Origin of the sequence: Luteolibacter ambystomatis (assembly GCF_018137965.1) — a bacterium.
Lineage (GTDB): Bacteria > Verrucomicrobiota > Verrucomicrobiia > Verrucomicrobiales > Akkermansiaceae > Luteolibacter > Luteolibacter ambystomatis.
Genome location: NZ_CP073100.1, coordinates 2,304,241 through 2,419,583 on the forward strand (window position 1 = coordinate 2,304,241; position 115,343 = coordinate 2,419,583).

Here is a 115,343-nt window from a genome sequence, read left to right on the forward strand (position 1 = left end):
CCTGATAGCAGGATGGGAGCGCCGCCGATGCCGCTGTCATTGAAGAAGACCCGGTCCAAGTTGTAGAAACCATCGGCCGCTCCATCGTTGCTGAAGTTCGCGGTGTTGTGGAGGTCCCACGCATTGCCCGCCAATCCTCCGCTCCACACGAGATTCGCACCATTGCCGGTCACATCCAGCGTGACGGCGTTTGCAATGGTGGCAGTGCTGAGCGCGAAGCTCTGGCGGGTGTCGGCAGGCAGCCCGGAGAGCGAGAGGTTCGCCTCGGACCCCGTGAGAGCGCCTGCATAGGACGCGAGGATGTAACTGCCAGCCGCCAGTTCACCATCGACAACGGAGACATGGACATCGGTGACACCATTCAACACCAGATTCTCGCCGATGTTGATCTTGTCCGAGAGATCCGCACCGGAGCTGCCGAGGTCGAAGTAGGTCTTCCCGCCTCCATTGAGCTGGAGGCTCTTTCCAATACCCACGGTACACTCGACCGCACCACCGGCATTCCGCGCCGATGGTCCGATCTCAAGGTTGGCACCGGAGGCAAGAGTCACCGAGCCGGTGATGTCCGTGGCCGCGGTTCCCGTGCGGCCCGCCGTCAGAGTACCACTGATTCCCTGCGGAACACCGGTCGCCAGATTGTCGAACAGCGTGCCGCCCGTGATCGTGAGATCCGCTGAGGCCAGCGGGGAGGTCCCGAGTTGCAAGGTGCCCGCGGAGAGAATGGTGGCCCCGGTGAAGGTATTCGCACCATTGAGATGGAGCGTGCCCGGGCCGGCTTTGGTGAGAGATCCCGTACCATCGATCGTGCCGGTGAGGGTCAGGCTGCCGGTGGCTCCGGATTGGCTGATCGTGGTGGCGGCGGCGAGCGTGATGTTTCCACCATAGGTCGCATTCGCGGCGGTGCTGGTGTGGTTCATCGTCCCACCGTTCATGAGCACGGCCCGGGTCGTGACGCCGGTGTTTTCATAGAGATTGAAACTCCCACCGCTGTTCACGGTCACCGTTCCCGCGCCATCGAAGACGGTACCCGCCTCCACCCCGAAGATCCCCTGGTTGACGATCACATTGCCTCCGCCGATCACCTGGACATTCACCAGGCTGATCTGGTTGGCACCCGTCTTGGTGATGGTGAATCCATTTTGGAACAATCGTCCCGAGGCCGCGGTGGCGTGGCGGATGTCCCAGCGGCTGCTGCCGCCCAAGGTGGTGTCACCGGTCAGCTCCATCTGCTGGAGCGAGCTGGTCTGCGTGGCATTGAGGTTCACGACCGCGCCATTGCCATCCCATCCCGTCCCCGCCGCCTTGATGTACTCCGTGCCGTGGTTCTGGTTGCTGATACTGAGCGTGCCGCCTGCAAGCACCTCCGTGTAGTTCGCCACCGTCGGATCTCCGGTGCCGCTTGTCACCGTGGTCAGCGCGTCCTTCGCTCCCAGCGAGGAACCATTGTCGGTGCGCAGGGAGACACCGGCACCGATGGTCAGCACCCCGGAGAAGGTGTTGGCCACACCGCCCAACCCCATCGATGCCGCACCTCCCGGAGCCAGGACCTGGAATCCATTGGTGCCTGCGATGGGACGATCGATGCGCGCGACGATGGCTCCCGTGCGCGGGTAGATGCTGATCGTCGGCTTGTTCGCCCCATTGTCCAGGGTGAGCGTATTGGTGCCGCCGATAATATAGCAGTTCGATCCCACCGTGGTGTCGCGGAAGAACAGGTTGCCAATCGTGCGCGCGGTATCGAGCGAGATGGTGCGATCCGCGGAGATGTCGATGTTGAACGTGGCTGTGGAGCCCGCGCCATCGGCCACCGTGCTGCCGAGCCAGTTGCCAACCGTGCTCCAGTTGCCGTTGTTGTTGAGGATCCACGCGCTGTCCGCCCCCTGTGCCGCTCCCGCAAGTGCGGACGCGACAACAATCAGGCAGGGAAGGACGTGACGGTGCGGAAGTGCAATACGAGCAAGGATCAATCGGGGTTTCATCAGGTCTTGGGTTGGAATCAGGCCATGAATTCCAAGGGGGGAAATCCATGGAGCCTGCCATCCACCGTGTGCCTGTTTCCACACCACCCGCAATACACACAAACTGGCGTATCCCCCGCCGACCTCCTGCTACTTGAGATACTTCGCCACCGCCTCGCCGCGCGAATGCACATGCAGCTTCCGGTAGATGCCCTTGATGTGCATGCGCACCGTATCGAAGGCCAGCCCCAGGGCATCCGCGATCTCCTTGTATGCCGCTCCGTCCGCCAGGTGATCCAGGATCTCCCGTTCCCGCGGTGTCAGCCGTGAGATCTCGGATTGCACCACACCCCTGCGGTTGAAGAATTCGATCACCTTCCGCGCGATCGATCCGCTCATCGGCCCGCCGCCGCGGAGCACCTCGGAGATCGAGCGCAGCAACACCGGAGTCGCGGTCCGTTTCAACAGGTAGCCGCTGGCTCCTGCCTTGAGCGACTCGAAGACGTTTTCATTGTCATCGGAAACCGTGAGCATCAGCACATCCACTCCCGCGAGCAACATCTTGAGCTGCTTCACGCACTCGATGCCGCTCATGCCGGGGAGATTGATGTCCATGAGCACCACATCCGGTGCATCGCGGGGCATCTCCCGCAGGGCATCCTCCGCGGACCGGAAGACACCGGTGCAGGTGAACCCCGGAGCCGCATCGATCTGCGCGGCGAGATTGTCACGGATCCAATCGTCATCCTCCACGATCGCCACCCGGACCACGGCTGCTGCATCTGAAGATGACGGGAAATCCTGGGACATTCCGCTAGGGTATCACAGCGGCCTTCGCGCCACCAATACACATCTATGGGTGGGGGCGCGGCTTTGTCAGGATGAAAGCGGAGCCAATCGTGAAAGCGCCAGGCCGAAGGTCACGGTGGTTCCCTGGCCGGGTCCGGTTTCCCATCCGCAGGAGCCTCCCAGTTGCTCCATGCGGTGCTTCATGTTGGCCAGACCATTGCGACCGCTCTCCGCGATGCCCGCATCGATCCCACGGCCATTGTCCCCGATCGTGACACGCAGCACGCCATCCTCGATCCCGACCTCCATCCGGCACTCCGATGCGGCGGAGTGTTTCATCACATTCCGCAGCGCCTCCTTCACCGCCAGCAGCAGGTGGTGGCGCACCCCCGCATGGACCGGCATCTCCGGCAGCTCGCCGGGGCCTTTCAGGCGGAGGCGCATGCCGCTGCCGTGGAAATAGTTCTCCGCGTAGTGCAGCAGGTAGTGCGCGAGCCTCGGCAGGGTGTCATTGCGGGGATTCACCGTCCAGACCACCTCGTCCATCGCGCGGGTCAATTCATGGGAGGTATCGGAAATCATTTGTACGCCAGGCGTAGTACCGTCCGGCCCGCCGGCCGCCTGCTCGGCGAGCATCGTGATCTTCGTCACCTTCGCGCCGAGATCGTCGTGAAGATCTCGCGCGATGCGGGACCGCTCTTCCTCGATCGCCCGGCGTTGCTCCGCCACCTCGCGCTGGTGGATCTCCACCGCCAGTTGAGCGGTGCGCTCCTCCACCCGGCGGCGCAGTTGGACGATCCAGACCAGCGCCAGCGAGAGCACCAGCGAGAGCACGCCGGCCAGTCCCAGGATGCGCCGCGTGGTCCACCACGGCGGCTGCGACAGGATGCGGATGTCCGCCGGTGAATTCAGCAGCAGCTCGAAGGACTCCATCCGCGGCGCGCCGAAGCCTCCGTCACGGGCCACGCATACGCCGGTCAATTCAAGCTCGCTGCCGGGCGCGGCCGGCCTCTTCCACAACCTGTCCGCGGGCAGGCGCGCGACGAATTTCCAATGGTCCCGCTGGAGCTCCAGCAACTGGTCGCCCTGGCTGTTGGTCACATCCACCAGGGTGGCGGCAAGGCGGACCAAGGTCGCATCATGGCTGCCATCGAACAATCCGCCGTTCTCCACGGACACCGGCATTGGCAAGGCCGCGCTGCCGGTGGACCGCACCACCGCATCCTCCAGCACCGGAGAAAAGCCGCCCAACTGCGGCAGCCCGGAAACCTCCACGTGCATCCCGGCCACGATCCCCACCGGCCCGCGCGGTACGAACCGCGCGCCATGACCGCCATCCGAGAGGTAGTATCCCGCCGTGGATGCATGGATGACCTGGCCCGCGATTCTAACCCGGTTGAACAACGATGCCCCCGCCGGATCAAACTCGCGGAGTTCCGGCACGCGCTTCACTGGCACGGCGAACGGATCGGCCCCTGCCGGAGTCACGACCGTGATGTACAAGGGCGAGCTCACCCGCACATACGTCTCGAGGATCTGGTGCTCGTCATTGAACACCGGCGCCACGATCCCACGGACACGCACCACCGCTCCCCGGATGGCTGTGAGCGAGGAAAGATCGCCATGCAGCACCCGTGCATGGATCGGACCACCCGCCATCGACACCGTCACCAGCCCGTCCCTCACCTGGCTCACCACTCCCTCCACCTCCACCCACCGGGCATTCAGGCTGCCATTGAGAAAGAGATCGCGGGCCGGCCTCGCGGGCTCCGGCATCATCCCCTTCCCCAGCCACGTGACCGATGCCTCCATCACGTTCGGCGCGAATGCTCCGCGGATCATTCGGCCGGTGAGTTCGATCTGGTCCCCCATTTGCAATGGTGGCGATTGATCGGAAGACAGCCAGCAGGTGATGCCCGCTCCCGATTCCTGGATGGTGACGGAATGCGCATCCTGATCACAGGTCACGACCCCGCGGATTCGCACCCGGTTCGGCAGCTTGTCCGGCTCCAGCGCCCGGATCTGCGGAATCGCGGAAAGCGGAGGCCGCCTTTGTCCCGCCGTTGCCCCGCCATCCATCGACCGGAACACCGCCACGGACAATCCCGGCGAGCCATCCGCCCAATCCAACGAACCCAGCAATTCAACCATTCCCTCCTTGTCCGATGGCGGCGAAGGCAACGGAGCAAATCGAATGGTTCCGCTGCCATCGTCCAAGCGGAACCCCTTCCTCCCCACCTCGCACCACCTTCCCCCGGAGACGGATCAACGTCCCTGCGGGATGCCCTTCCCGGCTGAGTCCGGAGATCCGCGACAAGGGAGTCTCCGCCCACAACCCCACCCTCACCGACTGCACCCGGACATGCTCCATTCCGGACACCAACAACCCGGCCGCCATGGCATGCCCATCCTCGCCCGGCGTGCCGTAACACGCGCCGCTCACCTTCACGCGGCTGCCGAGCAGAGGCAATCGTGGCGCTTGTCCATCCCCGTTGTCCACGACCTCCACCGCAAGCGCGCTGCCATCCGCCACCAAATCGAAATACCAGCGTCCATCCCCGTGGCCCAGAGTCGCGACCGTTCCCTCCATCTCCACACGCCGGTAGTCGTCCGCAGCGTCCCACTTCTGCCCCACGACGATGGTACGGGCCCCCGGCAGATCCACAGCCCCCATGACGGACACCTTCACCGGTTGCTCATCGAGATGGAACCGGCATCCGTCATCCGCGGTGAGGTGGAACGAATAGTCACCGTCCACCGGCACTTCGAGAGCGCCGGAGAACACCAGTCCGTAATCACCATCGCGCCCGCCCGTCGCGGGATCGAACTGATGGGCGACACCGAACGACACCGGACTCTCGCGACCGAATACCGGCATCTTCTCCCAGCGTCCCCCATAGACCGCATAGGCAAGCCCGGGCTCCCGAGTGCCATCCGCCAGCGGATGAGACAGCATGGCGGGCGGAACCGGCTGCCGGGGAATGCCCGGCCCCTCATACAACAGTTGCAAGGTCTTCCTCCCGCCACGCTGGTAATATTCCAGCCGCAGCGGATGACGTCCCGCCGTCAGATGCACCCTGGCCGACTTCTCCCGGAAATCCGGCTTTCCCTCATCCCCGAGCAGGGGCTTGGAACGGCAGAACAACACGCCCTTCTCCGCCTTCGCCATACCTTCAATCATGACCTTCCGACCCACCTCCACATCGCGCATCGGTCGATCCAGTTCCAAACGCACCGCCCCGGAATCATCCTGCACCACCAGTGAGTCCCGGCCCGCATCCACCCACGTGATCGTGCCCTCCAGCTTCAGCTCCCTCAGCGCCTCCTTTCCCGAACCCGCGAATTCACGCGCCGCGGACGCCCGATCCACAGGCTCTTCCCCACCCGCGATTCCCCCCAGCCCGGCCGCCACGACCAAGCCAATCCTCCACCACAAGAATGTGCATGAGTTCCACATCTACACCACTCCCTATTCCCTGTACCTCAATCGTATCAATCTCTCATCCGACCACCCCGAGGGTCAAGATGGGAGCACGGGAAACCGGCATGCTCCGGGCACATGCGCCTTCCCAACAAAGCCGGGAAATGCAGCCTCATCACTCACACGGGCCACTGCAATACACCCAAAGATGTGTGGGACCATCCTGCCGATATCCGCGCGCAGGCGACGGTCCCGGAATCCGCCGGTCCGCGGTTTCTATCGGACCGTGAGGCCGGGAAGCCGGGCCAATGGCAGCCACTGGTTCGATGCGGCATCCAGGTACTGGTCGTCCGCGGCAAGAAGCGCCTTTTGAAGCATGAACTGGATTTCACTCCGAGGTCCTTGCCACGGCGGGCGACGCGGAAACGCGGAACCTCGACCGGCAATCCCGGTGTGGAAAAGCGCGCGAAGTCCGTCGGCAGCGGAGCTTCGGATGGACCGATCGGGAGACTGAGCGCCGCCATCAACTCCGCGTGGCGCTGATCCTCGAGCCTGCGTCTCTTTTCATTATCCAGACAAACCAAGATGAGAACCCCGAGCCAGCTGGCACACAGGGACAGGATGATCCCGGCCAACAGCCTGCCCTTGGAGTTCCCAATCTCAGCCCCGAAATACACCGATACCCCCCAGGAAAGGAGGATGAAACCAATCACCAGATCCGGGATCAAGGACGGGGCGGCGGTCACATAAACGGCAACTGGCATGGCCATATCGTAAGCGTAGTCCGAGCCGCCATGCCGTTGCGGTTGCAACGGAGGTTTCGTTGTCGTCATAGGCATAGTGGATATGACGACAACGAACGAAGGATTGGTGAAACAGGACTGTATCGGCAGGATCCGCTTTTCGCGGGAGCAGCGTGACGCGTTGCTTGATGCTTACCAATCCAGTGGATCGAGCGGCCCGCAGTTTTGCGCCTTGCACGGAGTGAAGTATCAGACTTTCGCCACGTGGCTTCAGAAGCGCAAACGCGACGACGGCCGCTATCCGGTCTCCGGCCCCGCTCCTGCCGCGCCGCTGTTCCTCCCGGCTGTGGTGGAGAAGTTCCCGACAGGCATCCCGCCGGTTGGCTCCGTGGGGCTGGAGGTGAGGCTTCCGGGAGGAGCGACGCTTCTCATCCGCGATGAAACGGACGTGTCGTTGGCCGCGCGGGTGATCCAGCGCCTGTCCGGAGGTGCTGCATGTTGAGTTTTTCGGGAAGCCTCAAGGTCTTCGTGGCAGTGGAGCCTTGCGACATGCGCCGCAGCTTCAACGGCCTGCACGATGCTGTGACCACCAAACTTCAGGAAGATCCGAAGAGCGGCGCGATCTTCGCCTTCACCAACAAGCGGCGCTCGCTGCTCAAAATCCTCTACTGGGACGGAAGCGGGCTTTGGATTTTGGCAAAACGGCTTGAACGCGGGACCTTTTCCTGGCCCAAGGGCACGGAGGTCCGCGATGGCAAGCTGCGCCTGAGTTCCACCGCACTGGCCTTCCTGCTTGATGGCATCGACATGCGCGACGGCTGCAAGCGGCCGTGGTATGAGTCCACTTGACGGAAATGTCGCACGGCGGCCCCTTGATCATTTACGGCTCACCTCGTAGTAAATCGCACGACGATGACCCGCGAGCGCGAACAGTTCCTGTTGGACGAGCTCGCCCGCAAGGACCAGCGCATCGCCCTATTGGAGCAGAAGCTTGATGCGCTCGTGCGCCGCGTCTTCGGATCGACCAGCGAATCGCTCGATCCCGCCCAGCTCGAACTCTTGTTGGATCCCGATGCGGCAAAAGCGCCCGCCGCCGATGGAACCGAAGGCGTCCCGGCGGCTGAAACACCCGATCACAAGCCGAAAACCACGAAGGCATCCCGCCAACCGCGCATCCCCGAGCACCTTCCCGTCGAGGTGGAAGTTCTCGACCCGCCCGAGGTTACGGCCGATCCCACCGCCTGGCGGCGTATCGGTGAGGAAGTCCGCGAGCAACTCGACTACCGACCCGGTCGCTTCCTGCGCCGCCGCCTCGTCCGGCCCAAGTATGTGCGCGCCGGCGATCCCCTCGCCAAACCCGTCATCGCTCCGCTGCCGCCGTCGTTGCAGGATCGCTGCACTGCCACTCCCGCGCTGATCGCGGAGGTCGTCACCGCCCGCTACGCCCACCATCTGCCCTATTACCGGCAGAGCGAGATCTTCTCCCGTCAGGGCGTGAACCTCCACCGCAAGACCCTCTGCGACTGGTCGCTGCTCGCCTCGGACTGGCTCGCCGCCATCCACCGCGAGATCCGGAGCGAGCACCACGCCAGCCACTACCTCCAGCTCGACGAAACGCCCATCGACTATCTGGAACCCGGCCACGGCAAGACCCGCACCGGCTACCTCTGGACCAGCAACATCCCCGGCGGCAGTGTTCTCTACCACTGGCAGCCGGGTCGCGACCAGAGCGGCATCACCGGCCTGCTCGGCGCGGATACTCCGTTCCCGCGGATCATCCAATGTGACGGCTTTAGCGCCTATCCCTCTTGGGCACGCGGCAAGGAGCACATCACCCTCATGGGGTGCCACGCCCATGACGTCGCAAGTTTTACGAAGCGAAGGATCAATCGCCCAAGCTCGTCGGATGGATCCTGCGCCAGCTCGGCCACCTCTACCGCATCGAGAAGCACCTGCGGCAGGGCCGCGCCGGTCCGGCTCTGCGCGATGCCATCCGCGCCTCGGAAAGCCGCCCCATCCACCAACAGCTCAAACGGCTCTTCGATCTGCTGGCCAGGCGTCGCTCCATCCTGCCTCAATCCAACCTGGGAAGGCCATCCGTTACGCCCTCAACCAGTGGGACCACCTTGTCACGTACCTGCGGGACGGGCGCATTGAGATCGACAACAACCTCGTCGAGAATGCCATCCGCCCGACCAAATTGGGCGCGAAGAACTGGCTGTTCATCGGCCGCGAAGCCGCCGGGGACAAGGCGGCCATCCTCTATACTGTCGTGGAGAACTGCCGCCGCCTCGGAATCGATCCAAAGGACTATCTCACCGACGTGCTCACCCGGCTACCCGGGATGCAAAACCACGAGGTTGCGGCCCTGACCCCGTCCAACTGGCTGAAAACCCAACGGACTGTAGCGACCCGTCGCGCCGCGTAAAATTCGTTGTCGTCATAAACCTCTCACTATGACGACAACGAAATCGCCGCTGCAACGCCTACCGGATGGCGCTTGGGACCACGCTTACGCCATATCCTTCCATCATTCTCCCCTTTTGGATCAATGGAAATCCAAGGCATGATCATGTGCCGCCCCTTGCAAAACCCAAACCCCGGGAATCTGGACCCTTGGTGGAAATCGACCGGTACGACATGGGCCTCCATCATATCCGTTCCACCCCTCCACTCGATCCGGTCCATCAATCAATTCATTCCCGACCTCCCTGCCGTAATCTCTCGCAGGCCGCAGCGATGGCGGCGGAAAGCCGGCTCGCCGGGATTGTCCGCGTGACCAGTTTCTCATCGAGGTCCGCGCCGGGCGATTCAAAATCAAACCGTCCTTCCACCTCCTGCGACACCAGTCCGGCGAACAATCCGTGGAAGTGGATCTCCGCCACCAACTTGTCATGGTCAGGCAGGCTCGCCAGCACGATCTCCATTCCCTCCATGTCGCCCATCCGCTCCCGGCATCGCTCCAGAGCCTTATCGGCCGCCAGCTCTGCCCTCGAATTGGAATTCCTCGTTTCGCGATGCCATTCCTCCAATGCCTCCAGATGGCACGGCCGCGTCAACACTTCCCACGCCTCCATCACAGCCGGGACCTGCGACTCCCATGGCTCCACTTCGAAATCAAGTGACTCCGCTTTCACCCGGGACAATTCGACCCACAAATTCCATATGGAGGATGACATGGATGATTTGATCCGCGTGTCGCCGATCGATGCCGAGGATACGAAAGCCTCCGAATTGTTCAAGCCGCTTCAAATATCCCCCGCCCTCACGAATCCTTCAGACCACTCCACACGATCCAGCACCACCTTGGAGATGCAAAACCCTTCGGGATGATCCGAAAATCCCGGCTGTTTCAAAAGAGAGTCACGTGCAGCCACGGCGAGCTCTTCACTCGAATAGATTCCGAGGAACTTCACATGCTCAAAGCCCTCCAGATCCTCATATTCGTGATCCAGTTGGTAAAATTCGGTTTGGACACTCCCGCCATCTGATCGCCGCCCATCCGTCCGAGCCTCTCTTTCATAGACGGACACATCCAACTCGAGGCCCATCGCACCCATCGTGCGGAGCAGGTCGTTGGAAAGCTTCATCGGGAAAATCCCCTCGCTGTCAAAGACACCCACGAACACATCCGCCCGGATTCCATCCTCCACAGCCTGCTTCAGGAAATTTTTCCGCGCTTCGAAAATCCGGACAAATTCCAGCAAGCGTTCACCGATGATCCTCTCATCGATCCTTTCCTCCACATCATGGATCCACATCCCCTGCTTGTAGATGCTCCTGAGCCTGCCATCCGGGCCGTGATAACCGTCACCCTTCCGATAGGTCAAAGTTGGCGCCACTCCCAATCCCGAGGTCACCCATTCCGGATCGAGATCTTCCGAAAAGACCCGCAGCGACATGGATAGCCTCACCGCCTCCGCGTCGCCTGTGCTGTCTGCAGGATCGTGCATGAATGAATGACAAGGCATCTGCCAGCCGACCGTCTCTACAAAAAGTAAAATTCGAAATCATCGCCATACCCGGCCAGGGACGAAAGCGCCTTGGAGGTCACGAAATAGTCTCCGAAGCCGCCCTTCGCCTCCCACCAGACGGCGATGGAAACCACCACCCCGTCCATCTGCCTGATCTTTTCCCACCGCGACACCCCTCCCAACCGCTTCCGGAGCTCAAGAAAATGGCACTCCATGGACCGGGAATCGAGATCCTTGGTGGAAACCGACCAATGCGAATTGGGCCTCCTGAGCGTGCGGCCATCCTTGGTCACATACTCGTCCCCCTTCCGATAAGACAGTTCGGGATCGACTGCCACCACACGCGAAACCTCCGCAGGGTCATAGTCACCGCTGACACGGATCATGACGTGGCACGCCTTGCACGTCGATTCATCGTCCAGATAATTTCTGATATCATCCATCAACCTCAATCGTCAAAAAGGCTTCCATACCTGCCAGTGGGATGCGGTGGCTTTTCATTCCCCCTTCAGGCGGCTTCACTTTTCCCCTCTCAATCGGCCCTTCGCTCCAACCGTCCAAACCCCCTGCGGGAAAAACAGCGAATAGTCATCCTCCTCGTCATCCACGGCATTGACGAAAACCCGCAGAACCAGCCCGCTGGAAAACGCCAGCAGAAGGTCACGGGAGGCACCTGTCATCGATGCTTCCACGATTTTCTCACCCTCAAGCCTCTTCAGCCCCGTGACCATCTCTCCGTCCTTCTCATTGGAGCTCCGCGACGTGCAGATGACTCCCTCCGGACCTTCCACCCTCCAATCCCCAAAGGTCACGTAGAGGGAATATTCGCCTTCAAAATTCCGGATCGTCTCATCCAGATGCTTCGATGGGAGCGGTCTGAGCCGCTGGATCTTCTCTCCCAGATCAAGCGTGAACATGCTGCCAGTGCCCTTACCCGCAAGCGTGCGCCAGCATTCCTTTCCAACGAAATCCGAAAGCGGAATGTCCTGAACTGTCATGAGGTGGCCCAATCCACTACATTCCCCACCCTGCCACAACCTCCCCATTTTCAAATTTAGGCACATCCCCCCGTTCCTCAATGACTAGATAATCCAATTCGAACTCCTCTATCGCATCAATCGGTTCCGGATCGCCATCAAAAACCCAGGATTGCGCATGTTCAGTGAAAAAGTTTCCAAACTTTCTCCCTGCCTCTTCCGCATTTTCAGCCAAGACGTATGCACACCCCACCCAATCCAAATTGTCAACACTGGGCTCCGGGCCGAGACCCAAAATCAGCTTGCCTGAAGATATTCTACGCGTCGCCTCCACCAGAACTCGATATTTCATAAAAATAATAAACTTTAAAAATCATTTATCGTCACCACCATCAACTTCAGTTAAGCTAATAGTTAGCTGAACCTTGTATGAATCCATCATGGGTGAATTTTCTATCATATCTCTTCGTGCAGCAGTAATCAAAGACGGATTGCCTCCCTCGACAGCAACTCGATACTTCTCCACATCACCAGCAGCACTATTACCCCACATAACAATACCAAGCAACATCAGCGGCCCCGCACTATTCTTCATCACCACACCTGCTGTTTTTAATCTTGCGATAGCTTTATTCAAGCCTCTTTGAACTTGTGAATTCTTAAGAACTGCCTTCCGAATTTTCATCGGCAATCTCTGACCGTCCTTATTAAAGAATTCGTTCTTTTCTGGATTGTAAACAAATTCTTCATGCTGCCTACCGATGTGAATTTGAATTTTCCCGCTACGCACCCCTTCTTTTTCATTCCCATAAACATTCGAATCTATCCGGAAAGAACGATCGTCCGCTTCATAATGCGTTTCGCTCCATTTGTCGAATTCCGCGTTATAGTGATGCTGGAAAGCCGCCATGAAGGCACCATTGGCAAATTTACCACCACCCAGCTCGGCCGCTGTGCCGCCAATCACCGCGGCCACCATGTCACGGGCAAAAACGTTGCTGGAGTCACCGGGCTTGCCTAGGCCCAAGTGCTGCGCAATGCCCATATCCGTTCCAAGAGCCCCCGCAGCAGCGGAAAGAAATCCATCCATGAATTTTCCACCCATGGCCTCATTGGCCGCGCCACCCACCAGACCATGGCCGACAACATGGGCGGCCACCTGGGTAGGCATGGGGAGGGATTTCAGCCAACCTCCCGGTTCCAAGTTATGCAGGACCCCGGCAGTGATGGCGGCTTGAACAGCTGAGGTTCCGGCTGCCCTTAGAACATCATGCGCGTTTCCTCCGGACAAGAAAGCATCGGTCGCCCCACCAGCAGCTCCTCCGGCCACCGCATTCCCGCCCGTGGCGACTGTCACGGCCACCGTGACGGCAAAGGCATACACCTTGGGCAACATCTGCCCCACAAACGTATTCGGATGCTGTTTGCAGTAGTTCCGGACAACCAGGAATTCCGCTGCCCAGATGATGAGTGTCGGCAACCCGAAAATGATGTGCCCGGTCGGATCGGTGTAGCTCAGCGGGTTGTTGAGAACGTAGCTGTAGCGATTGAAGTTCTGGCTCAACTCCGGGGCCTGGACGTACGGGTCCGCGGACAGGAAACGGCCGAGTTCCGCGTCGTAGATGCGGCCGTTCATGTGGACGAGGCCGAAGTCATCCAGCATCTCGTGGCCGGTGTAGCCGTGGTGGAAATTCGCGGCGCTGGTCCGCTGGCCGTCTGCATAGTTGCCTCGCCACTTCACCCAGGTATCCGGATTGCGGCGCTCCCCCCAGGCATCGAAGCTCTGGCGCTCGGCCTTGAAGTTGCCGAAGGCCGATCCACCCCAGGTGCCCACCAGCAGCACGTCCGTGGAGCCGAGATGATCGGTCAGCAGCGTCGAGAGCTTGGTGGAGGAGCCACCCGTGCCGGATTCCACCGTGTAGATCGCCGCTCCCAGATGGTGGCGGTGGATGGTCTTCACCACCGTCTGGGTGCTGGTTCCCGCCGCGATGGTGCTGTGGACCTCGCGCTCGTAGCTGCCGAGGTAGGTGGTATCCACCCGCGCCACCGAAGTATCCACGTAAGTGCGCAGCAACGTCTGAGCGCTGCGATCTCCCGCTGAATCGAACTCGAAGCTGGCAACTCCCGCCGACTCCAGGAACTGGGTCGAAAGCGGAATGCCATAGACCGAGCCGCCCTGGTCATACTTCGTGGAGGGATCGAAGGTCTTCAGCAGCGGGCAGCTCGACTGGCTGACGGATTCCAACTGCCCGAACGAGGTCCACGTGTAGGCGCGGATCGTGTTGTTCGAACTGTCTTTCTCGGAAGTGACGTGCCCGCCGGCATCATAGGCGTAGTTCTTGAGCTGGCTCTTGATGGTCGCCTGGGCCACGGCATGGACCCGCGGAGTGCCATAAGTGCGGGTTTCTCCGTCCTTCGAGGTCAGGTTCCCGTTCGCGTCGTAGTAGTAGGAACCACCGATGGAGGAGGACACCAGACGGTTCGAGGTATCATACGTGAATGTCTCGGTCTGCCCGGCGATCGTATCCTGGCGTTTCTTCAGGTTGGTCTTGCTGTCCCACTCGAAGGTGAGGTTCTGGAGCGTGCCGATCGGTCCCGTCGAGGAGATCGAGAGGGTCTTCCCGGTCGCCGCCTCATAGGTCGTGTCCGTGGTCACACCCTGCGCCAGATACTGCTGGGTGGGCCGTCCCGCGGAATCGAACGCGCGCGCTTCCCAAAGGGTGATCTTGTCGGTGGTGCTGCCCGGCTTGAAGATCGAGGAGCGGATCTTGGCGGAGTAAACCTTGTCGTATTCGTGGACGACCATCAGACCGCCCGCATCGATGGTGTAATCCACCCGCCCCAGCGCATCGTAGTGCGTTTCCGTGGTGAAGCTCTCGGTATTCCGGTTCCGCGTGGCCACATCCGGACGCGCGAACCGGTCGTAGTGGAGCGTCTCACTCCAACCGGACACGCCTGCCTTCTGGATCGACTCAAGCAGTCCCTTGCCGGGGGAACCGGGCTTGTAGGCGTAGTCGAACGTGCCTTCACCGGAAGGACGGATGACCTTGGTGACACGGCCCATCGCATCGTATTCGGTGAGGGTCTGCTCGCCGCTGGCATTCTCCAGAAAGACCGTTTCCCCGAATCCGCTGTAGCCGATCTTGCTGGTGCCCGCATCCTTGTCCACGCCCTGGGTCTTGCGGCCGAGGGTGTCGTAGGTGTTGGTCATCATCACGATGCTCCCCACCGTGGCGGTGAGCAGCTTGCCCTCCGCGTCATAGTCGAAATCGGAAGTCAGTCCGGAGTCATCCAGGCTCTTCAAGAGCGTGCCCTTGGCGTTGTTCCAGCGCTGGGCATACTGGGTGCCCCAGGTGTCCTCACCGGAGGTCTTCATGCGGCCCTTCGCCTTGATGTAGCTGAACGGTTCGCCGCTCGCGGAAAGGCCGGCCTCGATCTTGACGACCTCCTCGACCGTGCCATCCGGGTGGGTGGTCTTCAGCACGCGGCCGACATCATCGAATACATAGCTGGTCCAGCGGATGGTCTCGCCGATGAAGAAGGGCTGCGCTTCATCCGTCTTCCGCCCCTGGCTGTCGTATTTGATGACGGAGTAAACCGGCTTCCACTGGGAGCCACCCGATCCGTAGGCGGAGAGGGTCATGGTTTCCGACGCGACCTGGCGACCCAACGCATCATAGTAGGCCACGGCCCATGGCGAACCTGAGGCCTGTTTGCCCTTCATCCAGCGGATGGACGAGCCGCCCATGGCGGTCACCACGGCGGACGGCAGATCGGCATTGCCCGCCTTGCGGGTGATCTCCGCAGCCTGGGTGCCGTCCGGAGCAAGGGTGGTCACGTGCGTGCCGAAGATATCGTAGCTGAACGTCGTGAACAGGGTGTCGATGTTCTTGGTCTTCATCAGCAGCGCGCGCTCCTGATCGTATGAGTGATACACCGTGCCGATGGCATTCGTCTCCGAGCACGGGAAGCGGCCGTTGAAGCTGCTGTCGTCCGGATCGTTGAAGCTGGTGGACTTGCTCCGGGTCTGGGCCGCGTAGGTATCATGCTTCGAGGAAGCCTCCACGGAGGTGCTGGTGATATTGCCGTAGCCATCCCGCCCATAGGTGGTGATGGATTTGAGCAGCGAATCATTCGGCTCGACCCTTTCCTCCTCCAGCAGGCCGGTGGTGCTGTGATAGCTGTAGCTGGTCTGCTTGGTGAGCGGGGAATGATCCTTCTTCCTCGCCACGCTGGTGGCGGTGCGCAGGCGCCCCAGGTGCCACTTGTCGCCCGATACATTGTGATCGTAGGTGTTGGTGGTCTCCAGGCTGGAGAAGTCCGTGTGTCCCTCGGCCGTGGCGATGGCCGCAGCCACATCCGTGATCTCCGCCAGCACGCTGCCGGAAGGAATCTTCGAGCCGACCTTGGCGAACGTGAGGAAGCCGTAGGCGTCGAAATTCGTAGTCGGATTGCTGGCCACCGTCTCCGTCATCACCGTGCCATTGATGTCGAGGGTCGTATTGACCGACTTGATCTGCACCGGCCGCAGGATGGTGCCCCCGGCAACACCGGTGGTGGAAGCCAGCGTCCCGTAGGCGGAGAGATCCCGCTTCACCAACTTGAAGCCGGTGCTCACGCCCGTTTCGATTCCCGACGGGCTGGCGGAAGTCACATTGATGTAGGACTCCTGGGTCACCGGACTGCCCGCGTGCGGGAAGGTCCGGGACATCGTGGTCTTCGAGCATCCGCGGATGAAATAGTTGCCACCCGTGGGCGCGGTCGTGGCCACGGACAGCGGCGGCACGCCCGTCCACAGTTCGTCGTAAACCTCGGCCTTGCCGAATCCGAGCGAGACATCGTTGATGCGGTCGAAGCGCAGGTCGCCGAAATGGTGGCGGGTGGCGCGGGAACCGCCCCGGCCGTCCGACTCGATCAGACGGCTGACCACCAGCCGGTTGTCACGCACCATGATCTGGCCTTCAGGCAGGAGGTCGGTGTCGCTGGTTCCCACCCACGGCAGATACACCGGACGTCCTCCCGCATCACCGCTGACGGCTGCGGGATCGTTGAGACGCTGGTAGGTCGCCGCGAGAGTGGCCCCGTAGCCGTCCGTCACGGAGGTCATTACCTCCGGGCGGCACTGGTTGATGAGCACGGACGGAGCCTGGTCCACCAGACCCGCGATGAGATCCGGAAAACCGTCGCCATTGAGGTCCTGGAGTCTCGCACGGCGCTTGCCGTTCTGCGCATCCGCCTGGCTCAGGCTGAAGCGGACGCCGTTCGGCATGCCCCACTTCTGGCTGTCGTTCCGGGAAAGCCAGCCGGACCCCGTGTTCATCATCACGGCGTTGTTGTTGATCGTGGCATCGTCCGGCACGTCGTTCTGGCCGAAGATGATGTCCGTGAGGCCGTCACCGTTGATGTCGGCGAATTCATAGCCCACCGGGTAATACACATTGCTGACCACGAAGTTAAGCGGACGCGGCAGATCGTAGGTGTAACGCTGGTCGACGCTGCCTCCCGCCGCAGGTTCGGCCGCCCACCGGCTGGTGGTGGAGCCGGTGTTCATGTAGATGCAGCGCAGGTTCGAGCCGGAGCGCGCGGAGCGGATCACGTCCGCAAGCCCGTCATTGTTGAAGTCCGTCATCTGCGTGCCGAGCGAGTCGGCATTCACATTGACGAACGCGGCGTTCGCCATGCCGCTGCCGGTGGGAAGATCCAGGTTGCCGGTGGACGTCGGCGGGTTTTCCGCACCCGGCGTTTCGTTCCAACCGGTGGGCTGGCCGTTGGCGGCGAAGGTCATCGCGTAGCTCTTGCGCAGCTCGCCCGTGCCCGCGGAAATGGCCTCGAGCACTTCCGGGTGTCCGTCCGCATCGAGGTCCGCGAGGCGGCGGCCCTTTTCCTCCTCCGCCGGATAGGTGCGCTTGAGCATTTCCGGGAATGCCAGGGCATCCGCCTGCACCCAGCCTTCGTTTTTGTGGACACGGTTCAGCCACGCTGTGGGTTTGTCCCCGGCGACGATGACCGTGGTGTCGTTGGTCGCATTGACCAGCTTGCCCTGCGAGGTGGTGAAGCAGACGAAATCGAGATAGCCGTCCGAATCGATATCGACCCACTCCGCATGCTGGTCGCGCGGCGTACCGCCGTAGGGCGCGGAAGAACCGATGTTCTTCATGCGGAAGGGCATCTTGTAGGCGGTCAGTTCCCGCCAGTCCTTGGCTCCGCCACCGATGTCCACCTGCGTCCAGAAGGTCAGGTCGTTGGACAGCGCGCCTCCCGAATACTTGATCGCGGTCGAGCACATCAGGTCCATCTTGCCATCGCCGTTGATGTCCATCGGCTGGGCGAAGAGATGGTGCTTGCGGTCGTAATGGTAGGCCTCCAGGTCGTCCTTGCGGGAGGACAGCGGCATCCAGGCCTCCGGCAGCAGCGATGGAGCGACGGTGAAGCCATTGCCGGTGTTCCGGAACACCTGGCCGATGCTGTCGGGCGCCAAGGTTCCCGAAGTGTTCGTGTAGCCGTAGGCGCGCCAGTCGCACATGTCCTGCAGGCCGTCGCCATCCAGGTCGATGAAGCGGATGCCGAGATCCTTGCCGAGCGAATCGAGGAAATGCGGCATCTCCCACTGCGCGGAGAAGCTCATGGCCGAGACATCCGCCGGCACCTGGGTGTCGCCGCGATACAGCCGCAGATCGCGGAACTCCGCGCTCGAAACCCCGTCATTGGGATTATCGTCCACGTTCATCAGGACGAAGTAACCGTGCGAGCCGGTGGCAATGCCCCCCACATTGATGGTCATCGTCTGCCAACCATCCGGCGTGGAGGCCGGGTTGTAGGTGATGGTGCTGTCCTTCGCGATCGCCGGCGCGGTGCCGCTGCCCTTGATGAGCGTCAGGCGGGCCGGATTGGCCGTGTAGGTGCTGTCCGTATCAAAGCCGATGTAAGCTCCCGAAACGAACGAACCTCCCGTGGCCGAGCCACCCCGGAACTGGAACGTCAGCTTCGAGTCCGAGTAGAGTGTCACGGCCGGAGTCAGCGGATGCACGCGGGACACGTCCCCATCCAGGCGTACCAGGGTGCCACCCTCGGAGGTGGTGACCATCGAGTTCACATTGCCCGTGGTGTCCCAGGTCGCGTTGTACACCGGCCACTCCGAATTGCTCGGAGCACTCCAGAGCTGCTCGGTGGAGGTGAGGCCGCCGTAGGTGAAGGTGGTGGCCGGCACGCCCTGCGTGGGCTGGTCCATGCCGAGCTTCTGCACGGACTTCAGGAAGGAGCGCTTGCTCTGGTAGGAATAGTCGTAGGCCAGGACGTAGCTGTGGTTGCAGAAGCCCTTGGTGGTCACCCGCACCTTCGCCAGCCGCTTCGCCATCAGATAGCTGGTGTTCGGGCTGTAGGTCCGCGTCTGGTCCTCGCGAGTTTCGTAGTCGAAATAGACGGTGCAGTACGGAGCCTGCGTAAAGGAACCCTCGTGGCCGGTGTAGGAGATCGAGGCCACGCGCTGGCTGGCCAGACCGATGCCCGAAACGGTGTCCCGGGTGTAGTCCACCTTGTAGTAGTTGCCTACGGTATCGGACACCTTGCTGACGCCCCAGGCCAGCGTGCCCGCGGTGCAGTCCTCACGGGAATCCGCGGTCTCGCCGAGCGTGACGGTCAGGCCGGATTTCGTCTGGACCGTCCAATAGGGCTTCGCCGGGGACGTGGCGGTGTTGAATTTGATCTTCGCGTAGGAATCGATCTCCGTCCGGTACTCCGATCCCGGAGTGCCGTAGGTGCCGGATACGCAGACGAGACGCTCGCCGTTGAAAAGGAAGCGGTCGTACTGGTCGAAGTCCACCGGATCGAACGAGCCGTCCTTCACCGCGCTCGATTGGACGCGCACGATCTTCTCAAGCCCGCCGAGGCTCCATCCCACGCCGAGCGGGCCATTGCCACCGCCGCTGGAATAGTTGAACGAAAGCTTCGGCTCCATGCCGCCCGTTCCCTTCGGCAGATCGAGCGGGATCGAGTAGTTCGACGATCCATCACCGCCCACGGTCATCGCGCCCTTGAGCGAACCGACCATTTCATGGCTGCCGATGATTGTCAGCGGCGGGATGTTCACGCTCGAAACCGCGCCACCCACGGCGTGGGCGTTCGGCACCGTCGTCGTGGACCACAGCGAAGCGATGTAGTTTTCCAGAAACGACTTGCCATTCGGAGCGAGGTTGTCCCGGTCGTAAACATTGGGATTGGAACCATTGGCCGTTTCCCACGCGTCCGGCAGACCGTCCTTGTCCGCATCCGGGAAGAGCATGTTGTCCGGGTCCGCCTGGAGTTGGTCGATGTCCTGATCCGCCACCGTGCCGCCGTAGAACTCGATCGCGTCCAGTTTGTCCCCGCGTCCGGAGAAGCCCAGATTGGCCGCGGAGATCTTGCCATCCACGAAGAGGTCCCACACCTGGCGGCCGTAGTCATGGCGCAGCGTGATGCGGTTGAACGCATTCGCTTTCAGCGTGGTGGAGGAAAATGCATACGTCGAGGGAGTCTCCACCCAGTAGGAGGACGGCTGGTTCTCATCATCGTCATTGCCGTGATAAGCCCAGATGGTGCCATCGGCATCACCCTCCGTCACCTGGAAGGCGATCTGGGTACCGTTCACATAGATCGCGGCGAGACTGCCCTCCGGATTCGCGGCCGGTTTGACCATGAAGTCGATGAACGCGATGGTCTTGGTTTCATCCCAGGTGATGGGACGCACCACCTTCGTCTCATTGCCTTCGTTGAGGGCCGGAGACAGGCGCAGCACCTTGTTGGTGGGGCCATCCGCCACCAGCGAGGACTCGCCGGTTTCCGTCCACCACGCTGGATTCGTGCCTGGCGCGGGGCTTTCGAAAGGCTCCACAAAGGCCATGGCGAACAAGTTGACACTGAATGCCAACTGAAGGACGAAGACGGTGAGCCACTTGCTCGCGTAATTGAATCTCATGGAAGGGAAGGAAGGAAAGTCGGACAGGCAGATGAGCCGCGGGCGCAGAGGGAGACAGAACCCGGAGTATCTGACAATTCCTGTTAGATGACAGGATCGAACTTCACGGAAGATTCATCCGGTCTTCATGAAACGTGGCCCTGTGTTGGCTTGTCCGGCTTCCACCGGGAGGAGAAACGGCCCCACGCGGAGCCGGTATTGGTGACCATCCGGCCACTTGGGCGAGTGCCGGAAACCCGGAAACTGAAACCTCGACCGGCATGCCGGTTGTCTTCCCATCATTCCCCCATCCTGGATCCATGGAGATCCAGGCCACGATCATGTGCAAACCCTGCGGAACCCAAGCCCCGGGGAACATCGATCCAACCTAACAGCCTACCGGCAGGCGGAGGACATCACCTCCCCGCCAGCATTCCGTCCACGGACAGGTCCGGCTCGGGCTTGACGAGGATGCAGGAGGACATCGCATGGGCGGCCAGCACGAGGGCCGCGATGCGCAGGAGGGTGGACAAGGGCTTTTTCATGGGACGGGACGGGGACTACCCGGAGTCCAACAGATTCGCCCCGGTCCGCTGGAAATCAACCGGTTTCGCGCCATCCCGACGTCACGCATCCAGCTCGCGGATGCGCGCGACATGGCGACCGCCTTCGAAGGCGGTGCTGAGAAACACGTCTACGATCGCCAGCGCGGTTTCCAGATCCATCATCCGCTCGCCCAGCGAGAGCACGTTCGCGTCATTGTGGAGGCGGGTCAGCCGTGCGGATTCCACGTTCCAGCACAGCCCGCAGCGCACGCCGCGCACGCGGTTCGCGGCCATCGCCTCGCCATTCCCGGAACCGCCGAGGACGATGCCGCGTTCGAATTTCCCCGCCGCCACGGCCTCCGCCACCGGACGGATGAAGAGCGGATAATCCACGGACACTTCCGAGTGCGTGCCGAAGTCCGCCACCTCGTGCCCGGCGGCGCGGAGGTGGTCGATGATGGCCTGCTTGTAGTGAAAGCCGGCGTGATCGGAGCCGATCGCGATGTTCATGCGGTCGTATCCCTAGCAAGCGGAAGATAGATCGTAAAGAGCGAGCCTTCGCCGGGTTTGCTTTCCACGGACAGCGTGCCCTTGTGAGCAGCCACGATGCCGCGGGTGATTTCCAGCCCCAGTCCGCGGCTGCCCGCGTACTCGCCTGTGGTCCAGTATGGATCAAAGATGCGGCCCAGGTGATCCGGCGCGATGCCGCAGCCGGTGTCACGCACGTAAAACTCCACCGCATTCACATGCAGCTCCACGGCGAGCAAGATGCGGCCGCCGCGCGAGGTGTATTTCAGCGCGTTGCCCACCAGATTGCCGATCGCCTGGGACAGCCTCTGTGGATCGGCCTTCAAGCCGTTCGCCCCCGCCGTGTGGTCCATCAGTTCCAGCGTGATGCCGGCATCCTCGGACGCCAGCTTGTAGCGGCGATGGACACCCTCCACCACCTCGCCCGGGCGGCAGTTGCAGAAGCTCATCGACAGGCGGCCCTGCTCGCCCATCGAGTAATCGGAAAGGTCGCTGATCAGCCGGTTCATGTCGCCCACGGTGGCTTTCAGCACCTCGGACAGATCCGCCAGCATCTCCTTCGGTGGCGTGATGCCTTTCTCCACCTCGCGGTTGGCCACGTTGTTGACCAGTTGGATCGCAGCCAGCGGCGCGCGCAGATCGTGGGACACCATGCCGAGGATTTCCTTGCGCAGCTCCAGCTCCGCATTGAGCTGGCGGCCGAGCATGCGGAAACGCTCCGCCTGGCGGCGGATCTCCAGCATCTGCACGATGTTCTTCGCCATCAGCCGCAGCGCCTGAAGCTGGAACTCCGCCATCATCCGCGGCTGGATGTCCGCCACGCACAGCGTTCCCAGCGCAAAGCCCTCCGGATCGCGCAGAATCGCCCCGGCATAGAACCGCAGGCCTCCCTCACAGGTCACCAGCGGATTGTCCTGAAAGCGCGGGTCCTTCCGCGCATCCGGCACCAGGCAAAAATCGTCCTCCAGGATCGCATGCGCGCAGAACGAGGTTTCCAGCGGTGTCTCGCCCTCCTTCTGGCCCACCTCGGACTTGAACCACTGCCGTTCGCGGTCGATGAAGGTGATGATGGAAATCGGCGTGCTGCAGATGCGTGCGGCCAGCGCGGTGAATTCGTCAAAGTCCGCCTCCACCGGAGTATCCAGGATGCCATAGCTGGCGAGAGCCTCCAGGCGGGCCTCGTTGTTGGCGGGGATCGGCGGTCTCATGGCGGCGTGTGGCGGCGTCCACCACCCTGTCTGGCATTATTGTTTGTCATCCGCGGATTTCAACTCCGCTTTATCTTACCGCACGCGGCAGGCGGCGCGGATCTTTCAGGATGGAGAATTTTTCACCCAACTGCTGGCCAGAGTCCCCTGAAGTGTTAGCATTCTTGTCATGCGTACCCTCGCTGCCGTCATGATTGCCGTCTCCCTGCCCGCGCTGGCCGCGGAACCCTTTTCCCCCGTGGTGCATCCGGACCGTTCCGTCACCTTCCGCATCCGGGATGCGGAGGCGAAGAGCGCCAGCGTCCAGTGCGAGGCCTTCGGCAGCAAACCTCTCACCAAGGAAGCCGACAATGTCTGGACCTTCACCAGCGAACCGCTTGAACCGGACCTCTACAGCTACTCCTTCACACTCGATGAGAAGCATGTGACCGATCCGGAAAACCCGGAGCGCAAGGAAGGCGTCTTCTCCAGCGAAAGCCTCCTCAGCGTACCCGGCGGCAAGGATGCACCGTGGGAAAAGCGCGAGGTGCCGCATGGCGAAATCCACCGCCACGCCTACCGCTCGAACATCGCCTCCCACGACCGTGATCTCCTCGTTTACACCCCGCCCGGCTATGATGCGAAGGCGGACAAAACCCTGCCGGTGCTCTATCTCCTCCACGGCTTCAGCGATCAGGCCAATGCCTGGTCCACCATCGGCCGCATGCCGGTGATCTTCGACAACCTCATCGCCGATGGCAAAGTCACACCGATGGTCGTCGTCATGCCGCTGGGCTATGGCGACATGGCCGTGGTCGCGAATGGCTGGGAAGGCCGCAACAAGGACGGTGCCTGGCAGAAGAACCTCACCGCCTTTGACAAAACCCTCATCGGGGAAGTCCTCCCGCTCGCGGAATCGCAATACAAGATCCGCAAGGACCGCGACGGCCGTGCCGTGGCCGGACTGTCCATGGGCGGCGCGGAATCGTTGCAAGCCGGGCTGCTGCACCCGGACACCTTCGGCTGGGTGGGTGCCTTCAGCAGCGGCGGCATCCCCGCCGATCTCGATGCCGCCTATCCGGAGGCCGGGAAGACGCCCTTCAAGCTCTTGTGGATCTCCTGCGGCAAGGATGACGGACTGATCGGTGCGAACCGCTCGCTCCATGCCTGGCTGGAAAAAAAGCAGGTCAAGCACTCCTGGACCGAAACCGAAGGTGCCCATCGCTGGGGCGTGTGGCGCCGGAATCTCGCCACTCTCGCACCTCTGTTGTTCAAGGAAGGCTGAGGTCCCCCTCCAAGCCCCGGGGGGACGCGAAACGCAGCCACACGGATAGATCGATCCACGATGGCGGAATGACCTCCAAGCCCCGGAGGGGCGACGTACGGTAGCCGGTGGCGGAAGCCACCGGTGGACGGTTGGAGAGAATATCGAAGTCCCGGAGGGACGACGCAGCCTCCGCTCTCACGTCGCATCCACCGGAACAGGCCGTCCGCCGATGAACCCGGTGAAAATCCATTCTCTCCCGGACTCCGCTTGCGTCGCCCCTAACGGGGCTCAATCCATTCCCCATGCCCGACCGGTGGCTGGCGCCACCGGCTACCGTACGTCGCCCCTCCGGGGCTCAAAGGAGTTCAAAGAAGCTCAGAGGAGCTTTCCCTCCCATCGCAGCTCCACCGCTTCGCGGCTCCGCCTTGCCGGATGGCTGCGGACCGGTTAGTGGATTCACTTGATGAACCGCCTTCTCCGCTGGATCGCACTATCCGCAACCCTGCTGGCTGGCGGTTGCGCACAGGAGCAGAAGACCTTCACCGTCTCGGTTTCCCCCGGCACATTCGGCCCGCGCATCGACTATCCGGAACCGCGCGGCAACGGCCGCACCGCGAACGTCGTCTTCCAAGGCAAGTTCCTCGACTCCCAACAGGAAGCCCTGCTCACCCTCATCCGCGCGCAGGGATGGAAAGTCTCCGGAACCTCCACAGAGGAGAACGGTCTTCCTCAAGCTGTTTCCGAAAGCCTCCCGCACGATGACTTCATCACACGGGAAAGCATCGGGCAACCGATTGAAACGAGGAACGAAGGTACCCCAGCAGCCGATCCGCCGGAGAACCCGCAATAGCCATCGCAAGTAGCGCCAAGCTGGGCTTGGCGTGCTGCTGGCGGAGCTTTTCGAAAAAGGGGCTGCCGTGCATCCCATCCGGCCCTCCCCACACGCGAAGCCAAGCTTCGCGCTACGACCGCACCCCGCCCACGCCGGGTGCGGCCGCAAAAAGAACTACACCTCCACCGGCGCGAAGGCCTGCTGCATGTTGCGGAGGCTCTGGGCGGCGATTTCATCCGGTCCCATCGAAAGGTCGAAAACCTCCACCGAGACCCATCCATCATAGCCACCGTCCTGCAGGGCGCGGGCGATCGGCGGGAAATCCACCTCTCCCATTCCCGGTCCCAGCAGGTTCGGATCGTTCGCATGGAAATGCACCGTCCACGGCAGCGAGTCCGTCACGATCCGCGGGATCGGCTTGCTGTCGCTCGACATCGCTTTCACATCGAGATGCAGCTTCACGTTCGGTGATCCGATCCGCTCCAAAAACGCAATGGTCTCCGCCGCGGTGTTGATGAAGTTCGTCTCCTGCGGCCCGAGGAACTCGAAGGCGATCGTCACGCCCGCGTCCGCGAGATGCGGCGAGAGCTTCTGGAAGAACGACACGAACCGTTCCTCCGCCGCCGCGCGATCCCACTCCGGGGCGAGCGACCGCTGGAGCGGGCTGCCCCACACCATGATGCCGCCACCCATCGCGCCGCACAGCTCGGCAAGATGCCGTGCATGACGGAACGTGCGTGCCGCGATCTCCGGATCGGGGTCGGTGAGATGAAAGCCGGTCGTCTTCGCCAGCAGCCAGTGGAAGCCCACCGGCACCAGCCCGTGGTCACGCACGTGCTTCCCGAGTTTCGCGGCATCCGCCAGCGTCATTTCCGCCACGTTGTCCAAGGTGAACGGCGCGATCTCCAGGCCGGTGTAGCCGTGGCGCGCGGCCGCCTCGCAGGTGGCCGTGAAGTCGCCGTTCCAGAACGTCTCGTTGCAGATGGCGTATTTCATTTCGGGGCGGTTTCCACCTTCACATCGAGATTGCGGAATTCAACCTTCATTTCCACGTTCGGATGAACTTGGAAACCGATCGGACCTTCCGCAATGGACGTCTGCGAGGTGTAATCCAGCACCTGCTTGCCATTCAGCGTCACAACGTAGTGGCTGCCCTTCGCGGTGATGACGAACTTGTTCCACTCGCCGTCCTTGAAAACGTCCTTCACGTCCGCCTCCACCGGATACTTGCCGGTCTTCGCGATGTACGGGGAGCAGGTCATGTCCCGCTTCAGCGAGCCGGAGATTCCCATCTGGATCTGGTCGCCCTCCTGGCGGATGAACACGCCGGAGTCGATCGGGTTCTTGTAGCGGACCTCGCCTGTCAGCGTGAAGTCCTTGTAGGCGGTCTTCGTCCACAGGTTGGAGCCTTTCTTTTCCGGCACGTTCTGGCCGGTGATGACACCGTCCTTCACGGACCAGCAGGCCTGCGGCCCTTTGATCTCGAAGTGATCGAGCGAGTCCTTGGTGAGGAGCGGATCGGCGGACGCGCAGGAGACGCACGCCAACAACAAGGCGGAGCAACGGATGGTATTCTTCATGGCTTGCAATAGAGGTGAGGGTTATTTCAGAGAGGAGAGATACTCGACCAGATCCCGGAGCTCGCCGGGCTTCAGGATCGCACCCATCGGCGGCATCGGGCTGATCGCATCGGTCTTGCTGGCGATGTCCGCGGCGGGAATCGAAAGCTCCTTGCCCTCCGGCATCAGCATCACCACCGCCTGCGCGGACTCGGACTTCGGCGCGCCCGCGAGCACGGTGCCGTCCTTCTTCGTCACGGTCATCGCCCCATAGCCGGGTGCGATCTTCGCCTGTGGCAGGACGAGCGACTCGAGAATATAATCGCGGCCTTTCTTGCCGACCTCGGTCAGCGGCGGGCCGACATTGCTGCCTTCCTTGCCGACGCGATGGCAGGCCGTGCATTGGGCGGCGAGATGCGCCTCGTAGATGTCCTTGCCACGCGCGGCATCACCACCGGCGAGTGATGGCAGGAACGCGCCGATCTCCCCTTTCTTCGCAAGACGGGCCCGCAGTTCATCCGCCGCGCCCTTCGGTCCGGGAGCCGTGGCGGCGTCCAGCAGGTCCAGTTGCAGTTCCGGCGCGTCTTCCGCCTTCGCAAGCATCGCGGCCAGGGTTTCAGCGGCCTTCGGATCGGTGGACCTGCCCAGCAGCGCGATCGCATGCTGGCGTTCCGGCAATGACTTGGAATCACGAACCGCAGCCAGCGCGTATGCCGTCACGGCGGGTCCGCTCTCCATGAGATCCGCCGCACCGATCCGCAGGCCCGCATCCTTCTCCGCCAGGAAAGAGGCGGCCAACCGCGCGAACTCCGCCGGATTCCCCGTCTTCAAGCCCGCCAGTGCCTGCAAGCGGATGTCCGCGGACAGCTTCGCATCCGCCGCATCGCCCGCGAGCCGGGCAGGATCGGAAACCACGCCCAGCGCCTTCGACGCCGCAGCAGCCGCCTTCGCCAGATCGGCATTCGTATCGTGCTCCAGCTTGGCAGCCACGGCGGAAAACGCCTTCCGCGCCACCGCCGCATCCGCCGCCGGACCGGGATGCCAGCGGCCATCCACCGGATCGAGTTCCAGCTTCACGCCCCATGAACCCAGCGCCGAGAGGGCCGCGATCCGCAGTTCCACAGGTTGCGCGGCATCCGCCGCCAGCTTCACAAGACGAACGGCGGAAGCTTCATCCGCCATCACCCGGTTGGTGGCGATGGCACGGCGGATCGCCGGAGCCGGTGCCTTCGGGTTCTTTTCCAAAAGTTCCGCCAAGGCGGGCAATGCCGCCTTGATACTAGCATCATCGTAGATCGCATGCGCGGCTTCCCCCGCCACAGCCGGGTCCTTGTCCGCCAGCAGGGCGGCGACCTCCTGTGAACCAAGACGCCGGTACACCACCGCCGCGGCAAGCCGGACCGCAGGCGAGGAATGCTGCGCCGCCTTGGCGACGGCTTCCGGCTTCATGCCTGCCAGCGCCAGCACTCCCGCATGGCGCAGGTAGTGGTCGCGGTTCGCATTCTCCGCCAGCATCGCGATGACCGCATCCGCAGCCCCGGTCATGCCGAGCTTCCCGATCGCCACCGCTGCCCGGTAGCGGACCATCGCCGAGGAATCCTTGAGCAGCGGCACCAGTTCCGGCACCGGCCGGCCTGCGGTCTCCCCCGCCCACTTCGCCGCCTGTTCGCGGGTGTGCTCCGCCTTCGCCGCCAGCAGTTCGGTGAGCAGCGGCTGTGAAAACAGCTTCGCCTGCGTCAGCCCCCACAGCGCATGGGTGCAGGCCAGCGGCTCCTCTTTCCAAGCGGACGCGGCCTTCTGGAGCATCGCCACACCGGTCGGACGCTTCGCCAGTTCCAGGTGCGCGTCGCTGCGGACACGCTGGTCGGGATGCTTCAGGCGCTTCACCAGTTCCGCATCGGAAACCTTCCCCGGTCCGGCCTTGAGCAACCCCGCCACCTCGCGGCGGATCGGGCTGTCCTTGGCCTTCGGGTCATCGATCTTCCACACCGCGCCTTTTTCCTTCAGCGGATAGCCGCCCGCCCAGTCGGCGAGATAGAGCGCACCGTCCGGACCGAAATTGCAGCCGACATACGCCGGTCCTTTGTCCACCACGTGGCTGTCCGTCATCCGGAAGCCCGCGCCCTGCGGCTCCGTCTTGAAGGCATACAGCAGCCCCGCCGGAAAGCCGGTCATGAAGAACGCGCCGCGATGGCGCTCGTTCAACGCCGTGCCCGGATCGCGCGCGAAGCCGGACGGACCATCCATGTAGCTGCACAGCGGCGGGATGATGTAGGCGGGCTGGTCCTTGCCCGCTGGCACGGAGATCGACTCCGCCATCCACGGATTGTAGTCCGATCCACGATACTGGTAGTAGCAACGCCAGCCGGTGTCCGAATCCTCCGCGATGTAAACGAAGCGTTCCTTCTCACCCTTCGCGTCCGAGTCATTGTCCACGCCGAAGATGTTGCCGTAGTCGTCAAAGGCGATCTGCTGCACATTGCGGAGGCCGCGCGCGAAAATCTCAAAGCCGGTGCCATCCGGATTGCAGCGCAGCACCGAGCCCTCATGGGGCGCGGACCAGCGCTTCCCATCCTTCGACACCACATTCACGCCCTTGTCGCCGATGGTCCAATAGATCTTCCCATCCGGTCCAAGCACCAACCCGTGCATGTCATGCCCCGCATACGCGACATGAACGCCGAAGCCGGCGAGCAGCTTCTCTCGCTTGTCCGCCACGCCTTTGCCCGTGGTATCCCGCAGCTTCCACAGGTCCGGGATGATCGAGGCATACACATCGCCGCGCCATGCCATCACCCCCGCGGCGATGCCGGTGACTTCGGTATTGAAGCCCTCCGCGAACACCGCCGACTTGTCCATCACCCCATCCCCATCCGTATCGGTGAGGCGATGGATCTTTTCCGAGATCACGGTGAGATCCTTGATGTCCACCACGCCATCGCCGTTGCGATCCTTCAGCGAGGTCTTCGGCCAGGTCTTGCCGAGCACCAGTTCCCTCCGGTAAAGCGCCAGCCGGTCCTCCACCGAAGTCAGTGCCAGCGTCTGCGGAATCCACTGCTTGAACTCACGGATGTCCAGATCCGCCGCCAGACGCCGCGCCGTCTCCGCCACATAGACGGCTCCATCCACGTCCACGCTGACCACCACCGGGTTTTTCAAAAGCGGCTCGCGCGCCACCAGCGTGCGTGTCAGCCCATCCGCCAGCGGCTGGCTCTCCGGAGCCGCGGTGACGGTGGCGGCCACGAGCAGGCCTGGGGTGATTTGGATGAGGCGGATGGGTTTCACAATCAAGGGCTTGAAGCTACGACGAACGAAATGCATGCAAATTCTGGAATCCAATACCCAGCGAGCCTAACCAGCCTTTCAGGGAATCCCAGCCCGGAGCGTAGCGAGAGGACGGCCGATTGCCTGCATTTCACAAATCGTGGCTGCGGCGGGACGCGTCAGCCACGGTTTCAAAAGCCCCGCAAACACCCTGCGCTACCTTCCCGCCGCCATCCGCTCCAGCACATCAGCCAGGTAACGGTATTCATCCGGTGTGTTATGAAGATGCGACGAGATCCGGAACCAGCGCCTGCCCTCGAACGGGAACACCTGCAGCTCGATCCCGAATTCATCGAACAGCCGCACATACACCGGATCGCGATCCGGCCCTTCGTGCGGAGTCTCCAGACCGGCGGGCATCGGCAGCGTGGACATCGAACCGATCATGGAATCCGGACATGGCGCGATGAGGCCGAGGCGGTCGCAAAGGAGATTGCGCCCCTCGATCACCATCCGGTGGTTGCGCTCGCGGATCTCCGGCCAACCGCCGGGGGCGAGTCCCTCCAACCAGCGGATGACCTCCGGCGCGCACAGCGCCGCGGTGGTGTCATGCGTTCCATCCCAATCGAAGCGATCCTGGAACGCCGAATGACCGGGGCGCGGGGTGTTGTTGCCATGACTGATGACGGCGGGTTGCAACGTCTCCTGCCGGTCCGGGCGCACCCATAGGATGGCGGCCCCCTTCGGCGCGCAGACCCACTTGTGGAGGTTCGCGGTGTAGTACGAGGGACGTAGTGATTCGAGGTCCAGCGGCAGCATGCCGGGGGCGTGCGCGCCATCGACCAATGTCTCGACGCCGCGTTCCTCCAGACCACGCAGGATTTCCTCCAGCGGCAGCACCAGCCCGGTCTTGCTGGTGACATGGTCGATCAAGGCGAGCTTCGTGCGCGGTGTGACGGCGGAAAGGATGGCCTCCGTGACCAGCTCCGGACTCCCGATGGGAAATGGAATCCCCGCCTCCACGATCACCGCACCGGTGCGGCGGGCCACCTCCCGCACCACGTTGTTGCAGGCGTTGTAGCCGTGGCTGGTGATGAGGATTTCATCACCGGGGGAAAACTCCAGCGAGCGCATCACCGCATTCACGCCGGTGGTGGTGTTGGTGACGAAGACGAGATTGGCCGGGTCAGCGCCGAGGAAGGAGGCCACCTCGTTGCGCGCGGCATCCAGCATGGGGGTGTGGCGGCGGTGGAGGAACTGGACCGGGGCTGCATCCAGGTCCCAGCGCAGTTGGATCTGTTTTTCGATCACGGGCGATGGGCAGGCGCCGTAGGAACCGTGGTTCAGGAACACCATGCCCGGCGTGAGCGGCCAGTGGTGCCGGAGCGGCGAGACATCGGGAAGGCGCGGCTTCATGGAAAAGGAAACGGGATGCGATGAACGGACAAAAGGCTGTTGGAAACCAGCCCGGCCCCAGCGTCCAACATTGATACAACTTCGCGACAAAATTGTTTGAATAAGAAGCGGGCCGACGGAGTTCCATCCGTATGGCCAGAATCCTTTGCTTCATCGTCGTGATCTTCGGTCTGGTGGCGGCGGCGGCCTGGGCCGGACCACCCTCCAACGAACTGGACCCGAAGGTCGCCGCCCGTCTGATCGGCCTGCGTGGCAATCTCCAGCCGGCCCAGATCGAGATCGGCTACATCGTGGACGGCAGTTCCAGCAAGGATGGCTTCGAGGCCGCCTACGTCCGCCGGGTGGCCGCCATCCATCCGGTGCTGGAGGGCGGAGCCTGGGTGCGGCGGGTGGTGTATTACGACCTGTTCTGGAACGATTCGCTGGGCTGGTTCATGAGCCAGAACCGCACGGAGCGCGGCGGCGATGCGATCTACCGCTGGAGCGAACGCGGCGGTGCGACGGTGGTGAAGTGATTCTCATTCCCGCCTGCGAACGGGTGCGGGGAAGGGCCTGCCGTCCGCGATGGATAGCAAGCGCCTGACGGCCCGGCCGCGCATTCGTTCACAGGTGGGGGAGATAGCATGGAACGGTGAGGTGGTTGAGGGATCACAAAGATGTATTGACCTGGTTGGTCAATAGTGTTCTTTTGAACGCGCACAACTACCTTGCCGTACTTCTCCCCAGCCATGAAAACACCAGTCTTGTGGGCCGCGTTGGCGGCGTTGTTCCTCGGTTCCTGCAAGAAAGAAGAAGAAGAGGTCAAGCCCTTGCAGCAATCATCCCGGGCTCCCAGGGAAACCCCGAGACAAGATGCCCAGGAAATACAGCGTTTGAAAAATCGGATTGCTGACTTGGAGGATCAGAACACCGAGCTAACAGAGCGCCTGAGCAAGAAGAGCGCCGATTATGAAAAATTGCTTGTGAGCGCCACCAATTTGACTCGTTCGCTCAGGGAATCGGACAGGCTTTCGAGTTCACAGAATCGTTTGTCTTCATCCGGGACGAGCCCATCCCAAAGTTATTCTTCTCCATCCGACAGCCCTGAGCCAGAGCGCAATCCCGCTCCAGTTCCTCAGCCTGCCCCTGCCCGCGTTCCCATCAAGTGGTGGGTCCCCGAGAACCCAACCACAGCGGCGAACCAGGCAAAGGCGGCGGCCATGGCCAAGTGGAAGGATGATTATGCAATGGTGGAGTATGAAATCAACCGACAGGCGGAAGCCTACAACGAGCTGGTGGATCTCAATAAAACCTCCAACAAGGCAATCAAGGACATCATCGGACGCGCCCACGAAGAGTGGAAAACCGACTACGGCATGATGCTCTACGAAACCAACCGCCAGATGGAGGCGTTGCAAAAATTGCAGTCGCGCTAAGTTGAACGAAGGTCAACCCCGCGTGCTTCACAGGGTGATGCGGCAGGAGGAACTGCTTGTGCTACTTCAGCGCCCTCACGTGGGCGAGCGCCGCAGCGGCGAGGGCGGGCGGATCATAGCCACCCTCCAGCGAGGATACCATGCGGCCGCCGCACCATTTTTCCGCGAGGGCGACGCAGCGTTCCGTTAGAGCGGTGAAGGTGGCGGTGTCCCAGCGCAGGCCGCCGATGGGATCGGAGGCGAGCGCGTCGAAGCCCGCGGAGACGAGCAGGAATTCCGGCTGGAATGCATCCAATGCAGGAGCCGCGAACTCGTCCCAGGCAGCCAGAGCGGTTTCGCCATTGGAAGCAGACGGCAGCGGCAGATTCAGCGTGGTCCCCTTCCCCGCTCCCTGCCCGTGTTCGGTGGCGGGGCCGGTATAGGGATAGATGCCCTGCTCGTGCAGCGAGACGTAGAACACGTCCGGGTCTTCCAGAAAGATCGCTTCGGTGCCATTGCCATGATGCACGTCCCAATCCACGATCGCGATGCGGCGCAGGCCGTGGTGAGACTGGAGGTAGCGGGCGGCGATGGCGACGTGGTTGAAGATGCAGAAGCCCATGCCGCGGGCGGAGGTGGCGTGGTGGCCGGGCGGGCGCACGGCGCAGAAGGCGCGGCGGACCTCGCCGCGCATCACGGCATCCACGGCGGCGAGCACCGCGCCGCTGGCCTCGAGCGCGACCTCGTAGCTTTCCTCACAGATGTTGGTGTCCCCGGTGCGCAGGCAATCGGCGAAGGTCTCGGTGTCCCGGTAAACGAGGTCGTGGTAGTAGTGTTCGTGGGCGAGCAGGATTTCCGAGACGGTGGCGCGGCGGCGCGGCAGGCGCACGATGTCCTCCGGCAGTTCTTCCAAGGCGGAGCGCAGCACGCGGTAGCGCTCCGCGGACTCCGGGTGGCAGAAGCCGGTGTCGTGGCGTTCGTAGCAGGCATCGTAGTGGACGCCGATGGGAGCGGAGCCGCTCATCGGTCGATGCGGTGGATGTGCTTGCGTTCGAGATAGGCCTTCCGGTCCTTGGCGAGGCGCTCGACCTTCATGCGGAAGATGCGGTCCTCCTCGCCGGGGTGGGAGGTTTCCTTCGCACCGGCGGAGAGGAAAAGCCCGGCCATGGCGTGGTTGGTCGGCAACACGGACGCCCACAGGGTCTCGATGCCGCGGCGCTTTGCGACGACGGCGAGCTCGCCGAGCAGGAAGCCCGCCATGCCATTGCGGCGGGTCGATTCATGGACCACGAAGGCGGCCTCGGCGCTGGTGCCATCGTCATCGAGGTAATAGCGGCCGATGGCGCGGAGTTCCTCCTGGCTGCCATCTCGGGTGAAGAGGCCGAGCGCGACGTCGCGCGATTGATCGACGGCGGCGAGCTTGTAGGCGGATTCGCCGGTCATGCGGTCGCGGTGGTAGCCGTAGCGCAGACGGATGGTTTCCTCATCGTGGGAATAGAAGAAGCGCTGGAGCCCGCGCATGTCGCTGGGGTGGAGCGGGCGGTAGTAGAAGCGTCCGGCGGGGAACTGGATCCAGCCGCGCTCGACTCCGGAGGAGGTGGCCGGGCGGGTGTAGTACTTCGGCAGCCAGCCGCGCTGCTGGGCTCCGGCGAGCAGGGACTCGCGGTGGTCCGGGTGGGCGATCTCGACGAGGCGGGCGACGCGCTCGCGGATGCTGCATCCGTAAATACTAGCCACGCCGTACTCCGTGACCACGTGGTGGACGTCGCCGCGGCTGGTGCAGACGCCGCTGCCGGGCTCCAGACCGGTGACGATGCGGGAGCGGCCGTCATCGTCGGAGGTGGAGGTGAGCACGATGATCGGTCGTCCGCCCTTGCTGCGGCCCGCGCCGCGGATGAAGTCCTGGAGCGCGCCGATGCCGCCGTAGAAACGGTGGCCGCTGGAATCCCGCACGACCTGGCCGGTGAGGTCGATTTCCCGCGCGCCATTGACGGCGACCATGTGGTCGTTGCGGGCGATGCGGTGCGGGTCGTTCACCCAGTCGCTGGGATGGAGCTCCACGTCCGGGTTTCCGTCCACGAACTTGTAGAGCCGGCGGCTGCCGAGGACGTGGCTGGCGATGATTTTACCAGGTTTGTAGTTTTTCCGCGAATGGTCGGCGGCGCCGCAGCGGACGAGTTCCATAAGCGCGTCATTGAACATGCCGGAGTGGATGCCGAGGTGCTGGTGCTTCACCAGCGCGCGGGCGACGGCCTCCGGGCTGTTGCCGAGGCCGACCTGGATGGTGGAGCCGTCCTCGATGAGCTGCGCGGCGTAGTGGCCGAGTTTTTCGTGGCGGGGATCGAGCGTCTCGCGGACGGCCTCCGGGAGAGGGGCGGAGGATTCCAGGAAGCGGTCGATGCGGGAAATGGGGATGAGCGTGTCGCCGCCGGTGCGGGGCATCTTCGGATTGATCTGGGCAATCACGGTGCGGGCGGAGCGCACGGCGGCCTTCACCACATCCACGCTCACGCCGAGCGAGCACATGCCGTTTTCATCCGGTGGCGTGACCTGGATGAGGGCGACATCGAGCGGCATCTGGCCGTTCTGGAAGAGCCACGCGACCTCGGAGAGCGCGCAGGGGGTGTAGTCGGCCTGGCCGCGTTCCACCGCCTCGCGGAGGGCGGGGGTGAGAAAGAAGGAATTGGTGCGCAGGACGTTTTCGTAGCGCGGTTCGATCCACGGGGTTTCGCCGAGGCCGTGGATGTGGACGAGCTCGATGTCCTTGAGCTGGTCGGCGCGGGCGAGCATGGAACCGACCAAGGCGAAGGGCACGGACGCGCCGCCCGCGAGAAAGACGCGGCTGCCCGGCAGGACAAGGCGCGGCCATTCGGCGGGATCGAGCGGTTTCATGAGCCCCCAGCGTGATACGGGAGCGGGGGGATTGCCATGGGTTTTTTGACGGGGAGGTGGTGGTTGGTTTTCAGGACCAAAGCTCCGTCCCGTACAAGCCTGGGCCAAAGCATCAACTCCTTTGCATGGACGGCTTTGAGCCCCGGAGGGGCGACGAAAGGTAGCCGGTGGCGGGAGCCACCGGTGGACGGTTGGAAAGATACCGAAGTCCCGGAGGGACGACGCTGCCTGCGCTCTAACAGCGGATCAACCGGATCCAGATCCATACGCTGGTGAACTCCACGAACATCCGTCGCGTATCGGACTCCGGTTGCGTCGCCCCTCCGGGGCTCAATGCGCACCACGCGCTTCACCGGTGGCTTCCGCCACCGGCTACCTTTCGTCGCCCCTACGGGGCTGAAGACATGGAGGTGGATGTTGGAGCGGAAGGGCTCATGAGACTCCGCCCCCTGAAGACCCTCCTCGGCTAGAGGCTCAACTCCTTTGGAGGGACGCCTATGAGCCCCGGAGGGGCGACGTAGGATAGCCGGTGGCGGGAGCCACCGGTGGACGGTTGGAAAGATACCGAAGTCCCGGAGGGACGACGCTGCCTGCGCTCTAACAGCCCATCAACCGGATCCAGATCCATACGCCGGTGAACTCCACGAACATCCGGCGCGTATCGGACTCCGGTTGCGTCGCCCCTCCGGGGCTCAATGCGTACCACGCGCTTCACCGGTGGCTTCCGCCACCAGCTACCGTTCGTCGCCCCTCCGGGGCTGAAAAAGGGCAGCCATTTTCCAAGGATCGTCCGGGGAAGGGCATTGTAGTCGAAAGCTCTGCTTTCGATCCGTGCGCGGCTGGAGTGGCAATACGGGAGTCGAAGGACGAGCGACATCCGATCCAGAAGAGGGAAAGCGGAGCTTCCCCCTACATGGCCCCATCCAAATCCACACCCTGCACCCACGGCGTGAACTCGGGGGGGATGGGAGCCTGGAAGGCGAGGCGCTTGTTCGTGCGCGGGTGGTCGAATTCCAGCTTCCACGCATGAAGCATCAGCCGTCCCGCGTAGCCGCTCTGTCTGGCGGGCTTCGCATAAATGGGATCGCCTAACAGCGGGGTGCCCTTGTGCAGCATGTGGACGCGGATCTGATGCGTGCGCCCGGTATGGAGGTGCACCTTGACCAGTGCCGTGAGCGTCGAGGGATCGATGTAACGGATCTCGTAGTCCGTGATGGCGGGCTTGCCGCCGGGCGGGTTGACCACGGCCATCTTCTGGCGGTTCACCGGATGGCGGCCGATGTGGGTGAAGATGGTGTCCTTCTCCGGCTTCGGGATGCCCTGGGTGACGGCCAGATAGATCTTTTCCATGGTGCGGCCGGAGAACTGGTTTGTCAGCGATTGGTGGGCGTGGTCGGTTTTGGCCACCACCAGGCAGCCGGAGGTGTCCTTGTCCAGCCGGTGGACGATGCCGGGCCGCTCGACGCCGCCGATGCCGGAGAGCTGCCCTTTGCAATGGTGCAGCAGGGCATTGACCAGCGTGCCATCCGGATTCCCGGCGGCGGGGTGGACGACGATGCCGGCCTCCTTGTCGAGAACCACAAGGTCATCATCCTCAAACAAAATCGAAAGCGGGATGTCCTGCGGCGCGGCCACGTCCGGGACGGCTTCCGGGATGGCGATGGAAATGACGGCACCGGGCTTCACCGCATCGCGCGGCTTGGCGGGCTGGCCGTTGACCACGATGAACTGTTCGCGGATCAGCGCCTGGATGCGCGAGCGCGAGAGGTCCGGCAGCCGGGCCGCCAGCCAGGCATCGAGGCGGTCGCCGCCGGAGTCATCGACACGCAGTTCCATGCGGGGGATTTGGCCGCTGTTGGAGAAAGTTTCAAGTTTCCATAAAGACCGTTCGTAACCTAGTTTTCCTGCCATGCCTGACGACGAAGCCACCATCGCCTACTGCCACTCATGCGGAGGACCGATGGACGTTTCAGAAGTCGCTCCCTTTTCGAATGTCGAGTGCCCGCAGTGCGGGAAGCACACCCGGGTGAAGCGGGAATTCGGCCCCTACACGCTGCTGCGCCGCCATGCCATCGGCGGAATGAGCGTGGTCTTCGTGGCGCATGACAACACGCTGGACCGCGAGGTGGCGCTGAAGATTCTCAATGAGGACTACTCGGCGGATGAGCGGCGGATCGAGGCCTTCGAGGAGGAGGCGCGGACCACGGCCTCCATCAGCCATCCGCACGTGGTGCGGCTGCTGACCACGGGCCGGGCCTTCGGGCGGTTCTACCTGGCCATGGAACTGGTGTCCGGCGGCCACTTCGAGCACCAGATCCGCGAGCGCGGCACGGTGCCGGAGACGGAGGTGCTGCCGCTGGCGATCCAGGTGGCGGAGGGCCTGCGCGCCGCCCATGCCGCGGGTCTGATCCACCGCGACATCAAGCCGGGGAACATCCTGCTGGATGCCGCGGGCAATGCGAAGATCGTGGACTTCGGCCTCGCGTTGGTGACGAAGGGCGGCAAGGCCCAGGCCACCGAAATCTGGGCCACTCCCTACTATGTCCCGCCCGAGACCATCGAAGGGCTGGAGGAGGATTTCCGTTCGGACATCTACGCCTTCGGCGCCACGCTCTACCACGCGCTGGCCGGAGTGCCCTCCTGCGCGGAAGAGACGATGGACACGCTGAAGCTGCGCGAGGCGAAGCAGAGCATCCGTCCGCTGGTGCCCGCGATCCATAACCTGGCCCCGGAAACCTGCGCCGTGGTGGCCCGCGCAATGGCCTACGATCCGGCGGACCGCTTCACGTCCTATGACGAAATGCTGGCCGCGCTGCGCTATTCCTACCAACGGGTGCTGGCCGGACCGTCCGAACCCGCTCCGGACTCCGCCACCCTGCGCCGCCGTAAAGCCGCCGTGAAGGATCGCGAGCGTACGCTGATCATCGGTGCGGCGGTGGTGCTGCTGGCCGCCACCGGACTGGCGATCCATTTCATCAACCGCAAGGACCCGCACAAGGGCACCGGCACACCCCTGCCCGCGGCCGGTCTGGAAGCGATCCCGCAGGCGGACCCCGGCAGCGTGCAGGACCCCGCCATCGCGGCGAAGATCGGCATGCGCTACCGCTCCGCCCGCGAGGCGATGGAAAAGGGCGAATTCGAGCGGGCTTCCCAGGAATTCAAACAGTTGCGGGATGATCCCCAGGTCCAGGAACCCACCGGCACCTGGGCGGGCGTGGAGGCTGTGATCGCCACCTATCTCAATGGCAAGCCGGAGCTCGCCCGTGAAGAGGCGGACCTGTCCGCCCGCCACGCCACCGCCGCCAATCTCCCAGCTCCGAATGTGGCGGGCGAGTTGATCCCGGCGCTGAACCGCATCCGCAAGCTGCCCGCCATCCCCGCCAAGAGCCTCGATTCGGCCAAGGCGGACGCGCCACAGGCTCTGGCGTGGATGCTGTGCGGGCTGAAAGATTGGGAACAAGGCCGCCTGGACGATGCCGCGGAGTTTTTCAAGTCGATCACGGAGGCCAAGCTGGCCGACCAGGACGCCTGGGCCCGCCACTACCAGACGGTGGCGGCGCGTTACCTAGCGGATCACAAGCGCCTGACGGAAGCCGAGCCGAAGAGCTTCACCGGAGACAAGAGCACCAGCCAGAAGACCATCGATGAATTGGAAAAGGTCCTGGCCACCCTGGAGACCCAGGGGCGCGCGCGCTTCAACCTGCGCGAATGGCAGCTCATGCTGAAGCGCCGGATCCACGACCTCGACCACCCGGTGGTCAAGCCGAAGCCCGTCGTGGGCACCACTCCGGTGACTCTGGCGCAGGCCCGCGGGGAGGTGGACCAGCTTTGCAAGGACTCCCTCTTCGCCGAGGCTGCGACCCGGCTCAAGAGCCTGCAACCTGCCGAGGATGAGAAGATCACCCGCGAGGCCCTGCTGGCTCTGGCCGAGTCCGCCGCCTCCCTTCTCGCGGATTTGGAAAACGACCTCGGCCACGGCGAGGTGACGCTGGATCTGAAATCCCGCGATGGCGCCACCTCCTACACCAAAATCTCCGCCTCCGGACCGGGCAAGCTGAAGGCCACCGATGCGGCGGGAACCGCACAGGACATCGAGTGGAAGGATCTCGCGCCGGAATCGGTGATCGACCTCCACCGCGCCCTGGTAAAGAATGCGAAAGCGGAGGATGTGCTGCGCCGCCACGAGTCCGCCATCGCTTACGACTGGCTGGCCGGCGACCGCACCCGCGCCGCCTCCGCCGCCGACCGCCTCGCCGTGGACAGCCCGGCCTTCAAACGCCGCTGGGACGGAATCACGGCGGGATTGAAGTAATGTAGTCGAAAGCTCCGCTTTCGATATGGGAGCGGTTGGATGGTGGGGAGAGCCGGAGGACGAGCGACCCAATGTAGTCGAAAGCTCCGCTTTCGATCCGGGGGCGGGTGGATGGCAGGCGGAAGCCGAAGAACTGGTAACGCCCCCCGCAGAGGGAAAGCGGAGCTTCCCCCTACATTGCTTCGCTCTGAAAATGAATCCCTTAGCCTGACCGGACAGGTCTCCCCCACCCCCGCGCTTGCACCGGTAACCCGCCTCCGGTACTTCTCGCCGCCAGACATGGCAGCCGAATACACCGAAGCCGACATCAAGTCCCTCGACTGGCGCGAACACATCCGCCTCCGCCCGGGCATGTACATCGGAAAACTCGGGGACGGCTCCTCGCCCGATGACGGGCTCTACATCCTGCTCAAGGAGGTCATCGACAACTCGATCGACGAGTTCATCATGGGCAACGGCAAGGAGATCCGCGTCGAGATCGACGAGGAGGGCCGCGTGGAGGTCCGGGACTTCGGCCGCGGCATCCCGCTGGGCAAGCTCTACGACTGCGCCGCCCAGATCAACACCGGTGCCAAGTACGACAGCGAGGCGTTCAAGAAAACCGTCGGCCTCAATGGCGTGGGCATCAAGGCGGTGAACGCGCTTTCCAGCTTCTTCGAGATCCAGGCGTGGCGCGATGGCGAGACGAAGGCCATCGAGTTCTCGAAGGGCCAGGTGGCGGTGGACATGAAGCACACCCGCCGCGAAGAAGCGCCGAACGGCACGCGCCTCGCCTTCGAGGTGGACCGCACGATCTTCCCGGCGAAGTCGAAGTTCAAGGACACCTTCGTGGAGAAGATGTGCCGCTACTACTCCTACCTGAATCCGGGACTGACCCTGGTACTCAATGGGAAGAAGTTCAAATCGAAGGACGGCCTGCTCGACCTGCTGCGCGAGGAGATGGAGAGCGAGGCGCTCTACGATCCGATCCATCTCACCGGCAAGGACATCGAGATCGCCTTCACCCACACGCCGGAGAGCGGCGAGGAGTACTACACCTTCGTCAACGGCCAGAACACCACGCAGGGCGGCACCCACTTGCAGGCCTTCCGTGAGGGTCTGGTGAATGCGATCCGCGGTTTCTACAAGAAGCAGTATGAACCGGCGGACATCCGTGCGGGCATCGAGGCGGCCATCGTGGTGCGCATCGAGGAGCCGGTGTTCGAATCGCAGACGAAGACGAAGCTCGGCTCCGCCGGGGTTTCGCCGAACGGTGAATCGCTGCGCACCTTCGTGGGCAACTTCCTCAAGGAGCACCTCGACAACTACCTGCACAAGCACCCGAAGGTGGCGGAGGCGATCCAGAAGCGCATCCTCGCCGCCGAGCGCGAGCGCAAGGATCTCAAGGGCGTGCAGAAGCTGGCCCGCGACCGCGCGCGCCAGGCGAAGGTCCACAACAAGAAGCTGCGCGACTGCCGCGCCCACCTCGACTCGAAGCACAAGGAGCGCGAGCACAGCACGCTTTTCATCACCGAGGGTGACTCCGCCTCCGGCTCGATCACGAAGAGCCGCAATGTGGAGACGCAGGCGGTGTTCTCGCTGCGCGGCAAGCCGCTCAACACCTTCGGCCTCGCGAAGAAGATCGTCTATGAGAACGAGGAGTTCGCGCTGCTCCAAGCCGCGCTCGGCATCGAGGATGGCATCGCGGAGCTGCGTTACAACAAGGTCATCATCGCCACCGATGCCGATGTGGACGGCATGCACATCCGCCTGCTGCTTCTGACGTTCTTCCTCCAGTTCTTCCCGGAAGTCATCCGCGAGGGCCATCTCTACATTCTTCAAACGCCGCTGTTCCGCGTGCGCAACAAGAAGGAGACGATCTACTGCTACGACGAGGAAGCGAAGGTGAAGGCGCTGGGCAAGCTCGGCAAATCCTCCGAGATCACCCGCTTCAAGGGGCTCGGTGAAATCTCGCCGGACGAGTTCAAGTTCATGATCGGTCCGGACATGCGCCTCGATCCCGTGACCTTCGAGGAAGGCAAGGGCGTGAAGGAACTGCTCGCCTTCTACATGGGCAAGAACACGCCGGAGCGGCAGGACTACATCATCGACAACCTGCGCGAAGACGTCGACCGCCAGGTGGCGTAACCGTGGCGGCGGTTTTCAACCGCCCAGCCTCTGTTTACCCTACCCCAGCTTCTCCGCAAAGAATCTGAGAAGCATCGCCATCCCCACGCGTCCGACCGCCGGGTTGTAACGCGGCCCTTCATCGCGCAGGAACGCGTGCGCCGCATTGAACTCGTGCCATTCGAAGTCGATGCCGTGATCCTCCAGCGTCTGATGGATCAGCCTGCGTCCTTCCACCGGCACATGCGGGTCCTGCCGTCCCCACGTGAACAGGAACGACGCCGTCGCGCTCTTCAACCGTTCCAGCGTGTCATCATTCCTCCCCGCACCCAGCGTGTGGCTGTGGATGTCCGTCGGATAAAACGCGCCCACCGCCGTCACGTCCGGATGAAATCCCGCGCGCACCGCCAGATGCCCGCCGAGACACACGCCGAAGCTGCCGACCTTTCCCGTGCATCCTTCGTGCGCTTTGAGAAAAGCCGCCACCACCGCCGTGTCCTCATCGTAGGACGCGATCTCCTTGGTGAACTTCAGTTCGTTCCCCCGATCCGATCCCGCCTGGTCATACGCCAGCACCGTGCCGAGCGGCTCGAACTCATGATACACCTCCGGCACCGCCACGATGTAACCCTCGCCCGCCAACGCCGCCGCCATGCGCCGGATCGGCCCCGTCACCTGGAAGATCTCCGAATAAAAGATCAGCGCCGGCCGGGCTCCCCCGCCCTGCGGGAGAAACAGATGCACCCGCATCGGGCCGCGGGTCGTGGTGAGATCGGCATGGGATTCTGCAAGCACCGTCATGATGCCAGCAGTCTCCGCTCAGCCGTCCTTCTTTTTCAACGGCAATCGCTTCCTTTTCGTCGATGCCATTTCCTTGAGTTGCTTCCTGCTCATGGTCTCGAACATCTCCTTCGATGCGCCCTTGAGCTTCGATTCCGGCGTCTCATGCTTCTTCGCCGAGAGCGCTGCCCCGGCGGCCATCTGCTGCTTCTTCGAGGTTGCCTTCATGACGGAAACGTCCGTCCGTTTCCAACAAAGACAACCTCGGAAAATCCTCACGCCGCCTCGAAGCAGCGCATCGAGATGCTGCCATTCTGGAAGCTCTCATGCGTGAAGCGCACCTGCTCGCCCGGCAACATCGCGCCAAGCGTGTAGAGCATCGGCAGGTAGTGGTCGTTCGTCGGCACCGCGAGGCGCGCGGTTTCACCAAGCTTCGCGTAGCCGGACAACGCCGCGTGATCGCCCTGCTCCAACCGGTCCTTCACCCACGCGTCGAACTCCAACGCCCACGACGGCACGCTCGGATCGCTCTCGTCCCACGAGATCCGCCGCAGGTTGTGGACCACATTGCCGCTGCCGAGGATGAGAACGCCGCGCTCGCGCAGACGGCGCAGTTGTTTCCCCAGCTCATGATGCCACGCGGGCGGCTTGTCGTAGTCGATCGACATCTGGAACACCGGCACCGTCGCATCCGGCCACAGATGATGGAGGATGCCCCATGCGCCATGATCGAGTCCCATCTCATGATCCTCATGGATGCGGATCGAGGTCACCTCGTCCACCAGCCCCTGTGCGATCCTCGGCTGTCCCGGAGCGGGATAACGCAACCGGTACAGCTCCTCCGGAAACCCGCCGAAGTCATGGATCGTGGGCGGCGCGGGATTCACCGAAACGCGTGTCTCGCCCCGCGTCAGCCAATGCGCGGAAATCACCAGCACCGCCGCCGGGCGGCCGTGGCGTTCGCCCAGTTCCCGCAGCGAGCGCGTGAAGGCATTGTCACGGATGATGTTCATCGGGCTGCCATGGCCGATGAAGATCGCGGGCTGCCTGCCCGTCTTCGGAGCCAGCTCCACGGCGCTTTCCAGATCACGGAGATTCATGCCGCGAGACTACCCCCGCTCCCCCGATCCGGGAAATGCCTCCTCCTTGGCCTGAGCATGCAAAAAGTGATCACCCCTCTTCGTACGTAGTTCCTCCTTCAGGAGGGCGTCTGACGCATCGCCGCTCCACCCCGCCCTCCTAAAGGAGGAACTACATACCCCGCATCCATCTCTCCCTTTTTTCGGCTGGAAATCTTCATCGCCTAAAACCTCGACTCCCTTCCCACCTCCCCCCTACACCCGGGGCGGCACATGGAAATGGAGATCGCAATCATCGGAGGCGGCCCCGCGGGCCTGCGCGCGGCGGAAGTCGCGGCGCAGTCGGGCGCGCGCGTCACCGTCTTCGATGCGAAACCCTCCGTCGGCCGCAAGCTCCTCGTCGCCGGACGCGGCGGCCTGAACCTTACCCACGGCGAGGACTTCGAGGGCTTCATCACCCGCTACTCCGGCGCGGATCAGCCCGTCGGCTTCTGGCGTGGCGTCTTGGAAGCCTTCACCCCCGCCGACCTCGGCGCATGGGCCGCCGGACTCGGCATCGAGACATTCGAACAACGCACCGGCCGCGTCTATCCGCGTGAAATGAAAGCCGCGCCGCTGCTGCGCCGCTGGATTGAGCGCCTGCGCGGGCTCGGCGTCACCTTCCACATGAACCACCGCTGGACCGCGTTGCATCACGGCGCGCGCATCCGGCTCGGCTTCGATCAACGCGAATACGCATGCGATGCCGTCATCCTCGCCATGGGCGGTGCCTCGTGGCCCATCACCGGCTCCGATGGCGGCTGGGTGCCCGTCTTGGAAAACCTCGGCATCCGCGTGAATCCCCTCGTCCCCGCCAACTGCGGCTGGGAACACCCGTGGCCCGCCGAAGTGCTCGCCCTCGCCGAAGGCCAGCCGCTCAAAAACATCGCCGTCCGCGCGGGCGGCACCACCGCCACCGGCGAGCTCATGGTCACCGCCTACGGCATCGAAGGCGGCGCGATCTACCAGCTCGGAGCCGCCCTGCGCGCGATGCCGCAACCGGTGATCGAAATCGACTTCAAGCCCACCTTCACCGCGGACGAACTCGCACGGAAACTGGAGTCCGTGAAGCACGATCACATCACCTTCAGCCGCGAGCGTTGGAAGCTCTCCGCCGCCGCCCACGCCATCCTCACCCACGGCCTGCCCGCGGACCTCGATGCCACCACGCTCGCTCTCCGCGCCAAGGCCTGCCCCATTCCCCTCACCGCCCCGCGTCCCATCGCCGAGGCCATCTCCTCCTCCGGTGGCGTCTGCTGGAGCGAGCTCGATGCCTCGCTCATGCTCAGGAAACTCCCCGGCGTGTACGTCGCCGGGGAAATGATCGACTGGGAAGCCCCCACCGGGGGCTACCTCATGCAAGGCTGCTTCGCCACCGGCACCCACGCCGCCCGGGCAGCGCTGCAAAGAAGTTGAGGCTTCAGCCACCACGTAGCTGAAGTGGTAACACTTCAGGTGGGGAGGAGATGCGAAGTCTCCCGCATATCCAGTCTCCTCCCGATCCCCCCCGATGCAACGCCCGGGCATCCGGGTCAATCCACCCAGCCCGAAGTCTCACGACTCCGGCTACACAAGAGATCCCTCACACCGGCGGAAAGCTGATCCCATGCTCCGCCGCGATCGCGATCAGCGCGGGAAAATCCGGTGGCCCGCCCTTCTCGAATTCCGCCGCACAGCGCCCGAAGAACACCTCGAAGCCCGCCGGAGCCACATGGATGATCTGTTTCAACGGCACATCCCCGATGTTCCGGAACGTGTGGAACGAATTCTTCGGCATATACACCGTCGTCCCCGGTCCGGCTTCCGTCCACACGCCATCCAGGAAAAACTCCGCGCGGCCTTCCAGCACATGGAACCACTCGTCCTCATTCGCATGGATGTGCGGCGGCGGCCCTCCGCCCGGCGGCGTGATCGCCGTGAACATCGCGAACCGCCCGCCGGTATCCGCCCCATCGAGATGCACATGCAGCTCATCCCCGAAAGCGCGGATCACACGGCCTTTCCCCGGAGGGACCAACGCTGGCAAGGGATCGGCATTCGTGCTCATCACCCCGCCATCTAACAAACCCACCATCGCTTTGCAACGCACCTTTCCTCCTTCTTCCTTTCGTGACCCTTCGTGTCTTTCGTGGTTCCTCCCCTGACAAAACCCGCCCCCTTCCACGTAACACCCCATCCATGAAAACCCTCTTCCCCTTCCTCTGTCTCGCTGCGGGTCTCGCGCATGCCGCACCGGCCCCACGGCCGCCGATGAAGGACTTCCTCGGGCTCAACGGCCACACCGTCCAATTCAAGCCGGACCTCTACCGCCCCGTCTGTGGCGTGGTCCGCGACTACCATCCGGTGGAATGGGATCTCGGCAAGGAGACCTCCGCGTTGCCGAAGCTCCCCATGGCCAAGAACGGCGTCCCCTGGGACAAGGTCTACGGAAGCTGGAAGGACAAGCAGTGGACTATCGACGCCTGCCTGATGTTCGAGTCCATCCCGCGCGAACAATGGAAGGACATGCCCGCCGATGCCAAGGCCTACGGCCGCGCCTTCGCCAAGCAATTCGGCCCCTCCTCCGCCACCCCGCTGCTGGAGTCCGTGGAAATCGGCAACGAACCCGGCAAGTGGTCGGACAAGGACTACACCACCATGCTCCGCGCCATGGCCGAGGGTATCCGCGAGGGCGATCCGAAATTGAAAATCGCCACCTGCAATCTCACCACCGGCAAGAGCGGCGACTATGAAAAGAGCGTCACCACCATCGAGAACAACCTGCCGCTGGTGGACGTGCTGAACATCCACTCCTACGCCCAGCTCGAGAACTGGCCCACATGGAAACGCAGCTTCCCCGAGGACCCCGCGTTGAAGAAGTATCTCCCGGATATCGAGGCGTTGTGCAAGTGGCGCGATGAAAAGTGCCCCGGCAAACCGGTCTGGCTCACCGAATTCGGCTACGACAGCACCACCAAGCCCTCGCCCACCACCGGCGATTTCTCGAAGTGGGTCGGCGTCAGCGATCTACGGCAGGCACAGTGGTTGACCCGCTCCGTCCTCGTCTTCTCCGCCATGCCGCTCGACCGCGCGTATGTGTATTTCTTCGATGACAAGGACGAGCCGCAGCTCCACGGCAGCTCCGGCCTCACGCGGAACTTCCAGCCGAAGCCTTCCTTCCACGCGCTCTCGCATTTCCAGAAGGTCCTCGGCGACTACCGCTTCTCCCGCATCGTGAAGAACGAACCCGGCAAGGTCCGCCTCCAGGAATACCTCCACGCCACCGATCCGAAGAAAATCGTCTGGGTCATCTGGTCCCCCACCGGCGAGGACAAGTCGTTCCAACAAGCCATCCCGAATCTCCCCGGGAAACTCACCACCATCGAACGCATGCCGTTGGATGAGAAGACCGTCAGCATCCCCGTGAAAACACCGCTCACTGTCGAGGTCACCGAATCGCCGCTCTATCTCATGATGGAAAGGTAGGCGAAGCCTGAATTGTAGCCGAAAGCTCTTTCGGAATGTAGGGGGAAGCTCCGCTTTCCCTCTTCCGGGATCGGACGTCACCTGTCCTCCGGCTTCCACCCCATCATCCAGCCGCCCCCCGGATCGAAAGCAGAGCTTTCGACTACATTGCAAAAAAACGCCCGCAGGTCTCCCCGCGAGCGTCTTTGATTCAGAGCGCGATCAAGCCGCTTCCGTCTTCACCTCGGTGACCTCCGCGGCCACCGCGGGCTTCTCCTCCGGCGCGGCCTGATCTTCCTTCAGCGTGTCCCACGCCGTGAGCAACTGCATCATCGCTTGGAACACACCGGCCTGGGCACCGATCTGGCCGCCTTCGCCGCCACCACCCAGCATCACCAGTTTCTCAGGAACGAGCGGCTGCTTGCTGTCGGCCAGTTCCATCGCCACCAGGTTGAGCGCATACAGGCGGTTGTCGCCGAAGGCGGACACCTTCTGGCGGCTGACCTCGGCTTCCGCCTCACCGATCTGGGCGATGCGGGACGCCTCGGCCTCCGCCACCTGGCGGATGCGCAGCGCCTCACCATGACCGTTCAGCTCGGCCACGCGGGCCTGGCCTTCGGCGAGGGCGATCTCGCGTTTCGCCACACGTTCGGCTTCGGCGAGCTGGGCGGAACCGCGGTTCGCGGCCACCTGGATCTCGATCTGCGTTTCCGTGAGGTGGGTCTGGCGCGCGGCCACGGCCTGCGCCTCGTTCAGCTCGCGGAGCTGCGCGGCGGCCTCCTGCTGCTTCGCGAAGGTCTCCTTCTGCTCCTCGGCCAGACGGCGCTGGCGGAGCTGGTCGAACAGGCTGTCGATCGGGTCCTTGCCATCGTGGGCGCGGGCGCTTTCCGGGCGGCCGATCAGCACGGCCACGCAGTTGATGTCATAGCTTTCGAAACGGCGGCCCAGCTCCTCGGTCGCGCGGCGCTGGATCTCCTCGCGGTGCGTCAGCAGTTCCAGCATGTTGCTGCTCTGCGCCACGTCGCGGAAATAAGCGGTGAGGATCGGATCGAGCGTCTGGCTGATCAGGCGGTTCACGTCACCGAAGCGCTGCACCACGCGCGGAGCCTTCTGGTAGTCGATGTGGAGCACCAGGCTGAGCGGCAGCAGAGGCTCGTAACCGTCGGCGGTGATGAGCGGGATGCTGCTCAGGTGTTCGTCGTACTTGTGGTTCTCCGTCTGGCCGCTGATCCAGCGGAGTACGAAGTTCACCGTAGGAACAAGTTCCACCTTCAGCGCATATGGGTTCAGGGCGTACTTGCCCGGCGTGAGCGCCTGCTTCCACACCCCGCGGCGACCGGTTTCCACCTGCTCGCCGTAGCGGAAGTTCGAGCCCGTCACGTCGTCACCGCTGCCACCGAAGTAGCCGATGACCACGCCCACGTAGCCGATGGGGATCAGCGTCTTCGGCTTCAGCTCCACCGTGGCGAACCAGCGGTTGATGAAGTACGTGCCGTCCGTGAGCACCTGGAGCTGCTTGCCGCGTCGACCACCCAACGTCAGGAACGTTTCCGGGTCCTGGAAGTAATTGTGGCCGGAGCCGCCCTGCGGGTCGCGCACCTCGGGAGCGATCACCTCGCCCGCCTCCAGCGTGGGGCCGTCGTGCACGGTCATGACACCGATGTTGTCGGACTCGGAAAGTCCCGCACCCGGCAGCGGCGGCGAGCCCTTGCTGTTGGTCGGATCACCCACGATCACCGGCACGAAGCCGTTCTGGCGCTGCAGCTCCTCCAGCCAGTGCTGGGCCATGCGGTTCTCCTCGGCGGAGATCGGGCCGGTGTGCACGCCGGTCTCCGTGATCACCATGAACACGGCGGTGTTGATGGCATACACACCTTCACGCAGGATGCCGCGCTGGCGGCCGCGCTGGCCTCCGTTCTCCAGGAACGCCACCGCGTCCTGGAAGCCATTGCTGTCCGCGATGCGACCGAGCGTCTGCGAAGGAGGCAAGGGTCCGCCGTCACGCGCATACACGTAGCCGATGCGGCCTTCCGCCACGGTCACGAGCGGCACCTTGTGGATGTTGTATTTCCAGAACGGGTAGCCCACGTAGAGGCCACCACGCAGCACTTTCGCCTGGAAACCGGCCTCGCCCTTCACGGCGATGATGCGGCCCTCGCTGAGCGCGCCGCTGGCCGACCACATCTTCTCGATGATGCCGACACGGCGGTGGGGGATGTAACGCACCCCGAAGCCGAGGTAGATGATGATGGCGATCGCGAACAAAACCGCGATGCCGATTCCAATGCTGAACAATAAGCCAGCGATCATATGTGTCTCTCTTTCTGTCTCTCTATGGCCGGCCCCGCCTCCCTGCGGAAACGCAGAGGCCGGACCTATGTTGTTGCTGATATGAAGCAACGTTGGCCGCGGTCACCCACTTCGGGAGAAACAGCGAACAGACGCGCCTCACGGTGATGCCTACGGGGTTAGCTGTCGGGCTGGAGCCACCATGTGCTCCCGATACCGCAGGTATCGCATGCCCCTGAGACTGCCGGTGGCCCGGAAAACGATTCCGGATCGGTGGTCGGGATTGGTTCCCCCGTTGCCCCGGACCACGCGTCCAAGGCACTCGGCTGACGATGTCGTTCTCAAATTCAATTTCGAACTGACGGCAGTGTTAGGACGAGTGCCGACTCCACTCAAGAGGGCTGTTTATAACCCACCCCGGATGGTGGACATTCGATCCGATGGTGACAACGGGCACTTGTCCATCACCAGCCTGCCGCCGTAGGCTGGGATGCAATCGCTTCGAGAAACGCTTCATGATCCGCATCCTGATCTGCTGGTTCACCCTGATCGCAGGTGGCATGGCCTCGCCGCATGCGATCGCCATCTGGCGGGCGGGCTCGGGGCTGCCGCACCAGAACGTGCGGGCGATCACCCAAACTTCCGATGGCTGCATCTGGGTGGGGACCGCGGACGGTCTGGCTCGTTTCGATGGCGCCCATTTCACGGTCTATCGGAGCGACACCGTGCGCGACCTGGGCACAGCCCGGATCGAACGCCTGGCTGCGGGCGCGAGCGGACGCCTGTGGATCGGCACCGCGGATCGAATCCTGCTCAAGCACGAAGGAGGCATCTTCACCAGGGTGCTCGATCGCGGAGAGCCGCTGCTGGCAGCCGGTTTCGAAATACTGACCGAGGACAGGCAAGGCAGCCTGTGGATCACGACGCTCGGCGGCCGCATCCTCCGCCTTGAAGATGGAAAGCCGCGCGACATGAGCGCCGTGTGGAAGACCGGCGGCCAACTCCGGCTCGATGGTGACGGCCAGCCGGTGGTGAACACCCCCTCGGCCTTGTTCCGTTTGCGCGGAGATACCTTGGAACCCATCGCCGGACAACCAACCGGCGTGACACGTTATCTGGCCCCCGGATATGGAGGCTTCTGGATGGAGCAGGGCGGCCAGGTGCGACGGTGGAAGGAAGGACAGGGATTCGAGGTGGCCGCCTCACCGCGATGGGGCGCGCGCGATCTGACCTTCGGCATCGAGGACCACCGCCACCAGTTGTGGCTGGCCACTTCCGGGCAAGGGCTCCTGTGCTATGGCCCGGATGGTTCGGTGCACTCGCTGGATACCACTTCGGGATTCGCCGGAGACTTCGTGCAGGCCTTGTTCGAGGACCGGGACGGCAATGTGTGGGTGGGCACCGCGGGTGGCGGATTGGGGCGGATCTCGCCCGCGTGGTTCCAGGTGTTTGGGAAAAGCCAAGGCCTTTCCTCGGACCGCGCCACCGCCGTTTGCCAGGATGGCACGGGCACCATCTGGGTGGGCACGGCCGGGGACGGCATCAATCGGATCGATGCCAACGGAGCCCCCTCTCCGGGAGAGTTTCCCCAATTCGCCAGGCGCACGATCTCCACCCTCTCGGCCGGACCCGATGGAGTCGTCTGGGCGGGCTTTGGCGATGGCGGCCTGCAAAAGTGGCAGGATGGCAAATGGTCTCCGGCAGGCGGATGGCCGGAGGCCGGAGCAGCGGTGCAGGCGTTGTTGCTGGACCGGAACGGCAGCCTGTGGGTGGGCCAGAAAACACGCAACCGCCTCGCGCGGATCGCCAGTGACCGGGTGGTCGTTCTGGACCTGCCGAATCCCGTGGCGGTGGCGGACGTGCGCGCCTTCGCGCAGGACCGTGACGGCTCCATCTGGATCGGCACCGATGGCAGCGGCCTCTTCCGCCATCGGGACGGTGCCTTCACCCGCTACTCCATCCATGACGGGCTGCCCAGCGACAGCATCTGGTCCCTGCTGGCGTGCGACGATGGCTCCCTGTGGATCGGCACCGCGGGTGAAGGCATCGCCCGATGGAAGGACGGACGTTTCGCCACATGCGGCAAGGAGCAGGGCCTGCCGGAAAGCGTGATCTGCGCCATCCGCAATGACCATCAAGGCGGCATCTGGCTCACCGGCTACCAGGGCCTGTTCCGGCTGGATCGCGGCAGCCTGGAGGATAGTTTCGAAAAAGGGACGCGGGTGGCCCCGGTGGTCTTCGGCAGGGCGGACGGGCTCCCCGAGCTGCAGGGCGTGAGCAGCGGCTCCCCCTCCCTCCTCACGCCGGAGGGCCGGCTGTGGTTCGCAACTACGGCGGGCGCAGTAACAGTCGATCCGAAGGACCGCGTCCGCGAAGCGATGCCGCCGCCGGTCTTCATCGACAGCCTGGTCGTGGATGGCGTGGCCATGGACCCCGCCGGTCCGCTGTCCATCCCCGCGGGCCGCTACGACTTCTTCTCCACGAATGCCACGCGCCGGGCCTGCTACACCAGCAACTCGACGGAAAGCGGATCGGATGCCGTGCGGACCATCGCACTGGATCTGAGCGATCTCAACAACACGACGGTGGAGGGCCATGGAGCCACGCTGATGATGCGCGGAAAGATGACCATGCTGGTGGCGGAGCGGTGTTCCGGCCTGACGTTGAACAACCTCACCTTCGATTTCGCACGACCCACGGTCTCGGAATTCACCGCCATCGAAAAGCAGTCCACCTACTGGGTGGCCAGGGTCCATCCCCAGTCCACCTATCAGATCACCGGCGGCAACCGCGTGCTGTGGACCGGCGAGGACTGGAGCACCTACCACAACATGGTGCAGCACTACGATCCCGCCACCCTCACCACCTGGCGCGGCGGAGATCCCACCGCCTCCGCCACCGCCGTGACGGATCTGGGCAATGGCACGCTGCGCTTCGACGTGCCATCCGGTTCGCTCGCAAACGTCGTGGTCGGCCGCACCTACCAGGTCCGCAACACGACCCGCGACCAGGTCGGCATGTGGTTCAACCGCGGATCGAACCTCACCGTGCAGGACGTGAAGGTCCGCTCGATGCACGGCTTCGGCATGTTGTTCCAGTTCATGGATGGAGTGGGTTTGAAGCGCATCGAGGTGGCGCCGCCCTCCGGCAGCGGCCGCACCTGCGCCTCCGCCGCGGATATTCTCCACTTCTCCGGCTGCAAGGGACTCGTCAGCATCACGGACAGCAAGCTCACCGCCGCACAGGACGATGCGCTGAACATCCACGGCACCCACCTCCGCATCGTCAGCCAGCCCGCGGCCAACCAGGTCCGCGTCCGGTTCATGCACGCGCAGTCGTGGGGTTTCCAAGCGTTCATTCCGGGCGATCAGATCGAGTTCGTCCGCAAGGACACGCTGCTCTCCTACGGAAGCGCCAGTGTCACGGTCGTGGCCATGACCTCCGATCCCCGCGAACAAATCCTCACCCTTGATGCCAATGCGCCTGCGGGAGTGGTGCTGAATTCCGATGCGGTGGAGAACGTGACCTGGACGCCATCCGTCGAGGTCCTCAACTGCGACATCGCCCAGATCCCCACCCGCGGCTTCCTGCTCACCTCGCGGCGTCCCACCCTGATCCAGGGCAACCGCTTCTTCCGCACCCAGAACCCGGCGATCCTGGTCGAAGACGATGCCGCCGGATGGTATGAATCCGGGCCGGTGCGCGATCTCACGCTGCGCGGCAATTCGTTCTACGAATGCGGGGAAAACGTGGTCCAGCTCGATCCCCAGAACACCACCCACTCCGGCGCGGTCCACTCAAACCTCCGCGTCCGGGACAATATCTTCACCCTGAAAGGCACCGGCGGTGTCAGGACAAAATCCACCGACACCGTCTCCATCTCCGCCAACCGGTTCCGCCTCAACAACGGCACCTCTCCCGCCGCATCGAGCCTCGTCAGCACCACGAACACCACCAACCTCGCGATCGGCGTCAATACCACGGAGCCCTCCAGCGCACCCGCCATCCGTGTCACCAACGGCGACTTCGAAACCACCACCGGCAACACGGTCGTCCCCGGATGGTTCTCCTCCTCCACCACCGGACCGGTGATCCTCAACGATCCATCCGGCACCGGACATCTCGCGAAGCTCCCGGCGGGCACCGCGATCTATCAGGAAATCGGCCCCACCGATCCGGCGAAACCGAACCACTTCCAATGGACGCTCTCGCAGCGCGCGCTGTCCGGCCAGACCGGAGCGTTGCAGGTCTCCATCCACGTCTGGGACGCCCGCTTCACCGCCGCGGATGGCTCGGACATCTCGGTGATCCCCCCGCTGTATCAGATCACCATTCCCGCCTCCTCCGATGGCCTCCCGCATACCCGCGGTGGTGATGTGGACCTTTCCTCCCTGCCCGTCGGATCACGGGTGTGGCTGCGGATCGCCGCGCCACTGGCGGATGCCGCGGTGGATGCCATCAATGGCACCATGGGAGCCGCACCGGACACCAGCCACTATGCCTCATGGGCCTTCGCTTCCGGATTGTTCGACGCGGACACCGCGCCGATGGCGGACCCGGATCAGGACGGCCTGCCGAACCTGCTGGAGTATCTGCTGGAGGACTACGAACCGACCATCACCGACCCGGCGCCCTTCATCATCACCTACGACACGCTCACCGGGCTGCCCCTCTACGGCTACCGTCCGCGCGCGACGCAGGATGCGGAACTCATTCCCGAATACCAGTCCGGCAGCCTCGATGGCATCTGGCACACGGTCGTCAACGGAGTCGCCGGACTCACCCTCACGACCGATGGAACGGGAACGCGGTGGATCGGCGTCACCGCCCAGGCGGACTCAAAATCATTCCTGCGGCTGCGTGGAGCATTCCTGCCCTATCCGGCCCCCGTCGTGCAAAACCCGGGATTCGAGCTTCCCGATCAAACCGGACTCTCGCCCGCCTACTCCTCCAGTTCCCCCTCCGGCTGGACCTTCGCTTCCCCGGTGAACGGAGGCGTCGAGGAAATCCGTGACAATCGTTTCGGAACCAGCGGCCCGGAGGGCACACGTCTGACCGGCCTCGGCGGCCAGGGCGATCAGGTCGGCTATATCAATCTGGGCAGCTCCGGCACCGCCACGGCCTCCGCCACCTCGGCGTCCCCCGGCAATGTCGCCCCCAATACCACCTACACCCTCACCATCGCATTCGCCCAACGCGCCAGCGGTGACCGGCATCCCAACGGAAACTTCGGCCTGCTGGTCAATGGCACCTTTGTCGGCACCTTCACCACGATCACCGGCCAATCGCTCACCACCGGCTTCAACAACCTCACCTACACGTGGACCTCCCCCGGACCGGGAGATCCGATGATCGGGCAGCCGCTCCAGATCCGGATGAACTTCACCTACTCCACCGCCGCCGGAGGATGGCAGCAGGCACAGTTCGACAATGTCCGCCTGACCGCCAGCGCCGCTCCTTGAGAAACCATCATCATGGGTTTCCGGTCATGCCCGTGAACCCATGCAGCCGCGCGTTCACCACCAGCTCCGTGACATTCGCCGCACCGAGCTTCCCCATGATGTTCGCGCGATGAAACTCCACCGTGCGCGCGCTCAGTCCGATCCGCTCCGCGATCTCTCGGCTCGTCCTTCCCTCCAGCACCTGCGAAAGCACCTGCTGCTCGCGGCGTGACAGGATTTTTCCGATCGCCAGCGGCCGTCCGCCCTCGCGGCTCATCACCTCCTGATAGCGCGTCGAGTGGCTCCGCCGTCCCGCCGCCACCGCATCCAGCGCGGCCTGCAACTGCACCGGAGGCGCATCCTTTTCCAAATATCCCTCCACCCCGCTCTCACGCACGCGGGTGAGCGCCAGCGGATCCACCAGCGAGGACAACACCAGCGCCCGCGCCTGCGGACGGAGCTGCCGCGCCGCACGCACGAATTCCAATCCATCCATGCCGGGAAGTTGCAGGTCCACCACCAGCAGGTCCGGCTGCTTCTCCGTCACCAGCACCAGCGCGTCCTCCGCGGATGGAGCCGCGCCCACCAGTTCATACCCGGACAAACCCGACAGCCATTCCACCAGGAACGCACGGAACATCCCCTGGTCCTCCACCACCAGCACCTTCACCCGCGCCTTCATGCGGGCACCTCCGCCTCCACACGCGGCAGCGTGAAATGAAACTCCGTGCCACCGCCCTCCACTGCTCTCGTTTCCAGGCGCGTCTCCAGCGCCGCCGCGATCTCCACGCACAACCGCAGCCCCAGACCGCTGCCATTCACCGGGATCACGCCGCCTTTCAATCCCGGCCCGTCGTCCCGCACCGCGAAACGCGCGCCCTTTCCATCCTCCGCCACCGATACCACCACCCGCCGCCGCGCGAACTTCAGCGCGTTCGAAAGCAGGTTCCGCAGCAGCGTCTGCGCAAGTACGAGATCTGTCGTAATTCCCAGCTCCCCCGGCACCTCCACCACCAGCGTCTTCCCCTCGCGCTCCGCCGCCGCGCGGTAGAGCGCCACCACCGGCTCCACCACGGACCGCGCCGGTTTCACCACCAGATTCACCGTGCCCGCGCGCAAGTTCCCCCACAGCACCAGATCCTCGATCAGCAGCAGCAACTGCCGCCCCATCCCCGCCGCCTCCTCCGGGAAATGCGCGCCATTGCGACCGCCCGCCGCCAGTTGCTCCGCCCGCTGCGTCAGCCCCGTGAGCGGCCCGCGCAGGTCATGCCCCAGCACCGCGATCATCCGGTCCTTGTCCGCCAGCGCGAGGTGCAGCTCGCGCGTGCGCTCGTTCACCTCCAGCTCCAGTTCGTCCGCATACGCCTCCTGCATCACCTTCCGTGCCGCCGCCTCCTCCAGCAGTTCCTGCTGCGCCGCGATCTTCTCCTGCTGGAGCCGCGAATACCGCACGGACACCACCAGCGACAGCGTGAGGAATTCCAAGGCCGAGCCCGCCATCACGATCACCCCGCCCGCCTCCAGCGAGACCAGTTGCAGCCAGCACGCCGCCGCAGGCATGATCCCCGCGAACACCAGGCCGAAGAGCAGGATCAGATGCCGCGGATCACGCAGGCCCTTCCGCCACGATACCAGCGTGGCCGCCAGCAGGACCAGATGCGCCAGCACCGTACCGGCCATGATCGCGGGCAGCCACCAGGCCAGACGCACCACGATCACCAGCGGTGCCGCCACGGCCAGTCCCAGCAGCACGCGCTGGTTCAGACTCATCATCCGGTTCGCGCGCGGGGCGCGGGCGGGCAGTTCCAGGAACGCCCGTGCGAAGCCCATCAGGAACCATCCGCTCAGAGCCAGCGCCACCATCAGGACCACCTCCATCCACGGCGACCCCACGCCCATGCCGCCCAATGCGAACTCCCCGCGTGCCGCCAGCAGGAAGACGGAAAAGGTCATCATGTAGAGCACATACCCGCCGATCCCCGGCAGCCGCGTGCCCGCCCACAACAGCGCGTTGTAAAACAGCAGCGCCAGCAGCATGCCGAAGTAGGCGCCCTCCGCCACCGTCCGCCGCATCCGCGCCGCGTGGAAAACTGAGCGCTCCGGCCACCAGACCGGCTTCATGCACACGCCGAAGTAATCCTGCATCCGCAGATACACCGTCCGCGCACCGCGTGCGGGCACATTCACCGGAAAGGCCATCTCGCGCCCCCACAGCGCCTTTTCCTCCCCCTGCCGCCATTCCCCGGACCGCGCCACCCGCCAGCCGCCTGTCTCATCGCGAAGCCAGAAATCCGCGCGGTCCACATAGAAGTCCTGGTCCGCCAGCACGCCATCCCGCGGCACCGCCTCCGGATTCTCCAGCGTCACCCGCAGCCACAGCGCCTGCGGCCCGTCCGATCTCAAAAAATCCGTGCCATCCCAGCGCTGCCAGCCACCGGCATGCGATACCGCCTCCGCGTCCGTCCCGTCCGTGCGCAGGAACTCCACGCCACCCGCCGCGGACGGCAGCGGCACCCAACCGCGGCGCATCGCGCACAGCGAAACCACCAGCCAACCGACGATCACCAGCGCCACCGATGTCAGCGCCGTGAGCATCCAGCGGTTCGGCACGCGGAGCGGATTCACGCCGTCAATGCACCAGCCGTGACGCGCCGCAGCAAGCACGCACCGCACCCGGACCTCGTAGAACTACGGGGTTTGCCCGGTTGAGACGCCGCGGTTGCTTGTTAGAAGGATCGTCACCCCTTGCGATCATGAAACCATCATCCCTCCTCAGCCCCCCGGTCCTGGTCACCCTCCTCACCGCCGCCGGACTCCAACCGCTGGCCGCCGTCTCCGTCTGGAAAAACAGCGGCACCACCGACTGGTTCACCGATAGCAACTGGTTCGGCGGCATCCCCAGCACCTCGAACACTGAGACGCAGATGGTGAACGGCAACATCGCGATCTCCCGCACCGATATGGGGCAGGCCCTCAGCACCAGCATCTGGCTCGGCGGCAACGGCCCCGGCTCCGTGGGCACCGCCACCCTTTCCATCACCAATGGTGCCAGCCTGGCGACGACCAACGGCTACATCGGCCTCAACAACGGCTCCAATGCCACCCTCAATATCAGCGGCACCGGTTCCGCCCTGACCGCCAGCTCCCAGCTCTACATCGGCATGTCCAACGGCTCCGGAACAGCCGTCATGAACATCAGCCAGGGAGCCTCGGTCACCGTCAGCAGTTATCTCCTCGTCGGCTACAACGCCACCGGGAACGGCTCCGTCAATGTCTCCGGCACCGGCTCCATCCTGCAAGCCAACGGCGGCATCAACTCCCTCGGCTACCTCGGCGGCACCGGCACCATGACCATCTCGAATGGAGCGACCGTGAAGCTCGGCTCCTCCGGGAACGGTGGCCTGGGCTTCGGCAATTCCAACGGCACCGGCATCCTCAACATCGGCACCGGTGGAGCCGCGGGCACGCTGATCGCCTACCAGGTCGCCAGCTCCAGCACCACCACCGGCAAGATCAATTTCAACCACAACGAATCCGCCTACACCTTCTCCCCGTTCATCTACGGCAACATCGCCGTGGAGCAGAAGGGCAGCGGCACCACCACCCTCACCGCCGCCAATACCTACACCGGCGGCACCACGATCACCAACGGGAAGCTGGTGGCCAACAACGGCACCGGCAGCGCCACCGGCACCGGCACGGTGCTCGCCCAGGCGAACACCACGCTCGCGGGCAATGGCACCATCAGCGGTGCGGTCACCATGCTCGGCACCTTCGCGCCGGGCAACTCCGTCGGCAAACTCAACACCGGCAGTCTCACCATCGGCTCGACCGGCACCTACGCATGGGAACTGAACAACGCCACCGGCACCGCGGGCACCACCGCCGGAGGCTGGGATCTCGCCAACGTCAATGGCACGCTCACGTTCCAATCCGGCTCATCGCTGGACATCATCAGCCTCGGCACCAACAACCTCTCCGGCCAGGCCGCCAACTTCAATCCGCTGGCCAACTACCTCTGGACCATCGCCACCACCACCGGCGGCGTCACCGGCGTGGAGAATGTCACGCTCGATACCAGCGGCTTCCAGAACACCATCCAGGGCACCTTCGCCCTCGAAACCTCCGGCAACAATCTCGTGCTCCGCTACACTGCCGTCCCCGAGCCCTCCGCCATCGTGGCCCTGCTCGGCGGCACCTTCATCACCCTCCGCCGCAGAAGGCAACTGCTGTGAACCACTGGGAGTGGCTGCTTTCCCACTCGAAGTCTTCCGACCTCGGAGAGGTCGAAGATCATAGCCGGAGCGTCGCGCAGCGACCTCCGGACAGCGCGGCCTTTTTCTATTCTCTTCGACCCCGATAGTGGGTCGCAGAAGAGCGGAAAGTTCGTGGAAAACGAATGATCGAATCCCTTCACGACGAAGAAACAAAAAACGGACCGGTGTCGCCACCGGCCCGTTTTGACAAATCAATGATGGTCGCGAGGCTTACTTGCTCACGCGGCCGTAGCCGGTGACCGGACGACCGTTGGCGTCGATCTTGTTCGTGGCCCAGAGCACGCCCTTCGCGATGAGGTCGAGGTACTTCGGATCCTGCACGGTGGCGTCGTTGTGACCCAGCGTGGTGCCGAACACACGCACCTTCTTGTCGGTGTAGAGGTTCGTCCAGACCACCATCTTCTCGTCATTGCCCTGCTTGCCGGTGGCGAGCTTGGTGGCCGTCGGAAGGATGGTGATGTTGTTATACAGTTCCTCGTTGCCGGTGGTCCAGTCGGCCAGGCCCGTGGTGATCGGGCTCTTCGCGGTGGTGTCGAACTTGATCTCGATCGGCTTCTGCGCGCCGTGGCCGGTGGACTGGAGGCCGAGGAAGTCGAACCAGATCGTGCGGTCCTCGGATTTGGTGACCGGCTGGGCGAAATCCTTCTGGCGGTAGCTGTGCATCGCGCAGTGCAGGACCACGCCCGGGATGCCATCGGTGTGCGGCTTCAGCACGCCCTTGATGGTTTCCAGATCGGAGATGTCGGCGGCGCACTCATCGTGGATGACGAGGTCGTAGCCTTTCGCATAGTCCGGATTGCCGAAGATCGGGAGCTGGGGCTTGGTGCCCTTGTCGTCCACATGGATCTGTTCCACGGTGGCATTGATGCGCTCCTCGATGCCTTTCTTCAGGATGTCCTTCTGGGTGGCGTAGCTGTGGCAGCAACCGCCGGTGATGAGGAGGACTTTCAGCGGCTTCGCATCGGCGGCGAGACCGGCCGAGGCGGAGAGGACGAAAGCCGCGGCTGTGGCGACCGTGGCAAGTGCGTTGCGGGTAATGAGCATAGACATGGGCATGGCGTTGAACGCTAGCGAAGCGTTTTCGTGAGGCAAGGCCATACGGATCACCCCCGCCCGATATAACAGAAATGCCGCTTTTTTCATCCCGCGCGACTCCACGCTTCCCGACCGCGCCAAGTCCCTCTAATTCACCGGCATGGCTCATCGACTGCTACTCAAACCCGCCGTCCAGCTCGGCGTCGTCCCCACCCACATCAAGTTCGCCGGCGGCCTCGCCCCGGACGAAAACGGCCGCCTCCCCCGTGAAGCCGACGGCCGGATCATGATCGTGGCGGAAATGGACCGCATCTGCAGCCAATCCCCCGTCCGCCCGAGTTGTGCCCAGGTGACCTACTTCGCCGGCACCGACGCCGGGGACATCGCGGAAATGTTCGCCGGACTGCGCGCCCTCGATCTGGAGCCGCACATGATCATGATGGTCGGGGGCGCGAACCCGATGGAGCCCGGCGATGAGGATGCCGTGGCCGCCCAGCTTCTCGGCGGTCTCGCCATCGCCAAACAGCACGATATCCGCCACGTCTCCTCCACCTCCGTCGAGGAATGGATGAAGGGTGACAAGCGCCGCGATGGCGCGGATTTCGACGCCGCCGTGGCCCAGACCGCCAAGCTCCACGCCCGCGTCGTCCGCGAGGCCGGCCTGGAAGGCACCGCCATCGCCAACTGGCATATCGAGTTCCTCCGCCCCGGCGAGTTCAAGACCTTCACCGACATCGGCCGCGTCTGGAAGTTCGTCCAAGCCGTGAACAAGGATCTCGGCACGACCTTCTTCAAGATCCTCGCCGATGCCGCCCACTGCGGCGACTCCGGCCTCTCCATCCCGGAGAACCAGGAACTCGTCAAACAAATCGCCGCCGCCGGGGAGCTGGGCATCTTCCACGCCTCCTCGAAGACCACCCGCGGCTGTCTCTCCACCGATGACGGCTGGATCGCCGCACTGCTCGCCACCGCCGCCGCCAGCGGCGAGCTCCGCCATGCCTTCGTGGAAGTCTTCCACCACGAGGATGACGGCCTCGCCCCGCTCCGCCAGCTCGATCCCGGCCACGGCATCGATACCCGTGATGGCCGCACCTACACCGAAGTGGTCATCGACGGCCTCGTGGACATCGCCCACCGCCTGAACAACCTCCAGGCGCGCGGTTTCCTCGCCTGAGAAAGATAGGGACGCCCCGGAAGGGAATCCAAGCTGTAGGGGGAAGCTCCGCTTTCCCTCTTCCGGGGTGAGGGCCTCACCTGCCTTCCGTCCCCACCCCACCACTCCAGCCACCCACAGATCGAAAGCAGAGCTTTCGACTACATTGCCGCTCCGCTTTTCCGATGTAGGGGGAAGCTCCAGCTTTCCCTCTTCTCGGGATGGACGTCACTTGTCTCTCCGGCCCCCATCCATCACCCACCCCCCAATCGAAAGCAGAGCTTTCGACTACATTGCCACCCGCCCGCTGCCCGTCAGCGCCAGCAGCTCCGCCAAGCCCGCCACGTGATACCGCGCCGTATCCGTGCGCGGCACCGTCGGCCGCAGTGTCTGCACCGTTGGAATCCCCAGCGCGTTTCCGGCGGCGATCTCCGAGTCCGGATTGTCCCCCACCACCAGCGCCTCATCCGGCGCGAGGCCGTGACGGCTCAGGATGCCCTGGAACAAGCCTTTCTTCCCGCGCCGCCCCGGTTGGTCCACCGCATCGATGTGGACCTCCGTGAAGCGATTCGCGAATCCCAGCGCATCGATCTTGCTCTGCTGCAATCCCTGGAACCCCGCCGTCACGAGAAACAACGGCACGCCGAACTCGGCCAGCAGGTGCAGGTCGCCATAGCCCTTCATCGGCGTGGTCACCCGGATCGACCGGTTCGCCTCCCATGCCGCCTTCCGCATTTCCTCCGGAAAGCCGTGCGCCTCGAAAATATGATCCAGCGGCTGCCGCCAGCAGTCGAACTCGATGCGCTCCAGTTCTTCCGGGGAGAAATGCCCGCGATTCGTGCGATGGATCGCATCGAATAGTGGCGCGAACAGCGGCGTCCCCGGCTCGTCCGCCGCGGCCAGGCAATTATCCAGATCGAAGATGATGGCTTTCAGCATGGTGTCCGCCGCCATCCTCGCCCGGATCGGTCATTCTTCCAGCGGGAACACCTCAGGAGCCGCCGCTTCCCCCCATGGCGGAAACCTACCAGCCGTTGGACGAAGCATACAAGCGGCCAGCGGGAAGCCGTGTATGAATCGAAAAACTCCGGACACCCTCCGGCCAGAAACCACGCGCATGTGTGACGCGTGGTTTCATCCGCCGCAGGGCTCCGGAGTTGGCCGTCATTGTCGTCTCCATTGCTCCTCCTCCCGCCCCCGCCATGAAACCCCGCCGTTCCCACCTCTTCACGTCCGCATCCATGGCGGTCGCGTTCTCCATGTCGATGATGGCCGCGTCCCACGCCGCGCCCTTGTCCTGGGATGCCTCGCTGACACCGCTCACGCCTTCCGGCGGCACCGGCACCTGGAACCTGGCGAACGCGAACTGGTCGAACGGCAGCACGGACCAAACATGGACGGACACCACCGGCACCACGGACACCGCCACCTTCGGCGGCACGGCGGGCACGGTCACGCTCGGCTCGAACCTCGGAGCACTCGGCCTCGTCTTCAATACCACGGGCTACACGATCTCCGGCGCGAACACGATCACACTCGGCGCCGGCGGCATTGACGCCAGCGCGCTTTCCAGCGGCACCACCACCATCAGCTCGCTCATCGCGCTGGTCGGCGGCCAATCGTGGAATGTCGGTAGCGGCCACAATCTCGCCGTCTCCGGCGCGATCAGCGGCACCGGTCCGCTGGCGAAGACCGGTGCGGGCACGCTCACGCTCTCCGGCCTGAATACCTTCAGCGGCGGCCTCACGATCTCACAGGGCAATGTTTCCTTCGCCTCGAATACCGCGCTCGGCGGCACCGGCGGCACGGCGGGTGCGGTCACCATCAATGGCGGCACGCTCGTCTCCACCTCCGCCACGGCCGTCACCAACACACACGCCATCACCATCGGCGCGAGCGGCGGCGCAATGACCATCGGCGCGGGCCAGATCTTCATGAACACGGCGAACACGCTGCTCGGCAGCGGCACGCTCACCGTGAACGGCGGCGGCACGCTGGTGGCGAACTCTGGCAACCTCCGCGTCGCCCAGACGAACACCTTCAACGGCAGCGTGATCGTGCAGAACGGCGGCTCGTTCGAGTTCGGCACGGCCAATGCGATCTCGAACACCAGCGTCTTCACGGTGAACAACCAGGGCGAGGTGATCGTGAACAACGGCGTGACCATGTCGAACGCCATCACCGTGGCGGGCGGCACCAACAGCGTCATCAGCTTCGAGAACGGCAATACCGGCACCTACTCCGGAACGATCACGCTGAATGCGAACGCCATCATCGGCATGCGCGATTGGTACAACTACGGCACCGTGCGCAGCGGCACCATCAGCGGCAAGATCACCGGCACCGGCGGGATCACGGTGAACTCCGGCACCGGCAACGGCGGCATCCTCACGCTCTCCAACACCGGCAACGACTACACCGGCGCGACCACCATCAATGCCGCACGCGTGATCGCCAGCTCCATCGGCACCGGCGCGATCACCATCGGCGGCACCAACGGCCAGCTCCAGCTCAGCGGCAATATCAACGCGGCGAACTCCATCACCATCAACGGCGGCGGCGTCACCGCGCAGGGCGCGCTGCATGTCGCCTCCGGCACGGTGAACGTGAGCGGGCCGATCAACCTCACCGCCGTCACCGCCGCGGGAGCGCACTTCGCCTCCGCGGACAATCTCTCCAAGCTGGTCATCTCCGGCACCAACAGCATCACCACCAGCGCCAGCGTGCCCGTCACGATCCGCGCCGGACAGGTGGTCTACACCGGATCGCAGAACTACACCACCGGCACCACGGTGGGCGGCGGCCTGCTGCAATTCGGCAAGGTCACTTCGATGCCCGCCAGCGGCGCGGTGAACGTGAGCGCGGCTTCCGCGGGCGCGACACTGGCGGTGAATGTGGGCGGCGCGGGCGAGTTCACGGACGGCACCGGCACCAGCAATGCGGGCACCATCGGCGGCCTGCTCGCGGGCGTGGGCGGCCAGGGTGCGGCGGTCACCTATGGCACGAACGTTTCGATCGGCATTGATACGACGAATGCAGTAGGAGACATCACCTACGGCTCCGCCTTCACCACCGCGAACAACCTCGGCCTGCTCAAGCTGGGCACGGGGAATCTCGTACTGAGCGCGGGCGGCACCTTCGCGGGCGGAGGCTCGGCGGGCTTCCCGCTGGTGGTGCGCGCGGGCAACCTGCGGCTGAACGGCGGCACCTACGCGGTGACCGGCGAGGCCGTGGTGGGTGACAACGTGGCCGCGGGCTACGCGGGCACGAATGCCTCGATGACGCTGGATTCCGCCACGCTGACGACCACCGGCTTCGTCTCGGTGGCGCGCGGCAATGGCACCGGCTCGGTTTCCTCCGACCTGGTGCTCAACGGCACCTCGCAGATCACCAGCACCGGCTTCGGCATCGGCTTCAACAACAACAACGGCGCAAACCTGCCGAGGGGCACCGTCACCCTCAACGGCACCTCGAAGATCACCAACAACGCGAACAGCAACGCCTTCAACATCGCCGAATCCGCGGGCTCGGTCGGCACGATCACGATGAACGATTCATCGGTGATCCAGCACAACGGCGGAGCGGCCATCACCCGCGTGGGCATCAACGGCAAGGGCCTGCTCAATGTGAACAGCGCCACCGCCACCTTCAACGGCCGCGCCTTCACCCTCGGCACCGCCGCGGGCGGCACCGGCGCGGTCTACAACAAGGGCGTGCTGACCATGAGCCAGGGCATCTACATCGGCGACAACAACGTCGCCGGCGCCACCAGTTCCGGCTACCTGCGCAATGACAACAACGGCGCGGCCGCCAGCAGCGTGCCGCAGATCTACGTCGGCGCGCTTTCGAATGCCACGAGCACCAGCCACAGCGTCTTCGACAACATCAGCGGCACACTCGGCAACGTCGGCTCCGGCATCACGATGAGCAATGGCGGCACCGCGGGCACGCAGAACTCCCAGCTCAACGTGCTGGGCGGCACCGTCACCACGACGACCACCACGCTGAACAACAGCGGCACCAACAAGTTCGCCAACATCAACGTCAGCGGCGCGACCTCGCTGTACACGAACACCGGCGCGGTCAGCCTCTCCACCGGCGGCGATGTCTCCAACACCGGCCTGCTCACCGTGAACAACGGCGGCACCTTCACCGCGGACACCATCACCGGAGCCGCGGCGGCGAACACCTTCATCAACCTGGACAATGGCACGCTGCGCGCCCAGGTCGGCACCACCGCCTCCTTCGTCGGCTCCGGCGTGGACCGCATCACCATCTACGGTGGCGGTGGTACTTTCGACACCGGCACCTTCAACAAGAGCGTGGACACGGTCATCACCAATGCCACCGGCAACGGCCTGACCTCGATCACCCTGAATACCACCGGCACCGGCTACGTGGGCCGCCCGGTGGTGAAGATCACGGACGCGACCGGCACCGGTGCGACGGCGATCGCGAACTTCGATCCCACCACCGGCCAGGTCACCGGCGTGACCATCACCAGCGCGGGCTCCGGCTACACCGCGCCGGTCATCACCATCCTCGGTGGCGGCGGCACGGCGGTCACCGCCACCGGCACGCTGGCCAGTGTGGCGGGCGGTGGCATCACCAAGACCGGCACCGGCACGCTCACCCTGAATGCGGCCAACACCTACAGTGGCGCGACCCAAGTGAATGGTGGCGTGCTCAAGGCAGGCATCGCCTCGGTGGCGGGCGTGAGCGGCGCGTTCGGAAAGAACTCCGCGGTCACACTGGCGAACACCGCGGGCACCGGCATCGACATCACCGGCTTCAACACCCAGATCGGTTCGCTCGCAGGCGGCGGTGCCACCGGTGGCACGGTCACGCTTGGCGCGGCGACCCTCACCACCGGAGCGGACAATACCACCACCAGCTTCGGCGGCGGCATCTCCGGCACCGGCGGCCTCACCAAAATCGGCAGCGGCACGCAGACCCTCACCGGCACCAACAGCTATACCGGAGCCACGCTGGTGAGCGCGGGCAAGCTGGTGGTGAATGGCACGCTGGCGAACACGACCACCACCATCGCCAGCGGCGCGACCCTTGGCGGCAGCGGCACCCTCGGCGGCGCGACCACGATCGCCAGCGGCGCACACCTCGCACCGGGAAATTCGCCGGGCATCATCACCTTTTCCAACGGCCTCGCGCTGACCGCGGGATCGGTGCTCGATTGGGAGCTGACCGGTAACACCGCGTCCGGCGCGGGCACGAACTTCGACCAGGTTTCCGTCACGGGCGGCACGCTCACGCTGGCGGCTGGCGCGCTGCTCAACCTGCAACTCGGCGGCACGGTGGACTTCACCACCGGCTTCTGGGACAGCAACCAGCAATGGAAGGTGGTGGACCTCACCGGCACGGATGGCACCGCTGGCGAGGTCTTCACACTGGGCACCATCACCGGTGGCGCGGGCGACTACACCACGGAGGGCGCGTTCTCGGTCACGAACATCGGAGGTTCGCAGTACTTGAACTGGGCCGCGGTGCCGGAACCCGGCACGGCCTTGCTCGGCGGCCTCGGCATGCTGCTGGTCCTGCGCCGCAGACGGTCCGCGTAAGCACGGCGTCCAACAGGCGATTTGCAACCGGAAGGTGCGGATCGCCACGCCGCGGGCGCACGGAAGATCGCAGCGCCAATGGGTTTTCCGTGGCCCGCATCGTGCGATGCGGGCCGCATGCGTTTTTTCAGAAGAGACGGAATTCGGGCCTTCCTGTGGGAAGTGTTGTGGTTAGGCGGCTTCGCGGCGTGTTGTGCAGCAGGCACATCCGCCGTGCCGGAGCCGGATGGGGGGATCGCGATGGAGGTGTGTGGCGGGAGGTGATTCCGGCGTCATGGATCGCAGATGCATGGATTCATCGGCCGCATGATGAATCTGTTGCACATACGACTCCGTTTGCGTCGTCCCTCCGGAACTCAATCCATGGGCCGCGCCATCCCGGTGGCTTCCGCCACCGGCTACCTTTCGCCGCCCTTCCGGGGCTCAGAGATCGTGGGACGGATCGATACCAAGGCCGTTCCACACCTAAGCTGCGGATTCACTTCACCGGGATCGGCGTCACCGGAATCTCCTCTTTCGTCCCGCGCAGGTAGCGTCCCAGGAAGGCCGCCAGCCGCTTGTGCAACTCCTCGCTGGAAAACCCGTGGCCACCGCCCTCCATCTTCTCCAGATACACCGGCACCTTCGCCCGCTCCAGACGCTCGTTCAGCAGCTCCGCTTGCGAAAACGGCACCAGCGGGTCCACCGTTCCGTGGGCAATGAACACCGGCGGATCGTCCGGCGTGATGTAGGTCACCGGTGATGCCTGGCGCTGCAACTCCAGCCGTTTCTCCGGCGACTTGCCGAAGAGTTCGTCCTGCGGATCGATCGCCTCCCGTCCTTTGAACATCGCGCCGGGCCACGTCATCGTCTCCAGTTGCACCGGGCCGAACCAATCCGCCACGCACGTCACCTTGCTGCTTTCCTGCGGCGTCGCGCCCAGATCGCCCTCCAGCGTGCGGCTGCCGCCATCCAGCCCGATCAGCAGGGCGAGATGCCCGCCCGCGGAAACGCCGGTCGCCGCGAAGCGGTCCGCGTCCAGACCATACTCCTTCGCATGGGCGCGGAGGTAGCGCACCGCCGCCTTGCAATCGTGGATCTGCGCCGGCCACGGCTGCTGGTCGGTGAACCGATAGGCGATCGAAGCCGCCGCATACTCGCCACCCGCCACCAGCCCGGTCATCAACCCCTTCGCCTGCGACTTGTCCCCGCTCCGCCAGGCTCCGCCGTGGATATAGATCACCAGCGGCAGCGGCTTGTCCGCCTCCTTGCGCTTCTCCGGCAGATACAGGTCCAGCATCTGGTGCGGATCATCCGTATCCGCATAGGCCAGATCCTTCTTCACCACCACCCCTCCCGGAGCGGCGAAACAAGGCAGGGCGAACAACAGCAACGCGGAGAAACGGAGCAATGAAAGCATACCCGCCATGCTCGGCCATCCTCCGCCTCCCACAAGCTCCAACTTCCCTTCCCTCATCTGAGAAGGTTTCGGTACACTCTCTGAAACCGCGAATGAACACGAATAAACACGAATTTGGGTCCTTCGCGTTCATTCGCGGTTCCCATCTTCCCATGACACCTTTTCACCCCGCCACACGGCGATTTCGCTCCGCCCGGACCGCGGCCTGCGGCTAGACTGCCGCGCCGCATGACCTCCGCCGATGGCCAGCTCGTCCTTTTCACCCTGACCACGGCCCTGCTGGCGGTGGCGCTCTCGCTGCCCGGTGGTGTGGCCATGGGCTGGTGGCTGGCGCGGAAAAACTGGCCCGGCAAATCGTGGGTGGAGACCCTGCTGGCCCTGCCGCTGGTCATGCCGCCCGTCGCCACCGGCCTGATCCTGCTGAAGCTCCTCGGCCGCCGCGGCCCCATCGGCGGCTGGCTGCACCGGACCTTTGATCTGGAGATCGTCTTCACCTGGAAGGCCGTCGTCGTCGCGCTGGCGGTCATGTCCTTCCCGCTGCTGGTGCGCTGCATCCGTTCGGCCTTCGAGGAAGTCCCCCGCCACCTGGAGGAAGCCGCCATCACCCTCGGGAAAACCCCATGGCAGGTCTTTTCCAAAGTCAGCCTGCCTCTGGCCCGCCGTGGGATCATCGGTGGCGTGGTGCTCGCCTTCGCCCGCGCGCTGGGGGAATTCGGCGCCACCGTCATGGTCGCCGGACTCATCCCCGGCGTCACCGAGACCCTGCCACTGGCCATCTACCGCAGCTTCCAGACCGGGGACGATTCCCGCGCCTGGGCGCTCGCCGGGCTCTCCGCCGCCATCGCCTTCGCCGCCGTCTGGACCTCGAACCGCCTGCTGCGGGGCCGGGGCGTGCTGTAGGTCTCATTCTTTGGAGTGCGGCGAGCCATCGCCGCTTTGGGTGCCGGAGAGCCATTGACGGGGGAAAACAGCCCTGCGGCGGACGAGCTTGAGCCAGGGATGGGGTGGCATTGGAACGTTTGAGCGGTTTTAAAAACCAGCCCCTCCCCGGCGATAACTCGCCTCCGCTCAAAGCGGCGATGCCTCGCCGCACTCCAAATTTTCAGGTTCGATCCGTTCAATCCGCCATCCTTTCACATCCGACCGAACGGCCCCACCTCAGACAAAAATCCTCCCCACCGGGTTTGGGAGATTGGCCCAGTCTCCCCACGCCCGCCCGACATTCCTTATTGTCAATCGTCCCCGCCGTTCCTAGCTTCCCGTCCCGTTCCCGACCGCGATGCGTGCCCTTCTCCTGCTGCCCTGCCTGCTGGCAACCTCCTGCTCCCTGTTCAAAAAGGGGGAGGAAACCACTGCGGCCAAACCCGGCTTCACCGTCTTCGAAGCTCCCGCGGAATATCGCAACAAGGCGAACATGCTCGTCCAGAACGACGGCTCCCCGGCTCCGGCCCAAGGCCAGGGCCACGGCGACCCCGCCGCCCCCATGCTCCCGGGCAATGCCAAGCCCGGAAACAAGCCTCTCCCCGGTGCGGACACCGGCTACCGCATGCCGGACCCGCTCAACAGCATGCCGGAGGACAAGGACTTCCGCGGCAGCGGCCAGAAGACCGCCACCAATCCCGGCGTGACCATCACCCCGCCGAAGCAATAACCGCTTCGCCGCTCTCCGCGCCACCCGCCGGACCGATTCCCGCGCTGGATTTCCGTGCTGCCGCCGGTTACCGCCGTGCCGCGCTTCCACCGTTCTTTTCCCCGTCATGCTCCGCCCGCCGAAAAAATTCGTCCCCACGCCCTTCGGATATCATCAGGAGATCGAACTGAAAATCGACGCGCTGACCAACCTCGGCCAAGGACTCGGACGCATGGATGGCTGGGTCGTCTTCGTCCCCTTCTGCCTCCCCGGTGAGACCGTGAAGGCCCGCGTCTATCGCAATGACAAGAACTGCTCCCACGCGGATCTCGTCGAGGTGCTGGAACGCGCTCCGGAACGCGCCGATCCCGCCTGCCCCCTCTTCGGCACCTGCGGCGGCTGCCAGTACCAGCACCTCACCTACGAGGCCCAGCTCGCGTGGAAGACCCGCCAGGTGGGCGAGCTGATGCAGCACATGGCCGGTGTCACCTTCCCGGTGAATCCCTGCCACGGCTCGCCGAAGCTCTGGAACTACCGCTCGAAGATCACCCCGCACTTCGCGCCGCCGCACGAGGGACAGATCCGGGAGATCGGCTTCCTCGCCGTCGGACGCCGCTCGCAGCTGGTCGATGTCCCGCAGTGCCCGATCGCCATGGACACGATCAACGCCGCGCTGCCGGAACTCCGCGAGGACATCCGCCGCCAGGCGAAGTCCTACAAGCGCGGCGCCACCCTGCTCGTCCGCGCCACCGGCGATCACATCGAGACCAATCCCAAGGCCGTCGTCACCGAGACCGTGGGCGACATCGCCTTCGATTTCCTCGCCGGAGATTTCTTCCAGAACAATCCCTACATCCTTCCGGAATTCACCGGCCACGTCGCGGAAAAAGCCCGCGCCGGAGGTACGAAATATCTAGTAGATGCCTACTGCGGCTCCGGCCTCTTCGCGCTCACGCTGGCGGAACACTTCGAGCAGGTCGCGGGCGTGGAGGTTTCCGAAACCGCCGCGGAATGGGCGCAGCGGAATGCGGAGAAGAACGGCATCACCAATGCCAAATTCCTCGCCGCCAGCGCCGAGGCCATTTTCTCCGTGATCGACTTCCCCGCGAACGAAACCGCCGTGGTGATCGATCCGCCGCGCAAGGGCTGCACCCGCGAGTTCCTCGACCAGCTCGCCGCCTTCGCACCCGCGCGCGTCGTCTATGTCTCCTGTGATCCCGCCACCCAGGTCCGTGATCTCGCCATCATGCAGGAGCACGGCTTCAAGCTGGAGGACGTCCAGCCCTTCGATCTCTTCCCGCACACGCGCCACCTCGAGTGCGTGATGACCTTCGTGCGGTGAGGCGGAGGCAGGGCCACACCGGCGAAGACATCCTTCACCTTTGCGCCTTCTGCTGGATCTTCTCCAACATCACCCCGGCCACCGCGGGTGACAGCCGGTCCTTGTGGGATTCCACCCACTGCGTCGCCTTCACAGGGTCTTGATCGGCCAGGTTCAGCACCAGCCGATGAATCAGAACCTTGTCGAAGCCCGAACCTTCGCGAGCCTGATCGTAGAGAGCCAACGCGCCCTCGCCGTCCTTCTCGGAGAATGTATATAGCAAGGCTCCGAAGACCTCGGTCCGCCCCGGTTTCTCCAGTCCATCCGCCATCAGTTGGCCGAGAGCCTTTGCCAGTTGGCTCCTGTTCCAGTTGACCGAGTCGACCAGAAAAGCCCTGTCGCCACCTTCCGTGGAATCAGGATTGCTGCTGACGTTCGCGAGAAAAGATTCGAACTGGGACCAGGATTCCGTAGGACCGCTTTTACGGGAAGCATCGCGTCTCGGGCTCTGGACGTCGGACGTGTTTCCGGGATTCCGGGATGGAGCATTCCAAACCGCTCCACCCTCCGCTTCCACACCCTTGTCCCGGCACGCAATCCGGACGCCCCAGATGACCAGACCCGCCAGCAGGATCCCACAGCCAAGAGATGGATAGATCTTTTTCATTTGTCCCCCTCCAATAGAAGCTCCAACGGAACCCCCTCCGGTTTCTCCTTCGCCACCTCGTCCAGCTTGGCGTGAGCCGCCGCGCGGGCGTTCGCATCCGGCATGCGGTCGGCCAATTTGTGCATCTGCTCCAAGCCAACGCCCTCTTCAAAATGAACTCCGCGAACGACCTCATAGCTGTCCATCAGGCGATTCACCAGCGAGTCGTCGCCCGACCGGGTGTAGTAGTCCATGGCCAGGTCGAATGCAGAGGGAAACTTGTAGTCGGCAGCGGACATCAACAGATTCGCTCTTTGTGAATCCGGAGTGCCCATGATGCGCTGCACCGCGCCCGCCGGATCCGATTCCGCCTGCTTTTTCAGAATATACGCCTCGAACAAAAACCGGTCCATCGGCTCACCCGGCCCGGTGGGAGTATCCGAGAGGTTGCCCTCCGCGACCTGCCTTTTGACCCATGCGTCCGCCGCCGCCGGATCATTTTCCAGGAGCATCCGGAACGCGCCCGACATGGGAATGACCAGCATCGGCTTGTCCTTGTCCTTCGGCAGACGGTTCAACACCAGCATGGGATCCCGCCCGCTCAGCTCGGCGATCAAGACCTCCCGCAGGGCCATCTTTTGCTTCAATGAAATGTCGAGCGCCGTGATCTCATCCATCGCCTTGTCCAATTCCTCGTTGGACATCCCCTTCAGCAGTTCGGCCAATTCCTGGGTCTCTCGTTCCAGAACAGCCTCGTTCCGCGAATTGAATTTCGTCCGGGCGATCTCCGCCCAGTTGATCGAGGTCTTCACTTCTTGAGGACGACCGGTGGCGACTGCCTTGCGGGCTGCCGATGAAGGGCCCGCATCCGACGTGCTCGCAACTGACGATCCAGGAGGAGCTTTCTTCTCCGCCTGATGGCTCGTCATACGGACGATCGGGATGGCGGCAAGTGCGATCAGGAGGATGGCACCTACGGTGATTTGTTTGGTAGTCATGAGTTGAACGAATCCGAAAAATCCGGCGGCACTGCCGGAAGATGCAGCCGCCACTCCGACCGCAGTACTGCTGATCGTGGCGGCGGAGAGTGTAACGGGAGGGAGCGCGCCGAAGGACAAGGCCGGAGCGAGAGTGGCTCCCGCCACCGTCACGCCCTGCTTCTGCAAATGACCGCCCAGACGCTCAAGCGCCCGCTGCGAGCCCTTCTTGCACGCCTCCACACTCCGGCCCGTGGCAGCGGCGATCTCTTGGAAAGTGCGATCCTCGAAATAGCGGAGCAGCACCAATTCCCGGTCCGCGGCCGAAAGCCTCCCGACCGCTTGGTCGAGATACGGTGCGATCCGCCTCCACTGCCCGGCCGGAGTGTTTTCGTTGTTCATGGCATCCGCGTATTGCTGGTGCAGCCGGTTCCGGCGCGCCTCCTTGCGGATCGCGTTCCGGCATTCCCCCGTGGTGGCGCGGTGCAACCAGCCGGACAAATGTCCACTGGGAACGCCCCCCGCCTTCCGGGCCAGAAGAATGAACACTGATTGCGTGATCTCCTCCGCCAGCGCGAGGTCACGCGTCGCGCGACGGGCCACGCCATGGACCATCGCCACATGTCGCTCGACGATGCGCCGGAAGGCCGGTTCGCTGGCATGCGCGACGTATTCCCTGAGATCATCCGCATCTGTATTCATCACCTTGATTCATAAGATACACGTCGTCCCGAAGCGATCCGGGGACACAAATCCGCAGAGAAATTCCGGAAACCACCGGCAGCGGCTTTCCTCCAGCATCCGGACGGATGATCCATGCCGCCTGCGATCCCGCCACCCAGGTGCGCGACCTGGCCATCATGCAGGAGCACGGTTTCAAGCTGGAGGACGTCCAGCCCTTCGATCTCTTCCCGCACACGCGCCACCTCGAGTGCGTGATGACCTTCGTGCGGTGAAGAGGCAGGGACGCACCATCGGGGCGTCCGGGCGATGGACCGCCTTGCGCTCCGCGCGCAAGGCGATCTCCACTCAAGTGCTCAGCGGGGAATCACATTCTTCACGTCCGTGACGGGCTCGTATCCCAGGAAGACCTTGGTCGGAACATGGACGGAGCCATTGATGTCCGAGACGCCCTTGGCCTTGAGCTCCGCACTGATGTCGGCCGAAGTGACATCGACTTTCACACTTCCGGCAGTGCTCGATTTCTCGTGGAACGTATAAGTAATGCCGTCGGTATAATAGACTGCCGCCACCACATCCGATTTTTCGCGCCGGACATTGGTGCGTGTTCCGGCATAGATCGAACCGGCTTTCTTGGCCAGAATCTGATTGAGCTCGCCGAGTCCAAGCGGCTGGGACTTGTAAACATTGCCAAGCTCGACCTCAACCTCCTTGTCCTTCGTCTTGGACGCGGATGCCTGGATGTCCGCGACGCCCGGCAACGTATAACCACCCGAGGCGTCGAAATTGGAACCGGAGATCAGCTTCCTTTTGAAGAAATAGACGGGACTGATGGCATCGGGGGATTGTGCGTCCGCCACTCCTTTTTTCCCGATCAGGAACTGGGCCCGCTGCTCATAACTCTGGGAATCCCTCTTCACAATCGCGCCCGGCCCGAATTTCTCCCACTCGCTGGATTTGGTCGGATCTCCGGTAGGAGGCACATACGGACGCATGTTATTCTGCAAAAGAAAATCTCGATATTCGGATTCAGCCACTCTCGTAGGTCCACAACTTGTAAAAACCATGGCAGAGCCGGCCAGCAGAACCGCCGATGCCGGGTGGACGAATTTTTGAGACATATTCATTGATTATTTTGTTTTCTAGGGGGTGGATTGGACAGACGAAGAAACAGATGATTTTCCCGGGAAATCAGGCATTTCCGAATTCCTGGAGAATCGAGTACCAGCGGGTTTTGCAATTCCGGTAGTGGGGATTACCGGGTCCGAGCCTTCTGAGCACGATCTCGACGGCCTCCCTCATTCTCCCCGCCTCGCCCTGCCAGGGCATGGCCAGCAGTTGGCTCCATCCGGCATCATCGAGGCCTCCGCTGAAGGTATAAATATCCACGAACAGCTTTTTCGAAATGGAGCCCGGCGTTCTCCCGCCGAGCGCCCTGCGGGCCTGGTTCACCGAAGCGTTGTAGCGCCCCTCCGCGGCCTGCCATTGGGCCTTGATCATGTAAGGGCGCTCACCCAGCCAGCCGAAGAAAGCCTGCACGTTGGTCCAGGGAGTCTTTTTCCCATCCGCGTTCACCCTCAAAGCCCAGGTGGCCAGAGCATCGGCCGGATTCCGGCGCCGGATCGGAGCCCCATCCCTTCCAATGTGTTTGCCTCTATCTACAGCCACAAGGAACGCCCGCACATCCGTCGGCTTTGAGTTGGAGTCGATGCGGCTTCCCAAGATCGCGTTCCCATCTCTTTCGAGCTCGGCTTTGTCAGCAGCGCTCATGCGCGAGAGCCCGCCTTCAAGGACATTGTATATATCCCCGTCAAAACTCGTGAATCCGAGAAGCCCCCAGGTCACGCCATCGTCGGTTTTTGTATTCGCTTCCCCCTGTGCCAGAGTGAACCCATGTCCTTCATGGACATTCACTTTGAGCAAAGCGGCTTCCATGTCGGAATCCGTGGCAAGCCTTTTGATGATGGGAACCGCTCGGTCTATCGCCTGGGAATCCGAATATAGATAGGCGGAAGGATTGTTCGCTTGACCGCTCCTTGCAGAGCCGACATCCGCCAGTCCACCCGATCCGGAACATCCCACGATGGAAAGGAAAATCCCGGAAGCAAGAGAAGCATAAAAGACAGGTGAATTCATATCCGAACGATCTTCTAACATCCGGGATCTGGAACCTTCCAGAATTTTCTGTGCCGGAACAGAAGCCCGGAGAAATACCGATGACTGCGAGGTGATGGATGCAGATCTCCGGACCTGTCTGGAAAATAACTTCGGAAAGATTTGAACGCGTGATCGGCCGGGGACCGCCACGATAAAAAGCCCCCGGTCGCGATACTCAACAGTCAGAACATGCGCGCAGTCGGCCATAAGATGCGAAGCGCCACGGGATGCCCCGGAGCCTCCCCTGATCTTTTACACATTCATCCGGCTGGTCGGGGTTGTTTTCTTTCTTTGCCCCGGCAGGGGCAAAGACGCTCCGCGTTCCGAGATGTGCATAAACCCCGGAGCAACCCCTCCGGATTGGAGGGCCTCCGTTACGGACCCTGGAAGCGCGGAACAAAGGGAAAGCCCTGCTCACCCTTCCACCGGCACGGCCTTCGGAACCGTGGGGGCGGGAGGCACCGGTGCGGGAGCCGGGGCCGGTGGTGCGTCCGGCACGGGAGCCCGCACCGCCTTCGGCACCTCATGATCCTGCGGCATGCGCGCGATCAGCAGCGCGGACTCGTTCGGACGCCAGCGGTAGCCCGCGCTGAACGGCAGCTCGATCACCGGCTGCTCCTTGAATGCCTCGTGCAGATCCGCCTGGTAGCGCTCCTTGAAAAGATCGATCGGCGGCAGGTAGTGACCGGCCGTCACCACGTTCCAGCCCGCGTCCTTGAAGAAGCGGTAGGGAATGCCCGAGTCGTCCTGGATCATCGTCTTCGTGTGCGTCAGCAGGAAGTCCCGCGCCTTCGAGAACTCCGCCATGTGCATCAGATACGAGGCCGCCTTCGCAAAGCCATTGCCCACGCCCTGCTTGTTACAAAAGGCGATGAAGCCCGGGCTGGTACGGATGCCCTCGTTGGAAAGATCGGATGAGAAATAATACACCGTCTGGTTCCTCCCGTTCGGAGCCACATAGGCGATCTTCACGCCCGGCGTCTTCGCCTGCGGCGACTGCTGCGTCTGGATCTCCCCCGTGCCATCCACCCACACCTTCTCCGCCGTGGTGATGCGGCATCCCGCATGCGCGAGGAAGAGATAGAGCACCGGCGTGGTGCCATTGAGCGCGGTGTTCTGGAGATCCTCCTTCATCGCCTTGGTGCGGAAGAAGCTGAAGTCGAGCGAATCGCTGATGGACTTGCGCAGGTTCTGCAGCGAACCCGCGCGCTGCTCCGGTGTCAGCGCCGCCACGTCCGGCAGCGATCCCACCGGCTCGATCCCGCACATGACCGTCGTCGCCGCATTCGGGAAATACGCGTGGGAATACAGGAAATCCGGGCCGCTGAAGAGATAGAACAACGTCGCGCTGTCCTCATACGCATACGGAGCCACGCGCGGCATCCAGTCCGCGATCTTCGCGAGCTGGCGCTTGTCCACATCCTGCCACGCCTTTGTGAACTCCCTCGCGTGCTGCTGCCACGCGGCCTCGCCGCAAAGCGGTTCCAGGGATGATCCGGTCACCGTCTGGCCGGCCAGGAAGCGCGCCTGGACATCGGGCGACGCCGGTTCCGCCATCAACCATGGCGCGATCAAAAGGGCCGCTGCGGCCGCGACTGATTTCATGCGCGGCGTTGTAACGGATCGCCGGAAATTTAACAGCGCGGAGTGAAAATCCATTGCGCCATCAGGCACGGGCGCTGCTCCATCCGGCCGGAGATATGCTGAAAAGTGCTGCATCGCGGCCTCCGGCATGATACAACGGCAGCCCCTCCCCATCCATGCCTGTCGCCGCCCTTCCCCGTATCCGCACCTTCCCCAGCCGGATCGCCACCGCCGTGGACGCCGCCGCCATCCTGGCGTGCCAGCGTGCCGCCCTGGATACGCTCGCTGCCGGTCCCTACGCGGGCACCCGCCTGCGCGAATGGGCCGCCGGCCTCACCGTGGAGGACCACCTGCCCGCCATCGCCCGTGGTGGCATGGAGATCGTGGAGGATGACCTCGGCGCCATCACCGCCTTCTCCGAGTTCGATGCCGCGGACGGACATATCCCGTCCCTGTTCGTCCATCCGGATTTCATCCTTCAGGGACTCGGCAGCCACCTGCTGCGGAACATCGCGCGGCAGGCGGGCCATCACGGCATTCCCCGGCTCACCGTCTATGCCTCGCTCCCCGCCGCGGGGTTCTATGAAAAATGCGGCTTCACCGCGGAACCGCAGCGGATGATGCACTTCAGCGGAGGCATCGGCCTGCCCTATATCCCCATGCACCTCCACGTGGAAGGTGGCGGATTCTTACTATAATCCTAGTAGTTCTCCAATCGCCGGACATCCGAGTATCTCCACCGCCCGGATGCCCCGGCGGTGCCTCCCTACCTTCATCCCCGATCAATCAATAAGCATCCCTGAAGTTTTCCGCCTTTCCTCCGCGCGCCGTCCCGGCCATTCATGAGCGCGGGTCCGGACCAGACTGCGGTGCGGGCCTTCCGATTCCTGCTCTGTCGCATCGCCCGTCATGACCCTTTCCAACTCTTCCGTCCGCGTCCTCACGCCCGATGATGCGGCCATCTACCGCGCCCTGCGCCTGCAAGCACTGTGGGAGCAACCGCCCGCCTTCGGCGCGCAGCCCATGGACGAGCCGCCGCTGGAGGTCATCGCCACCCGCCTCCGCGCGGACCGTGACGAATGCTTCTTCGGTGCCTTCGACCAACGCGAGCTCATCGGCACCCTGCGCCTCACCCGCTACGCCGCGGAGAACGAAAAGCACCGTGCCTACCTCGCCGGTCTCTACGTCGCCCCGCGCCACCGCCGCCACGGACACGGCCGCGCCCTCGTCGCCGCCGCCCTGGAACGCGCCAAGTCCGATCCCGGCCTGCGCCGCGTCAATCTCGCCGTCGTCACCGCCCAGAAGCCCGCGCGGCATCTCTATGAGAGCTTCGGCTTCCAGACCTCCGGCACCGAGCTCGAGGCCTTCTCGAATGCCGGCGTTTACTATGACGAGCACCTCATGACGCTGGATCTCACCGGCGGCCGCGGCGGCTTCCTCGCCACCGCGGATGCCTGGTGGGCGCAGTACTTCGGCTGCCGCCCCTCCGGGCTTTTCGCGGAGGCGCTCACCCTTCTGCCGGATGAAAACGCCCCGGCGGAAACCACCATCCTCTTCCGCGAGGGTGGTGCCATCGCCCGCATCGCCCCCGCCCGCCGCCCCGAGTTCCGCAAGCTCCTCGCCGCCGGCTCCCCGGCCAAGGCCGCCGCCGCCTTCACCGCCGCAGGATATGAAGTCAGCGGCCCCTCCTTTCTCGGCTACACCAAGTCCGTCCCGCGCCCGCGCCACCGCGCCCGCCCGCTCGACCATCACGATGCCAGCCGCCTCTTCTCCCTGAGACGCGCCTGCCCGCAGGACGAATGGCTCCGCGGCGGCTGCGATGACGAGCACCTCCCGCGCTCCGGCGTCTTCACGGACGGCCTCCTCGTCGCCATGGCCACCGCCGATCCGTCCGATGAAACCATCGCCCCGCTGCGCCTCATCACCGATCCGGACTACCGGGCCCGCGGCTACGGCCGCAGCGCCCTCGCCCATGCCGTCGGCCGCGTGCTGAAGGACGGCCAGCTCCCCCAGCTCACCGTCCCGGAAAGCGATCCCGCCGCCATGCGCATCGCGGAGACCCTCGGCTTCGCCCGCTATGCCACCGTCCTGAAGGTGAAGCCACCGGCGTAGCGACGCGTGGGTTTCCGCCCCCCGCCCGAGGGGGTGCATCGAAGCAAGCGTCCGGAGCCTCCGGAGGTTCGCGCCCTCCCGGAGGGTGTACTGAAACCTTCCTCGTCCCAACGGGACGGCCCATACCAGCCCGGAGTCACGACCCCCGGTGAAGTCCTCGAAGTGGTATGCACCCTGAATGGGTGCCCCATGCGGAGAACCGCCGCGAGGTGGATGAAACGCCCGCCCTCCATGGGGCATGGCTTCAGCATGCGGAAAACCCGACGCACTCCACCCAGGGTCTGCGACCCTGGGCGGGTATGGGCCGTCCCGTTGGGACGAAGGAACTTCAACCGGGGTTTCGGCCCGCGCCCTAACAGCCCCTGCCCCTCCGGCCAAACATATCACAAAAAAATTACACGATTCCGCACACAAGCCCACATATGGCCGAAATTGCTCCTTCTTGTAAGCTGCTAGATGACATATGCGCAATTTTACGCATGCCGCCTGAGCCCCGTGTAAAGAACGTGTAAAGCCCGTGAAATCAAGGATTCGCAACATTCCACCTACGCGATTTAGCGACCCCGCTGCGCATTCCGTACTTCCCAAACCTCAACTCATGCTCTCACATATCAACACATGATCCGTCACATGACTTCCCTGCCATGCACACGGACTCCCATGCATCCCTGACAAGAACCCCCTTTTGTCTGCATGAACACCCTTGCAACGCCCGTCATCCATTTTTTCTGTGAAGAACCGTTCAAGCGGTTCGCCCGTATCGAAGGCATGGCCACCATCGAGGAGGATGGCATCCGCTTCGAATACGCCATGACCGAAAGCGTTTCTCCCACGCCGAAAGGCTCGGTCTCGAAGCTCCTGCGCTTTTCGGACATCGCCGCCATCGAGTTGCGCCACCACTGGATCTCCGCCAGCAAGCTGCGCTTCCGTGCCAGAAGCCTGAAGGCCGTGGACAGCTACCCCACCACCGATCCCTGCGCCTTCGAGGTGGAGATCCTCCAGACCCACAAGCAGGACGCGGAAGACTTCGTCGCCGCGGCGAATCTCCTGCTCACCGGCCACCCAGCCGGAGCCACTCCGGTGACCCCGGCGGCTTGACACGGCCGCCGATCCGGGCGAAGAAGGCCGTGCGGAAGCGTTTTTCCGCCCGGACGAGGCACGCCGTACCCGGTTAAGACAAGACGACGTTCGAACATCGAACACCAGACTCGTCATGTCTCCATGGATCATCCTCGTACTCGCCGGCCTGCTGGAAACCTGCTGGGCCATGAGCCTGAAGCACACCGAGGGCTTCACCCGCCCCGGCCCCACCGCCTTCTTCCTCGTCACCCTCGCGGGCAGCATGATCCTGCTCTCCATGGCGGTGAAGCACCTGCCCATGGGCACCGCCTACGCCGTGTGGGTGGGCATCGGTGCCATCGGAGCCGTGATCGGCTCCATCTTCCTCTACCAGGAACCACTGCCGATGATGCGCCTGTTGTTCCTCATCATGCTCGTCGGCTCCATCGTCGGCCTCAAGGCCACCGCGGCGCATTGAGGGAAAGCGTGCTCTTTGGCCCGGTAAAAGCCCCAAAGGGGCGTGATGCGATAGCCCAAGGCAACGCCTTGGGTTTGCAAATACAGGAGTGATCGAGCCCTGAAGGGGCGGGACGCTGGGAGCGATGTGCCCCCCGTCATCCCGCCCCTTCAGGGCTCGTCACGATTCGTATCTTCTTTCCCGGGGCAATGCCCCGGGCTATCCCATGACGCCCTTTCAGGGCTGGTCCAAATACCGCTTCAACCGCGGCTGCCGACCGCCTGCCGCTTCTTCACCAGCGAGGCGATCGTCATCACCCGCGCACCCGCCTGGGTCTCCCACGTGGCGCGCTCCCCCACCCGGCGGCCGAGCACCGCCAGGCTCACGGCGGAGGTCACCGGGATGAGATCGCGGTCGATGTCCGCTTCCGACGGCGGCACGATTTCCAATTCGAACCAATCCGCCGGGTCCGAGGGCGATACCAGCGTGACACGGTCATGGAGTTCCACGCGGTCCTCCAGTTCCACCGCATCGAACGTCACCAGCGCCTCATCCACCCATCGGGCGAGGGCCTGGCGTTGTTCGCCGCTGGGCAGCGGCCGCGCGTCCTGATTCTGCAACAAGTCCTGGAGGCTCAAAAACGCCTCCTGATCCAACAAAGGTCGTGTGTTCATGATTCAACAAAAAACAAAAAGGGTTGTGTCCGCGCCCGACCATCGGGAGCGGAAGTGAGTAAAATGTTTTCCAAAACGAGGTCTGGAACATCCGGACAGCCCCGGGAGATCGCTTGAGAGATCATCCCATTCGCGGAGGCCGCCCGCTCACACCCGGAAAGCGGCCATGCGATGCCCGCACCAGCCACGGAAACACCGCGCCATCGGGCGGGTGTCCAGCGTGCGGCCGGTGATGTGGGCGAAGTTCATTCAACCCCACCATGCCGAGCTTTCCCACCCGCGCAAATGGAAAAGTCTTCCCCGTAGCCGGAGTCGTGAGACTTCGGGCTGGGGAGATCCGCGGCAGCCTGTGCAGGACCAGTCCGCCCAGGGTGGCCCCAAAGGTGGACCGGATCTGCACGGCCATTCGGGAATCCACCCAACCCGAAGTCTCACGACTCCGGCTACCCCTCATCCCGCGAAATCCCACAATTAAAGGATTACTGGAAAAAAGTCCGTGCGACCTTCGTCAATAGGCTTTCTATAATTTGCCCGACGACAGCCGCATGCCGCGACCGCGTCCTTTCCCAGTCTCATGAGCGCCGCCTCGATCCAAATTCTTCACAAGGAACGGCTTCCGTCCACGGGAGCCCTCTACATTCCCGGCCGTCTGGACATCCACCAGCTCCACGGCCTCGAAAAACTCCTCGCCGGGCGGAAGATCACCTGGCTGATCGAGGAGAACGCGAAACTCGATCCCCAGATCCGCACGCATCTGGAAAAGTCCGGCTCCGGCGCGATGTTCGCCGCGGACGATACCGCCCTCGCCGAAGTCGGGGCCCAGCTCAAGGGCGCGTTGGAAGGTTCCGGCGCGCTCGTTTACGTTCCAGGCCTCACCGCCAGCCGCCACTCGGAGACCTGCCTCGTCCCCGCCGCCCACCTCAAGGCGCTCTGCGCGCTCGGCCTGCCCGTCGTCCCCATCGCCGTCGAATCGCCGCGCGAGACCAGCCTGTCCGTCGAACGGAAATCGTCATTGCCCGCGGGCATCCTCACCGTCGGCCGGCCGCTCGCCGCGGGCGAGGCCACCGTGGCCGAGTACCGCCAGCGCCTGCTGGAAGCCGCGGAGGTCGGCTTCTCCAGCCGCGCGTTTCTCAAAGGCTCGCTCGCCATCGCGTTGTTGGAAGGCCTCAAGAAACACGGCTCGAAGCACAAGATCGTGGACGGCTCCGATGACAGCACGCTGGAGTTCAGCAAGGTGCTGCCCGCCGCGCTCGCGCTTTCCAAGGTCATCGCCGAGTCCACCTCGCAGCCGCGCGTGGGCATCGTGCTGCCCCCCGGCAAGGGCGGCCTCGTCGCGAACCTCGCCGTGCTCTTCGCCAACAAGGTGCCGGTGAACCTCAACTTCACCGCCGGCACCGAGGCCGTGAAGTCCGCCATCCGCCAGGCCGGGCTCGACCGCTTCATCACCGCCGATCCCTTCGTGCGGAAGCTCTCCTCCTTCCCATGGCCGCCGAACCGCGATCTCATTTTCATCGAGCGCGTCCTGCCCACGCTGAAAAAGCAGATGATCCGCTGGGGCGTGATGGCGAAGATCCTGCCCTCCGCCGTGATCGCCACCATGCTCGGCCTCAACAAACGCTCCGGCGATGACGAGGCCGTGCTGCTCTTCACCTCCGGCTCCTCCGGCGAGCCGAAGGGCGTCGCCCTCAGCCATCGCAACGTGCTGGCGAATGTCTGCCAGTTCGCCAGCCGCATCTCCCTGCCGCCCGGTGCCAGCATCCTCGGCAGCCTGCCCTTGTTCCACTCCTTCGGCTCCACCGTCACGCTGTGGTTCCCGTGCATCGAGGGTCTCGATCTCATCACCTATCCGAATCCGATCGAAACCAAGCGCCTCGCGGAGCTCGTCTCGCTGCATCAGGCCAGCCTGCTCCTCTCCACCCCCACGTTCCTGCGCGGCTACATGAAGCGCATCGAGCCCGCGCAGTTGCAGTCGCTGAAGCTCGTCGTCACCGGCGCGGAAAAACTCCCGCAGAACCTCGCCTCCGCCTTCGAGGAAAAATTCGGCATCCGTCCGCAGGAAGGCTACGGCCTCACCGAAACCTCACCCGCCACCAACGTCAACCTGCCGGACGCCACGCCGCAGGGTGGCGAGGCGCTCATCCCCAGTGCGCGCCCCGGTTCCGTCGGCATCCCGCTGCCGGGCATCGCCGTGAAGCTCACCGATCCCGCCACCGAGAAGGACGTGCCGCTCGACAAGCAGGGCATCATCTGGTTCCGCGGCGCGAACATCTTCCCCGGCTACCTCAACGATCCAAAGAAGACCGCCGCCGTGCTGCAGGACGGCTGGTTCCGCACCGGCGATGTCGGCCGCATGGATGACGAGGGCTTCCTCTACATCGAGGGCCGCATCTCGCGCTTCTCGAAGATCGCCGGCGAAATGGTCCCGCACGAAACCGTGGAGGCCGCCATCAACAAGGTGCTGCATCTCGATTCCGAAGCCGAGCGCCGCATCGCCGTCGTCGGCGTGCCGGACGAGCAGAAGGGCGAGGCCATCATCCTCCTCTCCACCATCTCCGGCCCCGCGCTGGAGCAGGAATGCATCGACCTCCGCTACAAGCTCCTCGATGAAGGCCTGCCGTCCCTGTGGACGCCCAAGCAGATCGTCCCCGTGCAGGAAATCCCCGTCCTCGCCTCCGGCAAGCTCGACATCAAGTCCTGCGAAACGCTGGCCACGAGCAACCGCTGACCTGATCGTGGCTGCGGCGTCCCGCCGCAGGCCGTGGTCGTGGCGTCCCGCCGCGACATCTTCCTCTTCGTAGCCGCGTTCGTAAGAACGTGGGCTGGGAAGAGTCTTCTCTATCCCAGAACATCGCCGCCCGGATATCTCCGCGCAGCGAAGTAGCGCTGGGCTCCGCCCGGCGTGCCGGGGAGAGGGCTTATCGGGTGATGCGATCCCTTTCCCACAAAGCGCCCCAAGAAGCACGCGAAGGAGGACCTTCGCGCTACTACGCTCCACGTAGCTCTCCTTCGTGGCCGCGTTCAAGCCGCGCGAACCTCCCTCCGACATCCGCCGCCCCCGCCCACAAGCAGGAATGCTTGTGCTACTACTAAGGCAGTATATCCCCGTACACCCCCGGATCGCTCCCGGGAATCTCAATGGCTCCGCACGCCTTGAAATAAAACTCCTTCGGCCCCACGCCGCCGATGATCCCGTACGCATACCCATCTTCACGCAGCGCCTCCAGCGACTTCAACAACAGCGCCTTTCCCAATCCCAATCCACGCGCGTCCTCGGATACGCCCGTCGGCCCGAAGAACGCCTTCATCGTCGTGTCATAGCACGCGAACCCCAGGATCTTCTTGTCCCGCGTCGCGATGAAGCACGCGATCGGCTGGCGCGACAACGCCACCGCCACCTCGCTCACCCACTTCGCGGAAAAGTGCTGCTTCACGAACTCCTGCACCGTGTGCAGCTCGAAGGCCCGCGCCCGCCGCAGGATCACGCCCTTCCCCTCCACCTCCTTGTAGAGTTCCGCGGAATCGGGGAGGTCGTAAAGGCGCACCAGCAGGTCGATCATGCCGCCTTGCATAGCCAATGCCCCGCACCGGCGGAAGATCAAACACCGCCACCTTCCGCTAGAGCCGCCCTCCGGGAGCTTGACCCCGCCCGCCGCTTCCGCCAGCGAGGGATATGCATGCTACCCGTTTCGCGTTCGCCCTCTGCCTGCTGCTGGCGGGTGGAGTCCAGGCCAGGGATTATCATGTCGATTCCACGGCCGGGAATGACTCCGCCCCCGGCACCACGCCCGCGCAGGCGTGGAAGTCGCTTGAGAAGGTGAACGCCACCGAGTTCACCGCGGGCGACCGCATTCTGTTCAAGGCCGGTGGCCGCTGGAGCGGGCAACTCCACCCGAAGGGCTCCGGCCGCGCCAATGGCCCGAAGGTCGAGCCGATCACCATCACCCGCTACGGCGAGGGCACCCTCCCGCGCATCGATGGCGAGGGCAAGGTGCCCGATACCGTGCTGCTGGAGAACATCCAGTACTGGGAAGTCACCGATCTGGAAATCACCAACCAGGGCCCGGAGACCGCGCCATGGCGCACCGGCGTCCGCATCCTCGCGGATGGCATCGGCACCATGAACTACATCGCCCTGCGCCGCCTGTACGTTCACGACGTGAATGGCGACCTCCGCAAGAGCAACGAAGGCTGCGGCATCTTCTTCGAGGCGAAAGGACGCGGCACCTTCTTCGACCGCCTGCTGATCGAAAACTGCAAGGTCGAGCGCACCGACCGCAATGGCATCTGCCAGCGCGGCCACGGCGGCCCGCACAGCCGCTCCGTCATCATCCGTGGCAACACGCTCGATGACATCGGCGGCGACGGCATCAAGCTCTGGGGCACCGACGGCGGCCTCATCGAAAAGAACATCGTCCGCAAGGCCCGCGCCCGCGCCAAGGACGCCTCCGCGGGCATCTGGCCCTTCGATTGCAACGACACCGTCATCCAGTTCAACGAAGTCTCCGGCACCCTCGGCACGCTCGATGGCCAGGGCTTCGACTCCGACTACGCCTGCCGTCGTACGTTGATCCAGTACAACTACAGCCACGACAACGAAGGCGGCTTCATCCTCATCTGCGGCCCCGGCAATTCCTTCAACAGCGACACCATCATCCGCTACAACATCAGCGTGCACGATGGCGTGGACTCCGCCCGCGTCTTCCACTTCGGCGGCAAGTCCACCAACACCCGCGTCTATCACAACACCATCGTCCTCGGCCCGCGGCAGAAGGTCCCCGTGCTGCTCTTCACCGATTGGGACAAGGGCTTCGCCGAGGGCGCGACCTTCACCAACAACCTCGTCATCACCAGCGAAGGCGGCAAGGCGCTCTACAAATTCGGCCCCGACAAGGGCACCACCTTCGAGGGCAATGTCTTCGCCGGTGTCCACGAAGGCCTGCCCGCCGGAACCGCCGTCAGCAAGACGGTCCCGAAATTGAAAGGCCCGCTCGAACCCGCCGATGGCTTCGCCTCCGCCGAGCGTTTCAAGCCCGCCGCCACCGACCGCAATTTCCCGCGCGGCAACGTCATCAAGGACAACGGCGGCCGCGACTTCTTCGGCAAGCCCCTCCGCCCCACCGACCGCCCCGCCATCGGCGCCGCGGAACCCTAGTAGCTCCGGGCTCCCGCCCGGCGTGCAGGGAAGACGGTTTTACAGGTCATGTCATCCCCCGCCCTCCAAGCACCGCAACCCGCACGCGAAGGAGGACCTTCGCGCTACTACGCTCCGCGTCCTGTATGGGAGCTGCCCCCGGAGCGGACTCCTCACGTAGCCGGAGTCGTAAGACTTCGGGCAGGATGCATCCACCCCCACCCTTGCACACCGCCATCGGAATCACCGCCCACCATCCCTCTGAGTCCCGGAGGGACGACGCTGCCTGCGCTCTCGCACCGGATCAATCAATCCAACATCCATCGCTCTGGCTGCCTTGTCATCGGATTGGTCCTCATTCCGACTCCGCTTGCGTCGTCCCTAACGGGACTCAATCCATCCTCACCTCTCACCGGTGGCTCGCGCCACCGGCTACCCTACGTCGCCCCTCCGGGGCTGAAGAACCCTCTTCGGTCATTGACCCTGAAGATTGGGACGCCACCGCAAGGATGTGCGGACCTGTGGGAACCATCCGCTCCCGCAACTTCATTCCATCCGGTCATCTCTGAGTCCCGGAGGGACGACGAAAGGTAGCCGGTGGCGCAAGCCACCGGAACAGCGCCGAACCCGATTGAAGTCCCGGAGGGACGACGCTGCCTGCGCTCTCACATCGCAACCACCGGGCCAAGGCTCATCAGCCTAACAACCCCACCCTACCTCGCGCCACCGGCTACCTTACGCCGCCCCTCCGGGGCTGAAGAATTGCGGCGCAGCCATCTGCGTAGCCGGAGTCGTAAGACTTCGGGCGGAGTGCATCCACCCTCACACGCCGCCGTTACGATCCATACAGAAACCGGACCCGCCAAGAACTGCGCTCGACCACCCGACCTGAAGTCTCACGACTTCAGCTACCTCACCCCACCCACTCGAACACACCGCCGCCCATCAATCTCCCGCCGTCGTAAAACGCGCAGATCTGCCCCGGCGAAAGCGCGCGCTGCGGCTTCAGGAACACCACGTCCACCTTCCCATCCTCACGCGGCGTCACCTCCACCGGTTCCGCCTTCGCGCGATACCGTGGCTGCGCTTCACACCGCATCTTCCGGTCGAACGGCTCGTTGATCGTGCTCACATTCCCCACCACACAGCGGCTCGCATACAGCCCCTCGCTCTCCGGCGTGTCCCATCCCACAATCAAACGGTTCGCCGCCACATCCTTCCCCACCACCACATACGCCATCCCTTCACGCGGCGAGGCCACGCCATGGCCCTTCCGCTGGCCCAGCGTATAAAGGTGCAGCCCGCGATGCGTTCCCATCACCTTGCCCGTCGGGTCAACGATCTCCCCCGGACTCTCCGGAATATAGTGTCCCAGGAAATCACTCATCTTCACCTGCCCCAGGAAACAAATCCCCTGGCTGTCCTTCTTCGAGGCCGTCGGTAAATTAAAGCGTTCCGCCACCTCACGCACCTGCGGCTTCAGCATCTCCCCGGCGGGGAATAGCGCGCGCGCCGCCTGCGCCTGCGTCATCAGCGAGAGGAAATAACTCTGGTCCTTGTTCGGGTCCGCGCCGCGCAGGATCGCCGCCGTGCCATCGCCCAGCGATCTACGGCGTGCATAGTGGCCCGTCGCCACGCTCTCGAATCCCTGGCTCAACGCGTAATCCAGAAACACGCCGAACTTCATCTCGCGGTTGCACCACACGTCCGGATTCGGCGTGATCCCATTGCGGTAGCCTTCCACCAGATAGTCCACGATGCGGTCGCGATACGCATCGATCAGGTCGATCACGCGGAATTCGATCCCCAGCGTCTTCGCCACGGCGCGGGCGTCCTCGATGTCCTGTTCCCACGGGCAATCGCCCGGGATGCCCTCGGCATTGATCCAGTTCTTCATGTAGCCGCCGGTCACCTCGTGACCCTGCTCCACCAGCAATGCCGCCGCCACGGAGCTATCCACCCCGCCGGACAGTCCGACCAGCACCTTCGCCATGCGGGGAAGGAAAAGGCCGCGCCCGCAACATGCAAGCGCCAAGGACCGCTCCTTCCCCCGTCGCAACCGGTGCGATGGCGCTTGAATCCCGGCCGTCCCGCCCTTTTCCTCCCGCCATGTCCGCCGCGCCCGCGTCAGAGCCCCAGACCGTCACCGCCCGCTCCCCGCTCGCCGGTTGCACCATTCTCATCGTCTGCGTGCTCGTGCTCGTCTTCCTCGTCGGCTTCTCCACCTGGGCGCTCTTCCGCCAGGCCGATGAAATCGCCAAGTTCACCTCGGACAAGCCCGCCCCCATCGCCATCGCCCCCACCGAGGACCGCGAGGCGGACCTCAACCACCTCTCGGAGCGCCTCGAAGGCTTCCGCCAGTCCCTCGATGGCACCGCCGAGGTGAAGCTGGAGCTTTCCAAGGACGACCTCAATACCGCCATCGCCGCCTTCCCGGCCCTCACCGAGCTCAAGGGCGCCTTCAACGTCCGCGAGATCCGCGAGGACGGCAAGCTGGTGCTCGACACCTCGCTCAAGATGAACGGCAAGCCGCGCCGCACCCGCGAAGGCGAGGAAGGCTACGTCACCTCCGATCCGCGCTACCTCAATGGCACGCTCATCGCCCGCCCCGAGCTCGCTGATCAGGAAATCGTCCTGCGCATCGACTCCATCGAGGTCCCCGGTGCCAGCGTCCCGGAGCAGTTCCGCCAGCAAATGTCCCCCTACCGCATCACCGAGCGCTACAAGACGGACACCACCCTCGGCCCGGTCATGAAAAAGCTCACCGGCCTCACCGTCACCGGTGGCAAGGTCGTCCTGCGCAGGCAGCCCGGCGAAACCGCCCCCGGCACCATCACCAACGACCAGGTCGACTCCGGCGCGAAGCGTCTCTTCCGCTGGCTCGGCCTCGCCGCCTCCGCCTTCCTCGCCCTCGTCGGCCTCCTCCTCTTCATCGGCATGCGCGCCAAGCGCCGCAAGGAACAGGAAGCCGCCGGACAATAACCGTGGCTGCGGCGTCCCGCCGCAGGCCGTGGTCGTGGCGTCCCGCCGCGACATTCCCCCTCTTCGTGGCCGCGTTCGTGAGAACGTGGGCGGGGAAAACCCACCCCATCCCTCCAACACCGCCCCGTCCTCCGGAGTGCGGTGGCTTGCTTCCGCACTCCCGCCGCAGGCGTCTCACCCCTCTTCAATCTGCGGAATCTGCGGTCAGCCTCCCCCCACAACCCGACCACCCTGCCCAAGTCGCTTTCCCATTGGCAGGCCCCTCGTTTCCCGCTCCAGATCGCTCTTTGCGCACCTAGCGTAGCCGGAAATGTGGATTCCCGATGCACGAAATCCCCTCCCGGTGCCGTTTACCCTCCTGTCAAAATCATGAAACTCCGCCTCACTTCCCCGCTCCTGTGCCTGCTCATGGCCGGCCTCGCCCACGCCGACGAACCCGCCAAGCCTGTCGAGGCCACCACCCCGGCCCAGGCCGTTCCCGCTCCCGCCCAACCGGCTGCTCAAGCACCCGCCGCCGTGGCGGTCGCCGTCGCCCCGCCCCCGCGCCGAAGGACCCCGCCACCGAGGCCTCCCGCAAGGAACAGGAAGCCCTCACCCTCCAGAACACCCTCGAAGCCGAGCGTCTCAAGAAAGAAACCAACGCCCTCCGCTCCGAGATCACCAAGCTCAAGATGGAGCGCGAGCTCATCGGCGAGCGCAATGCCATGGACGACGCCAAGCGCGACCAGGCCAAGCGCGAGGCCGATGTCAAATTCTCCGAGGAAAAGAGCAGGCTCATGCGCGAGGCGGAGATGGCCCGCATCCAGTCCGAGAAGCTCGCCAACGAACTCAAGACCGTCCAGACCCAAGCCGCGCTCGACATCACCCGCCTCCAGAACGACATCGCCAAGTTCGAGACCGAGGACAAGCGCGCCCAGTACGCCGACAGCAAGCCCGAATACCTCGCCAAGCCCCTCCGCGATAACAACGTCCTCGTCATCTCGGACCGCCGCATCCCGCTCAACGGCCTCATCAACTCGGACACCGCCGACCACATCACCGAGCGCATCGACTACTGGAACAACAAGGACAACAAGCTCCCCATCTTCATCGTCATTGATGAATGCCCCGGCGGCTCCGTCATGGCCGGCTACCGCATCCTCAAGTCCATGCAGGCCAGCAAGGCCCCCATCCACGTCGTGGTGAAATCCTTCGCCGCCTCCATGGCCGCCTGCATCACCACCCTGGCCACGGAATCCTATGCCTATCCGAATGCCATCATCCTCCATCACCAGATCAGCTCCACCCCAGGCAACCGCCTGAACCTCACCCAGCAGAAGGAATTCTTCGAGGAAAACACCCGCTGGTGGCAGCGCCTCGCCACCCCCGTCGCACAAAAAATGGGCATCTCCACCGACGAGTTCATCAAGAAGATGTACGCCCACTCCACCAGCGGTGACTGGAGCGAGTTCGGTGACAGCGCCAAGGAACTCAAGTGGGTGAACCACATCATCGGCGGCGTCGAGGAAACCTCGCTCGTCAAGGACCCGGACGCCAAGCCCGCCGCCGCGCCCGCCACCCGCATGGCGCTGAAGGAAGAAGTCGATCAGGACGGCCGCCCCTTCGTCTGGCTGCCCCGCCTCAATCCAAAGGACTGCTACTTCCTCTACAACGCGGACACCTACTACCGCACGCGCTGATACTGGACGCCGCGGCCATCCGCTCCTACGGTGGCCGCAAATGCTCGAAGACGATTTCACCTACGTCGTCCGCAAGGCTCTCAAAGGCCTCGCCCTTTCACCCGGCGAGGCCGCTTTGCGTGCCGGACTCGTGCCCGCGGAAGTCACCGCCCTCATCGATGGCCGCTTCTCCGGCTCCGTCGCACGGAAGCTCGCGCCCGCCCTCGGCCTCGATCCCGCCGCCTTGGAAGGCCATCCCGGCTACGCACCGAAGCCCCAGCTCCTCCACACCCTGCGGCGGCTCGACATCCCCTTCGAGGACGGCCAGGTCAATGCCTGGCTCCTGCGCGAGGACGATGTCACCCTCCTCTTCGATACCGGCTTCTCCCCGGACTCCTGCGCCCGCGCCCTCGATGCCGTGCAGGCCTTCGAGATCGACGCCACCTTCATCACCCACGGCCACCGCGATCACACCGGCGGCCTCCCCGAGATCCGCAAGCGTTCCCGTGAAATCTACGGCCCCGCCCACGACTCGCTGCCCGGCGTGAAGCCCCTCCGTCCCGGCGACTCCATCCGCACCGGCGCGCTCACCATTCATGCCTTCGATCTCGCCGGGCATTGCGCCGGTGCCCTCGGCTACCGCATCGAGGGCCTCACCCGCCCTGTCTGCGTCGTCGGTGATGCCCTCTTCGCCGGTTCCATCGGCGGCTGCACCGGCCCGGACACCTACGCCACCGCCCTCAACAATCTCCGCGAGGGCGTGATGAACCTCCCCGACCGCACCCTCCTCCTCCCCGGCCACGGCCCCGCCACCACCGCCGGCGAGGAACGCAAGGGCAATCCCTTCCTCGCGTAACCCCGCAGGCTGCTACGCCGCGCAGCGTATTCTTGTAGCCGGAGTCGTGAGACTTCGGGCGGGGCACATCCACCCTCACCCCGCGCCCCGCCATCCCAACCACCGTCCACCTCTCTCTGAGTCCCGCTAGGGACGACGAAAGGTAGCCGGTGGCGCAAGCCACCGGAAACCCCGTCACACGGAATCAAGTCCCGGAGGGACGACGCTGCCTGCGCTCCCGCACCGCAACAACCCATCCAACACCCATCCGTCTAACAGCCCCACCATCTGCGTCCCCCTCACCCCGACTCCGCCTACGCCGCCCTCCGGGGCTCAAGAAATCTCTTTCTTGTAGCCGGAGTCGTGAGACTTCGGGCGGTGTGGGCAAGCGCGGTCCCATGCACGTCCAGTCCGGACGTCGACGCCCCGGCAGCGGCCTATGAGGACAAGGGAGGATCCACCCAACCTGAAGTCTCACGACTCCAGCTACCCGACTTCATCCCCCTCTTGCCTGTTGAAAAAACCCGCGGGCCCCATCAACCTCTCCCCCATCAGATGACCCCGCGCATCCTCCTCATGGGCGTGTCCGGCAGTGGCAAGACCACCGTCGGCCTCCGCCTTGCCGACGCCCTCGGCATCGCCTTCCTGGATGCGGACGACTTCCACCCGCCCGCCAACGTCGCGAAGATGCACGCCGGCATCCCGCTCACCGATGACGACCGCGCGCCGTGGCTCGCCATCCTCGCGGAAAAACTCCGCTCCACCACCGGCGGCTGCGTCCTCGCCTGCTCCGCGCTGAAGGACGCCTACCGCCAGATCCTCACCGCCGCCGTCCCGGACCTGCGGCTGTTTTTCCTTGATGGCCCGCCCGCCCTCATCCGCCACCGGCTGGAGGGCCGCAGCGGCCACTTCATGCCCGCCAGCCTGCTCGACAGCCAGTTTTCCACCCTCGAGCCACCAAAAGATGCCATCCGGCTGGACATCGCCGAGCCGGTGGAAATAATTGTTGCACGCATTTTATCCCACCTCTGATTCCGATCATTCCGCCTAACCCACCCATGTCCGAATTCGTCGTCATTCCCCGCGAGGCCCACGATACCCTCGTCATCCGCGCCTATGAGTCCCGTGGTTTCGCCTCCGATGAGGCCGCGGAAGGTGCCAAGCTGGCCGCCGAGGCCGCCCGCCACGGCATCCGCACCCACCACGCGCTGAAGGCCTTGCACCTGGACCACCTCTTCGGCTCGGCCGTTGGCGGCTGCGTCCCCGGCGCGGAGATCGAGGTGAAGCCCACCCGCTTCGCCGCCTCGGAAATCTGGGACTCCCACAAAAAGCTCGGCCAATCCGTCGCCTACCGCGCCATCGACCGCGCCATCGAGCTCGCGGACCAGTACGGCATCGGCCAGATCGCCGTGGATGACACCTTCCACTACCTCTGGGGCGGCGGCTACGTCATGGAGGCCGCGGAGCGCGGCTACTACGCCTACACGAACTGCACCTCCACCCTCGCGGAGGTCGTCCCCTTCGGCGGAAAATTCCCCACCCTCGGCACCAATCCACACTCGTGGGGCATCCCCACCCAGGACGCCACCGGCTTCCCCATCGTGATCGACTGGGCCACCTCCACCGTCGCCATGGGCCGCGTCCAGGCGCTGAAGCGCGAGGGCAAGCAGCTCCCTCCCGGCGCCGCCGTGGACAAGGACGGCAACCCCACCACCGATCCCAACCAGGTCGCCGCCCTCCTCCCCTTCGGCGCGCACAAGGGCTACGGCATGTCCCTCATCAATGAGATCTTCGGCGGCCTCATCGGCTCCTCCCTGCCCACCCTGCGCGGCCGGAAGAACGACACCCCCGGTGAGAAAACCTCCTCCGTCTTCTACTTCCAGGTCATCCACCCGGACGCCATCTCCGGCGGCCACTTCGCCCACGGCCGCAGCCAGCAGGAAAACCTCAAGGCCGTCATAGATGACGTGCTCGGCCACGGCAATGACAAGGCCATGCTCCCCGGCCAGTTCGAGGCGGATGCCCGCAAGCGCTCGGACGCCGCCGGCGGCCTGCTCTTCACCGAGGCGGAAGTCGGTGAGTTCAATGAACTCGCCCGTGAGCTGGGATTGCCGGAATGGGACATTGCCTCCCTGCCCCGCGCCTGATTCGCTTGCACCAACTCCGCATCACTACCCACGCATGCAACCCGCTACGTACCTCAAGGATCTCTTCAGTCTCCAAGGCAAGACCGCCGTCGTCATCGGCGGCACCGGTGAACTCTGCGGCACCATGGCCGTCGGCCTCGCCCGCGCCGGTGCGGAAGTCGTCCTCGGCGGACGCATCCCGGAAAAGGCCGAGCAGCGCCTCGCCGAAATCGAGAGCCACGGCGGCAAGGGCTACTTCGTCCCCGTGGACGTCACCTCCCGCGATTCGCTCCAGAACCTCCTCGATACCGTCCTCCAGCGCTCCGGCAAGGTGGACATCCTCATCAACGGTGCCGGCACCAATTCCCCCACGCCCTTCCTCCAGATCGGCGAGGAGGAATATGCCCGCATCATGGACACGAACCTCACGGCCATCTTCCGCGCCTGCCAGGTCTTCGGGAAATACTTCGTGGAAAACAGCCAGCCCGCCTCCATCATCAATCTGGGCTCCATTTCCGGGCTGAATCCGCTCTCCCGCGTCTTCACCTACTCCGCCAGCAAGGCCGCGGTCCACAACCTCACCCGCAACCTCGCCCGCGAGTGGGCGGACAAGGACATCCGCGTCAACACCCTCGTCCCCGGCTTCTTCCCCGCCGAGCAGAACCGCAAGGTGCTGGATGAATCCCGCGTCCTCGACATCCTCCGCCAGACCCCGGCCTCCCGCTTCGGAAATGCCGAGGAGCTCATCGGTGCCACCATCCTGCTCGCCTCCCCGGTCGCCGGATCGTTCATCACCGGCATGGAAATGATCGTCGACGGCGGCTTCCAGGCCATGACGATCTGAGGAAAGCGCCACCGTGGCTGCGGCGTCCCGCCGCAATGTCTTCTCATCCAAACTGTGGCTGCGGCGTCCCGCCGCAGGCCGTGGTCGTGGCGTCCCGCCGCGACGTCTTCTCATCCAGAACATCGGCGGGACGCCGATGCCACGGCCTGCCGCGGGACGCGGCAGCCACGGGTAACAAAGTTCTTTTCATCGTGCGGCTTGCACCAGCGCCGCACGGAGTGTATGCGTCCGCCCCGGCCCGATCACATCCGGCCCCATTCCCGTTTTCCCATGATCAAGTGGATCCTCCAGAAAATCGTCGGCAGCAAGAACCAGCGCGAACTCCGCCGGATTCGTCCGACCGTCGCGCGCATCAATGAAATCGAGGAGGCTCTCCAGCGCGAACCCGCGGAAAAACTCCTCGAGCTGACCGCGAAGTGGAAGGACTACCTCTCCCGCTACCACCCGCTCGTCATCGCCGCGAAGCCCCAGCTCCAGCGCATGGATGCCGCCGGCCTCGCCGAACAAGCGGCCATCATGGACGCCCGCCTCGCCCCGCTGCGTGAGGACTACACCTCCCTCCCCGGCAAGGTGCAGCCCACCGTGGAATCCATCGAGGAAGCGAAGGCCGCTTTCCACGAAATCGAGGACACCTTCATCCAGGCCCGCGCCAAGTATCTCGAGCAGATCCTTCCCGATGCCTACGCCGTCGTCAAAAACGGCGCGCGCCGCATGTGTGGCGAGAAGATCACCGTCGTCGAGCAGGAGATGACCTGGCAGATGGTCCACTTCGACGTGCAGCTCGTCGGCGGCATCGCCCTCCACCGCGGCATGATCGCGGAAATGCAGACCGGCGAGGGCAAGACCCTCACCGCCACCCTGCCCGTCTATCTCAATGCCCTCACCGGCCTCGGCGTCCACATCGTCACCGTCAATGACTACCTCGCCCGCCGTGACGCGGAGTGGATGGGCGCCCTCTATAAGTATCTCGGCCTCACCGTCGGCTGCATCCAGAACCAGATGGCTCCTTGGGACCGCCGCGAGGAATACGCCGCGGACATCACCTACGGCACCAACGCGGAATTCGGTTTCGACTACCTCCGTGACAATGGCATGGCCTCCACCAAGGACGAGCAGGTCCAGCGCGGCCACTACATCGCCGTCATTGACGAAGTGGACTCCATCCTCATTGATGAAGCCCGCACCCCGCTCATCATCTCCGGCCCGTCATCGCAATCGAGCCACCAGTTCGACAAGTACAAGCCGCTCGTGGAGCAGCTTGTGAAGCGCCAGACCCAGCTCTGCAACGACCTCGCCATCGAAGCGAAGAAGTCGCTCGAGGAAGGCGACAAGGAAGCCGCCGGCCGCGCTCTCTTCAAGATCAAGCTCGGCCAGCCGCGCAACCGCCAGCTCCTCCGCCTCATGGAGGACCCGGACATGCGCCGCCTCATCGAGAAGACCGAGCTGTCCTTCTACCAGGACGCCCAGAAGAAGGAACTCTTCGCCGTGAAGGAAGAGCTCTACTTCACCATTGATGAAAAGGGCCACGACTCCGACCTCATGGAAATGGGCCGCGAGTACCTCGCCCCCGGCGATCCGGAGTCCTTCACCCTTCCGGACCTCGGCACCCTCTTCGCCGATCTGGAGAACAACACCTCGCTCACCGAGGAGCAGAAGATCGCCAGGAAGGAGGAATACCAGGTCCGCATGGATACCCAGGCGGAGAAGATCCACAACATCTCCCAACTCCTGAAGGCCTACTGCCTCTATGAGCGCGATGTCCAGTACGTCGTCACCGAGGGCAAGGTCTGCATCGTCGATGAAAACACCGGCCGCGAGATGCCGGGCCGCCGCTGGTCGGACGGTCTCCATCAGGCCGTCGAGGCCAAGGAAGGCGTCGCCATCGAGAAGGAGACCCAGACCTTCGCCACCATCACCATCCAGAACTACTTCCGCCTCTACGAAAAGCTGGCGGGCATGACCGGCACCGCCGAAACGGAAGCCGCCGAGTTCCACGACATCTACAAGCTCGACGTGCTGCCGATCCCGCCGAACCGCCCGAACCAGCGCAAGGACGAGAACGACCAGGTCTTCAAGACCCGCCGCGAGAAATACAACGCCGTGCTCGCCAAGATCGAGGCCGCCCACGCCAAGGGCCAGCCGATCCTCGTCGGCACCGCCTCCGTGGACGCGTCCGAGACCGTCTCGCGCATGCTCAAGCGCAGCAAGATCCCGCACACCGTCCTCAACGCGAAGTACCACCAGCAGGAGGCCGAGATCGTCATGCGCGCCGGCCAGAAGGGTGCCGTCACCGTCTCCACCAACATGGCGGGCCGCGGCACCGACATCAAACTCGGGCCGGAAGTCCCCGAGCTCGGCGGCCTCTTCGTCATCGCCACCGAGCGTTACGAATCCCGCCGTGTCGACCGCCAGCTCCGCGGCCGTTGTTCCCGCCAGGGCGACCCGGGCCGCAGCCAGTTCTTCATCTCCTTCGAGGATGACCTGATGCGCAACTTCGCCGCCGCCGACCGCATGACCGCCATGATGGAGCGCTTCGGCATGCAGGAGGGCGAGGCCCTCGAGCACTCCTGGCTCAACAAGTCCGTCGAGACCGCCCAGAAGCGCGTCGAACAGCGCAACTACACCTGGCGCAAGCGCGTCCTCGAGTTCGATGACGTGATGAACAAGCAGCGCGAGGTCGTTTACGGCTATCGCAATGAAGTCCTCACCACCGAGACCCCCCGCGACCTCGTCAATGAGATCATCGAGAAGGTCATCCCCGCCAAGGTGAACGAGTATCTCGCGGACCGCGATGCCGGTTCCCCGGACTACAACGAGCTCCTCCACTGGGTCAATGCCACCCTCCCCATCCGCGTCGATGCGGAGGACGTGAGCATCACCAACCACACCGAGGACGAGATCGCCGCGGAGCTGGTGAAGCGCGTGAAGGAAACCTACGAGCGCCGCATCGAGAACCTCCCGCCGGAAGTGCTCGATCAGGAAGAGCGCCGCATGGTCCTCGTCGCCATCGACAAGCAGTGGCAGAACCACCTCTACAACATGGACGCGCTGCGCGAGGGCGTGCAGCTCCGCGCCCAGGGCCAGAAGGATCCGCTCATCGAGTACAAGACGGAGGCCTACGACCTCTTCGTCAACCTGATGACCAGCATCGACCAGGAAGCGCTGCAGAACCTCTTCCGCTCCGCCTCCAACCTCGAGGCCTTCCTCCGCCAGCTCCAGAGCATGCCGCAGGAACTCCACGGCCCCGAGGAAACCGGCCCCGCCATCGGCTACGAGAACATCGCCACCACCGGCAGCTCCGCCAATCTCGACCCCTCCACGCTTCCGTCGCCGGAAGGCAGCCAGCAGCTCAAGCTGAACCTGCCCAAGCGCCGCCCCAGCTTCGAGATCGAATCCGCGGGCCGCAATGCCCTCTGCCCCTGCGGCTCCGGCAAGAAGTACAAGCAGTGCTGCGGCCGCGAAGCTTGATTCGTTTCAGGTTTTCAGATTGAAGTCTCCAGCATGGGCCGTTGACATGGCTCCTGCTGGCAGCTGAAATCTAACAAGCTTCTGAAAAAGGTCCTCCAGTTCGCGATCGCGTTGCTCGCCAGCATCCATCTGGCGGGAGGACCTTACGCCTTGGTCCAGGCCTGCGCCTGGGCCAACATGCTCATCACCTACTCCCAGCAGGACGGCTTCGCCAAAGCCGCCGTCGATACCTTCAGCGGCGAGAAGCCGTGCGAAATGTGCTGCAAGATCGCCGAGGCGAAGCAGGACGACGCCAACAAGAAGAAGGACCCCGCCTCTCCGGACCTCTCCTTCGGCGCGAAGCTCCGCCCCGAGCTGCTCCCGGCGGATCACACCACCCTGAAAGTTCCCGCGGCCACCGACATCCTTGTGGCCGCCCCCGTCTCCCCCGCGCTCATCGCGGGCATCGGCCAGGCCGCCCCGCCCTCACCGCCGCCACAGGTGGCGTGAGTCTCTTACGGTAGGAACCACCCGTGCCCGACCTGCTAAACCAGGCCGGAGCCATGTAATTGGAGCGCAATGGGAGCGAAGCGGACATAGCCCGCCTCACCGTCTCTCATTCTGCGGGCAAACTTTAGTCCGCCTTCCTTCTCCTATCCGGAAAAATGCCGCTACGCGGTTCTGTCTCTGAGGCGGACTAAAGTCCGCGCTCCGACAACAGCGATCACGTCCGCACTCTGCCCGGCCTCCTGCCGCAAACGCCCCCACGCGCCCTTGCGCCCACACACCCCGCCGCACCCTCGCGGCCCCGTCTTGCACACACATCATCCAACTTTCCCACTTTCGTGAAATCCACCCATCTCATCGCCGCCGCTTCCATCTGCGGCCTCGCCTCCGCTGAAACCACTCCCGAGGCAGCATCTAACAAAACCCTCCCGGACGTGGTCGTCACCGCGACCAAGGAAAAATCCCTCACCGCCCCCAGCGTCCAGGCTGCCCGCGAGGAACTCGCCAAGGTCCCCGGCGGCACCGAGGTCGTTGATGCGGACCGCTACCTGCGCGGCCGCGCCTCCACCGTCGCGGACACCTTCGCCCTCTCGCCCGGCGTCTTCGCCCAATCCCGCTTCGGCTCGGACGAGGCCCGCATCTCCATCCGCGGCTCCGGCCTCCAGCGCACCTTCCACGGCCGCGGCATCCGCGTCATGCAGGACGGCATCCCCGTCAACCTCGCCGATGGCTCCTTCGACATGCAGGCGCTCGAACCCACCGCCGCCTCCTACATCAATATCTGGCGCGGTGCCAATGCCCTCGACCAGGGCTCGTCCACCCTCGGCGGCGCCATCGACTATGTTTCCCGTACCGGGCTGAACTCCACCGGCGGCGACCTCCGCGTGGAGGCCGGTTCCTACGGCTACCTCCGCGCCGGCATCGCGGGCGGCTTCTCCGCAGGCTCCGCGGACGTTTACGCCTCCCTCACCCACCAGCAGCAGGACGGCTTCCGCAACCACGCCGAGCAGGAAAACGAACGCCTCTTCACCAACTTCGGCTGGCGCTTCAATGACGATGTCGAAACCCGCTTCTACATCACCGCCGTCAATACCAACTCGGAACTCCCCGGCAGCCTGCTCAAGTCCGAGCTGAACCGCGACCCGCGCATGGCCGCCCCCGCCAACATCACGCTCGACCAGCACCGCAACTTCGAGCTGCTCCGCCTCGCCAACAAAACCACCGTCCGCGATGGCGACACCACCTGGGAATTCATCGCCGGGGTCAGCCACAAGGACCTCGACCACCCCATCTCCACGGTCATCGACCAGAACACCAACGACTTCTTCGCCGGCTTCACCGGCACGAATGAATCGGAACTCTACGGCCACGCCAACCGCCTGCGCGGCGGCATCACCTTCTCCTACGGCCTCATCGATGCCTCCACCTACGCCAGCGTCTTCGGCCATCGCGGCGCGCTGACCAACCACGCCGACCAAACCGCCACCAATCTCGAAGGCTTCATCGAGGACCAGTTCACCGTCAGCCCCGGCTTCACCCTCATCGCCGGAGCCAGCGCCGCCTACAACCGCCGCGAGAGCGACATCACCTACGGCCCCGGCCGCGACTACGCCACGGACTACACCAACATCTCGCCCAAGGTCGGCTTCCGCTGGGAACCCACCCACCAGGTGCAGGTCTATGGAAACGTCTCCGGCAGCTACGAGCCGCCCTCCTTCAGCGAGGCTCTCACCCTGAATACCGCGCGCGATGCCCAGACCGCCACCACCGTGGAACTCGGCACCCGCGGCAGCTGGTGCGCCTTCCGCTGGGATGCCTCCGTCTATCACGCCGTCATCAAGGACGAGCTCCTCTCGCTCGTCGATCCCGTCACCCAGCTCACCAGCACCATCAATGCCGACAAGACCCTCCACTCCGGCATCGAAGCCGGATTCGAGGGCGACCTTCTTGGCACCCCGTGGGACCAGTCGCCGGACAACCGCCTCGTCTTCCGCACCGCCTGGACCTACGGCGACTTCCGTTTCGACAACGACGCCAAGTACGGCAACAACAAGATCGCCGGCCAGCCGCCCCACCTCATCCGCGGCGAGCTCACCTGGGAGAACCACAGCGGCTGGTACGCCGGTCCCACCTTCGAATGGGTGCCCACCAAGGCCTTCATCGACCATCGCAATACCTTCGCCGCCGATCCCTACGCCATCTGCGGCTTCAAGTTCGGCCAGCGCCGCGAGCAAGGCCTCTCCTGGTTCATCGAGGCCCGCAACCTGACCAACGAGAAATACGCCACCACCACCGGCGTGATGGAAAACGCCAACTTCACCGATCAGCGCCAGTTCCTCCCCGGAGACGGCCGCAGTCTCTACGGCGGCATCGAGTGGAAGTGGTGACCTCCTGACCGTGGTCGTGGCGTCCCGCCGCGACATCTTCACAAGACATTCCATCCCCATCATGACCCGCAACTGGATCCGCAAGTCCCACCGCTGGCTTGGTCTCCTCTTCAGCCTCACCGCCCTCATGTCCGCGGGCAGTGGCGTCCTGCACACCGTCATGACCCGCACCCAGGCTCCCCCTCCCTCCGCCCGCCCATCCGGCGGAGGGCTGGATGCCGCCGCCATCCGCATCCCCATCGCCGATGCCGTGGCGAAACTCCCCGCGGGCACCAAAGCCTCCGCCGTCAATGTCCGCACCATCAGCGGCGAGCCGTGGTATCAGGTCTTCACCGGTGGCCCCGGCGTCCCCGCCTACGTCAGCGCCGTCGATGGCCGCATCGATCCCACCCGGGACGAACTCTACGCCGCTGAAATCGCCACCGCCTTCCTCGGCGGCAAGCCCGTCCGCAAGACCGGCTATCTAACAGCCTTCAACAACGAATACATCAACATCTTCCGCATCCTCCCCGTCCACCGCTACGATGCGGACGATGGCAAGGGCACGCGCGTCTATGTCTCCACCACCACCGGCAGCGTCACCCGCCACACCGATGACGGCCGCCAGTTCGAAGCCAGCGCCTTCACCAACTTCCACAAGCTCGGCTTCATCCCGAACAAGGACATCCGCGACTGGGTCCAGATCATCACCACCGGCGGACTCTTCCTCCTCTCCCTCTTCGGCATCCTCCTCTTCTTCATCACCCGCCCCCGCAAGCGCGCGGCTTCTGAGCCCCGGAGGGGCGACGGATGGTAGCCGGTGGCGCAAGCCACCGGACAGCACCCGGCCCATTCGTCGATGCGCCCGGTAAACATCCATGATCTTCCGGACTCCGGTTGCGCCGCCCCTCCGGGGCTCAATCCATCACACGCGCTCCACCGGTGGTTTGCACCACCGGCTACCTTTCGCCGTCCCTACGGGACTCAGAATCTCCATCTACTACACTCCCCGTAGCCGCGTTCGTAAGAACGTGGGCTGGGCAAACCCACCCACCCCCTCCGGCATCGCCCCATCTTCCGCCTCACTGGGAGTGGCTGCTTTCGAGCAGCCATGAAAGGGGCATCGACATCCATTCGCTCAACCACGCCCCCGCACTCACCCACCTCTGAGCCCCGGAGGGGCGGCGGACGGTAGCCGGTGGCGCAAGCCACCGGACAACACCCGACCTCATTGACAAGTCCCGGAGGGACGACGCAACGCAGGCTCCCGACCTCCCTCCACTCCTCACGCCCCCGCACTCATCCACCTCTGAGCCCCGGAGGGGCGGCGGACGGTAGCCGGTGGCGCAAGCCACCGGACAACACCCGCCCTCATTGACAAGTCCCGGAGGGACGACGCAACGCAGGCTCCCGACCTCCCTCCACTCTCTCACGCCCCCGCACTCACCCACCTCTGAGCCCCGGAGGGGCGACGAATGGTAGCCGGTGGCGCAAGCCACCGGACAACACCCGACCTCATTGACAAGTCCCGGAGGGACGACGCAACGCAGGCTCCCGACCTCCCTCCACTCTCTCACGCCCCCGCACTCACCCACCTCTGAGCCCCGGAGGGGCGACGAATGGTAGCCGGTGGCGCAAGCCACCGGACAACACCCGACCTCATTGACAAGTCCCGGAGGGACGACGCAACGCAGGCTCCCGACCTCCCTCCACTCTCTCACGCCCCCGCACTCACCCACCTTTGAGCCCCGGAGGGGCGGCGGACGGTAGCCGGTGGCGCAACCGGACAACACCCGACCTCATTGACAAGTCCCGGAGGGACGACGCAACGTAGGCTCTCGTCATGCCTTCCACCTATTCGTGCCTCCACGTTCATGTCATCTTCTCGACAAAAGATCGGGTACCGGTGATCGGCACGGCTTGGCGCGACCGCCTGCACTCCTTCCTGGGTTCCGTCATTCAAGAACGCGGGGCACAACCCGTCGCGATCGGAGGTGTGGCGGACCATGTCCATCTCCTGATCGGCCTCAAACCCATACATGCACCTGCCGCGATCGTGCGTGAGTTGAAATCCGTATCCTCCAAATGGATCCGGGAAAACCGGTTGGCCCCGGCCTTCGGGTGGCAGGAAGGTTACGGTATTTTCAGCGTGGGACCATCCCAAGTGGATGCCGTGGTGAGATACATTGCGAACCAGGAAGAACATCACCGCACGCATACCGCGGAGGAAGAGTTCCGGGCGTTCCTGAGAAAAGCCGGTTTGGTTTCTCCGTCATAATCGCGGAAGTCGCGTCGTCCCTCCGGGACTCCATTCCATCGGCCTGTGCTCCGGTGGCTCCCGCCACCGGCTACCATCCGCCGCCCCTCCGGGGCTCTGAATCATCCTCCACCAACTACTACACTCTCCGTAGCTGCGTTCGCGGGAACGTGGGCGGGGCAAACCCGCCATCACCCTCGCACCTCCGGTCCCTCATTCACCCACCCTCTTCCTCTTCTCTGATCACTGCTGGCTGATCTCCCGGCACTCATCTCCGGTGATGCAGGAAATGCCCCGTCACCCGCGCCTTCGTCCAGCTCGCGATCTGATACGCCAGCGTCAGCGCGATCGCGGCCATCCCCGCCATCACCGCGAACACCCGCATGTCCGCCCCCATGAGCCGGTTGCACACATAGAAAAACGCCACCGCGATCACCGCCGCCGCCACGCAGCCCAGTCCCTCCGCGATCATCCACTGCATCCGCGTCACGCACGGGCACACCTCGCTCTTCCGCCACTCCCGCACCCGCCCGCGCGCCCGCTCCATCCACTCCACCGTGAACTCGGCCTCATCCGCCTCCACGATTCCCGCCACCGCCTCCGGGGGCACCCCCAGCGCGGCCACGTATTGCTCCTTCACACTGCGGTCCTGATCGACGGTATCACGAGGGTTCATGGGTTTCTGGCGACAACGGGTTTGCAAGAGCTTCGGCCTGCCACACGGATGTGGCCTTCCAGCATCCCTCACGCTAGCAGTCCGTCCCATGAATGACAAGAAGACGGATGCTTCTCCCCCGGAAAAACGTTTATAACCGCACCTGGAAGACGGCGCGATGACACTCACCCCAGCGGCGGCAGCGGCAGTCCCGCTTCCAGCACCTGCTCCAGCGCGTTCCACCCTTCCGGCGGCTTCACCTGCGCGCTCCACCACACGCCGCGGCGGTCCACCAGCCATTGCCGGCGCAGTTCCACCAGCACCGCCGCATCCTCCTCCACGCCGTACTCATAGCCGGCCTCCATGCTGCATGACGGGCAAACCTCATGCGTCACCACATCCACGGCATCGAGCGCATCGATACCCGGATACCCACAGACCGGACAACCATGGGAACGAATCTTCATCCGCCTTGTCTAACCATTAGACAACTCATCCACCTCTGGCCAGACAAAATCGGTGAAGAAGTCGAAGGTCTGAAAGTCGAAAGTCTGAAGGTCCTCTTACGTCTGCCTGGTCCCGCTGCGTCGCCTTCGACCTTCGACCTTCGACCTTCGACCTTCGACCTTCGACCTTCGACCTTCGACCTTCGACCTTCGACCTTCGACCTTCGACCTTCGACCTTCGACCTTCGACCTTCGACCTTCGACCTTCGACCTTCGACCTTCGACTTCTTCCTACCTCTTCTCATCCGGGCTGCGCCCGAAGGTGAAATCCCCGCTGGATGTCAGCTTGTCCCGCTCCTTTGCCGCCGGGTCGCTCCCCTTCGGCGGCACCGAAACATCCTTGTCACCGGGGAAGCCATCATTCGCCGCCTCATACGGACGCTGCGGCTCCGGCTCCCCCTCATACCAATAGGGATGGGCTGCGTTCATTTTGAAATCATCGCCCCATTTCCACCCGATTTCAAGGGATCGCCGCATGCCTCCTCCACAGCATCCCCGCACCATCGTGCGCCTTTCCTCCTCCCTCCGCCCGCCGCGCAAAATGCACCAATCCCGTGCGCCCTCCGCTGTTCCGCACCTGCCTCCGCACCCTCCCGGGATTCCTGAAATCCCTGCAACTCCCTGCTGCCAGCCATTCCCCGGACCTCACCGGCAGCCCGGCACACATCGTGCGACATCCCCGTTGATCCCGTGATGAAGGAAAGCCGCCCGGCCCACGTCGAATCAAACAGCTCCCCCCACCCGGAATCAAAACCTGAACCGCCCACCGCCATGAAATCCCAATCCCGCCTCGGCATCCCCTATGAAGGCGCGGTCCTCTCCATGGTCAACCACGACTGGATCCACATGGTCGCCTTCAATGGCTCCGACCTCTGCCTGCTGTGGACCAAGCACGGCGCGGACTGCGCCTACGCCCTGCGTCAGGTGGTGCGGCACTTCCACATCCACACCCTCTCGGACCTCGCCGAGTTCGACCGCTCCTGCCACGACACCTCCACCGCCGGCCGCTCCATGAATGTCGGCCCGAAGGTGAAGTCCTTCTGGACCCAGTGCAGCCGCGAGCTCGCCATCACCGGCAATCTCCACAAGCTCTGCGAAATGGTCCAGATCGCCCTGCTCACCCGCGTGCCATAGCCGCGTCTTCATGCTCCACGTAGCTGGAGTCGTATGACTCCAGGCGGGGCAGCCACCCGCAGTTGTCCGCACATCCGCTCATCTGTGGACACACAGCCCGTCCGCCTCGGGGAATCCGTCCAAATGAATCCGGACGTCCGATTCACTCCCGGCATAAACAAAAGGAGCGGCGGTCCGAAGACCGCCGCTCCCGGTAAAGGATAAGGATATCCGATTGACTCGTAATCTCCGGATCAGAGCTGCGCTTTCAGCTTCTGGAAGGTCGCCTCCAGCGCCGAGAGTTCCTTGCGGCGTTTCGCGATCTCCCGATCCAGCGAACCGAGTTTATCAAGCAGCTTCGCACGCGAGGCCGAGCCCGCCTCCGCGCCGCCCGCCTTGCGGCCCTTGGCCGGAGCCGGCGATCCGCTGCCCTTGATCCACGAGGAGATCGTCAGCGCGCTGATGCCGAATTTCTTCACCGCCGCAGCCACTCCGCCGCGACCTTTCGCCTGGTTCGCCTCCTGGACGAAATCCACGACTTTCTGTTTTTCCTCAGGAGTATAGCGTTTGCCCTTGGCTGATTTTTTTGCGCTCATGAAGGACGAACCATACTTTCGTTTGTTAGGAAATCAAACAACGATTTACCAATAACGCGTAAATATACCCATAAAAACCCACTATTGATAGTCGGCAGCCATCCGGAAATACAACCGGAGCCTCTTCCCGCCAGATGATGGAACCCGCCCCTTCCCCTGCCATGCGAGCTATCGAATCGGGAACTCATTCCCAAAAGCACGCCCGCATGGAGAATGGGAACATCGCCATGAGGCTACAGATGACGACACCAAACCGGGATCCTTCCATCAACCATGCCATGAAGGCTCCGGTCATGCCCTCCATCCATCCGCGCCTCCGCGCCCATGTCATCCCCTTGATAAAAGATCGCATTACGATCATTGGTATGGACTGGCGGCCGTCCGCACACGTTCCCCTTGTCCGCCATGCCAATCTCCTCCCTGCCCCGGTCATGAAGGCGTTTCTCTCCAGCATCCCCATCCTCATTCTTCTGATGGTGACACCCGCCTCCGCCGAGGAGAAAGCCCGGCCCGCCCCAGGACCGATGCCGGAAGAAGCCATCCGCGGCATTGCCATGATCCGCAAGATCGAGGGCCCTGTCGAGATGCCGGAGGAAACCCTGGAAGAACGCGCCCTCCGCATCAACCGACTCATCCGGAAGCTCGGCTATTCCGAAAAACAGCTCAAGGTCACCGTCGATCCATCCATGGCGAAATCGAAAATAGGTTTCATCCGCATCAAGGATGCCCGTTTGATCCATGTATTCCAATACACCTTCGATGCACGGCGCATCACCATGAAGATCACCACGGGCCGCATCAAGATCATCACGATGGATGGTGGCCCGGAAGAGTAATGCTGTGGAACATCCGCCTGCGCCGTCCCTCCGGGGCTTGGAGGCGGTGATCGGCCGCATGGTCATTGATGAGGTATTTCCATCCGGGTCCCGCAGGGACGACGGAAGATAGCCGGTGGCGGTTCGGTTGAAAAGGTGATCCGGCCCGTGGAAACCGCGTTCTTGATTCCACCTCTCAGACATGTGAAATCGTCGCTCATGAAATGGCTTCCAGCTCTCTTCGCATGCCTCGGGCTGCTCTCCTCCTGCGACCAGGAAGAGGTCAAACCATTGCATACCAAGCCACGGGCGGAACGGAAAATGGAGGCGGAGCAGCGGGTCGGGGAAGCCGGAAAGGTGACCCCCGACAATGCCTACGAGGGTGTGAAAAAAGCGGCGGCAAAGGATTGGCTTCTATCCCGCTATGAGAACCACAAGATGTTCATGGAACTTCATACTCTCAAAGAGAAGATCAGGATGATTCAGAATCCGCCGGACGAATTGAAGTCGGGACTGAATGCGTCCGAGAACAAGCTCCATAAGATGATCGTCAATCTCCAACAGGGGCGGCAGAATCTAAACGACATGGCGAAGATTCAGGGGTCTTCCAAGGATTTGGAAACGGCTCTTCGGCTCGATGAGGAACTTACAGAATATGAGGACAATATCCTGATTCTAGACGAAATCTCTGATCGGCTCCATGAGGGAACCCACACGCTGGTGGATGTCGATCGAATGGAGCAAGTGAAGAAGTTCATCGAGTCGCATAGAACCCCTGTGGAGGTAGCCAGGTATCTGGCCACAGAGTAATCCGCCGCATTTCGGAGGCGATTTCAACCGCCCGGTTCGTCCATCCTTGCCGCGGTGGGGTGCCCACGTTGAGAACGTCGAATCGAGCCGCGCCGTCCACCGCATCGGCTCCAAACGGAAGCGCGGAGAATGGCCCTTTGTGGGGCCGGAAACGCCGCTCCACTACCCGCCCTTTGCGCGAAACGGCTTCCCAGATCGTGATGTCCTCCGGCGCGCCAGGTCGTAGCGGTGAACGATCGAGGCACGCAGCCGCATCCTCGGCGACATCGGCCCGGAGCATATAGGCCATGCCGTAGGCCCGGGCCTGCCGTCCGGCCACGTCAGCCCCACGGCGCGTGCGTGGCGGTGCCGGGTGAACACGCGGCGATCCATCACCACGGTATCGTCATCCAGCTTCAACACATGAGTGGCCCCGTACCGTAGCGCCGTCTCCGCCAGCGTGCGGCAGATCCCGGCGGCGCAGTCGGTACCATTGAGATTGCCACGGCGCGGGAAGGTGGTGGTGACGAGGTCGATGCCCTCATGCATCAACCAGCCGCGCACATGGCCGGGGAGCGGGCTGGCGGCGTCCTCGCACACCACCGGCACCAATCCCGCACGGAGCGCGCCACGTACGGTCCATGGCAGCACGAGCGCGCCTCCGGCGTAGGTGAAGATGCAGGCGGGCAGGATCATCCCCAGAATATCGGTCCTTGGTGCAGAGGGAATACATTGCGGTCCGTGTCCACGTAGGCCAGTGGCACGTAGTTCGTGGCGCCGGCCGATGCTGGAATCGCGGTTCCCCACAGCGGGCCGCGATGGCTTGCCACCTCTCCTGAGCCTGCGCTTGTCTCGGTGATTTCCACGAAGACGTAGCCATCGAGCGGGAGCGTGGGCCGGATCTCCACCACCATTTCGTAGGCCGCGCCACCATTGTAGGTATCCGCGCCATAGGTGGTGGATTGGTAAAGCCCGGAAGCCTCGTGGGTGGCCGTGGCATCGGCAGCCCGCACGGCCACGCCATCAGTGCCATCCCCGATCACGGCCGAACCGTCCGCATGGACCGTGATGGACCATGCGGCGTCCATGTCCCCGGTGTAGTGGTCACGATCCGCAGGAGTGAAGGATTGCACGGGCGCGGTGCCTGCCATCACGTAGAGATCCGCTGGCCGGAAATCCGGAATCACATTGGCCTCGGGTTGTGCATCAAGCGTGAACCCGACGCTGCCGTTGTAGGTATCCGCGCCGTAGGTGGTGGACGGCATGGAGAAGCTGCCCACGGGCACGGTGGTGGTGGAAATGGTGCCGGCCGGAGCGGAGGCGATCACATCCGTATCGTCCGCAAGGTCCACGGAACCATCCACATGGAAGGTCATCGTGGCTCCTGGGAAAAGCTGGCCAACGAGGTCCGCGGCCGTGAATGCCCGGAAACAACCCGCTGGCACGTTGGTGCCGGGGGCGTTCGTGATCTTCACATTGCGGCCGCTGCCACCAACGAAGGAAACGCGCTCGGTGGGGCTGGCCTGCGTGGAGAGGTCCGCCACCAGGTAGCGGCCTCCGGTGCGTTGCCCGATGATCCACCCTCCCGTCACGGTCAGGTCGCCATCGCGGGTCATGATGACTTCAAACTGGTTCATAAGATACGGATGACGTCCTGGCTGTCCGGTTTGGTATAGCTCCCGACCACGGCGTTGATGTTTACCGGCACATTGGACCCGCAGGTCAGGCGGGTCCTGTTCGTGAGCATGTCCAGGTCCACCTGCCTGACCATGGCACCCGCCGTCTTCCAGCCGGATTCGGCGCCGTGCACATTGATCTTCGTGCCGAGCCACTGCCGCGGTGGGATGGATCGGGAAATCTCCACCGTTCCCTCGTAGGGGATGAAGTCCGCGGCGGCCAGCATGTTGGAGGCCAGCAGCGGCGGAGGTGTCAGATACTGGTAGGCCGCCTTTTCGTAGACCGTCGTCAGCGATGGATAGCCGAGATTCGGCGGCGGCCCGCTGATGGCTCCATCGATCGTGTAATCCACGGTGATGTAGTAGTTGGTGGTCTGTCCGGTTCCCGGAGTCGGAGAAATGTAGCCGGTCAGCGTGGTCACCCTTCCCGTGTAGCGGAGAGCCTTCAGAACGGCGGGTGTGGTGTTCGGTGCCCACGCCGTGCCGCCGATCTGCACCCGATACGTGCCCGTGACGCGGATGCCGGAGGACCGGACATTGTAGTCCGTGAGCATGAAATCCGGAAGGCTCGCGCTGTTCGTGATCCGGTGCCAGGTGTTCGTCACCACCGCACCCGTGGCGGAGTCCTTGATCGTGGCGGGAGCGAAAGTGGCGGAGTCCGTGCTGGCCCCGGAACTGTTGCTGGTATAAAGGAAATCCGAGCTGGGGGCGGGATTGGCCACCAGGTCCGAACCCGCGGCGACGATGGCCTGGGCGATGACCGCATCCAGCACCTTTGCCTCATTCCATCCGCCGACGATCGCACTGGTTTGAATGGCAACGCTCGGAAGGTTGTCCGGCACCTCGAAGGGCAGCAGTTCCGGTCCGGAGTCCGCCACGATGCGCGCACCGGTTCCCGCGACATCTTCTCCAAATACGATTTTCCCCGTAGTGGCATTGCGCGTCGCGGTGGTCACCCGGACGCCGCTGAGGCGCAGGACGCGGCGGGGCGTCAGATCCACGGACAGGGCCTGATCATCACCGAGGGAAAGATCCACCGTCCGCGTCCGCCGGTGGTGACGAGCATCCCGAGGCCGGCCTTTTCCGCACCGGCGATGAGTTCCTTCATGAGACGGACGCTGGAGGGATGCACATCGACATTGGCCTCTTCCTTTGGGATGCCGGGGAGCATGAAGTCGACGTAGACGGTGGCTCCGACGACCTCGCCGCGGATCCGCTGGCGGCGCTTGCCATGATCGGTGCCCTCGAAGGTGAATCACTCCGGGGTGTCCTCGATGGTGAGATCCTCAAGATCCATTCCGCCGACGAGTTCCTTGGCACGCGGGATGTGTGCGAGGGCGGCCTTGCGTCTGGCGTCCTCTTCACGGGCGGTGCGTTCCTCGCGGGCGCGCTTGCTTTCACGATCGCCGTGGTGGGTGGTGGAGGCGGGCGGGCGGTAGGGATCGACCTCCTGGCGATCGCGGGAGGAGTGGGAGGACGAGCCGCCGCTTCCGCCTCCACCACCCTGGTCGACCCAGCGGCCGCCATCGCGATTGCCCTTCGGGGCGCGCTTTTGATCGGGGCGGTAGGCGGCGGCGATGGTGCTGGCGCGGGCGTGAACGTCCGCCTGCGGCTGGAGGAAGAGGGTGGCACCGGCGGCGGGCTTGGCGACGCCGAGGGCATCGTAAACATGATCGGCCTCCATGGGGAGGCGGATGCGGTTGATGAGGATGTCCATGCGCTCGGCCTCGGCCTTGAGGTCGGTGGGCTCGGCCCAGTCCGGGAAGAACTCGGGGAGATCGGCATCCGTGCTACCAGAGTTCCAGTAGTTCCAGGCGGGGATGAGCTGGCGGGTGATGATGCCGCCGACGAAGTCCGCGATGCCACGGACGACGCCGCCCTTCGTCTCCGCGTGGACCTCGCCAAGGGCGCGGCTGCCGCCGTCCTTTGAGACGCCGGAGGTGAGGGTCTGGCCGAGCATGTACTGCTGGCATTGTTCATCGGCGAGGCGGAGGAGCTCGGCCTGGGGGAGGCCCTGGGCGGAGACGGAGTTTTGCGGGAATTCCAAGGTGGTGCCTTGTCGGGCGATCCCCCACCCCGCGTTGCCGAGATTGGCCATCATCTCGGCGAGGCCTTCCTTCGCGCTGTCGTCGGAATAGGTGGCCCAGCGGAAAGGGACGCCGAAGAGCTGGGCGAACTTCATGAACCACTCGAGGCCGTAAACGGCGGCGAGCCACCAGCCGGTGAGGACGCGGAGGGGTGCGGAGACCAATGGGTGGCCGGGGTGGCCGCCGTGGATGGCGATGAGGAAGCGGTGCTCGGGGAAATCGATGTGATCCGCGGTGACGCCGCCGGAGGGATTGAGCATGAGGCGGTCCTCCTCCCCTCCCCAGCCACGATATCCATAGTAGCGGGCGGGCACGGAGCGGTAGGCGGCGGGACGCCATTCGCCGCGGAGGTTTTCCCAGCGGGGCTCGGTGACGGAGATGCCGGTGAAGTAGCCGGCGACGAGGTCGTCCATGAGATCCTCCAGCGCGCCCTCCGCGTAGGCGGGCCGGGGCCGGGCGCCCCAGAGCATGGCATGGGCGCGGGCGCTGGTGGCGGCGGCGGCTTCATCCGGCTGGCGGCCATCAAGGCACCACGGGCGGCATTTCCACGGTGCGCCTCGTACTTCGCGCTGGAGCTCGGCGAGGGACTTCTGGAGCATGGGCCAGGAATCGAACATGGCCTGGTAGAGCCGCTGCCAGAGGGCGAGATCGCCGTGGAGGGTGCTCTGGAGGATGCCCTTCACGTCCTGGGGCATCATCTGCCGCTCGAAGATCTCGTAAAGGCGGTCCCGCGCGGCCTCGATGATGATGGGGCGGGCGACGGAGGAAACGGAGGTTTTGGAGGATGGAGACGCGGTGGCAGCGGCGGCGACATGGGAGTCGCGGCGGGCGGGAAGCGCGGAACCGACGGGATGGCAGCCAGACATGCCGCGCATGGTGCGGGGCGAAGATGGGAGAGCGCACGCGCGGCGGGTGGACTAGGGGGAATCGACAACCAAGCAATAAAATAGAATTCCCTTTTGATGCGTCACCGTCGCTGTCTATCGAGTTGTTCCGAAATCGCGGGCTTCATTCCAAAAGAGGCGGAGTTTACTCGGGTCAAAGAGCTCTGAGTAGGCTTTCCGGGGCTCGATCTCGGCTGTCCTTTTGATGAATTCTGCGAAATCGGGCTGCATAGCAGCTTTCATGAACATCATGTCGAGTGCGAGACGATCGAAGCCGGACGCGTTGGCGTCATCAGTAAGGTCACTCGCAATGAAGGCGGCATCGATCACTGCCACTTTAGGAATCGTAAGATTTCGCACCACGGTAGGTCGCGGATCGACAGAGGAGAGCTCCTGCGTGACGGATTCCTTCTTCTTGAAATCGAATTCTTGTTCGCTAGTGACGACAGGAGAGGAGGCTTGATCGGTTCTCGAAATGTCCTGATCAATTCGGGTTTTGGGAAGAAGCAGGTGGAAGGGGTCGGTGGCGAATTTTCCGAGATTCGAATCGAACTCAATTGCCACCCACATACCCGCTCCGATTTCGGCCTGGAGGACACTGAGTTCGATCTCCAGCGATAACGTGGTTTGAGCGGGAATCGAGAATACGGGAGTAAGATCTCTTTCCTGATTTCCCTCCGCCCATACGATATCGTGGTGATAGGTGTGAAGGGATTCGAGAGGGCCGGGAAGTGGCCCCATGACCTCAAAAAGCTCCTTAACCTGATAGGTTAGAGCGGTAATGAGAAGATCTTCTTGGGATGGATTTCGGATAGTAAACTGGAAGACGAGCCGAGAAGCTTTGCTAAAGGGATACTTGGGTTCAATCGCCATGTAGGAGTCATGATCCTTGAGCCACGACCGATTGCTGTCGCAGAAAATCGCGCTAGCGTCTGTGCGTTTTCGGTATCCGATGCTGGTGTTGGACAAAGCGAATTGGATGATCTCCGGTTTTGGAGTAGCTTTGGGCGAAGCACTGATCACGACGCTCCCGGATTCATCTTTTCCCTGCATCGAATTTTGATGACCCTTATGGACGAAAAGGGCACCCACCATTCCCGCAAGGATCAGTGCGGCCGTGACTGCGGTGCCGATTACTGCCATGCGGTTCTTTCTTCGCCGCTCCAATATCCGCAACGCGTGGCCGATCGTCTCCGCGGTCAGGTCGCCGGCCGCATCCAATACAGTGACAGCGCGAAGGTATGCGGGGATCGTCTGAAATGGAATTGGTTGCGTTTTTACGGTCAATAAACGATTTCCCGGTGTCGGGTATACCTCCTTGAACCACTCCAGTTCCGTCATTGCGTAGGCGCCTGAAGCTATCGATTCAGGCCGGGCAAGGAAGATGAGCAGCTGTGCATCGGAGACAAACTCGCGGATCTTGTTGTCATAGGATCCGCCCGGTCGAAGCTGCTGGCGATCAAAGAACACGTCATATCCCTGCTCCCGAAGCCGAATAGAAATGGACTCCGCCAAGTCGGCATCGATTGCCGCGTAAGAGATAAATACCTTCACACGATCATCAGGCTAACGACTCCGGCATCTCCCTGGCAATGGGAAATTGGCTAGAAGCCATCTCGAAAGAGGTTGTTACGGGTTCTGAAGGGAGAGCAGGCTTATGAGAATGGGGATTGGATGGGAGGCTTGATTGGAATTTGAGATTTCAAAGGGAGGGACGAGAGACTCCGCATCCCTTTGAAGACCTTCCTCGCCTGAATGCGGCAGGAGCGATAGCGACGGGCCAATCCCGGCGAAGCCGCTCACTGGCATGGCCCGGAGGGCAAGGCTCTACTCCTTCCGTGAAGGGAGATCCCTGCCCTTCCATCGTCGCTCCGCGACTCGATCTCCGATGCGTGGACGGTCCGTGGGTTGAAACCCACGGCTACGACCCGGCCGTCGCTCCGCGACTCACTTGCATGGGAGGAGACGATGGGAGCGGACGAATCTGTTAGACCCGGACATCTCGGCGAGACGTCCCTACCTCCGGAGGCGGGCGGTTATTTTGCGCCGAGCTTTTCGAGCTGGTGGCGGAGGGTTTCGAGGTCGGTGTCGTGGCGCTTGAGGAGGGCGGCGTGCTCGGCGGTGGTGCGGTCGAGATCGCGGCGGCTTCCGCGGCGAGGGATTGGC

90 protein-coding genes, 2 pseudogenes and 2 riboswitches (2 of these 94 only partly in view) are annotated in these 115,343 nt (G+C 63.8%); of the genes and pseudogenes, 43 read left to right on the top strand and 49 right to left on the bottom strand.

From position 1 onward, the window contains the following. The 4 genes from KBB96_RS08830 to KBB96_RS08845 form a co-directional block, all read right to left on the bottom strand. Positions 1-1,979, bottom strand: the start of a protein-coding gene (locus KBB96_RS08830; RefSeq protein ID WP_211634325.1) for a beta strand repeat-containing protein. 2,719 nt of this gene lie to the left of the window's left edge; 1,979 of the gene's 4,698 nt are visible here — the first part of the coding sequence; the start codon lies at positions 1,977-1,979; its stop codon lies beyond the left edge, outside the window. Positions 1,980-2,108: 129 nt separating this feature from the next. Then, positions 2,109-2,768: a response regulator gene (locus tag KBB96_RS08835; RefSeq protein ID WP_211634326.1), complete on the bottom strand. Its 660-nt coding sequence runs from the start codon at positions 2,766-2,768 to the stop codon at positions 2,109-2,111. A gap of 66 nt (positions 2,769-2,834) precedes the next feature. Next, positions 2,835-4,898 (bottom strand): sensor histidine kinase, encoded by a 2,064-nt coding sequence (locus KBB96_RS08840; RefSeq protein WP_211634327.1) that lies wholly within the window; start codon positions 4,896-4,898, stop codon positions 2,835-2,837. After that, entirely contained in the window at positions 4,891-6,183 is a 1,293-nt protein-coding gene (locus tag KBB96_RS08845; protein ID WP_211634328.1) for a PA14 domain-containing protein, read from the bottom strand. Before KBB96_RS08845 ends, KBB96_RS08840 begins: the two co-directional genes overlap by 8 nt. A gap of 123 nt (positions 6,184-6,306) precedes the next feature. On the opposite strand from KBB96_RS08845, the gene KBB96_RS08850 reads away from it, so the two are divergent. The 6 genes and pseudogenes from KBB96_RS08850 to KBB96_RS08870 all read left to right on the top strand — a co-directional run bounded on the left by KBB96_RS08850 (position 6,307) and on the right by KBB96_RS08870 (position 9,339). Beyond that, positions 6,307-6,711, top strand: a complete 405-nt coding sequence (locus KBB96_RS08850) for a hypothetical protein (RefSeq protein WP_211634329.1) — start codon at positions 6,307-6,309, stop codon at positions 6,709-6,711. Between the two features lie 327 nt (positions 6,712-7,038). Next, positions 7,039-7,413, top strand: coding sequence for an IS66 family insertion sequence element accessory protein TnpA (tnpA, locus tag KBB96_RS08855; protein WP_211634330.1), 375 nt, complete (start codon positions 7,039-7,041; stop codon positions 7,411-7,413). Then, positions 7,407-7,760, top strand: a complete 354-nt coding sequence (gene tnpB, locus KBB96_RS08860) for an IS66 family insertion sequence element accessory protein TnpB (RefSeq protein ID WP_211634331.1) — start codon at positions 7,407-7,409, stop codon at positions 7,758-7,760. The genes tnpA (KBB96_RS08855) and tnpB overlap by 7 nt, the downstream gene beginning before the upstream one ends. A gap of 63 nt (positions 7,761-7,823) precedes the next feature. Further along, positions 7,824-8,708 (top strand): annotated as a pseudogene (locus KBB96_RS08865) (IS66 family transposase); the annotation flags it as partial. A 116-nt stretch (positions 8,709-8,824) separates the two neighbouring features. Continuing rightward, positions 8,825-9,096 (top strand): annotated as a pseudogene (locus KBB96_RS21255) (IS66 family transposase); the annotation flags it as partial. A gap of 15 nt (positions 9,097-9,111) precedes the next feature. Next, positions 9,112-9,339: a transposase domain-containing protein gene (locus tag KBB96_RS08870; protein WP_211634333.1), complete on the top strand. Its 228-nt coding sequence runs from the start codon at positions 9,112-9,114 to the stop codon at positions 9,337-9,339. 268 nt (positions 9,340-9,607) lie between these two features. Here the strand turns inward: KBB96_RS08870 and KBB96_RS08875 are convergent, their stop codons facing one another. The 9 genes from KBB96_RS08875 to KBB96_RS08910 all read right to left on the bottom strand — a co-directional run bounded on the left by KBB96_RS08875 (position 9,608) and on the right by KBB96_RS08910 (position 23,072). Beyond that, on the bottom strand, positions 9,608-10,090 hold the full coding sequence (locus KBB96_RS08875; protein ID WP_211634334.1) for a hypothetical protein: 483 nt from the start codon (positions 10,088-10,090) through the stop codon (positions 9,608-9,610). A gap of 69 nt (positions 10,091-10,159) precedes the next feature. Then, the gene (locus KBB96_RS08880) at positions 10,160-10,864 is read right to left on the bottom strand and encodes a DUF4279 domain-containing protein (RefSeq protein ID WP_211634335.1); all 705 of its coding nucleotides are present in this window, start codon (positions 10,862-10,864) and stop codon (positions 10,160-10,162) included. 35 nt (positions 10,865-10,899) lie between these two features. Further along, on the bottom strand, positions 10,900-11,328 hold the full coding sequence (locus tag KBB96_RS08885) for a DUF4279 domain-containing protein (protein ID WP_211634336.1): 429 nt from the start codon (positions 11,326-11,328) through the stop codon (positions 10,900-10,902). A 75-nt stretch (positions 11,329-11,403) separates the two neighbouring features. Continuing rightward, a complete protein-coding gene (locus KBB96_RS08890) occupies positions 11,404-11,883 on the bottom strand; it encodes a hypothetical protein (RefSeq protein WP_211634337.1) in 480 nt (159 codons plus the stop codon). Between the two features lie 16 nt (positions 11,884-11,899). Next, positions 11,900-12,214 (bottom strand): hypothetical protein, encoded by a 315-nt coding sequence (locus tag KBB96_RS08895; RefSeq protein ID WP_211634338.1) that lies wholly within the window; start codon positions 12,212-12,214, stop codon positions 11,900-11,902. 21 nt (positions 12,215-12,235) lie between these two features. Then, positions 12,236-20,812, bottom strand: a complete 8,577-nt coding sequence (locus tag KBB96_RS08900) for an RHS repeat-associated core domain-containing protein (RefSeq protein WP_211634339.1) — start codon at positions 20,810-20,812, stop codon at positions 12,236-12,238. A gap of 395 nt (positions 20,813-21,207) precedes the next feature. Next, complete coding sequence (locus tag KBB96_RS21175; RefSeq protein ID WP_264176993.1) at positions 21,208-21,336, bottom strand: hypothetical protein; 129 nt, start codon at positions 21,334-21,336, stop codon at positions 21,208-21,210. A gap of 81 nt (positions 21,337-21,417) precedes the next feature. After that, positions 21,418-21,846, bottom strand: coding sequence for a ribose 5-phosphate isomerase B (rpiB, locus tag KBB96_RS08905; protein WP_211634340.1), 429 nt, complete (start codon positions 21,844-21,846; stop codon positions 21,418-21,420). Further along, positions 21,843-23,072 (bottom strand): GAF domain-containing sensor histidine kinase, encoded by a 1,230-nt coding sequence (locus KBB96_RS08910; RefSeq protein WP_211634341.1) that lies wholly within the window; start codon positions 23,070-23,072, stop codon positions 21,843-21,845. The genes rpiB and KBB96_RS08910 overlap by 4 nt, the downstream gene beginning before the upstream one ends. A 169-nt stretch (positions 23,073-23,241) precedes the next feature. On the opposite strand from KBB96_RS08910, the gene KBB96_RS08915 reads away from it, so the two are divergent. Both KBB96_RS08915 and KBB96_RS08920 read left to right on the top strand, forming a co-directional pair. Further along, positions 23,242-24,336 carry an esterase gene (locus KBB96_RS08915; protein WP_211634342.1) on the top strand — a complete coding sequence of 365 codons (1,095 nt, stop codon included), beginning with the start codon at positions 23,242-23,244 and terminating at the stop codon, positions 24,334-24,336. A 445-nt stretch (positions 24,337-24,781) separates the two neighbouring features. After that, positions 24,782-25,168 carry a hypothetical protein gene (locus KBB96_RS08920; RefSeq protein WP_211634343.1) on the top strand — a complete coding sequence of 129 codons (387 nt, stop codon included), beginning with the start codon at positions 24,782-24,784 and terminating at the stop codon, positions 25,166-25,168. A gap of 156 nt (positions 25,169-25,324) precedes the next feature. Here the strand turns inward: KBB96_RS08920 and KBB96_RS08925 are convergent, their stop codons facing one another. The 4 genes from KBB96_RS08925 to KBB96_RS08940 form a co-directional block, all read right to left on the bottom strand. Then, positions 25,325-26,146, bottom strand: coding sequence for a sugar phosphate isomerase/epimerase family protein (locus tag KBB96_RS08925; RefSeq protein ID WP_211634344.1), 822 nt, complete (start codon positions 26,144-26,146; stop codon positions 25,325-25,327). Further along, the gene (locus KBB96_RS08930) at positions 26,143-26,730 is read right to left on the bottom strand and encodes a 3-keto-disaccharide hydrolase (protein ID WP_211634345.1); all 588 of its coding nucleotides are present in this window, start codon (positions 26,728-26,730) and stop codon (positions 26,143-26,145) included. The genes KBB96_RS08925 and KBB96_RS08930 overlap by 4 nt, the downstream gene beginning before the upstream one ends. Before the next feature lie 21 nt (positions 26,731-26,751). Next, positions 26,752-29,994, bottom strand: a complete 3,243-nt coding sequence (locus KBB96_RS08935; RefSeq protein ID WP_211634346.1) for a DUF7133 domain-containing protein — start codon at positions 29,992-29,994, stop codon at positions 26,752-26,754. Between the two features lie 195 nt (positions 29,995-30,189). Next, positions 30,190-31,389, bottom strand: a complete 1,200-nt coding sequence (locus tag KBB96_RS08940; RefSeq protein WP_211634347.1) for an aminotransferase class V-fold PLP-dependent enzyme — start codon at positions 31,387-31,389, stop codon at positions 30,190-30,192. A gap of 131 nt (positions 31,390-31,520) precedes the next feature. On the opposite strand from KBB96_RS08940, the gene KBB96_RS08945 reads away from it, so the two are divergent. Further along, positions 31,521-31,904, top strand: coding sequence for a hypothetical protein (locus tag KBB96_RS08945; protein WP_211634348.1), 384 nt, complete (start codon positions 31,521-31,523; stop codon positions 31,902-31,904). Between the two features lie 213 nt (positions 31,905-32,117). Further along, positions 32,118-32,804: a hypothetical protein gene (locus KBB96_RS08950; RefSeq protein ID WP_211634349.1), complete on the top strand. Its 687-nt coding sequence runs from the start codon at positions 32,118-32,120 to the stop codon at positions 32,802-32,804. Between the two features lie 61 nt (positions 32,805-32,865). Here KBB96_RS08950 and KBB96_RS08955 read toward each other — a convergent pair whose 3' ends face one another. The 3 genes from KBB96_RS08955 to KBB96_RS08965 form a co-directional block, all read right to left on the bottom strand. Then, entirely contained in the window at positions 32,866-33,807 is a 942-nt protein-coding gene (locus KBB96_RS08955; protein ID WP_211634350.1) for a histone deacetylase family protein, read from the bottom strand. After that, positions 33,804-35,675, bottom strand: a complete 1,872-nt coding sequence (locus KBB96_RS08960; protein ID WP_211634351.1) for a GNAT family N-acetyltransferase — start codon at positions 35,673-35,675, stop codon at positions 33,804-33,806. Before KBB96_RS08960 ends, KBB96_RS08955 begins: the two co-directional genes overlap by 4 nt. A 909-nt stretch (positions 35,676-36,584) precedes the next feature. Beyond that, complete coding sequence (locus KBB96_RS08965; RefSeq protein ID WP_211634352.1) at positions 36,585-37,511, bottom strand: RluA family pseudouridine synthase; 927 nt, start codon at positions 37,509-37,511, stop codon at positions 36,585-36,587. Between the two features lie 73 nt (positions 37,512-37,584). Between KBB96_RS08965 and KBB96_RS08970 the strand changes: the two genes are divergently transcribed. Beyond that, positions 37,585-39,987, top strand: a complete 2,403-nt coding sequence (locus tag KBB96_RS08970; RefSeq protein WP_211634353.1) for a serine/threonine-protein kinase — start codon at positions 37,585-37,587, stop codon at positions 39,985-39,987. A 279-nt stretch (positions 39,988-40,266) separates the two neighbouring features. Further along, positions 40,267-42,114, top strand: coding sequence for a DNA topoisomerase IV subunit B (locus KBB96_RS08975; RefSeq protein WP_211634354.1), 1,848 nt, complete (start codon positions 40,267-40,269; stop codon positions 42,112-42,114). Positions 42,115-42,153: 39 nt separating this feature from the next. Here the strand turns inward: KBB96_RS08975 and KBB96_RS08980 are convergent, their stop codons facing one another. From KBB96_RS08980 to ygiD, 3 genes are read right to left on the bottom strand one after another with little or no spacing between them, the layout of a single operon-like run. After that, positions 42,154-42,894 carry a dienelactone hydrolase family protein gene (locus KBB96_RS08980; protein ID WP_211634355.1) on the bottom strand — a complete coding sequence of 247 codons (741 nt, stop codon included), beginning with the start codon at positions 42,892-42,894 and terminating at the stop codon, positions 42,154-42,156. Positions 42,895-42,912: 18 nt separating this feature from the next. Next, positions 42,913-43,101 carry a DUF3008 family protein gene (locus KBB96_RS08985; RefSeq protein ID WP_211634356.1) on the bottom strand — a complete coding sequence of 63 codons (189 nt, stop codon included), beginning with the start codon at positions 43,099-43,101 and terminating at the stop codon, positions 42,913-42,915. Between the two features lie 47 nt (positions 43,102-43,148). After that, positions 43,149-43,973 carry a 4,5-DOPA-extradiol-dioxygenase gene (gene ygiD, locus KBB96_RS08990; protein WP_211634357.1) on the bottom strand — a complete coding sequence of 275 codons (825 nt, stop codon included), beginning with the start codon at positions 43,971-43,973 and terminating at the stop codon, positions 43,149-43,151. A gap of 252 nt (positions 43,974-44,225) precedes the next feature. Here ygiD and KBB96_RS08995 point away from each other — a divergent pair, with 252 nt between their 5' ends. Next, positions 44,226-45,407: a BaiN/RdsA family NAD(P)/FAD-dependent oxidoreductase gene (locus KBB96_RS08995; protein ID WP_211634358.1), complete on the top strand. Its 1,182-nt coding sequence runs from the start codon at positions 44,226-44,228 to the stop codon at positions 45,405-45,407. Between the two features lie 166 nt (positions 45,408-45,573). On the opposite strand, the gene KBB96_RS09000 is transcribed toward KBB96_RS08995, so the two are convergent. Then, entirely contained in the window at positions 45,574-46,038 is a 465-nt protein-coding gene (locus KBB96_RS09000; protein ID WP_211634359.1) for a cupin domain-containing protein, read from the bottom strand. A gap of 131 nt (positions 46,039-46,169) precedes the next feature. Between KBB96_RS09000 and KBB96_RS09005 the strand changes: the two genes are divergently transcribed. Beyond that, positions 46,170-47,456 (top strand): hypothetical protein, encoded by a 1,287-nt coding sequence (locus KBB96_RS09005; RefSeq protein ID WP_211634360.1) that lies wholly within the window; start codon positions 46,170-46,172, stop codon positions 47,454-47,456. Positions 47,457-47,657: 201 nt separating this feature from the next. Here KBB96_RS09005 and KBB96_RS09010 read toward each other — a convergent pair whose 3' ends face one another. Next, complete coding sequence (locus tag KBB96_RS09010; RefSeq protein ID WP_211634361.1) at positions 47,658-49,730, bottom strand: SPFH domain-containing protein; 2,073 nt, start codon at positions 49,728-49,730, stop codon at positions 47,658-47,660. Between the two features lie 147 nt (positions 49,731-49,877). Continuing rightward, a riboswitch (cyclic di-AMP (ydaO/yuaA leader) is annotated at positions 49,878-50,062 on the bottom strand. A gap of 177 nt (positions 50,063-50,239) precedes the next feature. Here KBB96_RS09010 and KBB96_RS09015 point away from each other — a divergent pair. Further along, positions 50,240-55,186: a two-component regulator propeller domain-containing protein gene (locus KBB96_RS09015; protein ID WP_211634362.1), complete on the top strand. Its 4,947-nt coding sequence runs from the start codon at positions 50,240-50,242 to the stop codon at positions 55,184-55,186. A gap of 10 nt (positions 55,187-55,196) precedes the next feature. On the opposite strand, the gene KBB96_RS09020 is transcribed toward KBB96_RS09015, so the two are convergent. After that, positions 55,197-55,847 carry a response regulator gene (locus KBB96_RS09020; RefSeq protein WP_211634363.1) on the bottom strand — a complete coding sequence of 217 codons (651 nt, stop codon included), beginning with the start codon at positions 55,845-55,847 and terminating at the stop codon, positions 55,197-55,199. Next, positions 55,844-57,790 (bottom strand): sensor histidine kinase, encoded by a 1,947-nt coding sequence (locus KBB96_RS09025; RefSeq protein WP_211634364.1) that lies wholly within the window; start codon positions 57,788-57,790, stop codon positions 55,844-55,846. Before KBB96_RS09025 ends, KBB96_RS09020 begins: the two co-directional genes overlap by 4 nt. 128 nt (positions 57,791-57,918) lie before the next feature. Here KBB96_RS09025 and KBB96_RS09030 point away from each other — a divergent pair, with 128 nt between their 5' ends. Further along, on the top strand, positions 57,919-59,400 hold the full coding sequence (locus KBB96_RS09030; RefSeq protein WP_211634365.1) for a PEP-CTERM sorting domain-containing protein: 1,482 nt from the start codon (positions 57,919-57,921) through the stop codon (positions 59,398-59,400). 252 nt (positions 59,401-59,652) lie between these two features. Here the strand turns inward: KBB96_RS09030 and KBB96_RS09035 are convergent, their stop codons facing one another. Next, the gene (locus tag KBB96_RS09035; protein WP_226373681.1) at positions 59,653-60,492 is read right to left on the bottom strand and encodes a ThuA domain-containing protein; all 840 of its coding nucleotides are present in this window, start codon (positions 60,490-60,492) and stop codon (positions 59,653-59,655) included. Positions 60,493-60,637: 145 nt separating this feature from the next. Here KBB96_RS09035 and KBB96_RS09040 point away from each other — a divergent pair, with 145 nt between their 5' ends. Then, positions 60,638-61,651, top strand: a complete 1,014-nt coding sequence (locus tag KBB96_RS09040) for a hypothetical protein (protein ID WP_211634366.1) — start codon at positions 60,638-60,640, stop codon at positions 61,649-61,651. A 267-nt stretch (positions 61,652-61,918) separates the two neighbouring features. Here the strand turns inward: KBB96_RS09040 and KBB96_RS09045 are convergent, their stop codons facing one another. Then, entirely contained in the window at positions 61,919-62,569 is a 651-nt protein-coding gene (locus KBB96_RS09045) for an HAD family hydrolase (RefSeq protein WP_211634367.1), read from the bottom strand. Positions 62,570-62,832: 263 nt separating this feature from the next. Between KBB96_RS09045 and KBB96_RS09050 the strand changes: the two genes are divergently transcribed. Next, positions 62,833-67,206, top strand: coding sequence for a beta strand repeat-containing protein (locus KBB96_RS09050; RefSeq protein ID WP_211634368.1), 4,374 nt, complete (start codon positions 62,833-62,835; stop codon positions 67,204-67,206). A 478-nt stretch (positions 67,207-67,684) separates the two neighbouring features. Here KBB96_RS09050 and KBB96_RS09055 read toward each other — a convergent pair whose 3' ends face one another. Beyond that, positions 67,685-68,605, bottom strand: a complete 921-nt coding sequence (locus KBB96_RS09055) for an alpha/beta hydrolase (RefSeq protein WP_211634369.1) — start codon at positions 68,603-68,605, stop codon at positions 67,685-67,687. Between the two features lie 228 nt (positions 68,606-68,833). On the opposite strand from KBB96_RS09055, the gene modB reads away from it, so the two are divergent. The 3 genes from modB (at position 68,834) to KBB96_RS09070 (ending at position 71,577) form a co-directional block, all read left to right on the top strand. Beyond that, on the top strand, positions 68,834-69,505 hold the full coding sequence (modB, locus tag KBB96_RS09060; protein WP_211634370.1) for a molybdate ABC transporter permease subunit: 672 nt from the start codon (positions 68,834-68,836) through the stop codon (positions 69,503-69,505). A 379-nt stretch (positions 69,506-69,884) separates the two neighbouring features. Further along, positions 69,885-70,256: a hypothetical protein gene (locus KBB96_RS09065; protein ID WP_211634371.1), complete on the top strand. Its 372-nt coding sequence runs from the start codon at positions 69,885-69,887 to the stop codon at positions 70,254-70,256. A gap of 106 nt (positions 70,257-70,362) precedes the next feature. Further along, a complete protein-coding gene (locus KBB96_RS09070) occupies positions 70,363-71,577 on the top strand; it encodes a class I SAM-dependent RNA methyltransferase (protein WP_211634372.1) in 1,215 nt (404 codons plus the stop codon). A gap of 34 nt (positions 71,578-71,611) precedes the next feature. Here the strand turns inward: KBB96_RS09070 and KBB96_RS09075 are convergent, their stop codons facing one another. Then, positions 71,612-72,223 carry a hypothetical protein gene (locus tag KBB96_RS09075; RefSeq protein WP_211634373.1) on the bottom strand — a complete coding sequence of 204 codons (612 nt, stop codon included), beginning with the start codon at positions 72,221-72,223 and terminating at the stop codon, positions 71,612-71,614. Then, complete coding sequence (locus tag KBB96_RS09080; RefSeq protein ID WP_211634374.1) at positions 72,220-73,881, bottom strand: RNA polymerase sigma factor; 1,662 nt, start codon at positions 73,879-73,881, stop codon at positions 72,220-72,222. Before KBB96_RS09080 ends, KBB96_RS09075 begins: the two co-directional genes overlap by 4 nt. A 107-nt stretch (positions 73,882-73,988) precedes the next feature. Between KBB96_RS09080 and KBB96_RS09085 the strand changes: the two genes are divergently transcribed. Beyond that, positions 73,989-74,135: a hypothetical protein gene (locus KBB96_RS09085; RefSeq protein WP_211634375.1), complete on the top strand. Its 147-nt coding sequence runs from the start codon at positions 73,989-73,991 to the stop codon at positions 74,133-74,135. An 81-nt stretch (positions 74,136-74,216) separates the two neighbouring features. Here the strand turns inward: KBB96_RS09085 and KBB96_RS09090 are convergent, their stop codons facing one another. From KBB96_RS09090 to KBB96_RS09100, 3 genes are all read right to left on the bottom strand, one after another. After that, positions 74,217-74,855 carry a hypothetical protein gene (locus KBB96_RS09090; protein ID WP_211634376.1) on the bottom strand — a complete coding sequence of 213 codons (639 nt, stop codon included), beginning with the start codon at positions 74,853-74,855 and terminating at the stop codon, positions 74,217-74,219. A gap of 196 nt (positions 74,856-75,051) precedes the next feature. Next, positions 75,052-76,224 (bottom strand): hypothetical protein, encoded by a 1,173-nt coding sequence (locus tag KBB96_RS09095; RefSeq protein WP_211634377.1) that lies wholly within the window; start codon positions 76,222-76,224, stop codon positions 75,052-75,054. Between the two features lie 207 nt (positions 76,225-76,431). Further along, complete coding sequence (locus KBB96_RS09100; RefSeq protein WP_211634378.1) at positions 76,432-77,622, bottom strand: hypothetical protein; 1,191 nt, start codon at positions 77,620-77,622, stop codon at positions 76,432-76,434. 155 nt (positions 77,623-77,777) lie between these two features. On the opposite strand from KBB96_RS09100, the gene KBB96_RS09105 reads away from it, so the two are divergent. The 4 genes from KBB96_RS09105 to KBB96_RS09120 all read left to right on the top strand — a co-directional run bounded on the left by KBB96_RS09105 (position 77,778) and on the right by KBB96_RS09120 (position 81,250). Then, the gene (locus tag KBB96_RS09105; protein WP_211634379.1) at positions 77,778-78,299 is read left to right on the top strand and encodes a GNAT family N-acetyltransferase; all 522 of its coding nucleotides are present in this window, start codon (positions 77,778-77,780) and stop codon (positions 78,297-78,299) included. 211 nt (positions 78,300-78,510) lie between these two features. Next, positions 78,511-79,713, top strand: coding sequence for a GNAT family N-acetyltransferase (locus KBB96_RS09110; protein WP_211634380.1), 1,203 nt, complete (start codon positions 78,511-78,513; stop codon positions 79,711-79,713). Between the two features lie 693 nt (positions 79,714-80,406). Then, positions 80,407-80,811 (top strand): hypothetical protein, encoded by a 405-nt coding sequence (locus KBB96_RS09115; RefSeq protein ID WP_211634381.1) that lies wholly within the window; start codon positions 80,407-80,409, stop codon positions 80,809-80,811. 28 nt (positions 80,812-80,839) lie between these two features. Beyond that, a riboswitch (guanidine-III (ykkC-III) riboswitch) is annotated at positions 80,840-80,904 on the top strand. Positions 80,905-80,926: 22 nt separating this feature from the next. Then, positions 80,927-81,250 (top strand): DMT family transporter, encoded by a 324-nt coding sequence (locus tag KBB96_RS09120; protein WP_211634382.1) that lies wholly within the window; start codon positions 80,927-80,929, stop codon positions 81,248-81,250. 239 nt (positions 81,251-81,489) lie between these two features. On the opposite strand, the gene KBB96_RS09125 is transcribed toward KBB96_RS09120, so the two are convergent. Next, positions 81,490-81,903, bottom strand: coding sequence for a GreA/GreB family elongation factor (locus KBB96_RS09125; protein ID WP_211634383.1), 414 nt, complete (start codon positions 81,901-81,903; stop codon positions 81,490-81,492). Between the two features lie 574 nt (positions 81,904-82,477). On the opposite strand from KBB96_RS09125, the gene KBB96_RS09130 reads away from it, so the two are divergent. After that, the gene (locus KBB96_RS09130) at positions 82,478-84,628 is read left to right on the top strand and encodes an AMP-binding protein (protein WP_211634384.1); all 2,151 of its coding nucleotides are present in this window, start codon (positions 82,478-82,480) and stop codon (positions 84,626-84,628) included. 361 nt (positions 84,629-84,989) lie between these two features. Here KBB96_RS09130 and KBB96_RS09135 read toward each other — a convergent pair whose 3' ends face one another. Continuing rightward, a complete protein-coding gene (locus KBB96_RS09135) occupies positions 84,990-85,460 on the bottom strand; it encodes a GNAT family N-acetyltransferase (protein ID WP_211634385.1) in 471 nt (156 codons plus the stop codon). Between the two features lie 113 nt (positions 85,461-85,573). Here KBB96_RS09135 and KBB96_RS09140 point away from each other — a divergent pair, with 113 nt between their 5' ends. Then, complete coding sequence (locus tag KBB96_RS09140) at positions 85,574-87,055, top strand: right-handed parallel beta-helix repeat-containing protein (RefSeq protein ID WP_211634386.1); 1,482 nt, start codon at positions 85,574-85,576, stop codon at positions 87,053-87,055. A gap of 892 nt (positions 87,056-87,947) precedes the next feature. Here KBB96_RS09140 and mnmA read toward each other — a convergent pair. Beyond that, positions 87,948-89,027, bottom strand: coding sequence for a tRNA 2-thiouridine(34) synthase MnmA (gene mnmA, locus KBB96_RS09145; RefSeq protein WP_211634387.1), 1,080 nt, complete (start codon positions 89,025-89,027; stop codon positions 87,948-87,950). A gap of 116 nt (positions 89,028-89,143) precedes the next feature. Between mnmA and KBB96_RS09150 the strand changes: the two genes are divergently transcribed. From KBB96_RS09150 to tnpA (KBB96_RS09200), 11 genes are all read left to right on the top strand, one after another. Beyond that, positions 89,144-90,016 carry a hypothetical protein gene (locus tag KBB96_RS09150; protein WP_211634388.1) on the top strand — a complete coding sequence of 291 codons (873 nt, stop codon included), beginning with the start codon at positions 89,144-89,146 and terminating at the stop codon, positions 90,014-90,016. 398 nt (positions 90,017-90,414) lie between these two features. Then, positions 90,415-91,695: a ClpP family protease gene (locus tag KBB96_RS09155; RefSeq protein ID WP_211634389.1), complete on the top strand. Its 1,281-nt coding sequence runs from the start codon at positions 90,415-90,417 to the stop codon at positions 91,693-91,695. A 40-nt stretch (positions 91,696-91,735) separates the two neighbouring features. Then, positions 91,736-92,530 carry an MBL fold metallo-hydrolase gene (locus KBB96_RS09160; protein ID WP_211634390.1) on the top strand — a complete coding sequence of 265 codons (795 nt, stop codon included), beginning with the start codon at positions 91,736-91,738 and terminating at the stop codon, positions 92,528-92,530. A gap of 534 nt (positions 92,531-93,064) precedes the next feature. Next, positions 93,065-93,541: a gluconokinase gene (locus tag KBB96_RS09165; RefSeq protein ID WP_211634391.1), complete on the top strand. Its 477-nt coding sequence runs from the start codon at positions 93,065-93,067 to the stop codon at positions 93,539-93,541. Between the two features lie 26 nt (positions 93,542-93,567). After that, entirely contained in the window at positions 93,568-94,656 is a 1,089-nt protein-coding gene (locus tag KBB96_RS09170) for an Ldh family oxidoreductase (protein WP_211634392.1), read from the top strand. Positions 94,657-94,690: 34 nt separating this feature from the next. Further along, complete coding sequence (locus tag KBB96_RS09175; RefSeq protein ID WP_211634393.1) at positions 94,691-95,479, top strand: SDR family oxidoreductase; 789 nt, start codon at positions 94,691-94,693, stop codon at positions 95,477-95,479. 270 nt (positions 95,480-95,749) lie between these two features. Continuing rightward, positions 95,750-98,947, top strand: coding sequence for a preprotein translocase subunit SecA (gene secA / locus KBB96_RS09180; RefSeq protein ID WP_211634394.1), 3,198 nt, complete (start codon positions 95,750-95,752; stop codon positions 98,945-98,947). A gap of 111 nt (positions 98,948-99,058) precedes the next feature. Next, positions 99,059-99,436 carry a hypothetical protein gene (locus KBB96_RS09185; protein WP_211634395.1) on the top strand — a complete coding sequence of 126 codons (378 nt, stop codon included), beginning with the start codon at positions 99,059-99,061 and terminating at the stop codon, positions 99,434-99,436. A gap of 335 nt (positions 99,437-99,771) precedes the next feature. Then, entirely contained in the window at positions 99,772-101,820 is a 2,049-nt protein-coding gene (locus tag KBB96_RS09190; protein WP_211634396.1) for a TonB-dependent receptor family protein, read from the top strand. Between the two features lie 61 nt (positions 101,821-101,881). Then, positions 101,882-102,616 carry a PepSY domain-containing protein gene (locus KBB96_RS09195; RefSeq protein ID WP_211634397.1) on the top strand — a complete coding sequence of 245 codons (735 nt, stop codon included), beginning with the start codon at positions 101,882-101,884 and terminating at the stop codon, positions 102,614-102,616. Between the two features lie 1,026 nt (positions 102,617-103,642). Continuing rightward, complete coding sequence (tnpA, locus tag KBB96_RS09200) at positions 103,643-104,077, top strand: IS200/IS605 family transposase (protein ID WP_211634398.1); 435 nt, start codon at positions 103,643-103,645, stop codon at positions 104,075-104,077. 247 nt (positions 104,078-104,324) lie between these two features. Here tnpA (KBB96_RS09200) and KBB96_RS09205 read toward each other — a convergent pair whose 3' ends face one another. The 3 genes from KBB96_RS09205 to KBB96_RS09215 all read right to left on the bottom strand — a co-directional run bounded on the left by KBB96_RS09205 (position 104,325) and on the right by KBB96_RS09215 (position 105,646). Next, positions 104,325-104,732, bottom strand: a complete 408-nt coding sequence (locus KBB96_RS09205) for a hypothetical protein (RefSeq protein ID WP_211634399.1) — start codon at positions 104,730-104,732, stop codon at positions 104,325-104,327. 164 nt (positions 104,733-104,896) lie between these two features. Then, positions 104,897-105,178, bottom strand: coding sequence for a hypothetical protein (locus tag KBB96_RS09210; protein WP_211634400.1), 282 nt, complete (start codon positions 105,176-105,178; stop codon positions 104,897-104,899). Positions 105,179-105,448: 270 nt separating this feature from the next. After that, positions 105,449-105,646: a hypothetical protein gene (locus KBB96_RS09215; RefSeq protein ID WP_211634401.1), complete on the bottom strand. Its 198-nt coding sequence runs from the start codon at positions 105,644-105,646 to the stop codon at positions 105,449-105,451. Positions 105,647-105,771: 125 nt separating this feature from the next. Between KBB96_RS09215 and KBB96_RS21180 the strand changes: the two genes are divergently transcribed. Both KBB96_RS21180 and KBB96_RS09220 read left to right on the top strand, forming a co-directional pair. Then, complete coding sequence (locus tag KBB96_RS21180; protein ID WP_264176994.1) at positions 105,772-105,903, top strand: hypothetical protein; 132 nt, start codon at positions 105,772-105,774, stop codon at positions 105,901-105,903. Between the two features lie 85 nt (positions 105,904-105,988). Continuing rightward, positions 105,989-106,351: a hypothetical protein gene (locus tag KBB96_RS09220; RefSeq protein ID WP_211634402.1), complete on the top strand. Its 363-nt coding sequence runs from the start codon at positions 105,989-105,991 to the stop codon at positions 106,349-106,351. 233 nt (positions 106,352-106,584) lie between these two features. Here the strand turns inward: KBB96_RS09220 and KBB96_RS09225 are convergent, their stop codons facing one another. After that, complete coding sequence (locus KBB96_RS09225; protein ID WP_211634403.1) at positions 106,585-106,926, bottom strand: hypothetical protein; 342 nt, start codon at positions 106,924-106,926, stop codon at positions 106,585-106,587. Between the two features lie 431 nt (positions 106,927-107,357). On the opposite strand from KBB96_RS09225, the gene KBB96_RS09230 reads away from it, so the two are divergent. Both KBB96_RS09230 and KBB96_RS09235 read left to right on the top strand, forming a co-directional pair. Then, positions 107,358-107,762, top strand: a complete 405-nt coding sequence (locus KBB96_RS09230) for a hypothetical protein (RefSeq protein ID WP_211634404.1) — start codon at positions 107,358-107,360, stop codon at positions 107,760-107,762. Positions 107,763-107,960: 198 nt separating this feature from the next. Next, on the top strand, positions 107,961-108,551 hold the full coding sequence (locus KBB96_RS09235; RefSeq protein ID WP_211634405.1) for a hypothetical protein: 591 nt from the start codon (positions 107,961-107,963) through the stop codon (positions 108,549-108,551). Between the two features lie 162 nt (positions 108,552-108,713). On the opposite strand, the gene KBB96_RS09240 is transcribed toward KBB96_RS09235, so the two are convergent. The 7 genes from KBB96_RS09240 to KBB96_RS09270 form a co-directional block, all read right to left on the bottom strand. Further along, positions 108,714-109,226, bottom strand: a complete 513-nt coding sequence (locus KBB96_RS09240) for a hypothetical protein (protein WP_211634406.1) — start codon at positions 109,224-109,226, stop codon at positions 108,714-108,716. Beyond that, positions 109,223-110,167, bottom strand: a complete 945-nt coding sequence (locus tag KBB96_RS09245) for a hypothetical protein (protein WP_211634407.1) — start codon at positions 110,165-110,167, stop codon at positions 109,223-109,225. Before KBB96_RS09245 ends, KBB96_RS09240 begins: the two co-directional genes overlap by 4 nt. After that, entirely contained in the window at positions 110,164-111,207 is a 1,044-nt protein-coding gene (locus tag KBB96_RS09250; RefSeq protein ID WP_211634408.1) for a hypothetical protein, read from the bottom strand. The genes KBB96_RS09245 and KBB96_RS09250 overlap by 4 nt, the downstream gene beginning before the upstream one ends. Next, on the bottom strand, positions 111,198-111,377 hold the full coding sequence (locus KBB96_RS09255; RefSeq protein WP_211634409.1) for a hypothetical protein: 180 nt from the start codon (positions 111,375-111,377) through the stop codon (positions 111,198-111,200). The genes KBB96_RS09250 and KBB96_RS09255 overlap by 10 nt, the downstream gene beginning before the upstream one ends. Before the next feature lie 84 nt (positions 111,378-111,461). Continuing rightward, complete coding sequence (locus tag KBB96_RS09260) at positions 111,462-113,168, bottom strand: phage portal protein family protein (protein ID WP_211634410.1); 1,707 nt, start codon at positions 113,166-113,168, stop codon at positions 111,462-111,464. A 105-nt stretch (positions 113,169-113,273) separates the two neighbouring features. Further along, entirely contained in the window at positions 113,274-114,731 is a 1,458-nt protein-coding gene (locus KBB96_RS09265; protein WP_211634411.1) for a toll/interleukin-1 receptor domain-containing protein, read from the bottom strand. A gap of 433 nt (positions 114,732-115,164) precedes the next feature. Beyond that, on the bottom strand, positions 115,165-115,343 hold the 3' end of the coding sequence (locus KBB96_RS09270; protein ID WP_211634412.1) for a hypothetical protein. It continues 514 nt past the right edge of the window; only the last 179 of its 693 coding nucleotides appear in the window; its start codon lies beyond the right edge, outside the window — the gene reads right to left on this strand; its stop codon occupies positions 115,165-115,167.

Excerpts from the sequence above, each read along its gene's own strand:
- KBB96_RS08835 (WP_211634326.1), bottom strand. The coding sequence starts at position 2,768 with ATGTCCCAGGATTTCCCGTCATCTTCAGATGCAGCAGCCGTGGTCCGG.
- KBB96_RS08840 (WP_211634327.1), bottom strand. The coding sequence starts at position 4,898 with ATGGTTGAATTGCTGGGTTCGTTGGATTGGGCGGATGGCTCGCCGGGA.
- KBB96_RS08850 (WP_211634329.1), top strand. The coding sequence starts at position 6,307 with ATGCGCCTTCCCAACAAAGCCGGGAAATGCAGCCTCATCACTCACACG.
- tnpB (WP_211634331.1), top strand. The coding sequence starts at position 7,407 with ATGTTGAGTTTTTCGGGAAGCCTCAAGGTCTTCGTGGCAGTGGAGCCT.
- KBB96_RS08875 (WP_211634334.1), bottom strand. The coding sequence starts at position 10,090 with ATGTCATCCTCCATATGGAATTTGTGGGTCGAATTGTCCCGGGTGAAA.
- KBB96_RS08880 (WP_211634335.1), bottom strand. The coding sequence starts at position 10,864 with ATGCACGATCCTGCAGACAGCACAGGCGACGCGGAGGCGGTGAGGCTA.
- KBB96_RS08885 (WP_211634336.1), bottom strand. The coding sequence starts at position 11,328 with ATGGATGATATCAGAAATTATCTGGACGATGAATCGACGTGCAAGGCG.
- KBB96_RS08890 (WP_211634337.1), bottom strand. The coding sequence starts at position 11,883 with ATGACAGTTCAGGACATTCCGCTTTCGGATTTCGTTGGAAAGGAATGC.
- KBB96_RS08895 (WP_211634338.1), bottom strand. The coding sequence starts at position 12,214 with ATGAAATATCGAGTTCTGGTGGAGGCGACGCGTAGAATATCTTCAGGC.
- KBB96_RS08900 (WP_211634339.1), bottom strand. The coding sequence starts at position 20,812 with ATGAGATTCAATTACGCGAGCAAGTGGCTCACCGTCTTCGTCCTTCAG.
- KBB96_RS21175 (WP_264176993.1), bottom strand. The coding sequence starts at position 21,336 with ATGAAAAAGCCCTTGTCCACCCTCCTGCGCATCGCGGCCCTCGTGCTG.
- rpiB (WP_211634340.1), bottom strand. The coding sequence starts at position 21,846 with ATGAACATCGCGATCGGCTCCGATCACGCCGGCTTTCACTACAAGCAG.
- KBB96_RS08910 (WP_211634341.1), bottom strand. The coding sequence starts at position 23,072 with ATGAGACCGCCGATCCCCGCCAACAACGAGGCCCGCCTGGAGGCTCTC.
- KBB96_RS08915 (WP_211634342.1), top strand. The coding sequence starts at position 23,242 with ATGCGTACCCTCGCTGCCGTCATGATTGCCGTCTCCCTGCCCGCGCTG.
- KBB96_RS08920 (WP_211634343.1), top strand. The coding sequence starts at position 24,782 with ATGAACCGCCTTCTCCGCTGGATCGCACTATCCGCAACCCTGCTGGCT.
- KBB96_RS08925 (WP_211634344.1), bottom strand. The coding sequence starts at position 26,146 with ATGAAATACGCCATCTGCAACGAGACGTTCTGGAACGGCGACTTCACG.
- KBB96_RS08930 (WP_211634345.1), bottom strand. The coding sequence starts at position 26,730 with ATGAAGAATACCATCCGTTGCTCCGCCTTGTTGTTGGCGTGCGTCTCC.
- KBB96_RS08940 (WP_211634347.1), bottom strand. The coding sequence starts at position 31,389 with ATGAAGCCGCGCCTTCCCGATGTCTCGCCGCTCCGGCACCACTGGCCG.
- KBB96_RS08945 (WP_211634348.1), top strand. The coding sequence starts at position 31,521 with ATGGCCAGAATCCTTTGCTTCATCGTCGTGATCTTCGGTCTGGTGGCG.
- KBB96_RS08950 (WP_211634349.1), top strand. The coding sequence starts at position 32,118 with ATGAAAACACCAGTCTTGTGGGCCGCGTTGGCGGCGTTGTTCCTCGGT.
- KBB96_RS08955 (WP_211634350.1), bottom strand. The coding sequence starts at position 33,807 with ATGAGCGGCTCCGCTCCCATCGGCGTCCACTACGATGCCTGCTACGAA.
- KBB96_RS08960 (WP_211634351.1), bottom strand. The coding sequence starts at position 35,675 with ATGAAACCGCTCGATCCCGCCGAATGGCCGCGCCTTGTCCTGCCGGGC.
- KBB96_RS08965 (WP_211634352.1), bottom strand. The coding sequence starts at position 37,511 with ATGGAACTGCGTGTCGATGACTCCGGCGGCGACCGCCTCGATGCCTGG.
- KBB96_RS08970 (WP_211634353.1), top strand. The coding sequence starts at position 37,585 with ATGCCTGACGACGAAGCCACCATCGCCTACTGCCACTCATGCGGAGGA.
- KBB96_RS08975 (WP_211634354.1), top strand. The coding sequence starts at position 40,267 with ATGGCAGCCGAATACACCGAAGCCGACATCAAGTCCCTCGACTGGCGC.
- KBB96_RS08980 (WP_211634355.1), bottom strand. The coding sequence starts at position 42,894 with ATGACGGTGCTTGCAGAATCCCATGCCGATCTCACCACGACCCGCGGC.
- KBB96_RS08985 (WP_211634356.1), bottom strand. The coding sequence starts at position 43,101 with ATGAAGGCAACCTCGAAGAAGCAGCAGATGGCCGCCGGGGCAGCGCTC.
- ygiD (WP_211634357.1), bottom strand. The coding sequence starts at position 43,973 with ATGAATCTCCGTGATCTGGAAAGCGCCGTGGAGCTGGCTCCGAAGACG.
- KBB96_RS08995 (WP_211634358.1), top strand. The coding sequence starts at position 44,226 with ATGGAAATGGAGATCGCAATCATCGGAGGCGGCCCCGCGGGCCTGCGC.
- KBB96_RS09000 (WP_211634359.1), bottom strand. The coding sequence starts at position 46,038 with ATGAGCACGAATGCCGATCCCTTGCCAGCGTTGGTCCCTCCGGGGAAA.
- KBB96_RS09005 (WP_211634360.1), top strand. The coding sequence starts at position 46,170 with ATGAAAACCCTCTTCCCCTTCCTCTGTCTCGCTGCGGGTCTCGCGCAT.
- KBB96_RS09015 (WP_211634362.1), top strand. The coding sequence starts at position 50,240 with ATGATCCGCATCCTGATCTGCTGGTTCACCCTGATCGCAGGTGGCATG.
- KBB96_RS09020 (WP_211634363.1), bottom strand. The coding sequence starts at position 55,847 with ATGAAGGCGCGGGTGAAGGTGCTGGTGGTGGAGGACCAGGGGATGTTC.
- KBB96_RS09030 (WP_211634365.1), top strand. The coding sequence starts at position 57,919 with ATGAAACCATCATCCCTCCTCAGCCCCCCGGTCCTGGTCACCCTCCTC.
- KBB96_RS09035 (WP_226373681.1), bottom strand. The coding sequence starts at position 60,492 with ATGTCTATGCTCATTACCCGCAACGCACTTGCCACGGTCGCCACAGCC.
- KBB96_RS09040 (WP_211634366.1), top strand. The coding sequence starts at position 60,638 with ATGGCTCATCGACTGCTACTCAAACCCGCCGTCCAGCTCGGCGTCGTC.
- KBB96_RS09045 (WP_211634367.1), bottom strand. The coding sequence starts at position 62,569 with ATGCTGAAAGCCATCATCTTCGATCTGGATAATTGCCTGGCCGCGGCG.
- KBB96_RS09050 (WP_211634368.1), top strand. The coding sequence starts at position 62,833 with ATGAAACCCCGCCGTTCCCACCTCTTCACGTCCGCATCCATGGCGGTC.
- KBB96_RS09055 (WP_211634369.1), bottom strand. The coding sequence starts at position 68,605 with ATGCTTTCATTGCTCCGTTTCTCCGCGTTGCTGTTGTTCGCCCTGCCT.
- modB (WP_211634370.1), top strand. The coding sequence starts at position 68,834 with ATGACCTCCGCCGATGGCCAGCTCGTCCTTTTCACCCTGACCACGGCC.
- KBB96_RS09065 (WP_211634371.1), top strand. The coding sequence starts at position 69,885 with ATGCGTGCCCTTCTCCTGCTGCCCTGCCTGCTGGCAACCTCCTGCTCC.
- KBB96_RS09070 (WP_211634372.1), top strand. The coding sequence starts at position 70,363 with ATGCTCCGCCCGCCGAAAAAATTCGTCCCCACGCCCTTCGGATATCAT.
- KBB96_RS09075 (WP_211634373.1), bottom strand. The coding sequence starts at position 72,223 with ATGAAAAAGATCTATCCATCTCTTGGCTGTGGGATCCTGCTGGCGGGT.
- KBB96_RS09080 (WP_211634374.1), bottom strand. The coding sequence starts at position 73,881 with ATGAATACAGATGCGGATGATCTCAGGGAATACGTCGCGCATGCCAGC.
- KBB96_RS09085 (WP_211634375.1), top strand. The coding sequence starts at position 73,989 with ATGATCCATGCCGCCTGCGATCCCGCCACCCAGGTGCGCGACCTGGCC.
- KBB96_RS09090 (WP_211634376.1), bottom strand. The coding sequence starts at position 74,855 with ATGCGTCCGTATGTGCCTCCTACCGGAGATCCGACCAAATCCAGCGAG.
- KBB96_RS09095 (WP_211634377.1), bottom strand. The coding sequence starts at position 76,224 with ATGGCCGACTGCGCGCATGTTCTGACTGTTGAGTATCGCGACCGGGGG.
- KBB96_RS09100 (WP_211634378.1), bottom strand. The coding sequence starts at position 77,622 with ATGAAATCAGTCGCGGCCGCAGCGGCCCTTTTGATCGCGCCATGGTTG.
- KBB96_RS09105 (WP_211634379.1), top strand. The coding sequence starts at position 77,778 with ATGCCTGTCGCCGCCCTTCCCCGTATCCGCACCTTCCCCAGCCGGATC.
- KBB96_RS09110 (WP_211634380.1), top strand. The coding sequence starts at position 78,511 with ATGACCCTTTCCAACTCTTCCGTCCGCGTCCTCACGCCCGATGATGCG.
- KBB96_RS09115 (WP_211634381.1), top strand. The coding sequence starts at position 80,407 with ATGAACACCCTTGCAACGCCCGTCATCCATTTTTTCTGTGAAGAACCG.
- KBB96_RS09120 (WP_211634382.1), top strand. The coding sequence starts at position 80,927 with ATGTCTCCATGGATCATCCTCGTACTCGCCGGCCTGCTGGAAACCTGC.
- KBB96_RS09125 (WP_211634383.1), bottom strand. The coding sequence starts at position 81,903 with ATGAACACACGACCTTTGTTGGATCAGGAGGCGTTTTTGAGCCTCCAG.
- KBB96_RS09130 (WP_211634384.1), top strand. The coding sequence starts at position 82,478 with ATGAGCGCCGCCTCGATCCAAATTCTTCACAAGGAACGGCTTCCGTCC.
- KBB96_RS09135 (WP_211634385.1), bottom strand. The coding sequence starts at position 85,460 with ATGATCGACCTGCTGGTGCGCCTTTACGACCTCCCCGATTCCGCGGAA.
- KBB96_RS09140 (WP_211634386.1), top strand. The coding sequence starts at position 85,574 with ATGCATGCTACCCGTTTCGCGTTCGCCCTCTGCCTGCTGCTGGCGGGT.
- mnmA (WP_211634387.1), bottom strand. The coding sequence starts at position 89,027 with ATGGCGAAGGTGCTGGTCGGACTGTCCGGCGGGGTGGATAGCTCCGTG.
- KBB96_RS09150 (WP_211634388.1), top strand. The coding sequence starts at position 89,144 with ATGTCCGCCGCGCCCGCGTCAGAGCCCCAGACCGTCACCGCCCGCTCC.
- KBB96_RS09160 (WP_211634390.1), top strand. The coding sequence starts at position 91,736 with ATGCTCGAAGACGATTTCACCTACGTCGTCCGCAAGGCTCTCAAAGGC.
- KBB96_RS09165 (WP_211634391.1), top strand. The coding sequence starts at position 93,065 with ATGACCCCGCGCATCCTCCTCATGGGCGTGTCCGGCAGTGGCAAGACC.
- KBB96_RS09170 (WP_211634392.1), top strand. The coding sequence starts at position 93,568 with ATGTCCGAATTCGTCGTCATTCCCCGCGAGGCCCACGATACCCTCGTC.
- KBB96_RS09175 (WP_211634393.1), top strand. The coding sequence starts at position 94,691 with ATGCAACCCGCTACGTACCTCAAGGATCTCTTCAGTCTCCAAGGCAAG.
- secA (WP_211634394.1), top strand. The coding sequence starts at position 95,750 with ATGATCAAGTGGATCCTCCAGAAAATCGTCGGCAGCAAGAACCAGCGC.
- KBB96_RS09195 (WP_211634397.1), top strand. The coding sequence starts at position 101,882 with ATGACCCGCAACTGGATCCGCAAGTCCCACCGCTGGCTTGGTCTCCTC.
- tnpA (WP_211634398.1), top strand. The coding sequence starts at position 103,643 with ATGCCTTCCACCTATTCGTGCCTCCACGTTCATGTCATCTTCTCGACA.
- KBB96_RS09205 (WP_211634399.1), bottom strand. The coding sequence starts at position 104,732 with ATGAACCCTCGTGATACCGTCGATCAGGACCGCAGTGTGAAGGAGCAA.
- KBB96_RS09210 (WP_211634400.1), bottom strand. The coding sequence starts at position 105,178 with ATGAAGATTCGTTCCCATGGTTGTCCGGTCTGTGGGTATCCGGGTATC.
- KBB96_RS09215 (WP_211634401.1), bottom strand. The coding sequence starts at position 105,646 with ATGAACGCAGCCCATCCCTATTGGTATGAGGGGGAGCCGGAGCCGCAG.
- KBB96_RS09220 (WP_211634402.1), top strand. The coding sequence starts at position 105,989 with ATGAAATCCCAATCCCGCCTCGGCATCCCCTATGAAGGCGCGGTCCTC.
- KBB96_RS09225 (WP_211634403.1), bottom strand. The coding sequence starts at position 106,926 with ATGAGCGCAAAAAAATCAGCCAAGGGCAAACGCTATACTCCTGAGGAA.
- KBB96_RS09230 (WP_211634404.1), top strand. The coding sequence starts at position 107,358 with ATGAAGGCGTTTCTCTCCAGCATCCCCATCCTCATTCTTCTGATGGTG.
- KBB96_RS09235 (WP_211634405.1), top strand. The coding sequence starts at position 107,961 with ATGAAATGGCTTCCAGCTCTCTTCGCATGCCTCGGGCTGCTCTCCTCC.
- KBB96_RS09240 (WP_211634406.1), bottom strand. The coding sequence starts at position 109,226 with ATGATCCTGCCCGCCTGCATCTTCACCTACGCCGGAGGCGCGCTCGTG.
- KBB96_RS09245 (WP_211634407.1), bottom strand. The coding sequence starts at position 110,167 with ATGAACCAGTTTGAAGTCATCATGACCCGCGATGGCGACCTGACCGTG.
- KBB96_RS09255 (WP_211634409.1), bottom strand. The coding sequence starts at position 111,377 with ATGCTCCCCGGCATCCCAAAGGAAGAGGCCAATGTCGATGTGCATCCC.
- KBB96_RS09260 (WP_211634410.1), bottom strand. The coding sequence starts at position 113,168 with ATGCGCGGCATGTCTGGCTGCCATCCCGTCGGTTCCGCGCTTCCCGCC.